This is a genomic window from Pseudomonas fildesensis (assembly GCF_001050345.1).
Classification (GTDB): Bacteria; Pseudomonadota; Gammaproteobacteria; order Pseudomonadales; family Pseudomonadaceae; genus Aquipseudomonas; species Aquipseudomonas fildesensis.
On sequence record NZ_LFMW01000039.1, the window covers coordinates 1 to 115,343 of the forward strand.

Here is a 115,343-nt window from a genome sequence, read left to right on the forward strand (position 1 = left end):
AGAACATCTCAACAATACATAAGGAGACCCTATGCGATTCAACATGCTGGCTCTGGCCGTGGGCCACGTTTACCAATCCGCTGACGTCTATGCGTCCTTCGGCGTTAATAGCGCTGTGATGTCTTCCAGCGATCCCGCTGAACACGCTCAGAACATGTTGGCCCTGGACGTGGCAACCCGTGACGGTGACACCTCGATTGACCTTGCTGATGATTCTGAAGAGCAAACCGAAGAGTCCACTGATGAGGGTGAGGAATCCGGCGAACAAGAGAGCGACGAAAGTGGCGATGAGTCGGAAGGGGATGAGGGCGCACAGGGGGAGGGTGACTTTGAGCCCCTCGGTGATCCTGATGCAGAGCTGACGGAAGCCTCTCAGCAGCTTGAAGAGTATTCCACGGGCTTCGATGAGATGCGCGCCCATGCCATCAAAGCAGGTCTCCCTGCTGACGTAGCGGCCCGTATCGAAGAAGAATATGAAGCTGACGGCAAACTCTCTGAAGACTCGTATGCGCAGTTGGCTAAAGCTGGCTATTCGGCTGGCTTCGTTAACTCGTTCATGAAGGGTCAGGAAGCTGTTGCAGAAGCCTACGTCTCCAAGATCGTGGCGTATGCAGGCGGTAAGGAACAGTTCGACCGCGTTGTGGCTCACCTCAAGGCCAACTCCCCGAAGTCGATGGACTCGCTGTATGACGCTATTGAGCGCCGGGACCTGAATACCGTTCAAACGGTAATCAACTTGGGCATGGCAAGTCAGGCCAAGAAGTTCGGTAAGCAGCCTGAGCGAACTTTGAATCGCCGCAATGCTGCACCTGCGGGTCGCGCCCCAGCTCAACAAGTTGAAGGCTTTTCGTCTCAAACAGAGATGGTTAAAGCTATGGGTGATTCGCGCTATGGGCGTGATGCTAAATACACCCAGGAAGTTCGCAATAAGGTACTTGCCGCCTCTTGGTAAGACCTCGGATTTAAAACCCCCACTATAACAGAAAGATACTTTCGGACATCCGTCTGAAGGCCTTTCTGCGCCCGGAGATAACTGAATAAGGAGAACTAATACATGGCAAATGCAAAAGGTCAACAGATTGGTAAGAACCAAGGCAAAGGCGTTACTGATGCGGACAAACTGGCTAACTTTCTAAAAGTTTTCGGTGGTGAAGTTCTGACTGCTTTCATGCGTCGAGCTGTGACCATGGACAAGCATATGGTTCGTACCATTCAAAACGGTAAGTCCGCTTCGTTCCCGGTAATGGGCCGTACTGCTGGTTACTACTTGGCAGCGGGTGAAAACCTGGATGACAAGCGCGGCGACATCAAACATGCCGAGAAAGTTATCACTATCGACGGCTTGTTGGCTTCGGACGTTCTGATCTTCGATATTGAGAACGCCATGAATCACTACGATGTTGGTGCTGAGTATTCGGCGCAACTGGGTGAGGCCCTGGCTATCGCTGCGGACGGCGCGGTACTGGCTGAGATGGCTAAGCTGTGCAACTTGCCAGCCGCTGCTAACGAGAACATTGAAGGCCTCGGCGCGGCGACTGTCCTGCCAATTGGTCTGAAAGCTCTGGAAGATGACTCCGAGACGCTGGGTAAAGCGATCCTGAAAGCTCTCACCGTTGCCCGTGCGAAACTGACCCGCAACTACGTTCCTGCTCAAGATCGTAAGGTCTACACCAAGCCTGAATACTACAGCGCTATCTTGGCCGCACTGCTGCCTAACGCTGCTAACTTCTCGGCGCTGACTGATCCTGAGACCGGCAACATCAAGAACGTTATGGGCTTCGAGATTATCGAAGTGCCGCACCTGACTGAAGGTGGTGCGGGTGATGACCGTGATGGCACCAACCGCAAACATGCATTCCCGGCGACTACTGGCGGTGACGTACAGGTTGCCCTGGATAACGTTGTAGCTCTCTTCAATCACCGTTCTGCTGTGGGCACCGTGAAGCTGAAGGACATGGCTCTGGAACGTGCCCGCCGTCCTGAATTCCAGGCTGACCAGATCATTGGTCGCTACGCAATGGGCCACGGCGGCCTGCGTCCTGAAGCTGCGGGCGCTCTGGTCTTCGGTGCAATCCCAAAGACTAAGTAACCCTCCCGACTTAAAGCCCCTCATCCCGTTTTCTTAAAGGGTTAGAGGGGCTTTTTGTTTCCTGCAATTAACTTCAGGAGGGCCATATGGCAAGCCTCGAATCATTCATTGAGTCCGACGATGAGCTGTCAGCAGTTAATGACATGCTTGCGGCTATTGGTGAGTCGCCTGTTAGTTCCCTTGAAGGGGACCCGAACGCCGATGTGGCTAACTGTCGTCGTTTACTCAACCAAGTAAATCGTGAAGTCCAATCTAAAGGCTGGGCTTTCAATATCGAAGAGGATGCTACGTTAACCCCTGATAGTTTCTCGGGGCTCATTAACTACCTAAGCGATTACCTCAAGATCACAACAGGCAACTATTCAAATCGCGGTGGGTTTCTATACGACCGCACAACAAAGACTGATGTTTTCAAAGACCCCATTACGGTTTCCCTGGTGCGCCTTCGGGAGTACCAAGAGATGCCTGAGTGTTTTCGCTCTTACATCGTCGCTAAGGCCTCCCGGCGCTTCAATATTCGGTTCTTTGGGGCCGGTGAGATTGAGGGTTCTCTACAGGAACAGGAGGCAACTGCCTGGGCTGAATGCCAGGAGTACGAACTTGATTATGGTAACTACAACATGCTCGATGGTGACGCATGGACTGGTGGCCGAATCTCCCGTTAATTCCAATAACAAGGAGGTCACTACATGGGATTTGTGCGTTACGCAAACATCGAAGACAGAGAGGCGGCGAGAAAGGCCGCTCACGCAAAAAAGAAAGAGTTTCTGAGTACGCCAGAAGGTAAAGCGTGGAAGAGGAACGAGCAGCTAAAAAGCCTTTACGGAATCACTGCGGAAGGGTTCGAGGCACTGAACGAAAAGCAGGGTGGCCTATGCAAAATATGTGAATCACCTGCGTCAACTAACCGCTTCGGCAGACTCTATATCGACCACTGTCACGTCTCTGGGAAAATACGCGGACTCCTGTGCAGTAAGTGCAATATGGCTATTGGTCTGTTGCGGGACTGCCCTACGCGAATAGCTTCCGCCCTCACATATCTACAGGAGGGCTAAATGGGACTTGTCAGCCAGTCGGTTAAGAACCTTAAAGGAGGTATATCGCAACAACCGGACATCCTACGTTTCAGCAACCAAGGCCAGCTTCAAATCAATGGGTGGTCCTCGGAAACCGAAGGTCTTCAGAAACGTCCCCCAACCACCTTTGTGAAACGCTTGGGTCCAGTGGGTATGTTTGGTGCAAAGCCTCTAATCCACCTCGTGAACCGTGATGCATCCGAACAGTATTTTATGGTGTTTACGGGGCAGGGCGTGGAAGTAGCGGACCTCAAAGGGAACCGCTACACCGTCCGGGGCTACAACGGTTATGCCAACTGTGAGCATCCACGGAATGACCTGCGCTTAATCACCGTCGCTGACTACACGTTCGTTACCAACCGCAACAAGCTGACGGCAATGAAAAGCACGCTGACCCATGCCGACTACGGTTCTATGACGAGGCGCTGTGTAATCAACGTCAGAGGCGGTCAATACGGCCGAACCCTGAAGGTACACATCAACGATGTCCAGATGGCAATCCTGAAGATGCCCGTAGGTGACTCTGTGGTGACTACGCCTCCCCAGGTGGAGCAGACGGATGCCGGTTACATCGCTACTCAGATGGCCGCACAGATCAACACTAACGGCGCTTCTCGCGGGATCACCGCACAGGCGGGCCAAGGTTGGATCATTGTGACAGCCGCTGGGAACGACATTAAGACCGTGAAGACCGAGGACGGCTACGCAAACCAACTGCTTAACTCGTTCATCTATCAGGTCCAGACGTTCGCCAAGTTGCCCGCTCAGTGCATTGACGGATACCTCGTGGAAATCACTGGGGAGGCATCACGTACCGGGGATAACTATTGGGTGCGGTATGACTCAGCGGGGCAGGTTTGGAAGGAGACCGTTAAGCCAGGGATCATTAGCGGGTTTGAACCAACGTCTATGCCTCATGCCCTGGTCCGAGCGGCTGACGGGCAGTTTGACTGGAAGGCTTTAACGTGGCCTGACAGAACCTGTGGGGACGACTTGACGAACCCCATGCCCTCGTTTGTCGAGGCGACCATTAACGACATCTTCTTCTTCAGGAATCGCTTAGGTTTCCTCTCGGGTGAAAACGTTGTGATGTCCAGGACCTCGAAGTATTTCAACTTCTTCCCGGCGTCTGTCAGCTCCCTCAGTGACGACGATCCTATTGACGTAGCTATCAGCCACAACCGGGTGAGCATCCTAAAGTACGCCGTACCGTTCTCCGAACAGTTGCTGTTGTGGTCCGATCAGGCCCAGTTCGTTCTGTCCTCTCAGGGGATCATGTCGACCAAGACGGCCCAGTTGGACCTAACCACAGAGTTCGATGTGAGCGATGGGGCACGGCCTTTTGGGATTGGGCGGGGTGTTTACTTCGCTGCACCGAGAGCGGCCTATACGAGCCTCAAGCGTTACTACGCGGTGCAGGATGTGAGCGATGTTAAGTCAGCAGAAGACATCTCTTCGCACGTTCCAAGCTATCTGCAAAACGTGGTCTATCACATCCACGGGTCAGGCACTGAGAACTTCGTTTCCGTTCTTTCGGATTCCGAAGAAAACAAGGTCTACATCTACAAGTTCCTCTACCTCAAGGAAGAGCTGGTACAGCAGTCGTGGTCACATTGGGAATTCGGTATTACCAACCGGGTCCTGGCGGCTGACTGTATTGGTTCGTATATGTACCTGCTGAATGAGCGCGCAGGTGTCGGGATGTGCCTGGAGCGCATCGAGTTCACAGCGGACACCGTGGACTACATGCAGGAGCCTTATAGGGCCTACATGGACATGAAGAAGCTGATGACACCTACGCGGTACGACGAGGACCTGAATGAGACCTATGCGAGCCTGAGTGACATCTATGGCGGTGTTCCTGATCCCCTTTCAGTGTTCTACACCCTGGACCCACAGGGCGTCTTAGAGCGTCACACCTCGGACAACTGGAATGTGGACGACCGCATTAAGTTAGTCGGGAATCGCATGGGCACGACTTTCATCGTTGGTCATGAGTACGGCTTTCAATACGAGTTCTCAAAGTTCCTCATCAAGCAAACAGCAGATGACGGTACGACCAATACCGAGGACATCGGGCGTCTTCAGCTTCGCCGCGCATGGGTCAATTACGACTCTTCGGGTGCCTTTGAAATCAACGTGAATAACGGGTCTTCCCAGTTTGTGTACGTGATGGCAGGCGGTCGCGTGGGTACTGAAGCGGTACTGGGCGGGCTCACGCTGGGCACTGGGCAGTACAAGTTCCCGGTGACAGGTAATGCCAAGGTTCAAAGCGTAACCCTTTCGTCCTATGCGCCGGTCCCCCTGAACATCATCGGGTGCGGCTGGGAGGGCAATTACATGCGCCGTTCAAGTGGCGTGTAAGGAGATAACAGACAAGGAGGAATCTATGCGATTGATTAAGGCTACTGAGGCCCACCTAAAGGCTGCTGCTGCGGACCTATGCGCCTCGGACCTTCAAGAGTTTCACTGTATGAAAGCCGGTAGAGACCCCCGCGATGTTCTACCGGAAGCGATTGATGAACACGCCCAGGCAATCGTTGTGGGCTCCCTGGTCCTGGCTGTTGGCGGACATACAAACTTAGGTATCTGGTTCGTGACTACCAACGTGGTTCACATGCTGACCCGAGCTGAACGCTTTCAGTTTTACCGTCTACTCAAACAAAACCTTGAGCGGGTCAAGCAGCGCTCACCGAGTCCTAAAACCAACTGGGTTTCCGTGGACAACCACGCACACATCCGCTTGCTGACAAAGCTGGGAGCCTCCTTCAACGAGGGCATCTTTATGTCACCTGCCGGATTTGCCTTTAAACAATTCTGGCTATAGGAGGGCGGCGCTATGTGCGAACCCGTAAGCATCGGTTTGGCGGTTGTCGCTGTGGCCGGTGCGGCAATGAGTGCATCTGAAGGGGCTAAGGCTAAGGGCCAGATGACAGACAACGAACGCAAGTCGCAAAACGAAATCGTGAAACAAGCCAACTTCGCGGAGAACGATCAGAAGCTCGCGACCGTAGACAAACACGATGAGGCCCGGCGTCAGCTCACAGAGGTGAACCTACAGGCCCTTCGGAACCAAGGGACCATCAATGCTGCTGTAGGTGAGTCTGGTCTTGCAGGCAACTCGATGGACCGCATCAAGAACTCTGTAGCCAACGATGCATCGGCGCAGAAGATGAACATCACTGAAAACTACGAGCGGGACTATCAGGCCATCTTTGCGAATCGCGTGGGCAGCTCTGAGAACTCTAAGGCCGCTGTACGTGGTGCAGGCGGTAACAACTACAAGGTGAACAACATCGCCAACGCCCTGAATATCGTATCGGCTGGTGGCAGTGCCTACACGGCATCTGGTGGCAAGTTCGGTAAGGGCGCCTCAACCACACCAACGGGAGGTAAGACAGCGTAATGGCTAATGAAATTGCACAAGCACTGGGCCAATCCGCCCAATCAACAGGAGGCCGTCAAGGCTTCCGCGCTGGGTCTGGTACAGGCTATCAGGCGGCGCGTATCGCAAAGCCCGTTATTGATAACTCCCTCGGGGAGTCCATGCGGAACTTCATCAAGGCAGGTGGTGACACATTCGCTGCATACGAGCAGAACCGTAAGGCCCAGGCAGATGAGCGCTCTAACGAGATTATCCGCAAGCTAACCCCTGAGCAGCGCCGACAAGCAATCGGGGAGGGGACTTTGCTCTATGCAGATGACCCGGATGCAATGCAGCAACTGCGCCTCAAGTCGGGCCGTAATGCTGCCTACGAGGTGGACAATGAGGTCCAGACAGAAATCCAAAAGGGATCTTTCCGAACCCGCAAGGAGCTGGACGAGTGGCGTCAGACCCGCATGGAACAGAAATCTAAGAACTATGCGGAGATGGCGGGCATTGATCCTAATGACTCCATGTACCAACAGGGTTTCAACTCAGACATCACTCAGCGAAACGCTGCCGTTTACGACCTGCACTCACAGTTCCTCTCAAAGAACCTTGAGACCCAGGCGGTCCTTGAGACCCAAGCTGACCTACAGCCGATGTTGGATGACCCTAATATCCTGGGGAACCCTGCAAGCGCTGACCACTTTGCGAGCTACTTCAACAACAACTTGAAGACCGGCGTGTTCCCAAGTGACGGCCATGCGGTTCAGGCGCTTCAACGAGTTGCCTCAGCGGCTGTGGAGAAAGACGGCGGTGTGACGCTGCTGGACAACCTTGGGGACAAGACGATTAACGTCTACGGGGGACAACGTAGAGTCGCGGACTTGTTGGGCCCTGAGATGATGGACAACCTGAAGATGAAGGCCGCTACGTCCACCTACACGCGAAACTCAAAGCGTAACGAAGAGTTCGAGCTGGGCCTTGCCAACGCTGTCCATCAAGCAGACCCCGCCGCTGGCTGGCAGGCCCTCAACAAGCTTGAACAGGGGAACGACTGGATTCAGACCGGCGAGCAGATGACGCCCCAGCGACAGAAGCTAATCGACGCAAAGAAACAGATGATTGCCAAAGTCGCCCAGGACTCACAAATGGGTCTCTTGAAGCTTCAACAAGCGGCCCAGGCAGACAACCGGCAGGCAGTCATTGATGACGCGTACACCCGCCGCATGAGCCAGGAGAACGTAGCTGTATCCCCTAAGTTTCTTCCAGTTAACGCCAACACTGGGGAATTCAAAGAGAGCGACATGGCGACCTATGCAGCCAACAAGCTGAATCAGATCAACGCTATGTCTATCCCTGAAGAGAGCAAGTCCGCAATGAAGGCCGCTTTGCTTCGAGCTGACTACGACAAGGGCCCGTTTCAAGAGAACTTCAAGACCCTCTTAACGGATGCCTCTCGGGAATGGCAGGGCGCCTTGCTCAACCCTGAGCCCACTGAGGACATGCCACGACTAAAGGAGCTTCAAGCGGCCTATCAGCAGGACCCCGCAACCATCGCCCAGCTCTTCCCGGATCAAGCGGGCCTCCTTGAGAAACTTCGGTATTCAGCGGAGTCGGGGATTGATCCACAGATACTGATAGACGCCGAGAAGTCCAAGAAGGGGCTCAGCAAGGACGAGTCCAAGTTTCGCGATGAACAGTGGTCTTCGGTCAAGAACGACAGCGGCTACAAGGAACTCAAGTTCATCCCTGGACAGTTCGAGAGCCAAGCCCGTCAGGTGTTCGACGCGGTGACTTTGAGGTCTGGTGACTCCAACGAGGCAGCAAGTGCGGTCTCGGAGTATCTGAAGAAAACTGCTGTGTCGTTCACTGAAGACAAGGGCACCTTTAGCTCTAACAGCTTTCACGGGATGGTCAGTAAGCGGGACCTGATGACGGACGTGAACGATGTCACCTCCTGGGAAACCGGTAAGTCGATCATCGACGAAACCATGCAGAACCTTCGTAAAGACGCCGACTGGGGAGCGGGTGGCCTAACCGTCACTGCTGCCCAAGGCATCATCATCATCCAGTCCCTCACCGGGCGCCAACTCCGAATCAGTAAGGACGCTCTTGGCAACCTTGCGCGGGATCGTGCTGCACAACAGAAGCAAGCGGCCTTCGACAAGAACGTGAAGTCTGCTCAGAAAGATCAAGAGCTACATGACCGGTACATCCTCGGAGGTGCCCGCAAACAATGACCTAAATAAAGGAGACCTCTATGAGTGACGACTATGAATCCGTGAAGACCAAGGGGACACCCTATGACGCCCTGATTCGACAAGAAGCTGACCGCAACGAAATCCCGTATGAGTTCATGCACAAGCTCATCTACAACGAGTCGAGCTTTAACACCGTCGCCAAGTCCCGCACGGGCCCATTGGGTCTTGGACAGTTCACAGAGTTGACCGGTAAGGCTTACGGCCTTATGACCCCTGAAGACCGTATGGACCCACAGAAGGCAGTCCCTGCGATTGCCCGTCACCTCAAGGACCTCAAAGGCGCCTATCAGGGTGACTTGCTGAAGGCAGCTTTGGCATACAACCAAGGCCAGGGCCGTTTGGGCTCCCCTCAGTTGGCCGCACTGGATCAAGGTGACTTCACCAAGATCAGTCCCGAGGGTCAGAACTACATGCGCAAGCTGCTGGACGTGTCCGGTGATTCGCCTTCCCGCCAATGGTTCGATGCCCAAGGAGTGACCAATCCCGGCATCAACCCAAAGGCCCAAGCCGTCAGCTTTGAGGATGCTACTCGGGGTGTGACGGCAGGCTCTAAGGTTCGTGTGGGTCAGGACCTCCCTCAGTTGGGCAATATGAATCTTGAAGGGGGCACAGCCCCTCAGACTCAACAAGACTTCATCACCCTTGAGAACCACATTGGGAAGCCCGCAAAGGGCACCTTCGAGGGTACAGGCGATGCCACAGCAGCCTCCCTGGCAACCTCACCACTGGCCTCTCTGTTTCGGTACGCCACTCAGGAGGACCATGACCCGCTGGACTGGGTGAACCCAAGTGATAACTCTCAGTGGACTGCTGACGATTACGACATGATCCGCAAGGAGGGTGTGGACCCTCAATACTTCAGCTTCGTGCAGGACTACGCCAAGGGCAAAAGGGCCAACCTTCCGAACGCCATTGCGATGGCAAAGGAGAACATGGCCTATGAGCAGCGCATTGGTAACGCTGGGACAGGCGCTCAGATTGTCGGTGGGTTTGCTGGGGCCGGTCTGGACCCTCTGACCTACACGCCTATTCCAGGGACAACTGGTATGCGTCTCATCTCTCGGGTTGCTCAAGGTGCGATGTACTCGGGCGCCGCTGCTGTGGCCTCTGAGGGTCTACGTGAAAACATCACGGGCATTGAGGGGCACTACGGGACAGCTCTCGTGGGTGGTGCATTGTTCGGTGCCGGGGCTACAGCTCTGTTTGATAAGGCGCTGAGGGCTGCACCGCATGAGGCTCCCCGCGTAGATGTTCCCGATGCTGACCTGAACGACTTCGCTGGTCCGAGCATTCGCTTGGAGGCCCGTGAGACAGCTCGCCAGTTGGGCCAGGACGACCCTTCACGTTTCCCATGGTTGGCCGGTGAGGAACCCAAGGAAGCCTTTGGGGTGAGCTATGTTGACCATCCTAACGAGCCTGGGGCTGTGCGCTTGCAGGACGGTTCAATCCTGTCTGCTGACAATCCGCTGAACCCTAAGACGCTTCAGGACGCCATGGAGGTTATGCCGGATAGCGTCCCTGAGAGAGCCGCCATGGGTGTACGGATGGGCGGTTTTACTGAGATTGGCTTGACCTTATTGCGCTCCGAGAGTGGCGAAGTGCGTGCCATTGGTGTGAATCTCTTCAGGTCACCTACGGGAATGCAGTCAGGTTCTAATGGTAAGTTCGGGGCGGTGGCTTCGGATGTCGTGGAGCGTCTTGGGGCGCAGGATCATGTAACTCTGAATAAGATGTCCGAGCAGCTCGTTGAGGCTGTAAAGGACCCCCAGCACGCCATGGCTTTTGGTGGTCGTCAACTTGCTATGGCGAATGTGGATCGCCGTGTTGGCGAGGCTATCGAAGATCAGACCGGCCAAAAGTGGTCACAGCTCAGTAAGAAGGAGCAGGAATACGGCGAGACGGTACGCGGTCACTACGACCACAAAGCTGACATTGCGGAGTTCCCACAGCAATTTGGCAATCCGAATGCTCGCTCTATTCTCCCTGAGACACGACATGCAGGCTCTTACATCCCCAACGTCTATGACGCTGCACTGAAGTCGCTGCATGCACTTCGGTTTGGCGGTGTGGAGGGTTTGCAGAAGGCGATTGCCAATAGCTGGTTGGTTTCGTACAAGAGCCGCCCACACGTCAAGGCCCGTGTCGATAAGCTAATGCAAGATCAGGCATCGAAAGCCGGTAAGACGCTGGATGATATCCAGTTGGAAGCGGCGGTCCAGAAGTACGCCAACGATAAAGCTTTCGGTGTCGCGCAAAGCGATGACCTCAATGCCTCGAATCTATTGGGTGACTCACAGGGGCTATCGTCAGCATCGGCCACTAACAACTTCCTTGAAGGGCGTCACCTCTTTGATTCCGACATGATCATACCGATGTCGGATGGCGGAACCTTTTCAGTGAATGACCTGCGTGTCTTCGACCTGATCCCGCTCACTGCCAGTTACAACCGCCGCATGAATGGTGACGTGGGCATCATGGCGGCTACCGGACGTTCAACCGAAGAGCTTCTTAAAGACATCGCAAAGGTCACTTCGGGAACTAAGGCCGAAAGGGCCGCACTGGGCGAATCCATAAAGATACTCACGCAGCAGGCCCGTATGAGTCCCGAAGGCGCCCTTGCGACTTCTGCAAGAACTCTGATGGACATGAGCTTTATTGCAAAGAATGCCTACATGGGCGTCCAGTCTGTAACAGAGGTGGCCGGTATGGTCACGAAGGGGCACACCCATATGCTACTGAAGGGCGTACCGCTGCTCCGTGAGATGACCCAGTGGGGCTCTAAGATCAGCGCTAAGGACCTCAAGGATATGCACTCAATGGTCTTTGGGCGTGAACTGGATAACTCAATCCGGCCAAGCCGTATGGACATCGTGCAGCGCATGCGGGATCAGGCCGACACCAACCCCTTGCTTGCTCAGGTCGTAGGTACGGCTAAGTACGCCACACAGGAACTCTCAGCTTGGAGTCCGTTCACCAAGTTCCTAACAGAGTCCTCTAACTACATCGCAGATGCTGGACGTTCAGGTGTTCTTTCGGATTTGGTGGATCACGTATTGGCAGGGCGAAAGTCAAGCCTCTTCACGCCGCAAAGGCTCCACGGGATGTCAATCAGCCCTAAGCAGTTCGCGGAAATCAAAGCCATGATCAATAAGCACATGGTGGTGGACGCGAAGGGGCGTTACAAGATCAAGGATCGGGCGGCGCTCCAGCGTGACCCAGCCTCGATGACCATGTGGCGTATGGGCGACAAGATTGCCAACGAAACAATCCTTAGACCCCATACGCTCTCGAACGCTGACACCGTGGCGCATGGGGCGGGTGTCGGCATGGCTATGCAGTTCAAGAAGTTCGTACTGCGCTCTGTGAATGGAAGGCTTATCCGGGGTTTCTATGAGGCCACCAAGAACGGTCGGGCCATTGATCAGACCATGCAAGCGGTTATCTCGACGGGCCTCGCTATGTCTACCTACGTGGCAATGAAGTACAGCCAAGCAGCAGGCATGCCCAAAGACCAGCGTGAGAAGTTCCTACAGCAATCCCTGGACCCCAAGATGTTGGCCTATGCGGCTTTGTCCCGTAGCTCACACATTGGGGCTCCCTTGGGTTTGGTGAACATCGTAGCGGCACCTTTGGGGTTCGATCAGGCGGCGGCTGTACGTTCTTCGATCCTCCCACGGGGTCCTAAAGAGCAACGCCCGCAAGGTGCCATGAAGTATTCGCCACTGAAGTCTGACCAAATCACTGGTCTGCTCGGTCGGGTTGCCGAACAGATTCCCGCAATGGGAACTGTGGGCAGCGCGTGGCAGGTTACGGACAGTGCCCTTGGCGCCCTTGGTACTGACTCCCGTCGAGCTGATCAGGAGTACATGACAGGTGTGTTCAACGGCCTTCGCGGCCTCGTGCCGAATGACCCTGTGTCTCAAAAGCTCTTGCTCATGATGATGGAAGGGCAGGGCGTAGAGATTCGTTAAGAAAGCGCCTCCCGCAAAAGCCCCCACTATAAGCAGATGTCACCACGAGTCTGCTTTCTCAAATTCATAACTCACAAGGAGGACTTAATGGCCGCTCCAAAGACAGTCCTTACGTACCCACTTAATGGTGCGCAAAGAGACTTCCCTATTCCGTTCGAGTATTTGGCTCGTAAGTTTGTCGTCGTGACCCTTATTGGGAAAACCCGGCAGGTGCTTACTCTGAACTCGGACTATCGCTTTACCGCTCGAACAACTATCACAACCACAAAGGCGTGGGGTCCTGGAGACCTCTTCACGAGCATAGAGCTTCGCCGGGTGACTTCGGCAACTGAACGCCTCGTGGACTTTGCGGATGGTTCGATTCTTCGGGCTTACGACTTGAACACTTCACAGGTTCAATCTCTGCATATCGCTGAGGAAGCCCGTGATTTGACTGCTGACACCATTGGCGTGAACAACGATGGAGACCTCGATGCACGGGGGCGGCGGATAGTAAACGTTGGTGATGGCGTTCTCGATGGTGATGCCGTGAGCATGGGCCAAACCCGCCGATGGGCTGAGTCCGCATTGAACCAAGCGAACCGGGCTGAGACTCAGGCGAACACCGCAATAACTCAGGCGGCCCAGGCAACGGAGCAGAATCGACAATCGCTGACCAATAACCAGCAGTCGTATACGAACCTGCAACGGACCATCGAGAACCGCCAACTGGCTGAGAATGCTCAGAAGAACTCTGAGGGCGCGCGCGACACTTCCAAGCAGTGGGCCGATGCGTCCGCCGCGTCTGCTGTTAAGTCCGAGACCAGTAACCAGCAAGCTCTGGTCAACAACCAGCAGTCGTATACGAACTCTGTGCGTGCGAAGACCGAAGCTGACCGGGCAAAGACCGAAGCTGACAAGCTGGGTAACGCAAACGAGTTCATGGGGACTCTCATTAACGTGACTGGAGGTGTTCCGAAGTTCAAGGACGCACTTCAGGTTGGCGGGTCTTATGGCGTAACGCTGCGTAAGGAGGACCTTCAAGACCCGGCCACGCCCTATGTGGTCCGTATGGTGCATAGTGCTGATGGTGCTGTTCGACTGATTGATGACCTCCGTGGTCGCGTCCGCGTGACGTACTCTACAGAGGGCCACTTGATCACTGGCAACAGCGTGGACGCAGGTGCTGATGTCCTTTCCCGCTCAGGTTCGTTCAGGTCGTATGCCGCATCTGAGAATGCCAATGCCCACTTGTGGTTTCACGGACCGGCTTCAACCCGTGCGGTGATCTATTCGGACCCACTGGGTCAGATTATGTTAGCGCCTGCGTACGCTATGCCGGGTTCTCCCGGTGCGACCATCCGCATCACAACGGGCGGCACCCTCGCAGGGGTTGAAGGTGTTGTGTTTGCCACAGGTAACTCCCTGCTTGGTGACGGCGATATCTACTCTACGGCGTACAAGGATCGCTCCCTGCGCTCTAATCTGCGGGCCTTCGATGCACCTCACCGCTTGCAACTCGTACAGCTTGCAACAGGGGCAGTTGGCAACGGGACCACCATCACCTTGACAGACGATGCGTGGAACTACGAGTCCTTCGGTGGGCTGTACCAAGGCACCGCTGGCGTCTATACGAGCGTTCAGGGGCTGCGAGAGCTGGCTAACATGCCGGTCAACACTCAGATGTACGTGACCCACTCGCCTAATAGCTATGTCCTGATGGCGTTCCGTGACACCAATACGGCTCAGCGCCGAGTGCTTCAGTTCGTATCGTTCGGGCCCAACTCCGGGTTTGCCAACTTCTACGGATTCAAGCGAGTTCCGTACACACCATAAGGAGGCTCAATGCTCGAACTTAATTTTAACGAGGGGGTGGTTCGCGCCACTCCTGTTGTTGCTGCGGCTGGTGCTGATGTAGCAAGCCGTTTTGCTGGTTTAACGATGTCCGACTGGTTCTATGCAGCGGCCATTATCTATTCGCTCACTCAATGCGCCGTCTTGGTCTACAAGACTGTGAAGGGGGTCCAAACAAAACAGGAGGTTTAATGTCGCAATCTATTCTCGAACAACTACTTGAGGCAATCGACACCGAGACCGGTAAGAATCTTTTGCGGGACCTAAAGAATCCCGAGCTACGAACCCCTCAGCTTTACAACGCCATCGGCAAGTATCTTGACCGTCACAAGTTCACCATCGCTAAGTTGCAACCTGATGCGTCCCTCTTGGGTGACTTGGCGGCTGCGCTTAACGAGGTCCCTGAGCTGACCGACGAAGAACTATACGGTCCAGCAACTCAGCACTAAGGAGCCATAACCATGACAACCCTTACCAAGGGTCTCTTGGGGCTTCTGTGTGCCTGTCTGATAGCCCTTGGGATTTACTTCAAAGGCTATCACGACTCTGACCAGAAACACCTTAAGGAGGCCGCTGAGACAGCTTTAGTCTACAGGCAGAAACAGGGGGAAGAACGTGAGCAATCTCAAAAGACTTTGGCTGACATCTCGAAGCAATGGCAGACGTATTTATCTGAACAGCCGAAAGTGGCTCAGAGGACTATTGATAGGTTGCGTAATGACAATATCAGCCTGCTCGTCAAACTTGGCGATGCCACTGTGCGTTCAGTCACAAGTTCAGGTAGACCCGTCCCTAATGGTTACGCCGAGCTACACACAGACACTTCTCGATTCCTTATCGAGCAAGCCCAACGATGTGACGCCCAAGTAGCGGGCCTGCAAGGAGTAGTTAAAGAACTGCAAAGGAGAAAGTAAATGGTCATTAATTTGAAGGAGTACCGCGACAAGAAAAGAGATCAAGCTAAGCAAGTGAAGTGGCCGGGTGATCCCGAGTGACCCGAACTGTTCGCACTGGCGAGCAGGACATAGCGTTACTGAAAAGGTCCTTTGTGGCCTTTTTGTTTGTCCTGTGGCGCGCTCTAAACCTCCCTAAGCCCACCAAGTGCCAGATAGACATGGCACGAACCCTCAGCGATGGAAAGCAGCGAAGGTTCATCCTGCAAGCCTTCCGAGGCATCGGCAAGTCCTTCATTACGTGCGCCTTTGTGGTCTGGAAGTTGTGGAACAACCCACAGCTGAAGTTCCTCATTGTGTCGGCCTCGAAGGAACGGGCAGACGCCAACTCCATCTTCATCAAGCGAATCATCGACCTGCTTCCGTTCCTTGCTGAACTGAAGACAGGACCCGGCCAACGGGATAGCTCCCTGAGCTTCGATGTGGGACCGGCCAAGCCCGACCACTCGCCCTCTGTAAAGTCTGTAGGCATCACCGGCCAACTGGCGGGGTCCCGCGCTGACATTCTTATCGCGGATGACGTTGAGGTCCCGAACAACTCCGCTACACAGTCCGCACGGGATCACCTGGGCGAACTCGTGAAGGAATTCGATGCGATCCTGAAGCCGGGTGAAGCATCCACCATCATCTACCTGGGCACGCCTCAGACTGAGATGACTCTTTATCGTGAGCTGGAAAACCGTGGCTATGTGACCACTATCTGGCCTGCGAGATATCCGAAAGACCAGAAGGACCGGGAGAGCTACGGCCATCGTTTGGCGCCAATGATCGCTAACGAGCTGGAAGCTGACGGGACCCTTTACTGGAAACCTACAGACCCTGTGCGCTTTGATGACACTGACTTGCGTGAGCGTGAGCTGTCATACGGGAAGGGTGGCTTTGCGCTTCAGTTCATGCTCAACCCGAACCTAAGCGATGCCGAAAAGTACCCGCTGAAACTGCGTGACTTCATCGTGGGCCGCTTCAGCCTCGATACAGCCCCTACGACCTTGCAGTGGTTGCCTAACGGTAACAACGAGGCCAAGGGCCTTCCTAATGTGGGCCTTAAAGGTGATCGGTTCCACCGCTACGAGACAGTAGGCCAAGCGTCCGCACCGTACTCCGCGAAGATCCTTGTGATCGACCCAAGCGGTCGCGGTAAGGATGAGACCGGCTATGCGGTCCTCTACATGCTCAACGGCTATATCTTCCTGATGGACTGGGGCGGATTCCGTGGTGGCTACGATGACAAGACCTTGCAGGCTCTGGCAGACATCGGTAAGCGCTTCAAGGTGAACGAGGTGATCATTGAAGGCAACTTCGGTGATGGTATGTACGTGAAGCTGTTCAGCCCTGTGATGACCCGTACGCACCGTTGCGCGGTCACTGAGGTGAAGTCTAAGGGCCAGAAAGAGCTACGCATCTGTGACGTGTTGGAGCCTGTACTGGGTAGCCACAAGCTGGTGGTCTCAGAGGATGTCATTACGCGGGACTATGAGACTGCCTTGAACATCGACGGCACGACTGACATCAAGTACAGCGGTTTCTATCAGCTTTCGAGAATCACGAAAGATAGGGGCTCACTGGCCCATGATGACCGACTTGATGCCCTGGCAATCGGCGTTCAATTCTTCACTGATTCCATGGAGAAGGATTCTGAGGTGGGAGCTTCGGAGATGCTTGAAGAGTACCTAATGCAGCACATGGAAGACCCGCTTGTGGGCTTCGAGGATCACCGACAAATGATGATTGGTGACGTGATGATGCAGTACGAGGAAGACGGAACGACCACCAATTACATGGGGTGGTGACTACTTAAAGGGGCCTTCGGGTCCCTTATTTTTCAGCTTTTGCCAGGGCTACAGGCCACGTCCTGCAAGGGCTCCAAAAGCACCCACTATAACCATAGGGAGGCTTAAAGTTACTCTCTCTTAGAGATACCTCTGAGACCTCTCTGAGACCTCCTGTTTGGGTGGTGGCTATCACCATCCTTACCACCTTCTCTATTAACAGCTCAAAGGAGGCTGAAGCATGATCACAGTAATGACTACTCGCTGGCAGACCTTTGTGGCTGTCGTTAAGGCCCTGGCGAAGCACCGGGCTACTTACAAATTCCTTGCGTTGCTCTTGGTGACTCTCGGACTTACTAAAGGAGGGCCATTAGTGGAAAGCCTCGGTAACGTGGTCTGCGTTATAGTGACTGGCGGGTGTGCTGAATGACCTCTTGATGGTCCCTTTGAGAATCTGACAGAAAAATCTGAATGACCACCTCAACTGTTCTACGCCACCAGTTCCCCCCGTGGCCCCTCTCGCGCCTGAGCCTTACCGCATGGGTGCGCCTGGGGTCCTTAACGTGCGTCCATGCGCCTCTGTAAGTTGGTCGTTTGGGCCCGCTGGGCTGTGTCAAGTTTGTACTAAGAGAGCCGCTAAGCCACTGATTCTATTGGGTTCGTAAAGAGTTCTTGCAGTTCTGCATGAACTGGCCCTTGAGGCCGTAGACGGCGGCGCCGACCTTGTAGGTCTTGCCATCGGCGGCGAGGGCGATACTGCTGGCGAGCAGGGAGAGGGCCGCCACGGCGGCCAAGGTTGTACCAAGTTTCATGAGGGGAACTCCGGTTATTGTTGTAGTGGGTCGTTCTCTAGCGTTTTTTCTTGCGCCACACGTCGATCAGTACTGCAAACACGATGATCAGGCCCTTGGCGACCTGCTGGTAATACGAGGAGACGCCGAGCAGGTTCAGCCCGTTGTTGATCACCCCGATCAACAGCGCACCAAACAGCGTGCCGACAATGCTGCCGGTGCCGCCCGACAGGCTGGTGCCGCCGATCACCACGGCGGCAATCGCATCCAACTCATAGGAAACCCCGGCCTGGGGCAGGGCCGAGGTGGTGCGTGCCGACAACACCACACCGGCCAACCCGGCGAGCAGGCCCGAGACCACGTACACCGAAAACATCACCTTGCGCACGCCGATCCCGGAGGTGCGCGCGCTCTTTTCATTACCGCCCACCGCGTACACATAGCGGCCGTAAGTGGTGTAGCGCAGCACCATCCAGAAGATCAGCGCAACCACCGCGAAGATGATGATCGGCACGCCAATCGGGCCGATCTTGCCGATGCCCAAGGCCAGGTAGGCGTCGGGCAGGTCGGTGATCGGGCTGCCGTCGTTGAGGATGAACGTCATGCCCCGCGCAATGCTGAGCATGCCGAGGGTGGCCACGAACGGCGGGATCGACAGGTTGGCGACCATAAAGCCGTTGACCACGCCGAGCATCGCCCCAGCGAACATCCCGGCACTCACCGCAGCCAGCAAGCCATAGCCCTGGGTTGCAACCATGGCGCTGCACAGCCCGGCAAAGGCCAGGATCGAGCCCACCGACAGGTCGATGCCCTTGGTCAGGATCACGTAGGTCATGCCCACGGCAAGGATGCCGTTGATGGAGGTCTGGCGCAGGATGTCCATCCAGTTGCGCCAGGTCATGAAGTATTCGCTGGAGAACGCCATCACCACGCACAGCAGAATAAACACCAGCGGCAGGCCGAAGCGGTCGAGGGACAAGCGCAGGCGATTGCGCGGCGCGGCAGTAATCGGTGCGGCGATGGTTTTGGCATTCATGAGGCAAGACTCAACAAGGCTTCCTGGGAAAGGGCGGTATCGGTGCTGATGGTTACCAGCCGGCCGCCCTTGAATACGGCGATGCGATCGCTCAGGTGCAGCAGTTCCGGCGCTTCCGACGACACCACGATGGCGGCACCTCCGGCACGTACGAACTGGTCGAGCAGGTGGTAGATCTCCTGCTTGGCGCCTTCGTCGATGCCGCGGGTGGGTTCATCGCACAAAAGGCACACCGGCTCGGTCGACAGGCACTTGGCGAGCACCACTTTCTGTTGGTTGCCGCCGCTCATGGATGCCACCGGCAGTTCCAGGGACGTGGTCTTGATTTGCAGGCGCTTGACCATGTCCTGGGCCAATTGGGTTTCCTTGCGCGCATTGATCAGCGACCAACTCGACAGGCGTTTGTAGGCCGATAGCGCAATGTTCGAAAGAATGCTGCCGGTGAGCACCAGGCCGCTGTCCTTGCGGTCTTCGGTGACCAGCGACACGCCGGCATTGATGGTCGCCTTGGGCAGGCCGATCGGCATCGGTTTGCCTTGCAGGGTGACACTGCCGGAATCCGCCACCGTCAGCCCGTAGATACAGTTGAGGAATTCACTGCGCCCCGAACCCATCAGGCCATAGATGCCGAGGATTTCGCCCTGGCGCAGTTGCAGGCTGATGTCGTGGAACTCGCCGTTGCGACTCAGGTTATCGACCTGCAGGCAGGTCTGGGCGGCGCATTCGCGACCGACCTTGTGGTCGATGCGCGTCAGCTCCTGGCCGACGATGCCGCGTACCAAATGGTCGCGATCGATATCGGCCATGCGCCCGCTTTCCACAAAGGCGCCGTCGCGGAAGATGCTGTAGTCATCGGCGATCTGCGCCAGTTCGCTCAAACGATGAGACACATAGACGATGCCGGCGCCACGCGCGGTGAGGCGGCGAATGGCCTTGAACAGGGTTTGCGCCTCGCGCTCGCCGATGGCCGAGGTGGGTTCGTCCATGATCATCACCTGGCAGTCATGGCTGAACGCCTTGGCGATTTCCACCAGTTGGATCTGCGCCACGCTCAGGCGGTGCATGAGGCAGGTGGCGTCGACGTCGAACTCCAGGCTTTCCAGCAGCTCGCGGGTACGGCGGTTCAAGGCCTTGTTGTCGACGATGCAGCCGGCATGCCTTGGTTCGCGGCCCAGCCAGATGTTTTCGGCGACGGTCATATAGGGAATGGGTTCCAGCTCCTGAGTGATCATCGCGATCCCCGAAGTCAGGGCTTCACTCGGGCGGTTGAACTGCACGGGTGAGCCGTTGAGCAGGATAGTGCCCGCATCACGCTGGGTGATGCCCATCAGGATGCTCAGGAAAGTCGACTTGCCTGCTCCGTTGCCACCGCACAGGGCGTGGACGCTGCCGGCCCGCAGAGAGAGGCGCCCGTCACGCAGGGCAGGGATCCCGGCGTAAGCCTTGGCGACGTGTTCAGCCTGGAGCAGTAATGGCGTGGCCATCGGCGTGTCCTCGTGCTGTGAATTCTTATTAGGTCACACAGTCATGCATGTTTCGCTGTGATCATATGTTTACCAAATGAAATTCTGATCAGTCAATCTCTTTCACTGAAAAGATGTGATTCTCATGTATAGCGTGAATATGGCGTTTTTAAAGGGGTTTGACTGGGAGGTCAGTTAAAACTCGCTTGACATAAGGGGCTTGATGTCCGAGAAATGACTGAGAGAAATTTCACTTAATGATCATATGATCAGCCATAAGTACGATCACGGCAGCGGAGCCAGACGCCATGAACACACTTTTTCCGGTAGCTATCGGATGCGATGAAGCGGGTTTTGAGCTCAAGGAGCTTTTAAAGCGCCATATCGAGGCGCTGGGGCATCCGGTGACGGACTTCGGCACCCATTCCACTGCGCCGGTGCTGTATCCGGACATCGCGTTGGCGGTGGCCAATGCGATCAACGCCGGGCAACAAAGGCTGGGCGTGCTGGTGTGCGGCACAGGGATCGGCATGGCAATTTCGGCGAACAAGGTACTGGGCATTCGTGCGGCACAGGCCCATGACACCTATTCGGCGGAGCGGGCGCGCAAGAGCAACGATGCGCAAATCCTGTCCATCGGTGCGCGGGTGATCGGCGCCGAGCTGGCTAAAAGCATCGTCACCTCATTCCTGGCATCCGAGTTCGAGGCGGCGCGTTCCGGGGCCAAGGTCGAGCGCATTAATGCGATTGAGCGTGATGGGCATCAGTAGTGGACGGGACGGGGCAAGAGTCGGGAGAATGCGCCTTTGACGCCGAAACGGAAGCCCGTCCCCATGAGTGACAGTACCCAGCGCATGGCCAGCGATATCGATCAGATGACCGAAGTGGCGATGCTCTATTACCTCGAGAACGTCACTCAGGAAGCCATCGCCAAACGCTTCGACCTGTCGCGGGCAAAAGTCAGCCGCCTGCTCAAACGTGCGCGGGATGAAGGGATTGTCGAGGTGCGTGTGTTGCAGCACCCGGCGATGAACAATGAGCTGGAGCAGGCGTTGGTGGAGCGTTTCAAGCTCGACCGCGCCTTGATCGCCGTCGACCACAGTGATCCCGACACCCAGCGCTCGGCCGTCGCCAGCCTGGTAGCCAACTACCTGAATAAAACCCTCAGCGACGGCATGATTGTCGCGGTGGGCATGGGTCGTAACGTTGGCGCGGTGGCCGATAACGTATTCCTGCCGGTGACGCGCAATTGCACATTTGTCTGTGCGATTGGCGGCTCGCTCAAGGCTGGCGAATACATGAACCCCGACCATATTTGCCGCCGCCTGGCCCTGCGCTTCGGCGGCGAGAGTGAAAGCCTGTATGCCCCGGCCCTGGTGGCCAACCCGGAACTGCGCGGCGTGCTGATCAATAACGACACGGTGCGTTCGACCCTGGATCGCGCGCGACGGGCGGACATCGCGTTGATCGGCATCGGCGACATGAGCGAAAACAGCAACATGGTGCGTATGGGCTGGTTCTCACCCCAGGAAATTGCCCAGGCGCGGTTGTCCGGCACAGTGGGCGACATGATGGGTTATGACTTTATCGATATTCACGGCCAGCCGACGGTCAACGCCATTCAGGGGCGGGTGATCGGGTTGACGGTGCAGGAGTTGTTCCGGATTCCGGACGTGGTGGCGATTGCCAGCGAGAACACCAAGGCGGCGGCTACGCTGGGCGCGTTGCGGTCCGGGGTGATCAATACGTTGGCGACGACGGTGACTAATGCGCATACGATTTTGGCGTTGGATGATGCGACGCGTAAGTCCTGACACGACGCAGGTCAAAATTGATCGTTCCCACGCTCCGCGTGGGAATGCTGCCCTTGACGCTCTGTGTCACCCTGGCGACAGGGTTTAGTCCGGGACGCAGAGTGTCCAAAGAGGCGCTCCCACGCGGAGCGTGGGAACGATCAGTGTGTTGGTTTGCACAGATTTTGTAATAGTTTTGCGTTGTAGGAAATTTGTATTTCGACTGTACGATTCAAGTCCTTTTGTTATTGCAGGATTTGCATGAACACCCTCTCGGAGCCTCCCAGTCGTCTTTCCCCAAGACATCTGCTGCCGCTGTTCCCGCTGAAGCACCCCGTATTCCGACTGCTAGTCTTGTCTCGGTCCCCTGATCGCACATTGCCGTGTCCGGCATTCTGAAACCTAGATAGAGATTTTAATAAATGGAATGGTTAGCGGATCCAACGGCCTGGCTAGGCCTGTTGACCTTGATTGTGCTGGAACTGGTGCTGGGCATCGACAACCTGGTGTTTATCGCGATCCTGGCGGACAAGTTGCCACCGGAGCAGCGTGACCGTGCGCGGTTGATCGGTTTGTCCCTGGCACTGCTGATGCGCCTGGGGCTGTTGGCGAGTATTTCCTGGTTGGTCACCCTTACCCAACCGTTGTTCGAGGTGTTCGACAAGAGCTTCTCCGGCCGTGACCTGATCATGCTGTTTGGTGGTGTGTTCCTGTTGTTCAAGGCCACCATGGAACTGCATGAGCGCCTCGAAGGCCATGTGGCCCAGCGTAGCGGCAACGTGGCGTATGCGATGTTTTGGCCAATCGTGGCGCAGATCGTAGTGCTTGACGCGGTGTTCTCCCTCGACGCGGTGATTACCGCCGTGGGCATGGTGGATGAGCTGGCGGTGATGATGATCGCGGTGATTGTGTCCATCGGCCTGATGATTGTCGCGAGCAAGCCGTTGACCCGTTTCGTCAACGCGCACCCGACGGTGATCATGCTGTGCCTGGGCTTCCTGATGATGATCGGTTTTGCCCTGACCGCCGAAGGCTTGGGCTTCCATATTCCGAAGGGTTACCTGTACGCCGCCATTGGTTTCTCGATCCTGATTGAGGTGTTCAACCAGATCGCCCGGTCCCGTCGCAAGAAATCCGCGCAAGGCGTGTTGCCGGTGCGTGAGCGTACCGCCCATGCGGTGATGCGCTTGCTCGGCGGCCGCAGCCTGGCGGTGGAAGAGGTAGGTGAAGAGGTGGCCGACCTGTTGGGCGAGACGGATGCGGCGCAAGGCCCGCTGTTTGACCGGCGTGAGCGCGTGATGATCAGCGGCGTGCTGCAATTGGCCGAACGGCCGATCCGCACCCTGATGACACCACGGGCCAAGGTTGACTACATAGACTTGGCGGACGATCCCGACAGTATCCGCCTGAAACTGATGCATTCGTCCTACTCGCGGCTGCCGTTGATCCGCAACGGTGCCGTTGATGAACCATTAGGCTTCGTGCACAAGAAGGAATTGCTCAAGGAGTACCTGGGCGGTAACGAGCCGAACCTGGAACACCTAGCGCGCCGGGCAATCAACCTGCTGGAGAGTTTCTCGATCCTCAACGCCCTGGAGCAGATGCGCCAGGAATCGACCCACATCGCCTTCGTAATCAACGAATTCGGTGACTTCGTGGGTGTGTTGAGCATGACCGACATCCTTGAATCCATCGCCGGCGAGTTGCCGGACGCCAGCGAAATCGAAGGGCCGGATATCGTCGAGGAGGGTGATGGCTTTCGCGCCAATGGTGCCTTGAACCTTAATCAGATTCGTCAGCGCACGGGTTTCAAGGCCGTCGCGACTGAGGACTATCAGACCTTGGCCGGTTTGGTGATGAGCCTGCTGGACCGCTTGCCGAGGGTGGGCGATAGCCTGGAGCATGAGGGTTGGCGCCTGACGGTGGCGGCGGTGGAGGAGCGTCGGGTGACGCAGGTGGCTTTGCGGCCTTGCGACGTGCATAGCGCCTGAAGGTCTTCTGTACAAACTGCGCTTGTTCTTCCTCGGGGCCAAAACCCTTGAATTTTTCCTTCAGGGTGCCGCCGAGGAAGATCAGCAGTGTTGGGGTGCCCGTGACCTCCGGGTGCCTCGGCGTCTGGGCGCAATCCAGTATCAGGCTCACCACGCCTTTGTACTTGCTGGCGATCTCATTGAACAACGGTCCCGCAGTCGAGCAGGCCGGGCAGTGATCCGAGACAAACAGGAGAAACACGGGCCGTGATGTACTCAGTACCCGTTGATATTCCTCGGCATTGGCAATGGTTGCAGTCGCATATCCCATGACAGTATTCCTCCTGGACGGCGCGGGTTTTTGCCAACGCTAAGCCCGGGAATTTCACACGTCTACTGTCAACCTTCACAGGTCCCCCTCGCGCTCCACGCGTTCGCGCGCCTGACTCGCGCATTTCCTGTACTCCTCATTGTTCCGGGACGCCTTGGTCCGGCAATAGCCGTGGTGATGTTGGCTGCTGTAGTCAGTACCCAAGGCATCCTTGATGCTTGGCCAGCTCTTCTTTGCATTCGCGAAGGTCGTCAACGATGACGCAGGAAACCAGCATAAACGCGGCGCCGGGACGTTTTTCGCCAGCAAGCCGCCTCCCAAAGGGGACCGTGTACAACCTGCATCAAGGTTAGCCAGGCCTGACAAATCGCGCCCTGCATTGGTGCGCAGTAACACCGTTGCGGCGCACTCGTATGGAACTGTCACCACAGCCTGAGGCCTTGGGTAGCAATCTGATTCCAGATGCTGGCGTAACGCTGCCTTGCACTTATTAATTTATCTATTTGATTTATAACGAATTCAATCCCTCCATATTTTTCTGTCAGCGCCTATGGCACACTTTCTGCTATCTATTCCGTTGTTACATACTAAGTTCCGGTATAGCGGAATACACAACTCCTGGAGTGCTTGTCATGCATCACCGACCTTCCGTGTTTAAAGCGTGTGTTTTTCTCTTCGCCGCATCGGCTTCCCTCGCAAGCGTCGTGCACGCGGCGGACAGCAAGCTCGATGATGTGCTCAAGCGTGGGCACCTGATCGTGGGTACAGGCAGTACCAATGCGCCGTGGCACTTCCAGGGAGCGGATGGCAAGTTGCAGGGTTTTGATATCGACATCGGCCGCATTGTGGCCAAGGGTTTGTTTAACGACCCAAGCAAGGTCGAGTACGTGGTGCAGTCATCCGACGCGCGCATTCCCAACCTGCTGACCAACAAGGTCGATATGAGTTGCCAGTTCATCACCGTCACCGCCAGCCGTGCGCAGCAGGTGGCGTTTACCCTGCCGTACTACCGCGAAGGCGTGGGCCTGCTGCTGCCGGCCAATAGCAAGTACAAGGAAATCGAAGACCTGCAGGCCGCCGGTGACGGCGTCACTGTGGCCGTGCTGCAAAACGTCTACGCCGAAGAACTGGTGCACCAGGCGTTGCCCAAGGCCAAGGTCGACCAGTACGACAGCGTCGACCTGATGTACCAGGCCGTAAACTCCGGTCGCGCCGATGCCGCTGCTACCGACCAGTCTTCGGTCAAGTACCTGATGGTGCAGAACCCTGGCCGCTACCGCAGCCCAACCTACGCCTGGAGCCCGCAAACCTACGCGTGTGCCGTCAAGCGTGGCGATCAGGACTGGCTGAATTTCGTCAACACCGCGCTGCATGAAGCCATGACCGGTGTGGAATTCCCCACCTACAAGGCCTCGTTCAAGCAGTGGTTCGGTGTCGACCTGCCAGAGCCCGCGATTGGTTTCCCTGTTGAATTCAAGTGATTCGTAAAAAACCGGGGTGCCCGTCAAGGCGCCCCAACTAGGTACTGTTGACCATGAACTATCAGTTGAACTTTGCCGCCGTGTGGCGCGATTTCGACACCTTGCTGGCGGGGCTCGGTCTGGGCCTGCAACTGGCACTGCTGTCGATCGCCATCGGTTGCGTGATCGGCCTGCTGATGGCATTTGCCATGCTGTCCAGGCACCGTGCGCTGCGAATTTTCGCCTCGGTGTATGTGACGGTGGTGCGCAATACGCCGATCCTGGTGTTGATCCTGTTGATCTACTTCGCGCTGCCCAGCCTGGGCATTCGCCTGGACAAAATCCCCTCGTTCATCATCACGCTGTCGTTGTACGCCGGTGCCTACCTGACCGAAGTGTTCCGCGCCGGGCTGTTGAATATCCCCAAGGGCTTGCGCGAAGCCGGCTTGGCCATCGGCCTGGGCGAGTGGCGGATTCGTGCGTATATCACCGTGCCGGTGATGTTGCGCAACGTGCTGCCAGCGCTGTCGAATAACTTTATCTCGCTGTTCAAGGACACCTCCCTGGCGGCCGCGATTGCGGTGCCCGAGCTGACCTATTACGCCCGCAAGATCAACGTCGAAAGCTACCGGGTGATTGAAACCTGGCTGGTCACGACCGCGCTCTACGTGGCTGCCTGTTACCTCATCGCCATGCTGCTCCGGTACCTGGAACAGCGTCTGGCGATCCGTCGTTAAGGAAGGTTTCCATGTACGAATCCCCCAGCTGGTTGCATGAGTTGTGGATCGCCCGGGAAACCCTCTGGGCGGGCTTCCAGGCCAGTGTGTCTGTGTCGGCGCTGGCGATTATCTTTGGCACCCTGATTGGCATCGTCGCCGGGTTGATCCTGACCTACGGCAAGTTCTGGATGCGCGCGCCGTTCCGCCTGTATGTCGACCTGATCCGTGGCACGCCGGTGTTTGTGTTGGTGTTGGCGTGTTTCTACATGCTCCCGGCGCTCGGTTGGCAGATCACCGCGTTCCAGGCCGGTGCCGTCGGGCTGACGTTGTTCTGCGGCTCCCACGTCTCGGAAATCGTGCGCGGCGCGCTGCAAGCCCTTCCCCGTGGTCAACTGGAAGCGGGCAGGGCGATTGGCCTGACGTTCTACCAGTCGCTCGGCTACGTGCTGTTGCCCCAGGCGCTGCGGCAGATCCTGCCGACGTGGGTCAATTCCTCCACGGAAATCGTCAAGGCTTCGACCCTGTTATCGGTGATCGGCGTGGCCGAATTGCTGCTGAGCACTCAGCAGGTGATCGCGCGCACCTTCATGACCCTCGAGTTCTATCTGTTCGCCGGGTTTCTGTTTTTTGTCATCAACTACGCCATCGAGTTATTCGGGCGCTACATTGAAAAGCGGGTGGCCTTGCCATGAACCAACCTCAAACAACCCAACCGCTGCTGAACATTCGCGGGCTGCGTAAACAATACGGCCAGGTCGAAGTGCTCAAGGGCGTCGACCTGTCCATGCAGCGCGGCAATGTCGTGACGTTGATCGGCTCCAGCGGCTCGGGCAAGACCACGCTGCTGCGGTGCGTCAACCTGCTCGAAGAGTTCCAGGGCGGGCAGATCACTTTGGACGGCGAGTCCATCGGCTACAGCGAAATCGCCGGCAAGCGTGTGCGTCATCCCGAGCGTGTGATCGCCCAGCACCGCGCGATGACCGGCATGGCGTTCCAGCAATTCAACCTGTTCCCGCATCTGACCGCGTTGCAGAACGTCACCCTCGGTCTGCTCAAGGTCAAGAAGATGGGCAGGGACGAAGCGGTGGCCCTCGCTGAAAAGTGGCTGGACCGCGTCGGCCTGCTGGAGCGGCGCAACCACTTCCCCGGCCAGTTGTCCGGCGGCCAGCAGCAGCGTGTGGCGATTGCCCGCGCGATTGCGATGAACCCTAGCCTGATGCTGTTCGACGAAGTCACCTCGGCCCTCGACCCGGAGCTGGTGGGTGAAGTGCTCAGCGTGATCAAGGGCCTGGCGGAAGAGGGCATGACCATGTTGCTGGTCACCCACGAAATGCGCTTTGCCTATGAAGTGTCCGACAAGATCGTGTTCATGAACCAGGGGCGCATTGAAGAGCAGGGCACGGCGAAGGACATCTTCGAACGGCCGCAGTCGCCGCGCCTGGCGGAGTTTCTGAAGAACATTCGTTTTTAATTTTCACTCAAGGAGAACATTTTATGAGCATTACTCGTTACGGCACCGGCAGCACCGCCGGCGGCGGCCAGCCACGTCCTTTCGCCCGCGCGGTGGAAGCGGACGGCTGGCTCTACGTCTCGGGCCAGGTGCCGGCGGTGGACGGTGAAATCATCAACGGCGGCATCGTCGAGCAAACCCGCCAGACCCTGCGCAACGTGGTGGCGATTCTTGAAGAGTCTGGCTACGAACTCAAGGATGTGGTGCGCGTCGGTGTATGGCTGGAAGACCCACGGGATTTCTGGAGCTTCAACAAAGTGTTCGGCGAATACTTCACCCCGGAACACGCCCCGGCGCGGGCCTGCGTGCAGGCCAACATGATGGTGGACTGCAAGGTCGAGATTGATTGCGTGGCCTACAAGAAAAAAGGCTAAATGATCGTTCCCACGCTCCGCGTGGGAACGCCGCCCTGGACGCTCCGCGTCCGCTTTTGTGACGCAGAGCGTCACGGTATGCATTCCCACGCAGAGCATGGGAACGATCATCTGCAACGGGACCAAACACCGCCATGACCGAAGACACCATCAAACGCCGCGCCAAAGGCCTGGACCGTGCATTCGATATCCTCGATTTCCTCAAGGAAATCGGCCAGCCCCTGCGCCCGAATGATATTGCCAGCGGCATCGGCAGCCCGAAATCCACCGTCTACGAACTGGTCGCTTCCCTGCTGGAACGGCGCATCCTGGAGACGGTGGGCAAGGACGGTCACGTCTACCTTGGCCGCCAGTTGTACTTCCTCGGCCAGGCGCACCTGCGCCATTTTGATCTGACCCGCGAAGCCGACCACGCCTTGCAGGAGATCGTTAGCCAGACCCACGAAACCGCGCAAATGTGCCTGCTCAACGGGCGCAAATACACAGTGGCGCTGATGCGCGAAGGCGAGCGGCATTTCCGCATCTCGTCTGACATCGGCGAAAACGCGCCGATCCCGTGGACCGCGTCCGGGCGCCTGTTGCTGGGGCACTTGAGCGACCAGCAAATTATCGACCTGATCGACCACGACGACTTCATCCTGCCGGACGGCCAGCGCCTTCAGCTGGAGACCTTCCTCGCGCAAATCCGTCAGGCCACCCTCGATGGCTTCTTTTCCTTCGACAGTGTGGCCGACACCTTTACCCATTGTTTTGCCGCCCCGGTCCGGGACGCGCAGGGCATCAGCATTGCGACCCTGTGCATCGTCGCCCCACGGGCCGATGCGCTCAAAAACTACAACGACTATCGCCGGGTGTTGATCGAAAGCGCCAACAACCTGGCTCGTCGCATCAACGAATAGGAGCTTTTGCATGTCTGCCATCAATGCCGTTGAAAAAGGCGCCGCCGCTGTTGGCGCCCACCTGGTCCGCGACGTCAGCCTGCCCGCTCTGGTGCTGCACCGCGATGCGCTGGAACACAACATTCGCTGGATGCAGGACTTTGTCAGCAAGAGTGGCGCAGAGCTCGCACCCCACGGCAAAACCAGCATGATGCCGGCGCTGTTCCAGCGTCAGATCAGCGCAGGCGCCTGGGGTATTACCCTGGCCAACGCCGTACAAACCCGCGCGGCCTATGCCGGTGGTGTGCGCCGTGTGCTGATGGCCAACCAACTGGTGGGCGCGCCGAACATGGCGCTGATTGCCGACCTGCTGGCCGACACAGGCTTCGACTTCCATTGCATGGTCGACCACCCGGACAACGTCGCCGACCTGGGGCTGTTCTTCGCCGCCCGTGGCCTGCGCCTGAACGTAATGATCGAATACGGCGTGGTTGGCGGCCGTTGCGGTTGCCGCAGCGAGCAGGAAGTGCGCGACCTCGCCAAAGCGATCAAGGCTCAGCCGGCTTTGGCGCTTACCGGCATTGAAGGCTACGAAGGTGTGATCCACGGCGAGCACGCCGTCAGCGGTATCCGCGACTTCGCCGCCAGCCTGGTGCGCCTGGCAGTGGACCTGCAGAACAACGGTTCCTTCGACCTGCCCAAGCCCATCGTCACGGCGTCGGGTTCGGCCTGGTACGACCTGATCGCCGAGTCCTTCGAAACACAAAATGCCGCCGGCCGTTTCCTCAGTGTGTTGCGCCCTGGCAGCTACGTGGCCCACGACCACGGTATCTACAAAGAGGCGCAATGCTGCGTGCTCGACCGTCGCAGCGACCTCAACGAAGGCCTGCGCCCGGCGCTGGAAGTCTGGGCCCATGTGCAATCGATGCCCGAGCCGGGTTTTGCGGTGATCGCCCTGGGCAAGCGTGACGTGGCCTACGACGCCGGTTTGCCAGTGCCGCTCAAGCGCTATAAGGCCGGTATTTTGCCGGCGGAAGGCGATGACGTGGGCGCTTGCAAGGTCACGGCGGTGATGGACCAGCACGCGTTCATGACCGTGGCGCCGGGTGTTGAGCTGCGCATTGGCGACATCATTTCCTTTGGTACATCGCACCCTTGCCTGACCTTCGACAAGTGGCAAGTCGGGTGCCTGGTGGATGAGCAGTTGCAGGTGATCGAGTCCCTGCATACCTGTTTCTAGACCGCGACGCTCCCATCGCCGGCAAGCCGGCTCCTACATTTGTTATGCGTTTCCCGTAGGAGCTGGCTTGCCGGCGATGGCGCCATCAGCCACACCAGAGACACCTGCCATGACCACCCAACCCCGCATCGCCCTCATCGGCGAATGCATGATCGAACTGCAGCATCGCGCCGACGGCAGCCTGCAACAAAGCTTCGGCGGCGACACCTTGAACGCGGCGGTGTACCTGCGCCGCGAGCTGGGGGACATCGGCACAGTGGACTACGTCACCGCCCTGGGCGATGACAGCTTCAGCGATGCCATGTGCCAACAGTGGAGCGATGAAGGCCTCGGCCTGGGTATGGTTCAACGCCTACCCGGCCGTTTGCCGGGCTTGTACTGCATCCAGACCGATGCCAGCGGCGAACGCAGATTCCTCTATTGGCGCAACGAAGCGGCCGTGCGCGATTGCTTCACCACGCCGGCGGCGGAACCGATTCTGGCGGCGTTGCCGGGCTATGACGTGGTGTATTTCAGCGGCATAACCCTTGCGGTGCTGGGTGAGGTCGGACGTGAGCGCTTGCTGCAAACCCTGATCGAAACCCGTCGGCGTGGTGGCGGGGTGGTGTTCGACAACAACTACCGGCCGCGGCTGTGGGCCAATGTGGACGCTGCCCGTGAGGCTTATCGCAAGGTGCTGGCCGAGGTGGATATCGCCTTGCTGACCGAAGATGACGAGCGTGCGTTGTTTGGTTATGCGGACAGCGAACAGGTGTTTGCGGCGTATCCGACGATTGCAGAAGTGGTGCTCAAGCGTGGCGCAGAGGCGTGTTTGATCCGCTGCGACGGCGAGCGTTTTGCCGTGCCGGCGTTGAACGTCGAGAAGGTGGTGGACACCACGGCGGCGGGGGATTCGTTCAGCGCTGCGTACCTGGCCAGTCGGCTTAAGGGTGAGTCGCCAGAGGCGGCCGCACTGGCCGGTCATCAGTTGGCAAGCCGGGTCATTCAGGTGCCAGGCGCGCTGATTCCCCGAGTGTAAGCCGATCTATTGTGGCGAGCGGGTTTGTTGTGGCAAACCCGCTCGCCACAACAAGCCCGCCAGGCACCTCATAATTGATCGTTCCCACTCCGCGTGGGAACGATCTCTTCAGTCGCGGTAAAACACCTGCACCAGGTGATACCCGAACTTGCTCTTGATCGGCCCATGCACCACCCGCAGTGGTTTCTTGAAAATCACTGCATCAATCACCCCGACCATCTGCCCCGGCCGAACCTCGCCCAGATCACCCCCGCGCTTGCCGGACGGGCAGGTGGAATACTTCTTGGCCAGCACATCGAACGCTTCGCCCTTGGCGATGCGCTGTTTGAGCTGTTCGGCTTCTTCGCTGGTTTTCACCAGGATATGACGGGCTTGGGCTTTCATTGATCTCTACCAGGTGTGCGGCGGCGCGCGATTATGCCTGAACTCATTCGACGACGCTGATCATGCTACGGATTTTGGTGGCCAGCAGGTCGATGGAAAACGGCTTGGCCACCATGTCCATGCCGTCTTCCAGGAACCCTTGGCGTTCGGCGGCTTTCTCGGCGTAACCGGTCATGAACAGCACCTTTAGGCCCGGCCGGTGCTGGCGCGCGATTTCCGCCAATTGCCGGCCGTTCATGCCCGGCAGGCCGACGTCGGTCACCAGCAAGTCCACGCGCAAATCCGACTCCAGCAACGGCAGCGCTCCGCGTGAATCCGCGGCCTGGTGCGCGGTGTAGCCCAACTCGTCGAGCACATTGACCACCAGCATGCGCACCGCCGGGTCGTCCTCGACCACCACCACGGCTTCACCGGCCAGTGCCACTGGGGCTTCGCTCAGCTGCGGCGTTTGGTTGCTTTCCAGGGCCGTGCCATGCAGGCGCGGCAGGTACAGGCGCACGCAGGTGCCTTGGCCCGGTTCGCTCTGGATGGTCACATGCCCGCCAGACTGCTGGGCAAACCCGTAGATCATCGACAGCCCCAGGCCGGTGCCCTGGCCGATGGGTTTGGTGGTGAAAAACGGATCGAACGCCTTGGCGAGGATCTTCGGCGCCATGCCGCTGCCGTTGTCGCTCACGCCGAGCATCACGTAGTCGCCGGCCTTGACCGGTTCGAGGGTGGTGATGTCGGTGCCGTCCAGGTAGCTGTTGGCGGTTTCGATCAACAGTTCGCCGCCGTCGGGCATCGCGTCGCGTGCGTTGATCACCAGGTTGAGCAGGGCGTTTTCCAGCTGGCTGGCGTCGGTGTTCACGGCCCAGATATCGTTGCCCAGTTGCACCTTGAGTGCGATGTGCGCGCCCTTGGTGCGCTGGAACAGATCCTCCAGGGAGGCCACCAACTGGTTGGGGTCGGTGGGGCGACGGTCCAGCGACTGGCGCCGCGAGAACGCCAGCAGGCGGTGGGTGAGGGCGGCAGCGCGGTGCGCGGAGGACACGGCGGCGTCGGTGAAACGGCCGATGTCCTCGCTGCGCCCGGCGGCGATATAGCGCTGCATCAGGTCGAGGCTGCCGATGATCCCGGTGAGCATATTGTTGAAGTCATGGGCGATACCGCCGGTGAGCTGCCCCACCGCTTCCATCTTCTGCGCATGACGCAGCGCATCTTCGGCGCGCTCGCGCTCGACCATCTCGCTTTGCAGGCGCTGGTTCGCCTCGGCCAGCGCCTGGGTGCGCTGCGCCACACGTTCTTCGAGGTTCTCGTTAAGGTGGCGCAGGGCCTGCTCGGTGTGTTTGCGTTCGGTGAGGTCCAGCGCTGCGCCCAGAAAGCGCGCGGGGCGACCGTGGTGATCCTTGTAGCAACGCCCGCGCGCAAACACCCAGCGCACTTCGCCGTCGGCTTGCAGCAAGCGGTATTCCTCGGCGTATTCGGTGCCGTGGGTGATGCAGTGCTTGATGCTGCGCGCTACCGTGCCACGGTCTTCGGGGTGCACGCCTTGCAGGTAATCACTGATGGGCAGCAGGCCTGCGTCGCCGGGGTCGACGCCATGCAGGTAGGCGAAGTGCGCGTCGGCGATAAAGCGGTCTTCACCGATGTCCCAGTCCCAGGTGCCCACCGCGTCGGTGGCGGCCAGGGCCAGTTGCAGGCGTTGTTCGGTGTTGTGCTGGGCCTTGAGGCTGGCTTCGGAGCGCTGTTGCAGTTCGAGGGTTTTGCTGCGGCGCTCGTTGGTCTCGATGGCCGTGACCAGGATGCCGGCGACATCGCCGCTTTCATCACGGATCGGGCTGTAGGTCAGGTCGAGCCAGATTTCAGTGTCGCGATGGTTGCGCTGCAGCACGAAGCGCTGCTCGCTGAACGTGCGCACTTGGCCGCTGAGGACGGCGTCGTAGATAGGCGCGGTGAAGCTTTCCAGCTCCGGCCAGGCTTCGTGCGCCGGTTGACCCAGTGCGTCGGGGTGCTTGTTACCCGCTAGCAGGGCAAAGCCGTCGTTATAGAGTTGAGTGAGTTGGCTGCCCCACAACAGCAGCATCGGCATCGGTGAATGGATGACGATGTCCACGGCTGTACGCAGGCTTTGCGGCCAATCGTTGGCCTCACCGAGCGGGCTTTGCGCCCAGTCCAGCCGCGCAATCAATGCGCCGACTTCGCTACCGGTGGATGTTCCCTTCATAAAAAGCCCTGCGCGTAACGCTTTGAAAAGTGACAAAAGCCGATTATCCCGTGAGTCGGGAACAGCTGACTACCCCTCGGAAAATAGCATGCCTTGGGGCGTTGTCTTCAAATGAGTGTTACAGGGCTGAAACCTTTCATCTTCACGCGAGTTCAGGGCGGTCGCGAAACTGCGCCAGGGCCTCCGGGTTTGCCAGTGCGTCGGTGTTTTTCACCGCTTCGCCGTGTACCACGTTGCGCACCGCCAGTTCGACGATCTTGCCGCTGATGGTGCGCGGGATATCCGTGACTGCGAGGATTTTCGCTGGCACATGGCGCGGTGTGGTGTTGGCACGGATCACCTGGCGGATCTGCTGTTGCAGTGCCTCATCCAATTGGACCCCGTCATTGAGCCGCACAAACAGCACCACGCGCACATCGTCCTGCCAGCGTTGGCCGATGGCGAGGCTTTCCTGCACCTGCGGGACTTTTTCCACCTGGCGATAAATCTCGGCGGTACCGATGCGCACGCCACCGGGGTTGAGCACCGCGTCGGAGCGCCCGTGAATCAACAGGCTGCCGTTGGGCCGCTGCTCGGCGTAATCGCCCTGGGCCCACACGCCGGGAAACAGGTTGAAATACGAGGCGCGCAGCTTTTTCTGGTCCGGGTCATTCCACAGGCCGATGGGCATCGCCGGGAAGTGCCGCGTGCACACCAGCTCGCCTTTTTCACCGACCAGGGGCTGGCCGTTGTCGTCCCACACCTCGATGGCCATCGCCAGGCTCTTGCACTGCATCTCGCCACGCCGCACCGGCAGCACCGGGTTGCCGATCACGAAGCAGGAGACGATATCGGTGCCACCGGACATCGACGACAGGCACAACTCTTCCTTGATCTCGCGGTACACGTAGTCATAGCTCTGCGGCGACAGCGGCGAGCCGGTGGAAATCAGCCCTTTGAGGCTGCTCAGGTTATGAGTCAGGCGCGGTTGCAGCCCGGCTTTTTCCAGGGTGGCGAGGAACTTGGGGCTGGTGCCGAACACGCTGATCTTTTCGGCATCGATCAGGTCGATCAAACGCGCAGGCCCTGGGTGAAACGGCGAGCCGTCATACAGCACAGCCGTGGCGCCGAGAGCCAGCACCGACACCAGCCAGTTCCACATCATCCAGCCGCAGGTGGTGTAGTAGAACAGGCAATCCTCGCGGGACAGGTCGGCGTGCAGGCCGTGTTCCTTGAGGTGCGTGAGGAGCACGCCGCCGGTGCCGTGGATGATGCACTTGGGCACGCCGGTGGTGCCGCTGGAGTAGAGGATATACAGCGGGTGATCGAACGGCACCGCGATGAATTCAGGCTCGCCGCCAGGCTGGTAAAAGTCATTCCACAGCGCAACCCTTGCCTGGGTCTGGTAATCCTCGGCGCTCGCCTGTGGGCGTGCGTAAGGCACGACAATCAGTTGCTCCAGGGACGGCAGGCGTTCGAGGATTTCATTGAGCTTGGCGCTCTGGTCGATGTCCTTGCCGGCGTAGCGATAACCGGCGCAGGTGATCAGCACCTTGGGTTCGATCTGGCCGAAACGGTCGATCACGCCCTGGGTGCCGAAGTCCGGCGATGAACACGACCAGATCGCGCCGAGGCTGGTGGTGGCGAGCATGCCCACCAGGGTTTGCCAAGTGTTGGGCATGCACGCGGCCACCCGGTCGCCCTGGGTTACGCCAATTGCCCGCAGGCTGCGCTGCAGGCCCGCGACATGCTGGGCGAGTTCGGCGTAGCTCAGTTGTTCGCGCTGGCCGTGTTCGCTGATGGCGACCACCGCCGGGTAATCGTCGCGACGGCGCAGCAGGTGTTCGGCAAAGTTCAGGGTGGCGCCGGGGAACCACTGGGCGCTGGGCATTTCGGCGTCTTCGATCAGCACCGCGCTGGGTGGGCTGCGAAATTGCACGTCGAAGAACTCGACAATTGCCCGCCAGAAGTCCGGGCGCTGGTCGATGCTCCATTGGTGCAGGGCCGGGTAGTCGCTGAGCTGCACGCTGTAGCGTTCATTGATAAAGCGTCGGAACTGGTCCATCCGCGTGTTGCGGATGCGTTCGGGGGAGGGTTGCCAGAGGATCTCGGACATGGTGTTGCCTCTACTCGTTCCCACGCTCTGCGTGGGAATGCCTCTCTGGACGCTCTGCGTCCGCTCTTGGGACGCGGAGGGCGGCAACCCCACGCAGAGCGTGGGAGCGATCATCACTGGGCCAGCCAGCCGCCGTCGATGTTCCACGCTGCACCGCGCACCTGGGCGCCGGCCTCGCTGCACAAAAACAATACCAGCTCGCCCAGTTGCGGCGGAGTCACGAACTCCAGCGACGGCTGTTTCTGCGCCAGTAAATCATACTGCGCCTGCTGCGGGTCGATGCCGGTGGCGGCACGATCATCAATCTGCTTCTGCACCAGCGGCGTCAACACCCAGCCCGGGCAGATCGCATTACAGGTGACGTTGCTGGTGGCGGTTTCCAGGCCCACTACTTTGGTCAGGCCGATCACCCCGTGCTTGGCCGCCACATAGGCCGCCTTGCCCACCGAACCGACAAGGCCGTGCACCGAGGCGATATTGACGATGCGTCCCCAGCCCTTGGCCTTCATGCCTGGCAGGCTCAAGCGCGTGCTGTGGAACACCGAGGACAGGTTGATGGCGATGATCGAGTCCCAACGCTCGGCCGGGAAGTCTTCCACCGCCGCCACATGCTGGATGCCGGCGTTGTTGATCAAAATGTCGACGCCGCCGAATTCGCGCTCGGCGTAGGCGATCATGTCGGCGATTTGTGCCGGGTCGCTGACGTCTGCCGGGTGATGCCCGACCTTGCCGCCAAACGCCTGCACCTGGGCGATCACCGCGCTGGCGTCGCCGAAGCCGTTGAGGATCAGGTTGGCGCCGGCCTTGGCCAGGCTCAGCGCTATCCCTAAGCCAATGCCGCTGGTGGAGCCGGTAACCAGGGCAGTCTTGCCGTTCAAAGTCGTCATGAAAACCTCACACAATGCCGGTGGCGTAGTAAGTACCGATCACCACGAACACCGCGAGGGTCTTGATAATCGTAATGCCGAAAATGTCCTTGTAGGCTTCGCGGTGGGTCAGCCCGGTGACCGCCAGCAGGGTGATCACCGCGCCGTTGTGGGGCAGGGTGTCCATGCCGCCGCTGGCCATGGCCGCGACCCGGTGCAGCACTTCAAGGGGAATATTGGCCGCATGGGCCGCCGAAATAAAGCTCTCGGACATCGCCGCCAGGGCGATGCTCATGCCACCGGATGCGGAACCGGTGATCCCGGCCAGCAGGGTCACGGTAATCGCTTCGTTGACCAGCGGGTTGGGGATGCCCTTGAGCCAGTCCGCCAGCACCAGGAAGCCGGGCAACGACGCTATGACCGCACCAAAACCGTATTCAGAGGCGGTGTTCATCGCCGCCAGCAACGCACCGCTGACCGCACTTTTACTGCCTTCGGCGAGTTTGCTGCGAATCGCCGACCAGCCAAATACCAGCACCATGATGATGCCCACCAGCAACGCCGCCTGCACCGCCCAGATCGCGGTGAGCTTGGCGATTTCGGTGGTCACCGGCGCGCTCATGCCCGGCAGGCTGAGGCTGTGGGTCTTGCCGTACCACTGTGGGATCCAGTGGGTGAACAGCAGGTTCATTACACCCACCAGGATCAGCGGCGACAGCGCGACCCACGGGTTGGGCAGGGTCAGGTTCTCGGCGGTTTCCGGCTCGTTGCGCAACTCGGTGCCGTAGCCTTCACCCGCGCGCTGGGCCTTGTTGCGCTGGCGGGCGAGGTAGAGCATGCCGGCGCAGAACACGAAGATCGTGCCGATCAGCCCCAGCCACGGCGCGGCCCAGGCGGTGGTGTTGAAGAAGGTGCTCGGGATGATGTTCTGGATCTGCGGCGTGCCAGGCAGGGCGTCCATGGTGAACGAGAACGCGCCGAGGGCGATGGTCGCCGGGATCAGGCGCTTGGGGATATTGCTCTGGCGGAACATTTCGGCGGCAAACGGGTACACCGCAAACACCACCACAAACAGCGACACGCCGCCGTAGGTGAGCAAGGCGCAGACCAGCACGATTACCAGCATCGCCTGGCGCGTGCCGAGCAAACGGATCGCGGCGGCGACGATGGAGCGCGAGAATCCCGACAGCTCGATCAGCTTGCCGAACACCGCACCGAGCAGGAACACCGGGAAATACAGTTTGATAAAGCCGACCATTTTCTCCATGAACACCCCGGTAAAGGCAGGGGCGACGGCGGACGGGTCGGTGAGAAGGACAGCGCCGAGGGCGGCGATGGGGGCAAACAGGATAACGCTATAGCCACGGTAGGCAGCCAGCATCAGCAGCGCGAGGGCTGCCAGGGCGATGATCACACTCATGGTGTGTCTCCAAATTGGATTGTTATTTTTGTGGTGTGAAGCTGTGGGGAAGGGCTATAGCGAGATGTGTGCCAAGATGTTAACTATTTGAAATATATAGATATTTAACTAACTTAAAATCACGGAGAGCTATTTTGTCTCTAATTTGAGACAAGTGGAGATCCAATGTGGGAGGGGGCTTGCTTCCGATAGCGGCGTGTTAGCCAGTATTTCCGGTACCGGCCCACCGCCATCGGGAGCAAGCCCCCTCCCACATTGGGTTGTCTCTGTATTTGGAGTCGTGTCTCTTTATTGGGACTGATCGAGGCCCAACGCTATCATTTTTTTATATAACGTCGATCTGCCGAGCCCTAACCGTTGCGCAGCCTCCACCACATTCCCTTCACACGCCTTGAGCGCCGCAGTAACCACCTGCCGATCAAACCGCTCCCGTGCCGCGGCAAACGTCTCTCCCTCGATCGTCTCGACCGCCCCACGCTCCACCGGACTGAACGTGCCAATCGCCGCGCGAATCTCCCCGGCATCCAACACCAGGTCATCACTCAACAGCGCCGCGCGTTCCAGCACATTGCGCAGCTCGCGAATATTTCCCGGCCACGCATGGCGCGCGAGCAGTGCCATGGCCTCAGGGTCCAGTTCATGCTGGCTGCGCAGTTCCTCAAGGATTGCCTCGCTCAGCGCTGGAATATCATCCAGTCGGTCACGCAGAGGCGGCACGTGGATCGGCAGCACGTTCAGTCGGTAATACAAGTCCGCGCGAAACTCGCCACGCTTGATCGCCGCCTCCAGGTCCATGGACGTGGCAGCAATCACCCGCACATCGCTGTGCAGCATTTCATTGGAGCCCACCGCTTCGTATTCCTTCTCCTGCAATACCCGCAGCAGTTTGCTTTGCAGCGGCAGGGGCATATCGCCGATTTCGTCGAGGAACAGCGTGCCGCCCTGGGCGATCTGTAATTTGCCGGGGCGGCCCTTGCGGTCGGCGCCGGTAAACGCGCCTGGGGCGGTACCGAAGAACTCGGCTTCCAGCAGGTCGTGGGGAATGGCCGCGCTGTTGATGCTGACAAACGCCTTGTTTGCACGCGGGGAGGCGCCGTGAATCGCTTGGGCGAGCAGTTCCTTGCCGGTGCCGGTTTCGCCCAGCAGCAATACCGGCGACTCGGCACTCGCACTGCGCCGCGCCCGGCGTTTGACTTCGAGGCTCGCGGCGCTGGTGCCGATGAAGTGCGCGAAGTTGTATTTGCTCTGCCGCGAACGCAGCAACGAGCGGGTGGAGGCCAGCTCTTGTTGCATGCTCAGGTAGCGTTCGATCAGTGGCGACAGGTTGCGCAGTTCATCAAACAGCGCAAACCCAATCGCGCCGATCACCACACCGGCATCGTCGTGAATCGGCAGGCGCATCACCACCAGTGGGCCTTTGGGCGTGTCCTGGATGTCGAGCAAAATCGGCAGGTCTGTGCGCACCACCTGGCGCAGCAGGCTGTTGGAGATGACCTTTTCACACGGTTGGCCGATGGCTTCGTCGGCGCTTTTCAGGCCAAAGCGCTTGGCGTAGCGCTCGTTCATCCACACGATGTTCGCGTCACGGTCGACAATCACCGTGCCTTCGCTGGATTGCTCGATGATCTCGAACAGCGACTGGATGGCCAGGCCGCGAACGCGTTGGTAGTCTTTGAGGCTTTCGCTGCTGTTCATGCTCGTGCTGCCAACAAAAGGGTTAATGATCGTTCCCACGCTCTGCGTGGGAATGCCTCCCGTGACGCGCCGCGTCACTTGGCGCAGGGCTCGAGGGCTTGCGCGCCTAGCGGGACGCGGAGCGTCCCTGGCTGTGTTACCACGCAGAGCGTGGGAACAATCTCACAAGGGAATGTGCGCGGCGGCCAGCAGCTCTTTGGTGTAGGCGTGCTGCGGCGCGTCGAAGACTTCGTGGCTCGGCCCGCGCTCCACCACCTTGCCGTCCTTGATCACGATCATGTCGTGGGCCATGGCGCGCACCACGGCCAGGTCATGGCTGATAAACAGGTAGGTCAGGCCGTATTTTTCTTGCAGTTCACGCAGCAACGCCACTACTTGCTTCTGCACCGTGCGGTCTAGGGCGGAGGTGGGTTCATCCAGCAGTATCAGTGCCGGCTTGAGCACCAGCGCGCGGGCGATGGCGATGCGTTGGCGCTGGCCGCCGGAGAATTCATGGGGGTAACGATGGCGGCTGGCGGGGTCGAGGCCGACGTCCTTGAGCACCTGGATCACTTGCGCGTCACGCTCGGCGAGGCTGCACGGCGCGTGCACTTCGAGGCCTTCGCTGATGATCTGCTGCACCGACATGCGCGGGCTGAGGCTGCCGTAAGGGTCCTGGAACACCACCTGCATCTGCTTGCGCCACGGGCGCATCTGCTGGTTGTTAAGCGGGTCGAGGGCTTCACCCTGGAAGCGGATGCTGCCGGTGGAATCGAGCAGGCGCAGGATCGCCTGGCCCAGGGTGGACTTGCCCGAGCCGGACTCGCCGACAATCCCCAGCGTCTTGCCACGCTGCACGCTGAGGCTGATGCCGTCCACGGCGCGCAGGTAGGTCTTGCGCCGAAACAGGCCGCCGCTCAGTGGGAATTGCACGGTCAGGTCGTCCACCTCCAGCACGGTTTCGCGCGGGTCGCTGCACAGCACGTCGCCGGAAGGTTCGGCGTCCAGCAACAGGCAGCTATAGGGGTGTTGTGGCGCGGTGAACAAGGTCTCGCAGTCGGCCTGCTCGACGATCTCCCCGGCGCGCATCACGCACACGCGCTGGGCAATGCTGCGCACCAGGTTGAGGTCGTGGCTGATCAGCAGCAGCGACATGCCCAGGCGTTGTTGCAACGACTTGAGCAGCAGCAGGATCTTGCGCTGCACGGTCACGTCCAGCGCCGTGGTGGGTTCGTCGGCGATCAGCAGTTCCGGCTCGCACGCCAGGGCCATAGCGATCATCACCCGTTGGCGTTGACCACCGGAGAGTTGGTGCGGATAGGCCTTGAGCCGTTCCTGGGGTTTCTGGATGCCCACCAGTTCGAGCAGTTCGAGGATGCGCGCCTGCGCCGCCTTGCCGCCCAGGCCCTTGTGCAGCAGCAGGGTTTCACCGATCTGCTTTTCGATGCTGTGCAAGGGGTTAAGGGACGTCATCGGCTCTTGGAAGATCATGGCGATGCGGTTGCCGCGCAGTTTCTGCAAGGTGGAAGCTGAAGCACCGATCAGTTCCTGGCCTCGGTACTTCACGGAGCCGGTGGTTTCGGTGCCGGCTTCGGGCAGCAGTTGCAGGATCGAATGGGCCGTCACCGACTTGCCCGAGCCGGATTCCCCCACCAGCGCCAGGCACTCGCCGGGGCGTACATCCAGGCACAGGTTACTGACTACCGTCTGGCCGCTGAAGGCGACGCAGAGGTCGCGGATTTCAATCAGGTTCATACGCAGTCACTCATGAACGTGGGTCGAAGGCATCACGTAATGCCTCGCCGATAAAGACCAGTAGCGACAGGATCAGCGCCAAGGTGAAAAACGCCGTCAGGCCCAGCCACGGCGCTTGCAGGTTCTGCTTGCCCTGGCCGATCAATTCACCCAGTGACGCGCTGCCCGCCGGCATGCCAAAGCCGAGGAAATCCAGGGCGCTCAAGGTGGAAATCGCCCCAGTCAAGATAAACGGCAGGTAGCTCAAGGTGGCGGTCATGGCGTTGGGCAAGATGTGCCGGCGAATGATCTTGCCGTCGCCCAAACCCAAAGCCCGCGCCGCCTTGACGTACTCCAGGTTGCGCCCGCGCAGGAACTCGGCGCGCACCACGTCCACCAGGGCCAGCCAGGAAAACAACGCCATGATCCCCAGCAGCCACCAGAAATTGGGTTCGACAAACCCCGACAGGATGATCAGCAGGTACAGCACCGGCAACCCGGACCACACTTCCAGAACGCGCTGGCCGATCAAGTCGACCCAGCCGCCGTAATAACCCTGCAAGGCCCCGGCGGCAATGCCGATGGCGGCGCTGATCGCCGTCAACGCCAACGCAAACAGGATCGACACCCGCGCGCCGAAGATCACCCGCGCCAGCACGTCGCGGGACTGGTCATCGGTGCCCAGCCAGTTCACCGCCGACGGCGGGCTCGGGGCAGGGCGGGTCAGTTCGTAGTTGGGCGTGTCATCGCTGAACGGGATCGGCGGGAACAGCATCCAGCCGCCGTCCTGCTTGATCAGCTTTTGCACGTAGTCACTGCGGTAGTCAGCCTGGAACGGCAGTTGGCCGCCGAACTGCTGCTCGGTGTAGCGCTTGAACACCGGGAAATACAGCTCGCTTTTGTAGCTCATCACCAACGGCTTGTCATTGGCGATCAGCTCGCCGCCCAGGGTCAGGATAAACAGGCCGATAAACAGCCACAGCGACCACCAGCCACGGCGGTTTTTCTTGAACCGCTCGAAACGCCGACGGGCCACGGGAGACAGATTAAGCATCAGGCGTTCCTCGCGGCGAAGTCGATACGCGGGTCCACCAGGGTGTAGCAGAGGTCGCCGATCAGTTTTATCAGCAGGCCGAACAGGGTGAAGATAAACAGCGAGCCGAACACCACCGGGTAGTCGCGCGACACCGCCGCTTCGTAGCTCATGCGGCCCAGGCCATCGAGGGAAAAGATCACTTCGATCAGCAGGGAGCCGGCAAAAAACACGCTGATAAACGCTTGTGGAATCCCCGAGATCACCAGCAGCATCGCGTTGCGGAACACATGGCCGTACAGCACCCGACGTTCGCTCAGGCCCTTGGCGCGGGCGGTGACCACATACTGGCGCGTGATTTCATTGAGGAACGAGTTTTTTGTGAGGATGGTCAGGGTGGCGAACCCACCGATCACCAGCGCCGACACCGGCAATACCAAGTGCCAGAAGTAGTCGGCGATCTTGCCCACGGTGCTCAGCTCTTCGAAATTTTCCGAGACCAGCCCGCGCACCGGGAACCAGTTCAGCGAGGTGCCACCGGCGAAGACCACGATCAGGAACATCGCAAACAGAAACGCTGGCATGGCATATCCGATCACGATGGCGGTGCTGCTCCACACATCAAAGCTGCTGCCATGGCGCACCGCCTTGCGAATCCCCAGCGGGATCGACACCAGGTAGGTGATCAGCGTGGCCCACAGGCCGAGGGAGATGGTGACGGGCATCTTTTCCAGGATCAGGTCGGTCACTGTCGCGCCACGGAAGAAGCTGTTGCCGAAATCCAGCTGGGCGTAGCTCTTGAGCATCAGCCACAAGCGTTCGGGTGCGGGCTTGTCGAAGCCGTACTGTTTTTCGATGTCCTTGATCAGTTTGGGGTCCAGGCCACGGCTGGCCCGTGAGCCGCTGCTGATGCTTTCGCCGGAGGAACCTCCGACACCGCCGCCGCCGATCCCTTGCAAGTGCGCTATGGCTTGCTCGACCGGCCCGCCGGGCGCGGCCTGCACGATCACGAAGTTCACCAGCAGGATGATCACCAAGGTCGGGATTATCAGCAGCAGGCGTCGCACGATATAGGCAAACATCAGCGGGCACCCCCGCGTTTTTTCAGCTCGGCGTTCATTTGTTCATTCGTCAGTGGCGTGGGGCTGATTTCCCACCAGGTTTCCAGGGCTTCATCGTTTTTCGCCTCGATGGCCGGGCGACCGAATCGGTTCCACCACGCGGCGGAGGTGCCGGGCGGGTAGTAATTGGGGATCCACAGGTAATTCCATTGCAGCACGCGGTCCAGGGCGTGGGCGTAGGTGAGCATTTGTGCCTGGGTGTCGGCCTTGACCAGGCCCTTGATCAGGGTATCGACAGCCGGGTCCTTCAGCACCATGTAGTTGTTGGCGCCCGAATCGAAAGCGGCAGCGGAACCGAAGTAGTTGTACAGCTCCATCCCGGGCGAAGTGGTCACCGGGAAACCCGTCACGATCATGTCGTAATCGCGGGTCATCAACCGGTTCACGTACTGGGAGGAATCAATGCGGCGGATATTCAGGGTAATGCCGATCTGCGCCAGGTTGCGTTTGTACGGCAACAACAGGCGCTCAAGGCCGTTCTGGGTATTAAGGAACGTGAACTCCAGCGGCTCGCCCTCGGCGTTGACCAGCTTGTCGCCAGCCGGTTTCCAGCCGGCCTCTTCCAGCAGGGCCAGGGCTTGCAGTTGCTTGTCGCGGATCATGCCGCTGCCATCGGTGACCGGGGCCTTGAAGACCTGGGTGAACACCTCGTCGGGGACTTGCCCGCGCAAGGGTTCTAGAATTTTTAGTTCTGCCTGGGTGGGCAACTCGCTGGCGGCCAGCGGGCTATTGGAAAAGTAGCTCTGCTGGCGGATGTACAGGTTGCGCATCATCTGCCGATTGGCCCATTCGAAATCCCACAGCATCGCCAGCGCCTGGCGCACACGGCGGTCCTTGAAGATCGGGTTTTGCACGTTAAACACATAACCCTGGGCCGGTTGCGGCATGTCCTTGGCCAAATGCGCACGTTGCAGGCGGCCATCGTCCAGGGCCGGGCCGTTGTAGCCGATGGAGTAACCGGTGGCGGAGAATTCGCGGTTGAAGTCGTAGGCACCGCCGCGCAGCACCTGGCGCGCCACTTCGGTGTCGCCGAAATACTCCAGGCTCAGGTGGTCGAAGTTGTACAGGCCACGGCTGACGGGCAAGTCCTTGCCCCACCAATTGGGGTCGCGGGTAAAGGTGATGGTGCTGCCGGAGTCGATCTTGCTGACCTTGTACGGGCCGCTGCCCAGCGGGGCTTCGTAGCCGCCGCCGTTGGCGAAGTCGCGGGTCTTCCACCAGTGCTCGGGGAATACGGGGAGGGTGGCGATATCCAGGGGCAGGGTGCGGTTTTCATTGCTGGAGAAATCGAAGCGCACCTGGCGCTCGCCTTCGACTTCGACGTGTTTCACGTCGGCGAACAGAGTGCGAAAGCGCAGGCTGCCCTGGGTCATCAGCAAATCAAAGCTGTAGCGCACGTCTTCGGCGGTGATGGGTTTGCCATCGGCAAAACGCGCCTTGGGGTTGAGGTAGAAGCGCAGCGACAGACCATCGTCGGCGCGTTCCATCTTTTCGGCGACCAGGCCGTAGACCGTGTAGGACTCGTCCAGCGAGCGCAGGGCTAGGGGCGCGTACAGCCAGCCGTCGACCTGGGACACGCCGATGCCTTTGTCGATATAGGGCAGCACATGATCGAAACGCCCGATTTCGATGGCTGAACGCCGCAAAGTGCCGCCCTTGGGGGCATTGGGGTTGGCGTAGTCGAAATGGCTGAAACCGGCGGGGTACTTGGCCGGTTCGCCGTACACCGTGAGGTAGGTTTGCGGGGCCGCGATCACGGCGCTGCTGGCCAGCAGAAGGGCCAGGGTGAAGCCAAGCAGGGAAGAAAAAGCCAATCGCATTATCAGCCTTGAGCGCCGGGGGACGAAGAATAATAGGGATTTGTACGCTAACGGCTTGAGCATCGCCAGTCGTCACATGCACAACGGCCCACCAAAAGGCGGGCCGTTGTTTATAGCATCAGCACAGACTGGATCAGTCCTGGCGGCTGGTGACTTCCAGCAGGTGATAACCGAACTGGGTTTTCACTGGACCTTGCACGGTGTTGACCGGGGCGCTGAAGACGACGGCGTCGAATTCTTTGACCATCTGGCCTGGACCGAACGAACCCAGGTCACCGCCTTGACGGCTGGAAGGGCAGCTGGAGTTGGCTTTGGCGACTTCAGCGAAATCGGCGCCGCCTTCGATCTGGGTTTTGAGTTCGTTGCACTTGTCTTCGCTTGCAACGAGGATGTGACGGGCGGTGGCTTTGGCCATGGGGAGTAACTCCTTGAATAAAAAGGTGAGCGTACCGGATTCAGGTGGTTATTTGTTGGCAAAGTTCCCTTGGGGTGGTGGTTGGTTGGTGGTTGGTTTGGTACATATCCGTTTCTGCGGTAACGGCTGCTTATGGTTCCGCTCTTACAGCGGGTCACTTTTGTAAAGACACAAAAGTAACCAAAAGGTCTTCGCCCCACCACTCGGCACCTCGCTTAGGCTCGGTGTGCCCGAACGCAGGCTTTGGAGCGTGGGCCGCCGCCATGGGCCATCCCTGGCCCAGGGCGGCTAACCCGGCGTCCTGCCGGGTTGCCCACGCTCCAAAGCCTGCGTTCGGCCAGCGTGGTTTTACGGGGCGTCTGAGATCAAGATCACAAGCAAGATCAACAGATGCTCGCTTCGCATCGCTGATCGTTCCCACGCGGAGCGTGGGAACGATCAGGCGCCCCGTTAAACACGCTGGCCGGAGTGAGGGCATGCCGAGCCTAAGCGAGGCACCGAGTGGTGGGGCAAGAGCCTTTTGCTTACTTTTGGCTGGGCCGGCATTCCGGCTCTTCCAAAAGTGAGTCGCTGTAAGAGCGAAACCCATATCAGCCATCACCCAAGTAACGGATATGTACACGGTCAAACCCCAACAACAGTGGGCACCAAAAACGCCGCCTCCAAAAGCTGCCGCGTATAAGCATGCTGCGGATCAGCAAAAATCGCCGAGGCATCCCCCTGTTCCACCACCTGCCCATGTTTCACCACCATCAACTGGTGACTCAGCGCCTTGACCACCGCCAAATCATGGCTGATAAACAGATAAGTAAGGTTGTACTTGGCCTGCAAACTACGCAACAACTCCACCACCTGCCGCTGCACCGTGCGATCCAGCGCCGAAGTCGGTTCATCCAGCAAAATCAGCCGCGGCTTGAGCACCAGAGCCCGGGCGATGGCGATACGCTGACGCTGGCCACCCGAGAACTCATGCGGATACCGATGCCGCGACTCCGGGTCCAGGCCAACCTCCTTGAGCGCCGCAATAATCGCCGCCTCCTGCTCCGCAGGCGTGCCCATCTTGTGGATGCGCAAACCTTCGCCAACGATCTCGCTGACACACATCCGCGGGCTTAAACTGCCGAACGGGTCCTGGAACACCACCTGCATTTCCCGGCGTAACGGGCGCACTTGTTGCTGGGTCAGCTTGTCCAGTTGCTGGCCTTCGAAGCGAATTCCGCCTTTGCTGGCGATCAAGCGCAAAATCGCCAGGCCCAGGGTCGACTTGCCCGAGCCGCTTTCGCCGACGATGCCCAGGGTCTGGCCCTGGGGCAGGCTGAAATTGATGCCGTCCACCGCCTTGACGTAATCCACGGTGTTGCGCAAAAAGCCTTTCTTGATCGCAAACCAGACCCTAAGGTCATCGACCACCAGCAACGGCGGCCCGATCGCGTTGTTGGCGGGCCCGCCGCTGGGCTCGGCGGCCAGCAGTTCCTGGGTGTAAGGGTGTTGCGGCGACTGGAACAGGGTCTCGCAGTCAGCTTGTTCAACGATGCAACCCTGCTGCATCACGCACACGCGATGGGCAATACGGCGCACCAGGTTCAGATCATGGCTGATCAGCAGCAACGCCATGCCCAGCCGCGCCTGCAGCTCCTTGAGCAGCTCCAGGATTTTCAATTGCACGGTGACGTCGAGGGCCGTGGTCGGCTCATCCGCGATCAACAGTTCCGGCTCGTTGGCCAGCGCCATGGCGATCATCACCCGCTGGCGCTGGCCGCCGGACAGTTCGTGAGGCAGCGCCTTGAGGCGCTTGTGCGGTTCGGGGATGCCCACCAGTTCGAGCAATTCCAGGGTGCGCCGGGTGGCGACCTTGCCGGTCAGGCCCTTGTGCAGGCCGAGCACTTCGTTGATCTGCTTCTCAATGTTGTGCAGCGGGTTCAACGAGGTCATCGGCTCCTGGAAGATCATCGCAATACGGTTGCCGCGAATATGCCGCAGGGTTTTTTCCTTGAGGGTCAGCAGGTCCTGGCCGGAATACTCGATGGTGCCGGACGGGTGCCGGGCCAACGGGTAGGGCAGCAGGCGCAGGATCGAGTGGGCAGTCACCGATTTTCCGGAGCCGCTTTCGCCGACCAAGGCGATGGTTTCGCCGCGCTTGATATCGAAGCTGACGTTGTTCACCACACGGTGGTGATGGTCGCCTGTGACGAACTCGACGGAGAGGTCGCGGATTTCGATCAGATTGTCCTGATTCATCTCATTTCCTCGGGTCGAAGGCATCGCGAGCGGACTCGCCGATAAACACCAGCAAACTCAACATCACCGCGAGCACGGCAAACGCGCTCATGCCCAGCCACGGCGCCTGCAGGTTGGATTTGCCCTGGGCCACCAGTTCACCAAGGGAAGGCGAGCCGGCCGGGAGGCCAAAGCCGAGAAAGTCCAGGGCGGTGAGGGTGCCGATGGCGCCGGTGAGGATGAAGGGCATGAAGGTCATGGTCGAGACCATGGCATTGGGCAGGATATGCCGGAACATGATCGCGCCGTTCTGCATGCCCAAGGCACGCGCCGCGCGCACGTATTCAAGGTTGCGCCCACGCAGGAACTCGGCGCGCACCACGTCAACCAGGCTCATCCACGAGAACAACAGCATGATCCCCAGTAGCCACCAGAAGTTTGGTTGCACAAAACTGGCGAGGATGATCAACAGGTACAGCACCGGCAAACCGGACCAGATTTCCAGGAAGCGTTGCCCGGCCAGGTCGACCCAGCCGCCGTAGAAACCCTGCAAGGCACCGGCAATCACGCCGATGATCGAGCTGAGCACGGTCAGGGTCAGGGCAAACAGCACCGACACACGGAACCCGTAGATCACCCGCGCCAGTACATCGCGGCCCTGGTCATCGGTGCCCAGCAGGTTGACCGAAGACGGCGGGCCGGGTGCAGGCACTTTGAGGTCGTAGTTGATGCTCTGGTAACTGAACGGGATCGGCGCCCATAGCGTCCACGCGTCCTTGGCCTTGAGCAGCTCCTGGATGTAGGGGCTTTTGTAATTGGCCTCCAGCGGGAATTCGCCGCCAAAGGTGGTCTCGGGGTAGCGATTGAGGGCCGGGAAATACCAGTCGCCGTCGTAGTGCACGGCCAGCGGCTTGTCGTTGGCAATCAACTCCGCGCCCAGGCTCAGGCCGAACAGGATCAGGAACAGCCACAGCGACCACCAGCCACGCTTGTTGGCCTTGAATCGCTCGAACCGGCGGCGATTGAGGGGGGACAAGTTCATCTCAGTGCTCCCGGCTGGCGAAGTCGATACGCGGATCGACCAGGGTATAGGTGAGGTCGCCGATCAGTTTCACCACCAGCCCCAGCAGGGTGAAGATAAACAGTGTGCCGAACACCACCGGGTAGTCGCGGTTGATCGCGGCTTCAAAGCTCATCAGGCCGAGGCCGTCGAGGGAAAAGATCACTTCCACCAGCAAGGACCCAGTGAAGAAAATCCCGATGAACGCCGACGGGAACCCGGCGATCACCAGCAGCATGGCGTTACGAAATACATGGCCGTAGAGCACGCGGTGGTTGGTCAGGCCCTTGGCCTTGGCGGTGACCACGTACTGTTTGTTGATCTCATCGAGAAAGCTGTTTTTGGTCAGCAGGGTCATGGTCGCGAAGTTACCGATCACCAGCGCGGTGATCGGTAAGGCCAGGTGCCAGAAGTAATCGAGGACCTTGCCGCCCCAGCTCAATTCGTCAAAGTTGTTGGACGTGAGGCCGCGTAACGGAAACCAGTCGAAGTAGCTGCCGCCGGCAAACACCACGATCAGCAGGATCGCAAACAGGAACGCCGGGATCGCGTAGCCGACGATAATCGCCGAGCTGGTCCACACGTCGAAATGACTGCCGTGGCGCGTGGCCTTGGCGATCCCCAGGGGAATCGACACCAGGTACATGATCAACGTGCTCCATAACCCGAGGGAAATGGACACCGGCATCTTTTCCTTGATCAGGTCGATGACCTTGGCGTCACGGAAGAAGCTGTCACCAAAATCCAGGCTGGCGTAGTTCTTGACCATGATCCACAAGCGTTCCGGCGCCGACTTGTCGAAGCCGTACATCTTTTCGATTTCCTTGATCAGCGCCGGGTCCAGGCCCTGGGCACCACGGTAGCTGGAGCCGGCCACCGCGACTTCGGCACCACCACCGGCAATGCGGCTGGTGGCGCCTTCAAAGCCTTCGAGCTTGGCGATCATCTGTTCCACCGGGCCACCGGGGGCGGCCTGGATGATGATGAAGTTGATCAGCAGTATCCCGAACAGCGTGGGGATGATCAGCAACAGGCGGCGAACAATATAGGCCAGCATTTAATCGCCTCCGCTCGCCGGATCGGCGCTTTGAGTGGTGTCCAGGGTAACCGCCGGTTTGACGTCGGGTTTGGCCCACCAAGTGGCGATGCCGACGTCGTAGCGTGGCGGGACCTTGGGGTGGCCAAGGTGGTCCCAGTACGCCACGCGGTAGGTCTTGATGTGCCAGTTCGGGATCACGTAGTAGCCAAACTGCAGCACGCGGTCGAGGGCCCTGGCATGGGCGACCAGGCTCGTACGCGAGTTGGCGTCGATCAGTTCTTCCACCAGTTGGTCGACGGCCGGGTCCTTGAGCCCCATGTAGTTGCGGCTGCCGGACTTGTCGGCGCTGGAGGACTTCCAGAATTCGCGCTGCTCGTTACCCGGCGAGGTGGATTGCGGAAAGCTGCCCACCAGCATGTCGAAATCCCGCGAACGAATACGGTTGACGAACTGGGAGACGTCGACCCGGCGAATCACCAGGTCGATGCCCAGGTCGGCCAGGTTGCGCTTGAACGGCAGCAGGATGCGTTCGAACTCGGTCTGCGCCAGCAGGAACTCGATGCTCACCGGTTTGCCGGTGGTGTCGACCATCTTGTCGTCGACGATGCGCCAGCCGGCTTCCTGCAATAGCTGGTAGGCCTCGCGCTGTTGGGTGCGGATCATGCCGCTGCCATCGGTTTTGGCTGGCTCGAAGGCCTGGGTGAAAACTTCGGCCGGGATCTTGTCGCGCAGGGGTTCGAGGATCGCCAGTTCGTCCGGGCCGGGCAGGCCGGTGGCGGCCATTTCCGAGTTTTCAAAGTAACTGCGGGTGCGGCTGTAGGCACCGTTGAACAGCTGCTTGTTACTCCATTCGAAATCGAACAACAGGCTGATGGCCTTGCGCACGCGCACGTCCTGGAACATCGGCTTGCGGGTGTTGAACACAAAGCCCTGCATCCCCGTGGGGTTGCCGTTGGGGATTTCTTCCTTGATCAACCGACCCTCTGTCACCGCCGGAACGTTGTACGCATTGGCCCAGTTCTTGGCACTGAACTCCAGCCAATAGTCGAACTGCCCGGCCTTCAACGCTTCCAGGGACACGGTGCTGTCGCGGTAGTAGTCAGTGATGCGGTTATCAAAGTTGTAGAAACCCTTGGTGACTGCCAGGTCCTTGGCCCAGTAGTCCTTGACCCGCTCATAGCGAATCATGCGTCCGGCCTTGACCTCGGCCACCTTGTACGGCCCGCTGCCCAGCGGTATTTCAAGGTTGCCCTTGGCAAAGTCGCGGGTTGCCCACCAATGCTTGGGCAATACCGGGAGTTGCCCGAGGATCAGCGGCAATTCGCGGTTATTGGTGCGCTTGAACTTGAACAGTACCCGCAGCGGGTCTTCGGCCACCACTTCGTCGATGTCGGCGTAGTAGGTGCGGTAGAGCGGTGAGCCTTCCTTCATCAGAGTCTCGAAGGAGAACACCACGTCTTCGGCGCGGATCGGGTGGCCATCGTGGAAACGTGCTTCGGGGCGCAGGTAGAAGCGCACCCAGCTGTTGTCCGGGGCCTTTTCGATCTTGCCGGCGACCAGGCCGTATTCGGTGATGGGTTCATCCAGGCTTTGCATCGCCAGGGTGTCGTAGATCAGGCTGATGTTGTCCGCTGGCACGCCTTTGCTGATGAAGGAGTTGAGGCTGTCGAACCCGCCCATGGCCGATTCACGGAACGTGCCGCCCTTGGGTGCGTCCGGGTTGACGTAGTCAAAATGCTTGAAGTTGGCGGGGTACTTGGGCGGCTCGTTGTAGAGGGTCAGCGCATGTTGTGGGGCGGCATTGACCGCGGAGCACAGCAACAGGCTGCTCAGCAATGCAGTACGCAAAGACATCATTGGGCTTTCTCCGAAGCTTTCAGCCACCACGCGCTCAGGCCCAGGCTGTAGGGCGGCGTGGTGACAAAGGCGAACCGGTTGCGGTACGCCAAGCGATGATAGTTGAGGTACCAGTTGGGAATGCTGTAGTGCTGCCACAGCAGCACCCGGTCAAGGGCGCGGCCAGCGGCCAGTTGTTCTTCGCGGGTTTTGGCCGCCAGCAGTTGTTCCAGCAGGTGGTCGACGATGGGGTTGGCGATGCCTGCATAGTTCTTGCTGCCCTTGATCGCCGCCTGGCTGGAGTGGAAGTACTGCCACTGTTCAAGGCCGGGGCTGAGGGTCTGGCCGAGGGTGATCAGGATCATGTCGAAGTCGAACTGATCGAGGCGCTGCTTGTATTGCGCGCGGTCGACGGTGCGCAGGCGCGCGTCGATGCCGATGCTGATCAGGTTCTCGACATAGGGCTGCAGGATGCGCTCCAGGTTCGGGTTGACCAGCAGGATTTCGAAGCGCAGCGGTTGCCCGTCCTTGTTGAGCAGGCGTTGGCCTGACAACTTCCAGCCGGCTTCACCGAGCAGGGCCAGTGCGCGCCGCATCGTCTCGCGGGGGATGCCGCGCCCGTCGGTCTGGGGCAGGCTGAACGGTTGGGTAAACAGGTTGGCCGGCAGTTGGTCGCGGTAAGGGGAGAGCATCAGCCATTCGTGGCCGACCGGGACACCGGTGGCGGCGAATTCGCTGTTGGGGTAATAGCTCAACGTGCGTTTATACGCGCTGCTGAACAGGCTGCGGTTGGTCCATTCAAAGTCGAACATCAGCCCCAGTGCTTCGCGCACCCTGGTCTGGCTGAAGGTCGCGCGCCGCGTGTTCATGAACAGGCCCTGGCTTTGGGTCGGGATCTGGTGGGCGATCTGCGCCTTGATCACGTCGCCTCGGTTGACTGCCGGAAAGTTGTAGCCGTTCGCCCAGTTCTTGGCTTGGTGTTCGATATAGATATCAAACTCGCCGGCCTTGAAGGCTTCGAAGGCGACGTCGCTGTCGCGGTAGAACTCCACCTCGACCTTGTTGTAGTTGTAAAATCCCTGGTTGACCGGCAGGTCCTTGCCCCAGTAATCCTTGACGCGTTCGAACACCAGTTGCCGGCCCGGGGTAACCTTGCTGATGCGGTACGGCCCGCTGCCCAGCGGCGGTTCGAACGTGGTCGCCTTGAAGTCGCGGTTTTTCCAGTAGTGCTGGGGCAGCACCGGCAGTTCGCCGAGGCGCAGGATCAGCAACGGGTTGCCGGCGCGTTTGAACACAAAGCGGATACGATGGCGGTTGAGGATGTCGACCCGCGCCACTTCCTGCAGGTTGGTGCGGTACTGCGGGTGGCCTTCGGTCAGCAGCGTGCGATAGGAAAATGCCACGTCATAGGCGGTGATCGCCTTGCCATCGTGAAAGCGGGCTTGCGGTCGCAGGTTGAACACCACCCAACTGCGGTCCTCGCTGTACTCCACCGACTGCGCGATCAGCCCATAGCTGGAGGTGGGTTCATCGCCGGACGGCGCGTACTGGCCGGTGCCGACCATCAAAGGCTCGTTCAGCTCGTTGACGCCGTATTGCAGGAAATTAGGGGTGGAGACCGGGCTTGAGCCCTTGAAAGTGTAGGGGTTCAGCGTGTCAAACGTGCCAAATGCCATGACCCGCAAGGTCCCGCCTTTCGGCGCTGCGGGGTTTACCCAATCGAAGTGGGTGAATTTGACCGGGTACTTGAGTGTGCCGAACTGCGTGTAACCGTGGCTCTCGGTAATCGTCGCGTTCGCAGCAAAGCTCAAGGCCAGACTTATTAGTAGCAGGAGGGGACGCTTCAAGTCAGAGATCCGATCCGGGCGGCTTGGGCTTTATGATCGGTACAGTAACAGCTTGTTCCGGTTGGAAAAAGCCGGTTGAGATGATGTAGAACCAATGTGGGAGGGGGCTTGCCCCCGATGGCTGTTTATCAGTTGATCGTTCCCACGCTCTGCGTGGGAACGCCTCTGGGGGCGCTCCGCGTCCGGCCATACGCGCACGGCGCAACTGCGGCGTACGTTGTGACGCGGAGCGTCACGGACTGCATTCCCACGCAAAGCGTGGGAACGATCAAAACCAATGTGGGAGTGGGCTCCCCAGTGCTCTTGAGGGCTTAACGCGGCCCGGAAACCACCAGCATTTGCCCAGGCTTGAGCGCTTGGCCAGTACGCGGGTTCCAGCGTTTGAGATGTTGCATCTCGACGTTGAAGCGCTTGGCGACGATGTACAGCGAATCGCCTTTCTTGACCTTGTATTGCACCGGCTTCTTGCCGGCCTGGGCCACGGCGCGGCGGGTGTCTTGCATCACCAGGGTCTGGCCGACCTTGAGGGACTGACCATTGAGCTTGTTCCAGCGCTGCAGGTCATGCACATCGACCTTGTTGGCCTTGGCGATCAGTGTCAGGTTGTCGCCATTGCGCACTTTGTAGCTGCGAGTGCGCCCGGCCACCGACTTGGTCTCAACTTCGTCGAACACCGGCTTTTTCGGACGCATCGCCAACAACTCTTCCGGCTTCATCGCCGACAGGCTGCTGGTCAGCAGCTGCGCCTTGGAGCTGGGCACCAGCAAATGCTGGGGGCCGTCCAGGGTGGTGCGTTGTTTCAGGGCCGGGTTGAGCTGGAACAGCTCGTCTTCGTCGATTTCAGCCAGCGCGGCGACCCGTGACAGGTCCATGCTTTGCTTGACTTCAACCACTTCGAAGTACGGCGTGTTGGCGATCGGGTTCAGGTTGACGCCGTAGGCCTCGGGGGCCAGCACCACCTGTGACAGCGCCAGGAACTTGGGCACGTAGTCCTTTGTTTCCTGGGGCAGGGGCAGGTTCCAGTAGTCGGTGGGCAAGCCGAGCTTCTCATTACGCTCGATGGCCCGGCTCACCGTGCCTTCACCGGCGTTATAGGCCGCCAGGGCCAGCAACCAGTCGCCGTTGAACATGTCATGCAGACGTGTCAGATAGTCCAGGGCGGCGGTGGTGGAAGCAGTGATGTCGCGGCGGCCATCGTAGGCGCGGGTTTGGCGCAGGTTGAAGTAGCGCCCGGTGGAGGGGATGAACTGCCACAAACCGACGGCATCGCTGCGCGAATAGGCCATTGGGTTGTAGGCACTTTCAATCACTGGCAGCAGCGCCAGCTCCAGGGGCATGTTGCGTTCTTCAAGGCGTTCAACGATGTAATGAATGTAGAGACTGCCGCGTTCACCGGCGTTCTCCAGAAAGGACGGGTTGCTGGCGAACCACAGTCGCTGTTGCTCAATACGCGGGTTGACGCCGACACCGTCCTGCAACTGAAAGCCGCGGCGCATGCGTTCCCAGACATCCTGGGGTACTTCGGGGGCAGGCTTCTCTGAGAGCCAAATAGGTTTTTGCTTGATCTTGGCAGCAAGATTGGGTTTGGGTTGCACGGTGGATTGTGCAGCGAATTGGGTCGATTGGCAGCCCGCGAGAGTTGCGGAGACAGCCACCGCCACGGCTTGAGCCAGGCGGGTCAATGCGTCTGAATGGTTGGATTTACGAATAGATGACGACATTGGCTGGAAGTAAGTTCCGGGCAAAAATGTCGGGCGATTCTAGAAAGTGCTTTGGTTCCGGTCAACCATTCAGAAATTACGTATCAGATTGCATCGCGTTAGAACTTATCTTTCCACGCCCTCAAGCTAGCAAACACCTCGGCCCCAGAGCGGTTGTCGCGGCCATTCCGTTCGTCCGCTTTTTGTTTAACAGATGTTTCAGAGGTGCGCAGGAAGGGGTTGGTACGCTTTTCCAGGGCCAGGTTAGAAGGCAGTGTGATCTCGCCGCGAGCCCGCTGTTGGCGAACGTTTTCCACCCGCTCGGCGATATCGGCATTGTCCGGTTCCACGGCCTGGGCAAATTTGAGGTTACTTTGTGTGTACTCATGGGTGCAGTACACCAATGTATCCGCCGGCAGGGCCGCGAGGCGCTCCAGGGAGGTGTGCATCTGCTCCGGCGTGCCTTCGAACAGGCGGCCGCAACCGGCAGCGAACAGGGTATCGCCACACAACAGTACGCCCTCGTGATAAAAGGCAATGTGGCCCAGGGTATGGCCGGGCACGGCATAGACGTCGAAGTCCCAGCCCAGCAGCGTGATGCGGTCGTTGTCGTCGAGGGCGATGTCCCGCGCCGGGATATTTTCGTTCGCCGGCCCGTAGACCTTGGCCCCTGTAACACTTTTCAGTTGCTCGACCCCGCCGACATGATCATGGTGATGATGCGTGACCAGGATATCGCTCAGGGTCCACTGCGGGTTTTGCTTGAGCCAGGCCAGTACGGGCGCGGCATCGCCAGGGTCGACCACGGCGCAGCGTTTGGCTTGAGGGTCTTGTAACAACCAGATGTAGTTGTCGGTGAAGGCGGGCAGGGCACTGATCTGTATCATTCTTCGATTCGCCAAGCTGAACACATTGGTGCATCTTAGAACGTCTAGGCGAGTTGGAGAATGCAATGACTGATAAAGCGTTCGCCCAGGCCGATCCTGAATGGCTGGCCCTGATCAGCGCAGCCCGTGAATGGCTGTCCGGGCCCATCGGGCAATTCCTGCTGGATGAAGAACGGCAAATGCTCGAAGACGAGCTGGGCCGGTTCTTTGGCGGTTACCTTGTGCATTACGGCCCCTCGGCCCAGACGCCGCCTCCCGCGCCGCAAGTGCAGCGCAATGTGCGCCTTGGCGCGCCGTTGCCGGGGGTGGAGATTGTGTGCGAGGAACAGGCCTGGCCGTTGAGCGAGCACGCCGCCGACGTGGTGGTGCTGCAGCATGGCCTGGATTTCTGCCTGTCACCCCACGGCTTGTTGCGCGAAGCCGCCAGCAGCGTGCGCCCAGGTGGCCATTTGCTGATTGTCGGCATCAACCCCTGGAGCAGCTGGGGCCTGCGCCATGTATTCGCCCATGACGCACTGCGCCAGGCACGCTGCATCTCGCCTTCACGAGTGGGAGACTGGCTGAACCTGCTGGGCTTCGCGCTGGAGAAACGCCGCTTCGGGTGCTATCGTCCGCCGCTTGCGTCGACCAAGTGGCAGGGCCGTCTAGCCGGGTGGGAACGTCGGGCGGGGGCCTGGCAACTGTCGGGTGGCGGTTTTTATTTATTGGTGGCACGCAAGATCGTGGTCGGGCTGCGGCCGGTGCGCCAGGTGCTACGTCAGCCCATGGGCAAGCTGGTGCCGATGCCGATGGCCAAGGTCAATCGCAAGCAAAGCGAACCGTAAAACTCTCTTTTTGATTTCAGGCCGGGTTATTCGGCCTCGGGATACTGTCGGTCGATTACCGGCAGCCCGTTTTGATGGATGCAACCGATGACCGATAGCGTAGAACTCTTCACCGATGGCGCCTGCAAGGGCAACCCGGGCCCTGGCGGCTGGGGCGCGTTGCTGGTGTGTAAGGGCGTGGAGAAGGAATTGTGGGGCGGCGAAGCCAACACCACCAACAACCGCATGGAATTGATGGGCGCCATTCGTGGCCTGGAAGAGCTCAAGCGGCGGTGTGACGTGCTGCTGGTGACCGATTCGCAATACGTGATGAAGGGCATCAACGAGTGGATGGTCAACTGGAAGAAGCGCGGTTGGAAGACGGCGGCCAAGGAACCGGTAAAAAATGCCGACCTGTGGCAACTGCTCGATGAGCAATGCAATCGCCATAACATCACCTGGAAATGGGTGCGCGGGCATATTGGCCATCCGGGCAACGAACGGGCCGACCAACTGGCCAACCGTGGTGTGGATGACGTGCGGGGCTACAAGCAGAGCTGACCTTTGAAGGTTGCCTGGGGCACGACGTGTTAACATCGCGCCCTTTGAAATACACCACACCGTTGAGAGCTGAACCCTGATGGCCATCCGATCTGTTGTACTCGATACCGAAACCACCGGCATGCCGGTGACCGACGGCCACCGGATCATTGAAATCGGCTGTGTCGAACTGATGGGCCGCCGCTTGACCGGCCGTCACTTTCACGTCTACCTGCAACCGGACCGCGACAGTGACGAAGGCGCCATCGGCGTCCACGGTATCACCGACGAGTTCCTCAAGGGCAAGCCGCGTTTCGCCGAAGTCGCCGACGAGTTTTTCGAGTTCATCAACGGCGCGCAGTTGATCATCCATAACGCTGCGTTTGACGTCGGCTTCATCAACAACGAATTTGCCCTGATGGGGCAGAAGGATCGTGCAGACATCAGTCAGCATTGCTCGATCCTCGACACATTGATGATGGCCCGCGGACGTCACCCTGGCCAACGCAACAGCCTCGATGCGTTGTGCAAACGGTATGGCGTCGACAACTCCGGCCGTGAACTCCACGGCGCTTTGCTCGACTCCGAGATTCTTGCCGACGTTTACCTGACCATGACCGGCGGCCAGACCAGCCTCTCCCTGGCCGGTAACGCCTCGGATGGCACTGGCTCGGCAGAAGGTTCGGGCAACCGCGCTTCGGAAATCCGTCGCCTGCCGGCTGATCGCAAACCGGCCCCGATCATTCGTGCCAGTGAGCAGGATCTGGCTGAGCATGCCGTGCGGTTGGAAGCGATTGCCAAGTCGGCCGGCGCGCCGGCGTTGTGGACCCAGCTCACCCAGCAATAACCATCAAGCTCGTAGGCGCTGGCTTGCCGGCGATGAGGCCGCTGAGCCCTGCGATAATCTTGCGGACGCCATCGCCGACAAGCCGGCGCCTACAGTTGATCACCCGCGTTTTCAACCTCTTCATTCGCGTCATCGCCGCCAAGCTTCTACCCTTGAGTGCATAACCCTCAGGACTAAAAGCACTCATGTACAAAGACCTGAAGTTCCCCATCCTGATCGTGCACCGCGACATCAAGGCCGACACCGTTGCCGGTGACCGGGTCCGAGGCATCGCCCGGGAGCTGGAGCAGGAGGGCTTCAGTATCTTTTCAGCCGTTGACTACGCCGAAGGCCGGCTGGTGGCGTCGACCCATCATGGCCTGGCGTGCATGCTGATTGCCGCCGAAGGCGCCGGCGAAAACACTCACCTGCTGCAAAACATAGTCGAACTTATCCGCCTCGCGCGGGTTAGGGCGCCGAACCTGCCGATCTTCGCCCTGGGTGAGCAGGTCACGCTGGAGAACGCGCCGGCCGATGCCATGAGCGAGCTCAATCAATTACGCGGCATTCTTTATCTGTTCGAAGACACCGTGCCGTTTCTGGCTCGCCAGGTAGCCCGCGCCGCCCGCACTTACCTCGACGGTTTGTTGCCGCCGTTCTTCAAGGCCCTGGTGCAGCACACCGCCGATTCCAATTATTCCTGGCACACCCCGGGCCATGGCGGTGGCGTGGCCTATCGCAAAAGCCCGGTGGGGCAGGCGTTTCATCAGTTTTTTGGGGAAAATACCCTGCGTTCGGATTTGTCCGTATCAGTCCCGGAGCTGGGTTCGCTGCTCGACCACACCGGGCCGCTGGCCGAAGCCGAAGCCCGCGCCGCGCGCAACTTTGGCGCTGATCACACGTTCTTCGTGATCAATGGTACGTCGACTGCCAACAAGATCGTCTGGCACTCGATGGTCGCGCGTGACGACCTGGTGCTGGTCGACCGCAACTGCCATAAGTCGGTGTTGCATTCGATCATCATGACCGGCGCGATCCCGCTCTACCTGTGCCCGGAGCGCAACGAGTTGGGCATTATCGGTCCGATTCCCCTGAGCGAGTTCAGCCCCGAGTCGATCTGCGCCAAGATCGACGCAAGCCCCCTGACCCGTGGGCGGCCACCCAAAGTTAAGTTGGCCGTGGTCACCAATTCCACCTACGACGGCCTGTGCTACAACGCTGAGCTGATCAAGCAACAATTGGGCAACAGTGTCGAGGTGTTGCACTTTGATGAGGCCTGGTACGCCTACGCGGCCTTCCATGAGTTCTTCGCCGGGCGTTACGGCATGGGCACCTCACGTACCCCGGACAGCCCGCTGGTGTTTACCACCCACTCAACACACAAACTGCTCGCGGCGTTCAGCCAGGCCTCAATGATCCACGTGCAGGACGGCGGCGCGCGGCAGCTGGACCGGGATCGTTTCAACGAAGCGTTCATGATGCACATCTCCACGTCGCCGCAATACAGCATCATCGCTTCGCTGGACGTGGCTTCGGCGATGATGGAAGGCCCTGCCGGGCGCTCCCTGCTGCAGGAAATGTTCGACGAAGCCCTGAGCTTTCGCCGCGCGCTGGCCAACCTGCGCCAGCATATTGCCGCCGAGGACTGGTGGTTTTCCATCTGGCAGCCACCCTCGGTGGCCGGCATCGACCGGGTCGCCACGGCGGATTGGCTGTTGCAACCCCAGGACGATTGGCATGGCTTTGGTGACGTCGCCGAAGACTACGTGCTGCTCGACCCGATCAAAGTGACGCTGGTGATGCCAGGCCTCAACGCCGGTGGCGCCTTGAGCGACTGCGGGATTCCCGCCGCAGTGGTCAGCAAATTCCTCTGGGAGCGTGGGCTGGTGGTGGAAAAGACCGGGCTGTATTCGTTCCTTGTGTTGTTTTCCATGGGCATCACCAAAGGCAAATGGAGTACCTTGCTCACCGAATTGCTGGAGTTCAAGCGCAGCTACGACGCCAACGCAAGCCTGGCCAGTTGCCTGCCATCGGTGTTCACCCAGGGCCCTGTGCGCTACCAGGGTCTGGGGTTGCGCGACCTGTGCGATCAATTGCATAGCTGTTACCGTAGCAACGCCACGGCAAAACACCTAAAACGGATGTACACCGTTTTGCCGGAAATCGCGATGAAACCGGCCGACGCCTATGACCAATTGGTGAGGGGCGAAGTGGAGGCGGTCTCGATTGACGCCTTGCCAGGGCGCATCGCAGCCGTGATGCTGGTGCCGTATCCGCCGGGCATCCCATTGATTATGCCGGGTGAGCGCTTTACCGAGTCGACGCGATCGATCATCGACTACCTGGCATTTGCCCGCACGTTCGATAGCAGTTTTCCCGGTTTTGTCGCGGATGTGCATGGGTTGCAACACGAAGACGACGGCAGTGGTCGTTGTTACACCGTCGATTGCATCAAGGGTTAAGTATGTTTATGCAAGCTGTAATGAACCCGAAGTATCCAGGGCTCAGTGTGCGAGTCGCCGACGAAGGCTTCGACGCCTACGTGTGGGGCAATGATTTCAGCTTTGAGGTCAGCGCCTATGGTGTGCCGGAGATGGGTAAGCGGGTCGATCAGTGGCCCGTGGAGCGCATCCTGCCGTACCGCAAGTGCTACGGCATCGATCCGGAAGAGTTCGCCAGTTTCCGCGATGCGCCAGACAGTGCGATTTTCATGGCGTATCTGGATGATCGTGCCGTAGGGCATATCGTGGTCAGCACCAATTGGAATGGCTTTGCCCACGTCGACGAGTTGGCGGTCATCTTGCCTGCGCGGCGTCACGGGGTGGCCAAGGCACTGTTGGATGTGGCGCAGTTCTGGAGCCGCAAGAAAAACCTGCCGGGCATGATGCTCGAAACCCAGAACAACAACCTTGGTGCCTGCCGCCTTTACGAGCGTTGCGGGTATGTGATGGGCGGGATTGATCAACTGCGTTATCGCGGTATCGACCCGCAAACCCGCGAAGTGGCGATATTCTGGTATCGGTTGTTCAAGGCCGAAGTCGACGCAGTTTGACGCTGACTCTGTAGGCGCGAGCTTGCTGGGGCGAGCAAGCTTGCTTGCGCTGGGGTGCGAAGCGCCCCCCAAAAGCCGGAGACTGCTGCGCAGTCAGCGGGACGGTGCGACGATTCGACAAGCGCCCTCGCCACAGCAAGTTCGCTCCTACAGGGGTTTTGAGTCGCCAGTCAGCAGGCTTTCCGCCTTCTGCGTGACAATCTCCAGCAACGCATTCAATGCCGGTGACGTCACGCCATCCTTGAGGGTCAGCGCATACAGGCTGACCACCATCGGCGGCGACACCGGGCACGCATCCAGCCCGGCCTCCCGTGCACCGAAGGCGGTGAACGGGTCGACAATCGCCAGGCCTTCTCCCGCTTCGACCATGCTGCGCATCATCTGGTAGGTCTGTACTCGCGTCTGCACCACGGGCAGCGGGCGCAGGGCTTGCAGTTTTGCGTCGAGCTGGCGGCTCAATGGGTCTTGGCCCTCCAGCCCGATCATCGACTGTCCGGCCAGGTCTTGCAGCGCGATGTACTTCTGCTTCGGTTTCAACCAGCCATGGGGCGCCAATAATTGCAGCTTGCCCTGGGCCAGTACACTGCTCTGGATCTGCGGGTGTTCAGGGTCATGCAGACTCAGGCCTACATCGGCCTCGTGCAGCAACAGGCTCCTGACGATCTCTCGTGTCGGCTGGCTCGACAGGTTGCACGGTGTGTCCTGGAAGCGCCGGCGCAGCACGGCGATACTTTGTGGCAACAGTTGGTTGGCCAGTGGCGGGGTGCAAAGCGCGCGCAGCGTTGGGGCGTGATGGTTTTTAAGGCGACTGGCCAGGCGTTGCAGAGGCTCCAGCGCCTCATACACATGGGCGATTTGCGCCTGCAGCTCAAGGGTTTCCCGCGTCGCCTGCAAGCGCCCGCGCACACTGGCAAACAGCATGAAGCCCAATTGCTGCTCGGCATCCTTGAGCGTGGCATCTACATCGCCCACGGGGAGTTGCAACCATTCGGCGGCGGTGCCGAGGTGTCCGGTCTGCAAGATGGCCTGAATCACTTCGAGATGACGTAAACGCATGGCCGGAGTCTAGGGTCAGCGGGGCGGGGTTTCAATGGTTGAAGCCGGTGGGCGGAAAAAAGATCGCAGGTGGCGTGTATGCGTATGGCGTTCGGCCAGGACCTCACTAGAATGGCTCGTCTGATCACTAACGACCAATGCCGGCCAACCGGTACTTACAACAAAAACAGGTCTGGTCTCAAATGCCTATGCCCTCGATATTCCTCGGGGTAACGGCCAAGCAACTCATGATCCTGGTGATCGTGGGGTGTGTCGCCGCTTATCTCTTCAGCAATCACGACGAAATCCCGCCGGAAAACCTCGCGCTCGAAACGTTCATCCGTTCCCAGGAACAGGTGGGCGAGCAGGTGGGCACGGTGCTGGGTATGACGCTGGTCAGGCAGGTGGTTGCATATCCCGGCTACGAAAAAACCGGTTACACGCGTTCGTTGTACACCGTGGAAGGTGAGCGGGGGAGATTGATGGTGACGCTCAAGCAGGTGGACGGTGAGCAGGGGATTGAGGTAACGGAGATTCGCAGTCCGTGATCGCCCAGCCCAGTCGATGCCATCAATGGCCAGGACTGAGCAGGTCTATCAGGCTGGGTGTTATGACGCGTAGACCGTTTCCGATTCGCGGGTGATGATGGTCCCGGACTGGATCAGTCTGAATTCTTTGCCATCCAGTTTTTCTACACGGTCGCCAATGGCCAGCTTGTAGGTGGTGGTGGGCGCCGAGCCAGCCACGCCGTCGAGGGGCGGGTTGGATTCCTTGAACTCATGCACCGAATACACGCGTCCTTCTGCGTCTCTGGCATGGAACTGTCCGACAAGTACTGCTGCCATCTGTTTAGAACCTCTGGAGATAAACACTCGATTTGCGGTTCTGTAGACCGTCATGGAGCGGGGTAGTTTACCTATGGAAAAAAAATACTATTCTTTGATGTTTTCAGACGCTTCTTACGCAAGTAACTGCGGGGAAAACGTCCGGAGGATAATCAAAACCTTCTGGTGAACCCGCCGCGAAGACTCTATAACTACACGCTCCTTTAGTCAGACGTCGGGAAACCACAATGAGCAAGGTCTACACGATTGCCGTACTGGTTGGCAGCTTGAGAAAAGAGTCGATCAACCGCAAGGTCGCCCTGGCATTGGCAGAACTGGCCCCTGCCAATCTCAAATTGAACATTGTCGAAATTGGCGATTTGCCGCTCTACAACGAGGACATCGACGGGGCATCACCGCCCGCAGCCTACAGTACTTTCCGTCAGCAGGTGAGTTCATCCGACGCGGTGCTGTTCGTAACCCCGGAATACAACCGTTCTGTGCCCGCGCCGTTGAAGAATGCGATCGATGTGGGGTCTCGTCCTTATGGGCAAAGTGCCTGGAGCGGCAAGCCGGGGGCGATCATCAGTGTGTCGCCGGGTGCCATTGGCGGGTTTGGCGCCAATCACCATCTGCGCCAGTCCCTGGTGTTCCTCGATGTGCCGTGCATGCAGCAGCCGGAGGCCTACCTGGGGGGCGCGGGCAGCGTGTTTGATGAGGCCGGCAAGCTGTCGGAAAAGACCAAGCCGTTCCTGCAGGCGTTTATCGACGCCTACGGCAAGTGGGTCGAAAAGCAGTCAGTCTGATGCTAATCCCCGTGTAGGCGGCTTGCCGGCGATTGGCCCTCAGCCTTGCGGTGATCATCACGCCGCCATCGCCGGCAAGCCGGCTCCTACAGTCAGGTCAGTCTGTCTGCCAGCGCCAGGGCCTGCTCCCTGGATGCCTGCCTGTTCAGTGTCCCGGACGCCGACCCGCGCATGTTCGAAGTGATCACCCAAGTGGTGGTCCGCTACGGCGCTGCCCGGCGATTCTGACGATCAGCGCAACCAGTTGGTCCGCGCCAGTTCGATCACTTCATCCCCGCGACCGCTCATCACCGCCTTGAGCATGTACAGGCTGAACCCCTTGGCCTGTTCAAGCTTGATGCTTGGCGGCATCACCAGCTCCTGGGTCGCGGTGACCACATCCACGAGCACCGGGCCATCATGGGCCAGCGCGCGGCGCAATGCCGGTTCGAGGTCTTCGGATTGTTCCACGCGAATCCCGAGGATGCCCATGGCGTTGGACATGGCGGCGAAATCCGGGTTTATCAGCTCGGTGCCGGTATCCAGGTAGCCGGCAGCCTTCATCTCCATCGCGACAAAACCCAGGGACGAGTTATCGAACACGATGACTTTCACCGGCAGTTTCAGCTGCGCCAACGAGATGAAATCCCCCATCAACATGGCGAAACCGCCGTCGCCCGACATCGAAATCACCTGCCGGCCGGGAAACGCTGCCTGAGCGCCGATGGCCTGGGGCATGGCGTTGGCCATCGAGCCGTGGTTGAACGAGCCGATCAGGCGGCGCTTGCCGTTCATTTTCAGGTAGCGCGCAGCCCACACGGTGGGCGAGCCGACATCGGCGGTGAAGATCGCATCCGCGTCGGCCAATTCGCTGAGCAGGCGTGCGACGTATTGCGGGTGGATCGGCCGGTCGGCTTTTGACGGTTGTGCCAGGTCATCCAGCCCCTGGCGTGCTTTCTCGTAGTGCTTCAGGGAGGTTTCGAGGAAGCTGCGATCAGTCTTGCGGGTCAGGCGCGGCAGCAGCGCGTCGATGGTCTCGCTGACATCAGCAGCGATGCCCAGGTCCAGTGTGGCACGACGGCCGAGCGCCTGCGGGTTGCGGTCGACCTGGATGATCTTCGCGTCGGTCGGGTAGAACTGGCGGTACGGGAAGTCGGTACCGAGCATGATCAGCGTGTCGCAGTCGAGCATGGCGTGGTAACCGGAGCTGAAGCCGATCAGGCCGGTCATGCCCACGTCGAACGGGTTGTCCCATTCCACATGCTCCTTGCCGCGCAGGGCGTGTACCACGGGGGCGCCGAGTGCATCGGCCAGCGCTACCACTTGGTCATGCGCACCGGCGCAACCGCTGCCGCACAACAGGGTGACTTTCTGGCTGCCGTCGAGAATCTCGGTGAGGCGTTGCAGGTCCTGTTCCGCCGGCAAGGTGCGCGGCGCGTGCAGGGCTGGCCACGGCTTGAGCTTGTCTTCCACTTCGAGCAGCGACACATCCCCCGGAATCACTACCACCGCCACGCCGCGATTGAGGATCGCCGAGCGCATGGCGCGGTGCAGTACCTGGGGCATCTGTTCGGGGTTGGTCACCAGCTCGATAAAGTGACTGCATTCCTTGAACAGCTCCTGGGGATGGGTTTCCTGGAAGTAGTTCAGGCCGATCTCGGAGGAGGGGATTTGGGCGGCGATGGCCAGCACTGGCACATGGTTGCGATGGCAGTCGAACAGGCCGTTGATCAAATGCAGGTTGCCCGGCCCGCAGCTGCCGGCGCACACCGTCAGCTCGCCGGTGGCGGCGGCTTCGGCACCGGCGGCAAACGCGGCGACTTCTTCGTGGCGCACGTGCATCCACTCGATGCTGTCCATGGTGCGCAGGGCGTCGGTGAGGCCGTTGAGGCTGTCGCCGGTCAGGCCCCAGATGCGCTTGATGCCCGCCTGTTCAAGCGTGGTCGCCAACTGCTGGGCCAGGTTGATTTTCGCCATGAAGAACTCCAATCGTCAGTGAGGTTAAAAATTGCTGATCAATAGGGGACAGTTCGATCACGGCGAATGCTCCGCCCTTAATGTGAAGATTGCGTCATGGTTGCGCGATATTGCCGGGTGCGCCAGGCGATAAACCATTGATCACGGACCAATGCCAGCCAGGGCGCGACCTTGGGGTTGGGCAGGCGACCACGGCTCAGGCGGCGCATCTGGTAACGCACCACGGACAGGATGGCGAGGGCGGCCAGGGGCTTGCGCTGCCAGTCGATGGTTTGGAGTTGCGGGTTGAGGTCCCGACCTGCGCGCCAGTGTTTGATCAATTGCGGCTCCAGGGTCAGCGCGGTGGCGATGCCGGCCATGGCGATGCCGCTGTCGAGTACCCGCTGCACGATCGGCAGGCGACGGATACCACCCGTGACCATCACCGGCATGGTGGCGATGGTCGCCAGTTCGCGGGCCATCTCTAGAAAATACGCTTCACGGGCCAGGGTGCGCCCGTCGCGTGCTTCGCCTTGCATGGCGGGCGCTTCGTAGCTGCCGCCGGACAATTCCAGCAGGTCGATGGGCAAAGGGTTGAGCATTTCCACCACCGCACGCGCATCGGCCTCGGCAAACCCTCCGCGCTGGAAGTCCGCCGAGTTGAGCTTTACCGCCACGCAAAAGGACGGGCTGACGCTGGCGCGAACCGCATGGACCACCTCCAGCAGCAGGCGCGCACTGTTTTCCAGCGCGCCACCCCAGCGGTCGGTGCGATGGTTGCTCAAGGGCGACAGAAACTGGCTGAGCAAGTAGCCATGTGCTCCATGGATTTGCACGCCGGTAAAGCCGGCCTTTTCGGCCAGACGCGCGCTGGTGGCGAAGCGCTGGATCACGTCTTGGATATCGTCTTCGGTCATGGCCCTGGGTGTGGCGAACATCTTCGAGAAGCTGCCAAGGTCCAGCGCAATGGCGGAGGGCGCAAGCGCTTGCTGACCGAGGTTGGCCATGGTCTGGCGGCCCGGATGGCTGAGCTGCATCCAGAAGTGCACACCCTTTGCTCCTGCGACCTCGGCCCATTCGCGGAAGCTCTCTAGGTGCTGCTCGTCTTCGAGGGCAACGCCGCCGGGGCCGGTCATGGCGTGGCGGTCGATCATCACGTTGCCGGTCAACAACAAGCCGGGTTCACCCTCGGCCCAGGTCTTGTACAACTGCTTCAGTTCGCGTGAAGGCGCTTGCCGGGCATCCGCCATATTCTCTTCCATCGCCGCCTTGGCGATACGATTGGCGAGGACCTGGCCGTTGGGCAGTTGCAAGGGTTCAAAGGGCGACATGGTTGACTCCTGAGCGGGGGAGGCCTCAGGCTAAGCTTAAAGTTAACTTTAATGTCAAGCAGGGCGTGACGATGAATATTGGCGAGCTGGCGAAACAGAGTGGATTGGCGGCGTCGCGTATTCGGTTCTATGAGTCCGAGGGGCTGATCAGTCAGGTGGGGCGCCAGGCAAACGGCTATCGGCGCTACGCACCCGAGGCGTTGCAGACGCTGCAATTGATCCAGAGCGCGCAACAGGCCGGGTTTACCTTGCAGGAGCTCAAGGCGCTGATGCCGGCTCCAGGCGAGCACAAGCGCGAGGAACTGATCGAGGCGCTGGAGCGAAAAATCGCTCAGATCGAAGTGATGCAGGCGCAGTTGGCGCACAGCAAGGCGCAGTTATTGGGCGTGATCGAAGCGGTGCGGGCACACCCGGAAGACGTGCCGTGCTCTATGGGACAAAAGCAGGTGCTGGCGTCGATCAAAATCAATCCATAAAAAAACTGTGGCGAGGGAGCTTGCTCCCGCTGGACTGCGTAGCAGTCCTATTTTTGGGGCCGCTTCGCGCCCCAACGGGACGGTGCGGCGATCCGACAAGCTCTTATCAAACTTAAAATAACTTACTGATTTTAAAGGGTTAAAATTTCACCCTAAAGTTTTGAGTCTTACATAAACAATTTCAGGCGACCGCATTCTTGTGGCGAGCGGGCTTGTCCCGCGTTGGGCTGCGCAGCAGCCCCAAAACCAGGCGCAGAGGAGTGCCCGATACACCGCATCGTCTTCATCAGGGGCGCTTCGCACCCCAACGCGGGACAAGCCCGCTCGCCACAGAGGTCCCAGTTTGCTGCGCGACAGCGCGGCGTCGAAGACGGGGGGGCTCCCTCGCCACAGTTACGGTGTTTACCCTTAACTGATCGGCATTAGGCGCTGGCCTGCCAGCGCCTACAGAGGTTTGTGGCAGACCGTCAGGCGTGCATCTGCCCAAACTTGCCCGAGTGAAAATCCGCAAATGCTTGGTGAATCTCTTGCTCGGTATTCATCACAAACGGGCCGTGGCCGACGATAGGCTCGTCAATAGGCTCGCCGCTGAGCAGCAACACGATGGCGTCGTCATTAGCCTCCAGCGTCAGTTGCTCGCCGTCGCGCTCGAACAGTGCCAATTGCCCCTGGCGCGCGATTTCCTCGCCGTTGACCAGCACCGTGCCACGCAGGATCACCAGCGCCGTGTTGCGTCCGGCGTGCAGGTCCAGGGTCAGCGCCTTACCGGCGTTGAGGCGCAGGTCCCACACGTCAATCGGTGTAAAGGTCCGTGCCGGGCCTTGGGTGCCGGCGAATTCACCGGCAATCAGGCGCAGTTTGCCGGCGTCGTTGGCCAGTGGCAGCACCGGGATGTCGCCGTCGACGAGGGTCTGGTAACCGGCGTCGGCCATTTTGTCCTTGGCCGGCAGGTTGACCCACAGTTGCACCATCTCCATCACCCCGCCGCTGCGGGCGAAGGCTTCGGAATGGAATTCCTCGTGGAGGATGCCTTTGGCGGCGGTCATCCATTGCACGTCGCCGGGGCCGATCTTGCCGCCGGCACCGGTGGAGTCGCGGTGTTCGACTTCGCCGTCATACACGATGGTCACAGTTTCAAAGCCGCGGTGCGGGTGTTGGCCGACGCCGCGACGTTGTTCGGTAGGGGTAAAATCGGCGGGGCCAGCGTGGTCCAGCAACAGGAATGGGCTGATGTGTTTGCCCATGGCGTCGTAGGAAAACAGCGTGCGCACCGGAAAACCGTCGCCGACCCAATGAGCGCGGGGGCTGGTGTAGATGCCGATGAGTTTTTTCATGGTAGTCCTCCAAAGTGCATACACCTTAAAACCGTTACCAATTTTGCGCTAGACCGCAAAACCAGCCTTGATCGTTCTACTGACAGGACACTGCGACACTGTAGCGCGACAAAATCCGCGTTAATGATAATGACTCGTAGTAATATTCGCCCTCTCCCGCTCAACCCTCCGAGGGCTGCAATGCCGTTTGCCCCTGTGCCTGTCGCACCGCGCGTGTTGGTGGTGGATGACCACCGCAAGATCCGCGAACCCCTGGCCATGTACCTGCGTCGACACACCTTTGAGGTGCGCACCGCCGAAGACGCGGCCGGCATGTGGCAATTGCTCAAGACCCAGGCCTTCGATGTGGTGGTGCTCGACGTGCTGCTGCCCGACGGCGATGGCTTCGAGTTGTGCAACCAATTGCACCGGCGCAGCAATAACCCGGTGATTTTGCTGACGGCCCGGGACACCGCTGCCGATCGCATTCGCGGCCTGGACCTGGGCGCTGACGATTACGTTACCAAGCCGTTCGAGCCCCGCGAACTGGTGGCGCGCATCAACAGCGTGCTGCGCCGCCAGGGCCGTAACACCGGACCTTCAACACTCAGCAACGGCGCACGCGCCTATCACTTTGCCGGCTGGCATTTCAGCGTCAGCAACGCAACGCTGTGCCGCGACGGCGCCCCCGCGATTCAGCTGAGCACCGCAGAAAGCCGACTGCTGCAAGTCTTCCTCAACCACCCCAACACCCTGCTACACCGCGAGCGGCTGATCGACTTGACCGCCGCCGCCGACAGCGACGTGAGTGACCGTGCCATCGACCGCCAGGTCAGCCGTCTGCGGCGCAAACTGGCCCAGGGCGATGCCGCACCGGACCTGCTGCGCACCATCTGGGGCGGCGGTTACCTGCTGGCGGCCGAGGTCAGCGAATGCACGCCCTGAGCCGACTGTGGCCCAGCGCGATGGCGCACCAGTTGGGACTGTTGTTGTTACTCGCACTGCTTGCCTCGAACGCCATTGCGATGTTGTTCCTGCAACGCACCGGCAACCTGATCCACCCGTTGTCGCGCAGTTTCAGCCTGGAGCGCTTGAGCACCGCGCATCACGCCGCCGTCGAGTTGACCGCCACTGAAACCGCGCATCTGTTAAGCGCCATGAGCACCGACGGCGCGCGCTTCTGGATTGCCTCGACGCCGGACGTCGCGCCGTTTGAACTGCGCCAGGAGGAACATCGGCTGGCCAGCGAGTTGCGCACACAACTGCAATTGAACAACGACGTCGCCATCGGCATGCAGTTGGAGCGCATCAGTGGTGCCGACGCGCGCACCCATGTGTTCAGCCCCGCCGGCTGGGCGCCGTTGCGACTGCGCAGCAGTGTCGCGCTGCCGAGCGGCGAGTACTTGAACGCCCTGCAACACCCCGCCGGCGCCTATGAATGGGGCCGCGTCCTGGCCTACAGCCTGCCGGTGACGACGCTGCCGGTGCTGCTGATCGTGATGTTTTTCATCGCGCGGGTGGTGCGCCCGGTGAAAACCCTGGCCCAGGCCACCGAACGGGTCAGCCGCGGCGAATGGATTGCGCCGCTGCCGGAACAAGGCCCGAGGGAAGCGCGCGAGTTGACCATGGCCTTCAACACCATGCAGGCCAGCCTGGCGCGGCATGTGGAAGGCCGCACGCGGATGCTTGCGGCGGTCAGCCACGACTTAAACACACCGATCACCGAGCTGCGCCTGCAGGTCGAATTGCTGGAGCCCGGCGCGGCCCGCGATGACATGCTTGAAAGCCTCGAGGAGTTGAGCGCCATGGTGCGCGAAACCCTGAATTTCGTGCGCGATGATGCGGTGCAGGAAAGCACCGCCACGCTGTCGCTCACGGCCCTGCTGGAGGATCTGGCCAAGCGTTACCAGCGCCTGCAGCAGCCCGTCACCTGGCACGCCGCATCGCCGCTGATGCTGACGTGTCGCCCGCTGGCGCTCAAGCGTGCCCTCACCAACCTGATCGACAACGCCCTGCACCATGCCGGCGACGCCAGCATCCGCCTGACGCGCCAGGATGACGGCCTGCTGTGCATCGAGATTCTCGACCACGGCCAGGGCTTGCCCGAAGAGTGGCTCACGAAAGTGTTCGAGCCCTTTGTACAACGCGGTGTCAGCGACGGCGGGCTGGGGCTGGGCCTGGCGATTGCACGGTCGTGCATCCAGGCCCACGGCGGCGAGCTGGTGCTGGAAAATCGCCCTCCGGCCGGCCTCTGCGCGGTGGTGCGACTGCCTGCAGCGCTTTAGAAGTTGAGCGTGGCGCCCATCCACAGCGTGCGGCCGTAATTCACTGTGCCGTAGGTTTCGTCGTCCAGGCGCTTGTCGGTGAGGTTGTTGAGGGAGGCATTGAGCGTCAGCGACTCGGTCAGGTCGTAGGAGCCGCCCAGGTCTGCGGTGGTATAGCCCGGCGCCGGTTCGTCAGTGGTGATGGTGTTGCCGGTTTCTTCACCGTAGTAGCTCAACGAAGCCCAGGCCTGGGCGCGGTCGTTGATGCTCCACTCAGTGCGCACATTGGCCTTTTGCTTGGGCGTGAGGGCCAGGGGCGCGCCGGCGTTGGCGCCACTTTTTTGCTCGGAATCGGTGTAGGTGTAGTTGGCCTTGAGCAGCACGCTGGGGTTGATGTCCCATTGGCCGTTGAGCTCCACGCCCTGGATGATCGCCTTGTCGACGTTGACCCGCTCCATGATGGTGTAGCCGTTCCAGCGCCGGTCGGTGGTGACGGTGGAGAGCTTGTCCTGAAAGTCGTTATAGAACAGCGTCACGCCGCCCGACAGGTTGTCGCGGTTGCTCCACAGCGCCGACAGTTCATAGTTGGTGCTGGTTTCGGGCTTGAGGTCGGGGTTGCCGAACATCACGAAACGGTTGCGCCGCAGGTAAGCGTAGTCGGCCACCACCGCGCGCAGTTCGGGCGCCTTGAAGCCTCGGGCGATACCGCCTTTGAACGTCCATTGATCGGTGGCGCGCCACACCCCGTAGACACGCGGGCTGACGTGCGCGCCGTACTCTTCGTGTTCATCCAGGCGCAGGCCGGTGGTGAGCGCGAAGCTGTCGGTGACCGACCATTCGTTCTCTGCGAACAGCGCTTTTTGTACCACCGAAAATGTGTAGTCGACGCGGTCACCGAGGCCCTGGTTCCAGTCGGTCAACTCGCTTTCATTCCATTGCAGGCCCACGGTGCTGACGTTGTGCGCGGTGGGCACCACCAGCTTGGCGTCGAACACGGTGTTCTTGACCTGCGGTTTGCGCCCGTAGATGTCGGTTTGCGCCGGGGTCGCCTTGCCTTCGCGGCTGGAGGTTTCCTGGGACAACGCGATGTCGGAAGTGGCCCAGCCCCAACGGCCCTGATGGGACAGCGACCAGTGATCACGGTTGTTTTCCTGCTCTCGGGTGGCCCAGTTGGCGCTCATGCCGTCGCCATTTTTCAGGCGGGTAGCGCCGGCTTCGAGCAGGATGTCGTGGTCAATCGTAGGCGTGAAGGCCAGGCGCGCGGTGAGGTCGCGATGGTCGGCTTGGCTGAAACCATTGGTCTGTTCGATGTCATCGTCGGCCTGACGATCCAGGTAGCGCCCCCACACCTGCAGGCCGAGGAAATCTTCCTTGAGCGGGCCGCTGAGGTAGAACTGGGTTTGCCGCGCGTTGCCCTGGTCGCTGTGCTGGCGCGCCGAATAATCGTAGCCAATCGAGCCACCCCAGGTCGGCGAGACCTTGCGCGTGATCACGTTGATCACACCGCCGATGGCGTCTGAGCCGTACAACGACGACATCGGCCCGCGCACCACTTCGATCCGCTCGATGGCGGCGGCCGGCGGCACAAAGCTCTGCTCGTAGCCACTGTTGCCGTTGACCCGCGATTCCCGCGCGCTCTGGCGTTTGCCGTCGACCATGATCAGGGTGTAATCGGCCGGCATGCCACGGATGGAAATATCGGTTTCATTCGCCCCGCCGTTGACCGTCACGCCCTCGACATCCCGCACCGCGTCACCGAGGTCGCGGTAGGATTTGCGGCGCAACGATTCGCCGTCAATCACCGTCACCGAAGCCGGCGCGTCTTCCACACTTTGTGCATAGCCTGCGGCCGTTACCACAACATCGTTGAGTTCCAGTGCCACGGGCTCATCCGCATGAGCGTGAAGACTGGCCGCAACCAGCAGGGCCAGGGGCGAGAAACGAAAAGCAGGCAGCATGGGCGTAGACCTTAGGATTAGACTCAAAAGAGAATCGTAATCATCCAGCCCTGAAAAACTTGGACAAAGTGTGACAACTCAGGCCGAACCCGCGGTGAGCCGGCCACCGCCCATGGCGTGCGGCCCGTGATTTTGAACGCCCTGGCGGCTAATGCCGATCAGTTAAGGGCGGGCGCTGTAACTGTGGCGAGCGAATTTGCTCGCGTTGGGCTGCGAAGCGGCCCAGTCAGGCAACGAATTTATTCAGGAAGATATGCCTCGCCGGGTTTGGGGCTGCTGCGCAGCCCAACGCAGGGCAAGCCTGCTCGCCACAACAAGCCAGTTTATCCAGCAACCAGCCCGCTCGCTTCAGGAGCAGGCTCACCCATAGAGTACCAGTGAGCCCTGCGACCCGATCAGCGCTTCGAAAGCTCCATAATCATCCGGCTAAGCAAGTAAATCCGCGGCGCCACACTCTCCACTTCCGCATATTCCTCCGACGTATGAATATTGCCCCCCACAATCCCAAACCCATCCAGCGTCGGCGTCCCAACCCCGGCCGACAAACTTGCATCCGCCGCCCCGCCGCTGCCTTCAATCGTCAACGTCTTGCCTAACTCGCCATAAATCCCCTGGGCAATCGCCACCAACTTGTCGGACTCCGGCGTCTGCGGCATCGGCGGCAAGCCACGCTGCAAAGTGGTCTTCACTTCCGTCTCCGCAATCAGTTTGTTGGCCGACACCCGCGCCAAGTCTTTCTCGATGCGATCAAACTCTTCCGGCAACGCCGCGCGTACATCCGCTTTGGCGATGGCCTGGTCGGGGATCACGTTGGTACGGTCGCCAGCCTTGATCACGGTGAAGTTGATGGTGGTTTTCTTCTCTTCATCACCCAGCTTGCCCAGTTGCAGGATCTGGTGAGCGGCCTCCATGGCGGCGTTGCGGCCCAGTTCCGGGGCGACACCGGCGTGGGCGGCTTTGCCTTTGACTTCGACCACGGCGGTGGCGCTGCCTTTGCGCCACACCACCAAACCGTCGGCTGGGCGGCCGGGTTCGAGGTTCAACGTTACGTCGTGGCCCTTGGCGGTTTTGCGGATCAGTTCGGAGGCGGCCTCGGAGCCGGTTTCTTCGCTGGCGTCGAGCAGGAAGGTGATTTGCGCATAGTCCTTGAAGCCCTGGTTTTTCAGGACTTTTAGCGCGTAGATGCCGGCGACGATGCCGCCCTTGTCATCCATCACACCGGGGCCATAGGCGCGGCCGTCCTTGATGTGGAACGGGCGTTCGGCGGCCGAGCCTTCCTTGAACACGGTGTCCATGTGGGCCATCAGCAGGATCCTGGCTTTGCCGGTGCCCTTGAGGGTGGCGATGATGTGGCTGCTATTGGCCGCGGCATCCGGCACCCGCTCGATGCTGAAACCCAGCTGTTTCAGTTCATCGACGGCGATGTCGCTCACCTGGGTCAGGCCCGGCCCGTAGCCCGAACCGGAGTCGATGTTCACCAGGCGCTCCAGCAGTTTCAAGGCGTCGGCCTTGTACTGTTCTGAGTCGGTCTGGATTTGTTTGTGGGGTTCGGCGCTGTAGGCCGGGAGTGCAAACGACAAGGCCAGCGTCGCGGCCAAAAGCGTACGGGGGAAGGTGAAGAGCATGAACCGATCCTTGTTTTTGTGCGCAGGTGAAGGCACACCCTACCCCACTAAACCGACCTCAACCAAGTGCCTTGAACCGAGCTGACCCGGTTGCGCCCGCTGCTCTTGGCTGCGTACAACGCCTGGTCGGCATCGTTGAGCCAACTGGTGGAGTCGGCATGCCCAGGCTGATACGGCGCCAGGCCGATGCTCAGGCTGGCGCGCAAGGTCGGGTCCTGCGCATAGGCCAGTGCGTTGAAACGATCACGCAGCGCGTCCATCACTTCGGTGGCGCGGTTAAGCGGCATGTCCGGCAGGATCACGCAGAATTCATCACCGCCATAACGCCCGGCCAGGTCGGTTGCGCGCAGGTTCTGGCGCAGCACTTTGCTGAGCTGGCGCAGGACGATGTCGCCGGTAACGTGGCCGTAGGTGTCGTTGATGACCTTGAAATGGTCGATGTCGATCAGCGCAATGGCCGCGCCCTGCTGATCACGGCGGCAGCGTTGGAACTCGATTTCCAGGTGGTCCTTCCACGCGCCGTGGTTGAGCAGGCCGGACAGGCTGTCGGTGCGGCTCAGCGCCAGCAGCTCGCGTTTATGCCGCGCCAGGGTCACGGCCTGGCGGTAGCAGATCCAGCCCAGCGCCAGCGGGTACAGCATCAGGATCGGCAGGCAGGCATACAACTGGGTCTGGCTGGTCACCGCGATAAACGCCGGGGTGAACACCAGCAGTGACGTGCCAATGCCCAACGCCTGGGCCACCCAACCCGCCAGCATGAAGCGCGGACCGCCGATGGCCACATTATTCATGGTCATCATCGACAGAGTGGTGACGCCGGGCAACGGGTTGAAATACATGGCACCGACCCAGAACCCGCCGCAAAAGGAATCGAACAGCAGGTTGCGGCGCTCGCAGCGCAGGGAACTGGTGGTGCGGCGCGACCACTGATACGCCAGGTGCGGCCAGACGAAGGCGTTAATTACCATAAACGCCCACACCCAAAGGGGTGGGCTCAAGGGGGACATGCCGAACGCCACGCACACAAAGCCGAGCGTCAGCCCCAGCGTGCGGGATTTGTACAACCGTTTAGCGAGCGGAAGTCCGTTTCCTCCGGCAGCTGGCATGGTGTGGTGATCCTGGATGAATGCCTGGAGTCTATCAGGGCGAAGGCAATACGCCACTACCACTCATAAGCTCATTACCGCCGTAAATCACCTATTCAAAACGATTAGTGGGAAAACCCTCGCGCCAGCATCAACGCCACCCCCAACAGCAACACCGCCGTGACCCGCTGCAACATCACGCGCCGCCGAGGGTTTTCCAACACGTGCTTGATACGCTGGCCGAAATAGCAATACAGGCAGCCACTGGCAAATTGCAGCAGCAGAAAGGTCAGGCCGAGGATGGCGATGTCCGTCGCGGAGCTGTGCTCCCCTGCCCCGGCAAACTGTGGGAATACGGCGCTGAACAGGATGAGGGTCTTGGGGTTGGAAAATCCGGTCAACAGCCCTTTGCCGAACAGGCTGCGCGCGCCCTCGACGGCGCCGGCGCGGTCAATTGACATGCCGCTGCTCGTCCACTGCTTATAAGCCAGGTAGAGGATGTACGCCACGCCGACATACTGGATGGCTTGGGTGATCGCAAGGTTGCCCTTGATCAGTTCCGAGAAGCCCACGGCAAAGATCAGGATCGAAATCAGGTACGCCACGCTGGCGCCGATCTGCGCCGGGATCGAACGGCGCAAGCCGTCCCTGAGGCCCAGGCTCAACAGCAGCAGGGTCATGGGGCCGGGACTGAAGGTCATGGTGGCGCAAAACAGCAGGAAGTAGAGAAACGAAGAGAGCGTCAATGCGCTGGTCATGGCTAGGACCCTGGGTTAGAAGGCCTACAGTTTAGGCAAGCAGCGTTGCACAAGGCAGGTAAAGTGAGGCTTAATCCGGCCAAACTTCACCGGTAAAACTACCGGCAAAGACAAGGACTGTTTATGTTTGTATCCGCCATCGCCTTTACTGAAGGCAGCCCCAAGGTGCAACAGATCGTCGAGGCGTTCAGCCAGGCCATCGAGACCGGTGAATGGGCGCCCGGCAGCAAGTTGCCGTCGGTACGCGAGCTGAGTGAAACCCTGGGCGTCAGCAAATTCACCCTCAACGAAGCATTGGACCGCCTGCGCGGGCGCAACTTGCTGACCTCAAGCCAGGGCCGTGGCTACTTCGTGGCGATGGACACTGCGCGCGCCGTCTCGTCGACCTGGGTCGATCTGCTGCCCCAGGATTTGCTCAGCGTGTTGCGCCGGCCCCTGGTCACAGTCAATGGCGACCTGCGCCCCGGCAGCGGGCATTTACCCGAAGAGTGGCTCAACAGCGAGGCCATCCGCCAGGCCATGCGCAGCGCAGTCCGCGCACCGTCGTTGCGTATCGCGGGGCTGGGCACCCCGGCCGGTTTACTGCCGTTGCGCCAGGCCCTGCAACAGAAGCTGCACACCGAAGGGTTGTCGGTGCCGGTGGAACAAATCATCACCACCCCCAACACCGTGCAAGGCCTGGACATGCTGATGCGCCTGCTCGCGCGCCCCGGGGACACGGTGCTGCTCGACGCGCCGTGCTACTTCAACTTCCACGCCAATCTGGCGCTGCACGGGGTCAAGGTCGTCACGCTTGAACGTCGCCCCGAAGGCTTTGACTTCACGGCCCTGGAACAGCTGCTGGCCGATCATCGCCCCAGTCTGTACCTGACCACCAGCGTGCTGCAGAACCCCACCGGCCATTCGTTCAGCCCCGGCCAGGCTTTTCGCCTGCTGCAACTGACCCAGCAGTACCACTGCCATATCATCGAGGACGACCTTTACGGCGACCTGCACCCCAACCCGCCGCCGCGACTGGCCGCCCTCGCCGGCCTGGACCACGTCACCTACCTGTCGGGATTCTCCAAGACCCTCAGCGCCAACACCCGCGTCAGTTACGTGGTGGCGGCACCACAACTGGCGGCCAACCTGACCAATATGAAGTTGATGAGCGGCGGCGTGACCTCGGAACTGTTCGAGCAGATCGTCTACCGCATGCTCAGCGAAGGCAGCTACGCCAGGCACCGCAAGCGCATGGTCCAGCGCTTGATCGAGGCCGGCGGGCGGGTCGAACAATGGCTCAAGCGCTGCGGTTGCGAACTGTCGATGCCGTATGAAGGCGGGATGTTTATCTGGGCGCGCCTGCCGGCCGGAGTCGACGGCGAGCAACTGGCGCAGGAAGCGTTGAAGCAAGGCATGGTGCTGGCGCCGGGTGCGCTGTTCGGCTACGACCCGGCCCATCGCGACTCGATGCGTTTTAACGTGGCCCACAGTGATGAGCCACGGGTGCAACAGGTATTCGACGCGCTGCTGGAAGTAGCAAAAGTATCGCCAACCAAAAATGCGTACTAATAATAGTCATGCAAACCTATAATTATTTAATTTAATAATTAGGTTAGAACAAATCGGCATTTTACAGGCCGCGTCGCTACCCCTAGTTTCGAGTCCAACCAGTGCCTCTCCCCGAGCAGGCCTGTTTATCAAACTCTACAAGGACAGCGCATGAGCATTGAATTCATCGGCTACATCGCCGGCCACCACGCCTCCGAAATACACCCGCGCAGCGGCCCTACCCTGCAACCGGACTACGTGGAAACCGTGGCACGCGCCCACGAAGAAGCCGGTTTCGACCGCGCCCTCGTGGCCTTTCATTCCAACAGCCCGGACAGCACGCTGATCGCCTCCCATGCCGCCAGCGTGACCAAGAAGCTGCAATTCCTGATCGCGCACCGCCCCGGTTTTGCCCAGCCAACCTTGGCCGCTCGGCAGTTCAACACCCTCGATGTGTTCAACGGCGGGCGCACGGCCGTGCACATCATCACCGGTGGCGACGACCGCGAACTGCGTGCCGACGGCAGCCATATCGGCAAGGACGAACGCTACGCGCGCACCGACGAATACCTGAGCGTGGTGCGCCAGGAATGGACCAGCGAACAGCCGTTCGACTTCGCGGGTACGTACTACCAGGTGGAAGGCGCGCACTCCACCGTGAAGTCGCCGCAACAGCCGCATATTCCGCTGTACTTCGGCGGCTCTTCAGCGGCCGCGATTGCGGTGGCGGGCAAGCATGCGGATGTGTACGCGCTGTGGGGTGAAACCTACGAGCAGGTGCGCGAGATAGTGACCCAGGTGCGCGCGGAAGCGGCCAGGCATGGGCGGACCATTCGCTTCAGTTTGTCGTTGCGGCCGATCCTCGCCGAGACCGAGGAACTGGCATGGGTGCGGGCCGAGAACATCTTGCAGCAGGCCACCGCGCTGGCAGAGAAGAATGGCTTTGTGCGAAGTGAACCGCCGAATGAAGGCTCACGCCGGTTGCTGGCGGCGGCGGCGCAGGGGTCGCGGTTGGACAAGCGCTTGTGGACCGGGATTGCCGGGTTGCTGGGAGCGCAAGGTAACTCCACCTCGTTGGTGGGCACGGCTGAGCAAGTGGCTGAGGCGTTGCTGGATTATTACGATTTGGGGATTACCACGTTTTTGATCCGTGGGTTTGATCCGCTCAATGATGCGATTGACTACGGCAAGCGCCTGATTCCCCTCACCCGGCAGCTGGTTGCCGAGCGCGAACAGGCCCAACAAGTCGCTTGAGCACACCACAAGAATAAATGTGGGAGGGGCAAGTCGAATCGTCGCACCGCCCCTCCCACATTAAGATTTTCATTGCTTTGAAGAGCCTGCTTCACCTCAGTTTTTGTAGTCAGTATCGGTACGCTCCAACTGCCGAACCAACGCATTCCAATGCCGCGCCACCCCTGGCCCATCCCCCGCCTTGAACACCTCGGCCTGCTGCTCAACCTTGGCCACCACTTCCGCCGGAGGGAAGATCAACTCAGCATTACCACCCGCCTGCGCCGCGATCTGGATATTGCACGCGCGCTCCAACTGCTGCAGTTGCACAAACGCGTGTTCAACGCTGACGCCTGCGGTCAACAACCCATGGTTACGCAGGATCATCACGCTCTTGTCACCCAGGTCTGCCACCAGTCGCTCACGCTCGTCCAGGTCCAGGGCCACGCCCTCGTAACCGTGGTACGCCACGCGCCCGGAAAAGCCGAGGGAATGCTGGGAGATCGGCAACAAGCCGTCCTTTTGCGCCGACACGGCAATGCCGTCACGGGTATGGGTATGCAACACGGCCTGCAGGTCGTGGCGGGCGGCGTGGATAGCGCTGTGGATCACGTAGCCGGCGTAGTTGATGCCAAGGCCGGTGGGGTCGTCGATGAGGGTGCCGTCTATGTCGACCTTGACCAGGTTGGAGGCGCTGATTTCATCGAACAACAGCCCGAAGGCGTTGATCAGAAAATGCTCCTCGGGGCCCGGCACACGGGCGGAGAAGTGGGTGTAGATGTGGTCAGTCCACTTGTACAAGGCGGCCAGTCGATAGGCCGCGGCGAGTTTGACGCGCACTTCCCATTCTTCCGGGGTGACGCGCTGGCGGACCGTGCTGGAAACGCTGGATATCGAGGTGACGCTGCTCATGGCAAAACTTCCTGGATGGCCTTAAGGACTTCCAGGCAAGCCTAGGGGATGGGAAAAAATAATAAAAATCACATTTTAATCTAAGCTAATTATTATTTTTTTTCATAACCACCGATCGTTCCCACGCTCTGCGTGGGAATGCATCCCGTGACGCTGCACGTCACCCGTGCGCAAGATGGCGGGACGCGGAGCGTCCCAGGCGGCATTCCCACGCGGAGCGTAGGAACGATCGTCGCGTAGCGTCGGGACGATCGTCAGGCGGCGTTGCGGATCTTGTGCAGGGAGGCCGCTACCAGTTTGCCGAAGGTATCCACCGGCCCTTGCAGGTTGCCGAGGAAGTGCGGGTAGATCAGCCACAAATCCATCACCGGCTTGAAATCCTTGAGCGGCATCACCGCCAGTTGCTCGCGGTGGGCACTGCGTTCCAGCAGCGGCCGTGGTACCAGGCCCAAACCCAGACCGTCAGCAACAAGCCCCAGTTGCAGCTCAGTGCCGAAGGTTTCCAGGTTCACCCGCAAGGCCAGGCCCTGGTCGGACAAGGTGCGCTGCAACCCGGCACGGAAACCGCAGCCATCCGGGTTGAGAACCCAGCCGTTCTGGTACACATCGGCCAGCTTGCACGGTTTCTTGGGCAACTGCGCCTTGGCGCACACCACCACCAACTCCATCTTGCCGATGGACTCGCCGACGATGTTGTCCGGGAAGATCTTGCCCGCCGGGAACAATGCCGCCGCCGCGTCCAGCTCGCCGCGTTCGATCTTGCCCACCAGCTGGCTGCCCCAGCCGGTGGCGACCTGGGCGCGCAGGTCGGGGTATTCGGTGCGCAGGTGCTTGAGGGCATCGAGCAGCACCACATCACCGATGGTTTGCGGCACGCCGAGGCGCAACAGGCCGGTGGGCGGCGCATCGGTGGCGACGAGTTCGCGCAGGGCATCCATCTCGCGCAGGATCAAGCGGCACTGCTCGTAGACGCGTGTACCGATCAGCGTAGGCTTGAGAGGCTTGGTGTTGCGGTCGAACAGCTCAACCCCCAGCGCCTGCTCGAAGTTCTGCACGCGGCGGGTGATGGCCGGCTGGGTCAGTTGCAACGACTCGGCGGCATGGCTGATGGACTGGCAACGAATCACTTCGACAAAGGCATCGATATCGTCAATTTTCATTTGGGCCGCACATAGAGAACAGTCATTAAGATGTGTGCGAAGCATAGTTGCAGTCGCTGTATCTGGATAGCCCACGCTGTGATCGATAACGTCTAACGCTATGCAGACCGGTTCTAAATTACCTTCAGCTATAAGCTAATCATTAAAAAATAGCATATTAACTATAAACATTATGCTTAGATAAACCCATCACCACCGACCCTCTGATGGAATTGTCATGACCCAGGCCCGACACCCCGAAAGACTCAGAGCCTTCATAGGCGCCCTGGCGGAATTGATCGACGGCAATCCACGCGAAGGCGACCTGCTACACCGGGGCGGCAAGCTGCTGGCGCAACTGGTCAGCCATGATGACTGGCTCCCCGACGAATACGCCCAACCCGACCCCGAACGCTATCAGCAATTTCTGCTGCATGCCGATTCGCGCCAGCGTTTCAGCATCGTCAGCTTTGTGTGGGGGCCGGGGCAACGCACGCCGATTCATGATCATCGGGTGTGGGGGCTGATCGGCATGCTGCGTGGCTCGGAGTTTTCCCAGGGGTTTGAACGCGCGCCCGATGGCAGCCTGGTTGCCGAAGGCAAACCCGTGCAGTTAGTGCCCGGTCACGTCGAAGCCGTGTCGCCCAAGGTCGGTGACATCCATCAGGTCAGCAATGCCCACAGCGACCAGGTGTCGATCAGCATTCATGTGTACGGCGCCAACATCGGTGCCGTGCGCCGCGCGGTGTATCAACCCGACGGCAGCGAGAAACTGTTTATCTCCGGTTATTCCAACGCCTTCCTCCCGAACATCTGGGATTTGTCCAAAGAAAAGAGCCCTGCCCTATGACCACCGTATCGACCCGCAGCTTTGCCCAGATTCGCCAGGCACTGTTGGACCATCAGGAAGTCGCCCTGGTGGACGTGCGCGAGGAAGCGCCGTTTGCCGAATCCCACCCGCTGTTCGCCGCGAATATCCCGCTGTCCAAGCTGGAACTGGAGGTGTACTCAAGGATTCCGCGCCGCGATACCCAGGTCACCGTGTACGACAACGGCGAAGGGCTGGCCAGCCGCGCCGCCGAACGCCTGGTCGCACTGGGCTACACCGAAGTCAGCCTGCTGGAAGGCGGCCTGGACGGTTGGCGCCGGGCCGGTGGCGAGCTGTTTATCGACGTCAACGTACCGAGCAAGGCGTTTGGCGAGCTGGTCGAGAGCGAGCGTCATACGCCTTCCCTGGCGGCTGAAGAAGTGCAGGCGCTGCTCGACAGCCAGGCCGATGTGGTGGTGCTCGACGCCCGCCGCTTCGACGAATACCAGACCATGAGCATCCCCACCGGCATCAGCGTGCCCGGTGCCGAGCTGGTGTTGCGCGCCCGCGAACTGGCGCCAGACCCGGCTACCCGCATTATCGTCAACTGCGCCGGGCGCACCCGCAGCATTATCGGCACCCAATCGTTGATCAATGCCGGCGTGGCCAACCCGGTGTCGGCCCTGCGCAACGGTACGATCGGCTGGACCTTGGCCGGGCAGAAACTCGCCCACGGCCAGTCTCGCCGCTTTGCGCCGACGTCCGAAGAACACCGCCAGATCGCCGCCCAGGATGCGCGCCGCGTTGCCGACCAGGCCCGCGTCGGCCGCGCCACCCTGGCCGACCTGCAACGCTGGCAGCAGGAACCAACCCGTACCACGTATTTGTTCGATGTGCGCACCCCGGAAGAATTCGACGCCGGTCACTTGCCGGGCGCGCGCTCCACGCCGGGCGGCCAACTGGTGCAGGAAACCGACCATGTCGCCAGCGTGCGCGGTGCGCGATTGGTGCTGGCGGATGACGATGGCGTGCGCGCCAATATGTCCGCGTCCTGGCTCGCGCAATTGGGCTGGGAAGTGCACGTGCTGGATGACCTGCAATCTGCACTTTTCACAGAAAAAGGTGCATGGGTCGACCCCGTACCGGCGCCGCAGCAGGCCGAACTGATCAGCCCGCACACCCTCGCCGACTGGCTGGGCCATGGCGACACTGTGGTGCTGGACTTCACCGCCAGCGCCAATTACGTGAAACGCCATATTCCCGGCGCCTGGTGGGCCTTGCGTGCGCAACTGCCGCAAGCCCTGGCCAAGGTGCCCAGTGCCCAGCGCTATGTGCTGACCTGCGGCAGCAGCCAACTGGCGCGCCTGGCTGTGGCGGAAGTCGAAGCGATCACCGGCAAGCAAGTGTTCCTTCTACAAGGCGGCACCGCCCACTGGATCGCCGAAAAACTGCCATTGGAAGAAGGCGAAACCCACCTGGCCTCACCGCGCATCGACCGCTACCGCCGGCCATACGAAGGCACCGACAGCCCCAGGGAAGCCATGCAAGCGTACCTGGACTGGGAATTCGGCCTGGTCGAACAACTGGCCCGCGACGGCACCCACGGTTTTTACGTGATCTGATCAAGCCAATGCTTTCCCCCTGTGGCGAGGGAGCTTGCTCCCGTTGGGCTGCAAAGCAGTCCCAAATCCAGACACTGAATATCGTCAGAAAAAACTCGGCTGCCTGGATTGCGAGGGCTTCGCCCTCCAGCGGGAGCAAGCTCCCTCGCCACATAAGCACCCCGCACCAAATGCAATTACAGAATAATAAATCAACATATAATCAATTATTTTAATAATTAACATATAACCAAAAAGAACTTCACAGCGAGTTCTTATAGGAATAACGTTAACTCCTCACCGACCCCTTCTCCAGGCGGAGGTAGCCGAACCCTTTCTCGATATGCCTGGAGCCTGCATCCCATGGTCTTTTCCACCCCGTTCAAACGCCTGCTCCTGGGCACTGCTCTCGCCTTCGGCCTGATGGGTACCGCCCACGCCGCCGACCTGCAACCGCTGCGGGTGGCCAATCAGAAATCGACGATCAAGGCGCTGCTGGAGGTCTGCGGCGAAACCAAAAACGTACCCTATGAAATCCAGTGGTCGGAATTCCCGTCTGCCTCGCCCTTGGGCGAAGCCTTGAATGCCGGCGCAGTGGATATCGGTGCCCTCGGCGATGCGCCGTATGTGTTCGCCCTCGGCGCCGGTGCATCGCTCAAGGTGGTCAGCATCATCCACGCCGAAGGGCGCAACACCACCGCGCTGCTGGTGCCCAAGGACTCACCGATCAAGACCGTGAACGACCTCAAGGGCAAAAAAATCGTCACCGGACGCGGCTCCATCGGCCATTACCTCGCAATCAAGGCCCTGGCCAGCGCCGGCCTGACGACCAAAGATGTGCAATTCATTTTCCTGCTGCCCAGCGAGTCCCGCCTGGTGCTGGATAACGGCACTGTCGATGCCTGGTCGACCTGGGACCCTTACACCACCGTGGTCACTTCACAAAGCCAGGCGCGGGTGCTGGCCAGCGGCAACCAACTGTTGAGCAACCACCTGTACCTCGCGGCAACCAGCCAGGCCATCGCCGACAAGCGTCCGCAACTGGACGACTTTGTCGCGCGTGTCGACCGTGCTTACGCGTGGGCCAACACCCACCCCAACGAGTACGCCGCTGCCCAAGCCAAGATCACCGGCCTGCCGCTGGCCGTGCACGTGGAAGTGGCCAAAGACACTCACCTGACCCCCGTATTGATTGACGACTCGGTGATCAGAGGCCTGCAAGCCACTGCCGACACCTATCAAAAAGAAGGCCTGCTGACCAAACACATCGACGTGTCCCAGGGCTTCGACAAGAGCTTTAACGCCAAGCGTGTCCCCCTCAACCAAGCATCACGCTAAGGAGCAGAATATGAGCAAGCCACATCAATTGAAGCCACGCCAGTTGAAACTCGGCGCCATGGTCCACGGTGTCGGCCACGGCTGGGGCGAATGGCGCCACCCGCAGGCACAACCCAACGCCAGTACGAACTTTGGCTTCTACAAGCAGCAGACTGAACTGGCCGAAGCCGCCAAGTTCGACTTCGTGTTCATCGCTGACAGCCTGCACATCCACGCCAAATCCAGCCCGCATTACCTCAACCGTTTCGAGCCGCTGACGATCCTTTCAGCCCTGGCCGCACTGACCACCAATATCGGCCTGGTCGCCACCGTGACCGTCAGCTACACCGAGCCCTACCAGGTAGCGCGCCAGTTCTCGTCCCTGGACCACATCAGCGGCGGCCGCGCCGGCTGGAATGTGGTCACCTCATGGCTCAGCGGCACCGCCGACAACTTCGGCAAGGCCGAGCACCCGCCCCACGCCGTGCGCTACCGCATCGCCAAGGAACACCTGAATGTGGTGAAGGGCCTGTGGGATTCCTGGGAAGACGATGCCTTTGCCTACAACAAGCAAAGCGGCGAATTTTTCACCCCCAACAAGCTGCATGCGCTGAATCACAAGGGCGAGTTTTTCTCGGTCAAAGGCCCGCTGAACATTGCGCGCTCGCGCCAGGGCCAACCGGCGATTTTCCAGGCCGGCACCTCGGAGGACGGGCGTAATTTTGCCGCTGAACATTCGGATGCGATCTTTGTGCATGTGGAGAGTATTGAAGAAGGCCTGGCCTACACCCAGGACCTGAAACGCCGCGCCAAAGGCTTTGGCCGTGATGCGGGCAGCCTGTCGATCCTGCCGGGCATCCGCCCGATTGTCGGCCGCGATGCAGCCGAAGTGGAAAGCCGCTATCAGCAGGCCGTGGAGCTGGTCACCGTGGAAGATGCGATTGTCGCCCTCGGCCGCCCGTTCAATGACCATGACTTCAGCAAATACCCGCTGGATGAACCGTTTCCCGAACTTGGCGATCTGGGCTCCAACAGCCAGAAAGGCGGCTCCGACCGAATCAAGCAACTGGCCAAGGACGAAGGCCTGACCCTGCGCGAAGTGGCCCTGCGTTTCTCGCGGCCCAAGCGTGATTTTGTCGGCACCCCGGAGCAAGTCGCCGATGCGATCCAGACCTGGTTCGAGACCGGCGCCAGCGATGGTTTCATCATCAATTCGGTGCTGCCGGACGGCCTGCAGTACTTCGCCGAGCTGGTGGTACCGGTGCTGCAACAGCGCGGTCTGTTCCGTACCGAGTACACCGGCCATACCTTGCGCGACAACCTGGGCCTGGACGTACCGGCCAACCGCTACAGCGTCGCCGCCGAGGTCGAAGAGCAGCAGGAGGCGCTGGCATGAGCGGGTCCTCACAACCCTCGCTGCGCTCCGTGGAAGTCGCCCACTTCGAAGCCCTGCTCGAACGCCTCAGCGCCGAGCTGGCAAGCACCGCTCACCTGTACGACGAAAGCGGCGCCTTCCCCCACGACAACTTCAACTTGCTGCATGAACACGGCCTGGTCGCCCTCACTGTGCCCAAAAACCTGGGCGGCGGCGGTGCCAACCTGCCCCTGGCACGCAAGGCGATCAGCGCGATCGCCAGGGGTGAGCCGTCCACCGCGCTGATCCTGGTGATGCAGTACCTGCAACACACGCGCTTGCAAGACAGCAAGACCTGGCCCCAACCCCTGCGCGAGCAAGTCGCCGAAGACGCAGTGCGCAACGGCGCGCTGATCAATGCCCTGCGGGTGGAGCCCGACCTCGGCACCCCGGCCCGTGGCGGCTTGCCCGCGACTATCGCCGTGCGTACCGCCGAAGGCTGGCGCATCAGCGGGCGCAAGATCTACTCCACCGGCAGTCACGGTCTGAGCTGGTTCAGCGTGTGGGCGCGCAGCGACGCCGCCGACCCGCTGGTGGGCGCCTGGCTGGTGCCCAAGGATAGCCCCGGCGTGAGCATCATCGACACCTGGGACCACCTGGGCATGCGCGCCACCTGCAGCCATGAAGTGGTGCTCGACAACGTGCTGGTGCCCCTGGACCACGCCGTCAGCGTCAGCCCCTGGAGCGCGCCGCAGCCGGAGCTGGAGGGTGATGGCTTCCTGTGGATGTCGGTGCTGCTGTCGTCGGTGTACGACGCCGTGGCCCACGCCGCACGGGACTGGCTGGTGAACTGGCTGGAGGAGCGCAAGCCATCCAACCTCGGTGCCGCGTTGTCGACCTTGCCGCGCTTCCAGGAAACCGTCGGCCATATCGACACCCTGCTGTTCGCCAATCGCAGCCTGCTCGACGCCGCAGCCGAAGGGCACACGCCGGCGGCCAACGCGGCGCAGTTGAAGTACCTGGTGACCGGCAATGCGATCCGCGCGGTCGAGCTGGCAATCGAAGCCTCGGGCAACCCCGGGCTGTCGCGCCATAGCCCGCTGCAACGCCACTACCGCGACGTGCTCTGCAGTCGCGTCCACACCCCACAGAACGACGCCGTGCTGCAAGGCGTCGGTCGAGCGGTCTTCGCCCAACGTGAAAAGGAACGCACATGAGCCAGGTGATTATCGCCAGCCAGTTGGACGAAGCGTTCAACGCCGTGATCCGTGAGCGCCTGGCCTCGATCCACCCTGAGGCCCAGGTGATCGGTGTGCCGGTCGGCGTGCCCAGCGACCTGCCGCCCCAAGCCAATATCCTGCTGCTGCGTCCGATCAACGTGCGCGGCTACACCGCCCCGGACACCCCGCCACCGGGCTGGCCCTATGGCGCGCAGTGGGTGCATTTGGTGTCGTCGGGCATCGACTTCTACCCGCAATGGCTGTTCAACGGCCCGCCGGTGACCACCTCGCGGGGCAGCGCAGCCGACAACCTGGCCGAGTTCGCCCTGGCGGCGATCTTTGCCGCGTCCAAGCATTTGCCGGATATCTGGGTGAAGGATTCGCAGTGGAATTTCACTGCCCTAAGACCGCTGAAGGGCACCACGCTGGGCATCCTCGGGTTTGGCGCGATTGGCGAAAGCCTGGCGCACAAGGCCCTGGCGCTGGGGATCAAGGTGGTGGCGTTGCGCCAAAGCACGGCGCCCTTTGATCTGGAAGGCGTCGAGGCTGCCCGGGATATCCACGATCTGTTCGCCCGCGCCGACCATCTGGTGCTGGCCGCGCCGCTGACCGAGGCTACGCGGCATATCGTCGACCGTAATGTACTGGGCAGCGCCAAGCCGGGGCTGCATCTGATCAACATCGCGCGCGGTGGTTTGCTGGATCAGGAGGCGCTGCTGGAAGCCTTGGACAACGGTCAAATCGGCCTCGCCTCGCTCGACGTGACAGAGCCGGAACCGCTGCCGGATGGGCATGCCTTGTACAGCCATCCGCGCGTACGGTTGTCGCCGCATACCTCGGCGATTTCGACCAACAGCAAGCAGGAGATTGCGGATACGTTTCTGGCAAACCTGGAGCGTTACCTGGGCAACCTGGAACTCCACAACCGCGCAAACTGATCGTTCCCAGGCGGCATTCCTTTGCTGCGCGTGGGAACGATCGATCGCAGAGCCTGGGAACGATCAATCTCACTTGATGCGGTAGTGGAAGGTATTGCGCACCGCCGGCACGGCGACGGCCTTGCCTTCGACGATCCTCGGCTGGTAGCGAAAGGTATTCGCCGCCGCCAGTGACGGGCGGATGAACAGTGGGTGGCAGCCATCCAGCACCTTGGGGTTTTCCACGCGACCCTGGGTGTTGACGGTGTACTCCACCGAGCAGTCGCCTTCGATGTTCTTGTCCAGGGCGCGCTCGGGGTAATCCGGCGCCTCCTTGCTCAGAGGCTGGTATTGGCGGCTGTCGAACGCAGGCGCTGGAGCGGGTGTGGCGACCCGCGCTTTTTCGGCGGCCAGACGCTGCTGGTCCAGGCGTTGCTGCTCCAGTTCACGGTTTTGCTGCTCGGTCGCCAACCGTTGTTGTTCGACCTTCTTCTCTTCGACTCGCTTGCGCGCCAAGGCGGATTTCTCCAGCTTTTGCGCCTGAATCTGCGGGTCGACGGAGGGTTTCACTGGCACAGGCAAGGTGACAGGCACAGGCGGCGCTGCGACGGCCACCGGCTCAGGCACGGGAGCAGGCGCAGGAGCAGGAGCAGGAGCAGGCGGCATCATCACCAATTGGGTATGCATCACCCGAGGCGCTTCAACCACCGGTTTCTCCGGTGCCCAGCCCAGTATCAGCGCAGCCAATACTCCAACATGCAACGCCACCGCCAGGCTGGCGGCGAAGCTGTTTCTCCAAAACCCGGACGTAGCCCCGGTCGCCATCGTCAATGTCGGACTGTGCATGATCATCGCCGTCATTGCGGGGCCTCGGTCACCAGCCCCAGGTTGCTGACCCCGCCCTTCTGCAACACCGCCATCGCCGCAACCACGCGGCCGTAGCCGGCGTTATCGTCGGCACGGATGTAAACCTGGGTGTCACTGCGCGCCGCCACCACCTGCATGACCTTGGCGCCCATTTCATCCAGGGTTACGGCGCTGTCGGTCTGGTGTTGGGTATCGAGCTCACCGCCGAGGTTCCAGTAATAACCGCCATCAGCCTTCACCGACAGCGTGAGAATCTGCTGGCGGGTATCGGTGGCCAGCGCCTCGGCGGCGACCTTGGGCAGTTCGATCTTCACGCCCTGGGTCAGCATCGGCGCGGTGACCATGAAGATCACCAGCAGCACCAGCATCACGTCGATATACGGCACCACGTTCATTTCGGCCTTGGGACCGTGCTTGCGTTGCGGCCTGGTTAACATTGGCTTGCTCCTGTTCAGGCGGCTGCGGCCAGGTTGATCGGCGTACCGCGCAGGGTGCGATGCAGGCGCACTTGCAGTTCATTGCCGAAGGCGTAATAGCGGGTGAGCAAGGTTTGGCTGCGTGCAGCAAAGCGGTTGTAGGCGATCACCGCCGGGATGGCCGCGAACAGGCCGATGGCCGTGGCGATCAACGCTTCGGCGATACCCGGCGCAACCGTCGACAGCGTGGCCTGCTGCACCTGGGACAGCCCAAGGAAGGAATTCATGATGCCCCACACGGTGCCGAACAAGCCGATATACGGGCTGACCGAACCCACTGTCGCGAGAAATTGCAGGCCCTTTTCCAGCTCGACTTCCTGCTCGCTGATCGCCACCTGCAAGGCCCGCTCAACCCCTTCCAGCACCGCCGGATCATGGTTGTGCAGATGCTGGAATTCCTGCACCCCGGCGATAAAGATCGGCGCAATACCGCCCTCGCCTGCCTGCTGTGCTTCGCGGTACAGCGCCTGCACATCCGGTGCCGTACGAAAGCGCTGCACGAAGGCGTTCATCTGCCGTTCCAGCCGTCGCAGCGCGCTGCCGCGCTGAATAATCAGGTACCAACTGAGCAAGGACGCCAGCAGCAAGGTAACCATTACGGCCTTGACCAACAGGCTGGCGTCACTGATCAAGCCCCAGATCGTCATATGTTCCATCGTCGCGTGCATGGTGAACTCCCTATCCGTTTTAAAGTGCAGTGATTAAAAAGTGATGACCGGGTGATGACGGCTCACGGCAATTTCAACGCGCGGGTGACATCGGCCCAGGGCACGAACTTGAAGTTCTGGGTTTGCTCGGGCATGCGCTTGCGGCCGTCCTGCACCACCAGCATGCCTGTGCTCCACGGCCCGCCGAGGTTGATGGCGGTGACTTCGAGGCCGTCGGTTTCCGAGGCGCCATCGATCCCCGCCGCGGCGTTCAAGCCCACGCGGAAGGCGCCATGGGTGGCAAACGGGGGTTCGGCATCCACCACCAGATAGCTGTCATTGCCTTGGCTTGAGATCACCAGATAATCACGACCACTGCTCTGGTACAGCGCTAGGCCCTCGACATCCGCCTGCAGTTGCGGGCCGACCTTGATCACACTGGTGAGCGTTGCCGGCTGGTCGGCACGGGCGTCCACCGCCCACACGCCCACGTCTTCCTCGCCGATAAACAGGCGCTGACGCTGGTCGTCGGCCACACAGCCTTCGGGTTGGCTGTCGACCTTGAACTGGCGCACCAGCTCACCCTGCACGCGGCCGTCCGGGGCGCTCAGGCGGTATTGCAGGAAGGTGCCGTCCTTGCCGTTGGCGATCGCATAGATCTCGCCGCTGGCCGGCTGAAACAGGCAGATGCCATAGATTTCCTTGAGCGGCGTGGGCACTTCACCGGCTTCTCGCAACTCGCCGCTCTGACGGTCGATGCTGAACAGGCTGAGGCTGTTGTGATCGCGATTGCTCGCCACGGCCAGGTCGACAGTCTGCTGGCCGAGCTTGAAATTAGGGCGCACATCCACGTTGTTGAGGCGACCCACCGCCAGTTCCTGCAACAGCTTGCCGTCAAGGTCGTAGGCCAACAGCCCCTGTTTTTTGTTGGTGCCGAGCACACGGCTTTTCGCCGGTTGTTGGGGGTGAATCCAGATGGCGGGATCGTCCGCCGCATCGCCTTGGCGCCCGACCGGGTCGCTTTGGCGCAGGGCGGCGACTTCCGGCAGCACCGGGTCCGCCGGCACAGGCTGGGCCTGCCAGTTAAGGTTGCCCTCATACAGCTTGCCGGTGTCGTCATCGCGCACCAGCACTTGGCGGCCGTTGATGCTCAGCTGTTCCGGCTCTTTCAAGCCCGGCAGGGACAGGCTCGATTGCTCCACCCAGCGCGGCCCGGTGCGCTGGAACAGATGCAATTGCGCGGTCTTAGGATCAAGCGCGACCACACCACCCGGCACCAGTGCCATGGCACCGGCTTCGCGCTTGGGATTGTCGAACACCGCCACGGGTGTGCGCTTCACATCGGCTTCCGGGTGCGCCGGGTAGGCCCACCAACCCACGTTTTCTTCATTCACCACCAGTTGATTGGCCGCGTCATCCACCTGACAGAACTGCGCGGAAGGCGGCAGTGGCAAGCCGCGTACACGCTGGGGTTCGGTCAACAACGTGGAACCATTGCCCACCAGCCATTGCTCGCCCTTGCCCTCATCGCCCACCAGGAACACAAACAGGTTGGCCGCCGAATCGCGGTACAGGCACAGGCCATTGACGGGGTACTCGCGGGTTGGCAGGTACAGCGGCGTGCCCCAGCGTTTTGCGGCGGGATCCAGGTTGATCAGCAGCGCCTGTTGCCGGTTGTTGTCGAGGCTGGCGACCAGCACCTGGGTACCGGCGGCGCGGGTATCGAGGCTGCTGAAATTGCCTTTGAAGCGGGCCAGTTCAGCGCCTTTGTTGTCGAGCAGCAGCAGGCCGTCGCGAGTGCTGGCGGCCAAGCGTTCGGGGCCGTTGGGCAGGAAGGCCACGGCTTCGGCATTCAGGCTCGGCGCCCAGGGCGTCAGGGCCAGGTCGGTGGCGAGCGCATGACCACTGGTGACCAGCGCGATCAGCAGGTACAGCTTGGAAATTCTCATGAACAGTCAAAATCCTTATTAAGCAACTCCGCACCCTTGTAGGCGGCGGCTTGCCGGCGATTGGCCCATGAGGACGCTATCGCCGGCAAACCGGCCTCTACAGGGGGCGGTGGTGTTTATTAGAAATGGGTAAAGGTCAGGCCCAGCTTGTAGGTCGGGCCGTATTCTTCGTATTGGCCGTTGTAGCTGCGGTTGCCGGTGTAGACGAAGTACGACTCATCGGTGAGGTTCTGGGCCTCGAAGCTGACTTTCAGGTTTTTGGTCAGCGCGTAGCGCGCGCTGAAATCGACGAAGGTCTGCGCATCGACGTGCAGGTCGTGCGCCTTGTCGTTGATCGACGCCAACTCATACAGGTAGGCCGACTTGTAGTTGGCCGACAGGCGCAGGCTCAGCTTGTCGTCTTCCCAGCCGAACATCAGGTTGCCGACGGTGTCCGACTGGTTCGGCAGGCTGATGTTGCGCTTGCGGTGGGTACCGCTGGCGGTGTCGAAGCCTTCGATATCCGCACTGGAGCGGCTGAAGGTGCTGTTGGCGCCGATCAGCAGGCCATTCCACGGCGCAGGCAGCCAGTCGAACTTCTGTGAATAGGCCAGTTCCAGGCCATAGAGTTTGGCGCTGTCACCGTTGGCGAAGGTGTGCGCCTCGGCGAAGTTGGTCCAGGCGCCGGTGCCGGCCACGTCGGTGTTGTAGACGAAGTTCTTGATGTCTTTGTAGAACACGAACGCCGACACAGTGCCGGCGCGGCCCATGAAGTGCTCGATGCCCAGGTCGAGGTTGCTCGATTCCAGGGGCTTGAGGTCCGGGTTGCCGAAGGTCGCTTCGTCATCGTCGATCACAAAGCCCGGCGCCAGTTGGCCAAAGGTCGGGCGCACCACGGATTTGGTCCAGGCCGCGCGCACCTGGGTGTTCTTGTTGATCTGGTAGCGCGCATGCAGGCCCGGCAGCCAGTGGTGATAACGGCGCTTGGTCTCGGTGGCGGTGAACTGGCCGTCGGTGGCGCCGGTGCCCTTGGCTTCGAACTCGGTGCCTTCGTAGCGCATGCCCGCAATGAAACGCCAGTCGTCGATATCGATGGTGTTCATCAGGTAGCCGGCGTTGATGTCTTCGCGAATGGTGAAGTCGTTGACCCGGGATTCGGTCTCGTCATAGAAGTCATCGCGGTTGAGGCCGCCGATCAGCTGCTTGATATTGCCCGCGCTGATGCCTGGGCCATAGCGGCCGAGGCGGTAGTCGACGCTGCCTTTCTGGAACTGTGTGAGGTTGAGTTGTTGATCGGTGAAGCCCAGGTCGTCGAAGTCCTTGTACACCCAGGCTTCCAGGTCGTTGTCTTTATTGCGGCGGCTGACCTTGCCGCCAAACTTGACCTGGGATGCGTAGCCGCTCAGGTCGTAGTCGCGGGCCAGGTCCAGGCGCAGGTTTTTCTCGGTGTCCTTGGTGTTCTGTTTTTCCCAGTCGACCTTGTCCAGGGTGAAGTTGGACGGGTCATAGAAACTTTCGTCGACGATGGGCCGTGGCTTGCCATTGTCGTAGAAACCGCTGTTGGCAAAGTCGCCGCCGTCGAAAGTGGCCCCGGCGATATGTGCCGGGCTGTCTTCGCTGGAGCGGCTGTAGCCGGCCTGGCCGCTGAGGGTCCAGAGGCCGAGCATGCGTTCGCCGCCGAACACGTAGGACTGGATTTCCTGGGTCTCTTCGCGCTGCTTGAGCTTGCGTTTGCCCTCGGCATCGCCCAACTCACCGGCAGCCTGCGGGTCGGCGAACTCGAGGCTGGCGGCGTTGCGGGTTTCGCTGTCTTTGTAGCGGCAGTAGAGGGTGCGCAGGTAGTAGCTGCTGAGGTCGTCGGGCTTGTAGTCGAAGTTCAAACCACCACCGGCGCGCTCGCGACTGATGTCGTAGTCGCGCTGCTCGAACTCGTTGAGCTTGGCGCCCTGGCTGAAGTCCCAGGCGCCGCCGGTTTCGACGTTGTCCGAGCCGAAATCACGCTTCTGCCAACTCAGCGCGGCGGCCACGCCGAAGTTGTCGATGCCGTCGCCGAGGCTGAAACGGTTGCTGGCGGCGCCGGAGAATTTCGGGCTGGTCTGGCTTGTGTTCTTGTCGTAGCTGGCTTCGGTGCTGCCGGTGTAGAACAGGCCTTTGTGGTCGAATGCCGACAGGCTCTTCACGTCGACGGTGCCGCCGAGGGAGTTGGCGTCCATGTCCGGGGTCAGGGTCTTGATCACTGACAGCGACTGCACCAGCTCCGAAGGCAGCACATCGAGGGCCACGGCGCGACGTTCGCTCTCGGGCGACGGCACCAGCGTGCCGTTGATGGTCACGCTATTGAGGTCCGGGCCCAGGCCGCGCACGCTGACAAACCGCCCTTCGCCCTGGTCACGCTCGACGCTGATCCCCGGCAAGCGCTGCGCCGCTTCGGCGACGTTTTGATCCGGCAACTGGGCCACGCCGTCGGCATGCACCACGCTCTTGATGCTGTCGGAGGAACGCTGCTCCTTGAGGGCCTTGTCGATGGCGGCAGCCTGACCGACCACTTGGACGTGCTCGGTAGTGGCCGCGTCGGCTGCATTGAGCCGCTCGCTGGCCATCGCCAGGGCCAAGGCGGTAAGCGTAAAGCTGACGAGCCCGGTGCGCTTGTACATGAAATCCTCCCCAAGAGTCCGTTGGCGCCAGGCAAGGGGCCCGGCAACTGGGAGGGCAAGCTAGGGGTGGGGGATGACGGTTCTGTGACAGGGTGCGGTGCAAAGGCCCGTAAACCAGGGGTTTCGGCTGAGTCCGGACTGTGAATGAGCTGAAATGACCTCAACAGATTTCATGTTGAAGGGGGTTTGCTCCCGATAGCGCTGGGTCAGCCATCTATTTTCCACTGATCCATCGCAATCGGGAGCAAGCCCCCTCCCACACTTTTTGATTTGCGGTGTCTATCCGGTGAGCTGATCCGACCCTCCCGCACCGTCATCCAACCGTCACATCCATCTGCTGTGCTGACGCCCATCGCTCACTCGCCCAAGGACTCGCGGTCATGTTTTCCGTGCTCAAACCCCACCGCTGGAAACTCGCGCTGCTGCTGATCGCGGCCAACCTCGGCCTGCTGTTGCACCTGGCCTGCGGCGAGTTGAAGAGCGTCAGCGAATGGGTGTGGCTGGATATCTTCGGTGAAGGCGGTTCTGCCCTGCTCGCCCTGGTCTGGCTGGGCCTGGTGCTGAAAAGTCGCCCCGCCGGGCGCGTCACCAACTACCTGGCACTGGGCCTGTCGTGCATCTTTTTCTCCTGGTGGATCGACAGCCTCGACGAGTTCATTCGCCTGCCCGACAGCATCACCTGGGACCACTGGCTGGAATCCGGGCCGATGCCGGTGGGCATGATCCTGCTGACCATCGGCATCTACCACTGGCACCACGAACAACTGGCGATCAGCGCGCAAATGGAGAAACGTGAACGGCTGTTTCGCGAGCACCGGCTGTTCGACAAACTCACGCCCCTGGCCGGCGCCGACTACCTCAAGCGCCAATTGGCCGACAGCCTTCAAGACAGCCTCGACCAGCAACAACCGCTGTCGCTGCTGGCCCTCGACCTGGACAACTTCGCAGCCATCAACCAGGCCTACGGCCACGCCGAGGGCGATGCGGTGCTGCAGGCGCTGAGCCATTTGCTGCTGCTCAACCTGCGCCGTCAGGACCTGTTGTGTCGCCTGGCCGGCGACCGGTTTGTGGTGCTGTTGCCCAACACTGGCGAGCGCCAGGCCCAGATCCTGGCGCTGGAGTTGCAACAGGCAGTCCACGGCCTGGCTCACAAAACCAGGCAACAAGGCGAACGCCTGCAATTGGCAGCGACCACAGCAGTGGTCATGGCGCTTGAAGAGCCGCCGCAGGACCTGCTCAAGCGCCTGAACCTGGCACTGGCCAGGGCCAAGCAACCCCTCGCGAAAAGCGCCTGAGATGGCCGTTAAAACCAACGGGTATGAAGTGGACAGCCGCTTCATCCCGGGGCACTACCAACCCGCTACGCTGATCGACCTGGCCTTGTCCCGCGATATCGACAGCCATCGCCTGCTGCGTGGCACCGGGCTGTTTCACGAAGATATCCTGGCTGGCAACGCCCGCCTGAGCCCGCAGCAGTTTCTCGCCTTGATCGGCAACAGTCGCAAGCTGTTGGACGCCGACGACAGCAGTTTTCTGTTTGGGCAGCGGCTATTGCCCGGCTATTACGGCGCCGCCAGCCACGCCCTGGGCCATGCGCAGAACCTGCACCAGGCCCTGGAAATCCTGGTCCAGCAACAGGTGCTGCTCAGCCCGTTGGTCACGCTGCAACTGGAACTGGACGAGCACCACGCCTACCTGTACTGGCGGGATAGCTGTGGCGCCGGCGAGCATTGGCGCTTCCTGCTGGAAGCCAGCATGACCTCGCTGGTTGCCATGAGCCAGTGGCTCAGCGGCCAGCGTCTGCCGTGGGTATGCAGTTTCAGCCATGCCGAGCCGCGCTATGTAGAGCAATACTGGGTGCACCTGGGCGAGCACACGCGCTTCGAGCGACCGCTGGACATGATGTGCCTGCCACGGGAACACCTCGCCACGACCTGGCCCGGCGCCTCGGCTACGGCGGGTCAGGTCGCGCGCCAGCAAGCCCGTGAACAGATCGAACAGCTGGGGTTCTGCACCAGCTTTCTCGACGTTCTCTACGACTACCTGCGCGAACAGGTGCGCCAGCCGCCAAGCCTGGAACAGGCGGCCCAGGCTTTCGGCATGAGCCCGGCGACCCTCAAGCGCAAATTGCACAAGCACGACACCGGTTTCCAGCAACAGGTGGACCGGGTGCGCAAGCAGGTGGCGTTGCACCTGTATCAGGTCAAGGGCTTCAGCAACGATGAGGTGGCGACGTACCTGAACTTCAACGATGCAGCGAACTTTCGCCGCTCGTTCAAGCGCTGGACCGGCAGTACGCCCAATCTGATCCGCCGGTTGCTGTCATAGCCTTAAGTTCATCAGCCGCACATAACCAGGCGCCAGGCCGAATACCTCGACACCTTGCAAATTCGATTGCCCGGTGGTCACGACAATCCGCTGGGCGGGCTGCCCAGGCTGCGCGCGATACTCCACCAACGTGGCGTCGCCCTCGCGCATCAGCGCTGCCGGCGGCACGACCAGCGCCTGATCATTGCGGTAGGTAGCGATGCTCAATCGCGCGCTCATCCCCAGGCGCACGCGTTGCAGTTGTTCAGGGGTCAACGCCTGGATGGACAAACTCACGGCAAACGTGGCGCTGCCGCCCGAGCCCTCTGGCGTGCTGCCCTGGCTGTTGACCGCCAGCACTGAACCACTCAAGCGCTCTCCTTCGAAGCCGTCACCGGTGACTTCAACGGCTTGGCCGGCACGCAATTGATTGACGTCCAGCTCGGACACGGAAGCCACCACCTTCAACTGCCCGCTATCGGCCAGGCCGAACAAAGGCTGACCGGTGGCCACCCGGCTGCCATCCTGCACGTTGGCCGTTATGCCAGCCTCGGCATCCCGCGCGATCCCCGACGGTACCACCACGCCGTGGAACGGCGCGCGTATATCACCGCCCTCCAACTGCTTGCGCAAGGCCTCGTACCTCACGGTGGCATTGGTCAATTCCATTTCGGCAATCTGTCGGTACGCGCCCGCGCCCTGCTCCAGCACCTGGCGCAATTCATCCTGGGCCGCGGTCAGTTCATTGCGTTGCATCTGCACTTGCTGCTTCAAGTCATCCAGCTCGTTGCGCGCGATGATGCCGCGCTCATACAGGCGGCTACTTTCTTCCAGCCGATGGCCCAGGTTACTCACCAGTGTCTGCGCGGCGCGTACGGCTCGCCGCGCACGCGCCACTGGCGCGCCAGTGTGCCAATCGTTGAACACCTGAACTTCCCGCTGCGCCTTGAGTTGCAGGGCCAGGGCCTCACGCACCTGGATCTCGATCAGGGTCGAGTCCAGGGTCAGTAACGTCTGCCCTGCGGCAACCTGCTGGCCCTCGTGGGCCAGGCGTTGCAACACATTGCCGTCGAAGGGCGCTGTCAAAATCACGGTGCGGTACGGTTCGATCTGCCCCACCAACGACACGTACCGCACCAGCGGTTCAGGTTGCACAGCATGCCAATGCTCATCGCCAGCCGGCTTCGCCGAAGGCCGTGCCAGGCATGCACCCAGGCCAGCCAGGCCGACCAGGAGCGACAATGCAACGAGCCAGCGACGGTATTTTTTAATGATCATTCAAAGCGATCTCCCAACTTTCCAGCGTCATGCCAAGGGTCAATTCCAGGCGTGTCTGGGCATTCAAATAGGCAATCAGCGCGTCGAGCCGAGCACTTTGTGCGTTGCGCAAATCCCCTTCAAAGCTGATGACCTGGAAGTTGCTGGAACGCCCTGCGCCGAGTTTTTCCTGCTCGATATCCAGCTTGCGCCGGGACAGCTCCTCCGCTCGCTGGGCTATCTGGTACTGCCGCCATAGGGTGCCCAGCTCTCGCACCACAGTGGTGACATCGCTTTCCAGCGCCTAGCCTGCATCCGCCTCATCGATGGCCTGGCGCTCCACGGCAACCCGCGCCTGCACCTCGGCCTGACGGGTACTGCGGTCTCCCAACGGAATTTCCAGCTGTACTCCGCCGTAGCGATCCCAGCGCCGGCCGGAGCCGACACCATTGTCATAACGATCGGTGACCTGAGTGGCGCCGGCCACCAGTGATACGTCCCAACGTGCCTGGTCCTTGGCGATCACCAGGTTCAACCCGGCCTGTTGGGCTTGAAGCAAGGTCGACAGGTATTCGGGTTGCTGCACCTGCGCCAGGCGCAACGCGTGCTGACGGTCGATGGTGAGCTGCGAGGCCTCCAGCACTTCGGTGGCGCGCACCGGCAGGGACAGGTCAAGGGCCAACAGCCGCAACAACGACAGGCGACTGTTGGCCAATTGGTTGTGCGCCTCTTCCACCCCCAGTTCCTGGGCTGCGATATCGGCCTCGGTCTGCACCGCGTCGAAGGCGGCCATGCGGCCCGCCTTGATCAGCGCCTGATTCACCGCCAGCAACGACCGGGCACGCTCAAGGGCTTGCTGCACAATCGTCAGTTGCTCCTGGGCGCGAAGCAGTTCGCGGTAAGTGCTGATGATCTCGACGATGGTGCGCGACACGCTGGCCTTGAGGTTCAACCGCTCGGCCTGTTCGGCAATCCGCGCCAGGCGCACCGGCGCGGTGGTGACGTCGCGCCCGGCACCGCGCAGCAATGGCTGGATTACAGCGAGGTCAAGGCCATCCCGACGCAGCCCCGGGGCGTGCAAGCCGCTGCTCATCTGCCGGGTCCAGCCAAGGCTCACACGCGTGCCGTATTCGCCCAGCAAACTCGCGGCGGGCGCGACATCGACATTGCGGGTGCGGTCCTCGCTGCCATGGGTATCGCGGTAGGTGCTTTTGAGCACCAGTTTGGGCCGGAAAGTATCCTCGGCCACGCGCAGATCAAACTTTTGCGCGATCCGTTGCAGGTAGGCACTGCGAATACTCGGGTTGTTGCGCAAGCCCAGGTAGATGGCATCGCCGAGGGACAGGCGGGTGATCTGCGCATTCAGCGATACGCTGTTGTGCCGGGCCATGCTCGGGGCAGACGCTTGCAATGTGGCATACCCCGCAGGGCTGAACACACACAGCGCCAACACCAGCAGGCCGCGTCGTTTACTCTTCACGCAGCGCCTCCACCGGTTGCAGTCGAGCTGCCGCCATCGCCGGGTACAAGCCGAAAAACAGTCCCACCAACAGTGTGCTACCCATGCCGAGCACCAGCGATGACACGGCGAAGGAAAAACGCCAGCCCGACAGCAGCGAGTAACCCCAGGCAAACACCCCGCCCAGCACCGCACCGAGTAGCGCGCCAATGGCGGTCAAGGCGAGGGCTTCGAGCAGGAACAGATAGCGAATGTCACGACGCCGTGCGCCCAGGGCCATGCGTACACCGATCTCACGTTTGCGCTGGGCGATGTTCATCACCATCACGTTCATCACGCCTACGCCACCTGCCACCAGCGACACGCCCGCCAGCGCCATAAGCAGGTAGCTGAAGGTGCGACTCTGCCGGGTCATACCCTCGATCATTTGTTGCGCGATCAGAATATTCACGTCCTGACCGCCATGCAGATGCGCGATCGCCTGGCGCACGGCAGACGCGAGCAACGGCATGTCCTGATCCGCTGCAGCGCGCATCACCACTTCCCCCATACCCGCGCGACCGTCGAGCCGGGCCATGCCGGGCAACGGCACAAACAACGACGCACTGGCGCGGATCGGCATCAGCAGGCCATCGGGCTGGTCCTGCAAAATACCCAGCACCTGATACAGGTAATTGTTGACGCGCACCTGATCACCGACCTGCAAAGGCACGCCGCCCGCCGACAGCTCTTGCGCCAACTGGTGCCCCACCACTGCAAAGGTGGCGAGCTGGTCGAAGTCCGAAAAGAAACGCCCCTCGCGCAACGTCAACCGCATGGCGTCCGCCAGTGCAGCGTGGCTGCCAACAAGCGACGCGTGCACCGCCTGCCCACGAAAGACCAGCGACACGCTGGCCTGTGCGATAGGCGCAATGCTGCGCAGCTGGGGCAACATCTCGTGCAGTCGAACCGTGTCCAGCGCCCGCGGTTGTTCGCTGAAACGCAACACCAGGGTATCAACCCCCATCCCTTTGAACAGGGCTTCGGCTTCGCTTGCGGCGTTGTTGCCGATATTGATCAGCGCAATCACCGACGCACTGCCCATGACAATCCCGAGCAACGCCAGCAACGAGCGCTTGCCCAGCGTGCGCAGGCCGACCAACGCCTCACACAGCAGGTCCGCCGGGCGCTGTACTTGCAGCGCGCTCATGACGCGAACGCCTGCACCCGTCCACCTTCAACGTGAATTTGCCGCTGCAGGTGCCGGGCGATCGTGATGTCGTGCGTCACCACCACCAGCGTGGTGTGGTATTCCCGATTGAGTGAGAGCAGCAGGTCCATGATGTCGCTGGCCGTACCAGTGTCGAGGCTGCCAGTGGGTTCATCGGCAAGGATCAACGCCGGCTCACCGATCAGGGCCCGGGCAATGGCCACGCGCTGGCGCTGGCCGCCCGACAAATCGGCAGGATGGTGTGCCGCGCGGTCGGCAAGCCCAACCTGCACCAGCCGGACCATCGCCCGCTCGCGGGCCTCGTTGCGTGCCACGCCGCGATAGGTCAAGGGCAAGGCGACGTTGTCCAGCGCGGTCAGGCGCGGCATCAGGTTGAAGTTCTGGAACACAAAACCGATATGTCGGTTGCGCAGCGCCGCCAACTGGTCGGGGCACGCCGTGCAGATGTCCTGACCGGCAAACCGGTGCTGCCCGCTGTCGGGAGCGGACAGCAGGCCGAGGATGGCGAGCAAGGTACTTTTGCCTGAGCCAGAGGCGCCGAGAATCGCGCAGCTTTCGCCGGCATGAACGGTCAGGCATACATCGTTGAGCACAGACAGGGTTTGCCCGGCATGTTGATAGCGCTTGGTGATGCCGCGCAGAGAAATCAAGGGCTCGGAATTACACACTGCCAATACCAGAGTAAGTTGTAGTGCACACACAAAGAGGCCCCCGCCCATTGTTTAAACAGGCGGAAACTTGCGTATTAATTAGATAGCAAGGTTTTGAGTGCAGCTTGGGTCTGAACCTGACTTATCGAACGTAAACTTTATGCGCAGATTGTTGACCATATTGCTGGAGTAACTAGACACCGCCATATTCACGTTATTCCAAGTCCCATCCTGCTTCAGGTTATCGGCGGAGTAGTCAGAATCAAAGTAAAAACCTTGACCGGTCGCGTGCATTTCAAAGTTGGCCTTGTTGCCCCCTTGCTGGCCACCGGACTTACTGATCCTCACATGCGGGACACTGACAACCTTTCTGCCATTGGAATAGGTTTTGAGGGTGCCCGAGATATAACCCGTAAACCCTTTACCGCCGGACGTGTCTACACCGCAGTGCCATTGCAGCGTACGGGTGCTCACCAGAGTGCCTCCAGTAACAATAGCGTTGGCCTGCATCGAGAAACCCGCCAGCGATGCGCAGATCAGGAAGGGAGCAACAACTTTCTTAAACATATACTTATCCGCTTATGTTTGCAGTAATGGGCTCCGCCCGCGCTACGTTTGATTAAGCAGCACGTCGGAGGCCACGCAACATATCCATCTCGAACAAGTCTTCATGTAAGTCTTTTCCAGGAGGTCCGGGAAAAAGTCCTATACAGCCTTTTTCACAGCGCCAATTGCTCTCGCAGAAACGTAATCAACGCCTGCACCGGTCGCGAACTCTGTCGGTGCTGGGGGTAAACCGCCGACAACGTCAGGGCTTCGGGGGCGAAGTCCTCCAGCACGGTGAGCAGGCGACCGTCCTTCAAGGCGTCGGCGACGATAAACGTCGGCAGGTAGGTGACGCCCAGGCCCGCGATGGCCGTATCACGCAGCAGCTCGCCGTTGTTCACGCGCATGCGCCCGCTGACATTCAGCGCCTGCAACTTGCCTTTGAAGCGCCACTGCACCTGGCGGCCATGACCGTAGGGCAGGCAGTCGTGGTCGGCCAGGTCTTCAGGTTTCAACGGTGTGCCGCGTTCGGCCAAGTACGCGGGGCTGGCGCAGTACACGCGTTGCACGCTAGCGATACGCCGCGCGATCAGGGTGGAGTCCTCCAGGGTCCCGATACGCAGTACCAGGTCGTAGCCTTCGCCGATCAGGTCCACGGGGCGGTCGCTCAGGTCGACCTCCACGGAGACATGCGGATGGCGTTGCAGAAACTGCGGCAACAGGCAGCCCAGGTGAGCCATGGCAAACGACAACGGCGCACTCAGGCGCAGGGTGCCGCGCGGTTCGCTGTTCTGGCCGGCGATGCCCTGCTCCACTTGCTCGACATCACTGAGCAGGCGCAAGGCGGATTCGTAGTAACTCTGCCCCAGGGGCGTGACATCCAGGCGGCGCGTGGAGCGGTTGAGCAGGCGAACGCCCAAGCGGTCTTCGAGCTGGATCAGGCGGCGGCTGACAAATTGCTTGGACAGGCCCAGTTGCTCGGCGGCGGCGGTAAAGCTGCCGGATTCCATGACCTGGCAAAACAGGCGCATGTCTTCGAAGGGGTTCATTGTCGCTTCTCGGTGGACATTTTGCTGTTTTATAGCCGGTCTGTAACACCACCACAACAGATGATCGTTCCCACGCGCAGCAAAGGAATGCATCCCGTGACGCTCTGCGTCACCCCTGCGTAGGACTTGAGTGCTGCACCCGCAGCGGGACGCGGAGCGTCCGAGGCGGCATTCCCACGCAGAACGTGGGAACGATCAGGCAGGAGCGTTACTTGGCGGTGAACGCCGAGTAGCTGTTCATCAGGTTGCGGTAGTTGGGGATGCGCGGCGACAGCAGGTTGGCCAGGCCTTCCATGTCGTTGCGCCAGTCCACTTGCAGCTCACAGGCCACGGAGAACCAGTTCACCAGTTGCGCACCGGCGGCCGTCATACGCGCCCAGGCGGCTTGTTGCACCGTTTCGTTGAAGGTGCCGGAGGCGTCGGTGACCACGAACACCTCGAAGCCTTCGTCGAGGGCGCACAGGGTCGGGAACGCTACGCACACATCCGTTACCACCCCGGCAATGATGATCTGCTTGCGGCCGGTCGCCTTGACTGCCTTGACAAAGTCTTCGTTGTCCCAGGCGTTGATCTGACCAGGGCGCGGGATGTACGGCGCGTCCGGGAACAGTGCTTTGAGCTCTGGAACCAGTGGACCGTTAGGACCGCTTTCAAAACTGGTGGTGAGGATGGTCGGCAGTTTGAAGAACTTCGCCACGTCGGCCAGGGCCAGCACGTTGTTCTTGAATTCGTTGGGGGAAAAATCCTGCACCAGCGAGATCAGGCCAGTCTGGTGATCCACCAACAGCACGACGGCGTCGTCTTTGTTCAAGCGCTTGTAAGTCATGGGGTAACTCCTGATTTGGGTGTGTTAAAAGGCAAAGCACGAGCAGCCAAACGCGCCCCAGAAACCCTGGAAGTCGCTGACCGGCGCGCTGGACAGCCGCGCCTTCTCATGGCTGTGGGAATGCACGCCACACGGGCCGCTGCATTGGTGAACCTGAGCCTGCAAAGGTGAAGTCGGGCGCCAGTGGCCCGGCACCTTGACCACCGGCGACCAGTCCGGCAGCACCGGCACGCGCGGCGGTGCGAAATCTTCGAAGTCGCCGGCGCCGTACACCACCTTGCCGCCGACCACGGTCAGTACCGATTCAATCCACTTGATGGCTTCTTCATCGACGCTGAAAAAGTCCGCCGACAACGCGGCGACGTCCGCCAGTTGGCCGACCTTGATCTGGCCCTTCTTGCCCTGCTCCGACGAGAACCAGGCGCTGCCGTGGGTGAACAGTTCCAGCGCGGTGAGGCGCGGCAGGCCTTCGGCGTGCAGTTCCAGACCGCCGACGGTGCGGCCGCTGACCATCCAGTACAGCGAAGTCCATGGGTTGTAGCTCGACACCCGCGTGGCATCGGTACCCGCGCCGACCGGCACGCCTTCGGCGAGCATGCGCTTGATCGGCGGCGTGGCTTCGGCGGCCTTGGCGCCATAGCGCTCAACGAAGTACTCGCCCTGGAACGCCATGCGGTCCTGGATCGCGATACCGCCGCCGAGGGCCCGCACGCGCTCGATGTTTTTCGGGGTGATGGTCTCGGCATGGTCGAAGAACCACGGCAAGCCATTGAACGGGATGTCGCGGTTGACCTTCTCGAACACGTCAAGCATGCGCGAGATGGATTCGTCATAGGTGGCGTGCAGGCGGAACGGCCAGCGCTGCTCCACGAGGTGACGGACCACCGGCTCCAGTTCCTGTTCCATGGTCAGCGGCAGGTCGGGACGCGGTTCGAGGAAGTCTTCGAAGTCGGCCGCCGAGAACACCAGCATTTCGCCGGCGCCGTTGTGGCGCAGGTAGTCGTCGCCCTGGTGCAGGGTGACGCTGCCGGTCCAGTGCTTGAAGTCGCTGAGTTCTTCCTTGGGCTTCTGGGTGAACAGGTTGTAGGCGATGCGCACCGTCAACTGTTCATCCTTGGCCAACTGCTCGATCACCGCGTAGTCATCGGGGTAGTTCTGGAAACCGCCGCCGGCATCGATGGCGCTGGTGAGGCCCAGGCGATTGAGTTCACGCATGAACTGGCGGGTCGAGTTGACCTGGTACTCCAGCGGCAGTTTCGGACCTTTGGCGAGGGTCGAATACAGGATCATCGCGTTGGGCCGCGCCACCAGCATGCCGGTGGGGTTGAGCAAGGCGCGGTCGTACAGGTGCAGCACGAACACCGGGGTGTCCGGCGCGGCCTGGTTGAGCTCTTCCAGGGTGGGCATGCGTTTTTCGGCGAACTGGAATTCGTTCCAGCCACCGACCACGCGCACCCATTGCGGTGTCGGGGTGCGGTCGGCCTGGTCCTTGAGCATGCGCAAGGCATCGGCCAGGGACGGCACGCCTTCCCAGCGCAGTTCGAGGTTGTAGTTCAGCCCACCACGGATCAGGTGCAGGTGCGAGTCGTTGAGGCCGGGGATCACGGTGCGGCCCTTGAGGTCGATGACCTGCGTAGCGCTGCCGCGCAGGGCCATGGCTTCACCGTCGGTGCCGACGGCAACGAAGCGGCCCTGGTGGATGGCGACGGCGGTAGCACGCGGGTTTTCGCGGTCCACGGTGTGGAACTGGCCATTGAACAGAATCAGATCGGCGTTCATAGGGTTTCCTTTACAGAGGCTTCAAGCCAGGGAGCAAACAGGCGGGTGGCCGCCGGCATCAGCAGGTACACCACCAGCACGACAATGGTCACGGTGACCAGGAAGGTGGCGACCACGTAGTTGGACAGGAACGGGTGCAGGCCCAGGATCGGCCCCCAGACGATGGGCACCAGCAAGGTCAGCGGCAGGATCACAAACAGGGTCACCACCGCCTGCTTCCAGCGCGGCGGCTTGGCGGCGTCGTCCGTCTGCGGCGCGAACCAGAATTCGTTGACGCCGCCGATTTCGGTCTTGTCGCCGTCGGCCAACATCGGCGCGGCTTCGGCGATCAGGTCTTTGCGTTCAGGGGAGTCGAGCCATTGCTCAAGCGCGTCGGTGGAGCGGTAGCGCAACACGCAGGTGAACAGCGCCAGGCCGCCCTGCTTGCCGCGTACCACGTCGACGCCAAGGTGGCCGGGACGTTCGCCGGCAATGCGCACGATGCGCCGCAGCCACGCTTCGTAGTCGGCGTCGAGGCCTTTTTTGATGAGGTGTTTGACGACCAGGGTGACGACTTCGTCGGGGCCGTTCTTGGGTGTCGGGTGCATGGTGTCTTCCCCCCGGGAAAGCTGAGCGATGGGAGGAAGTGTGGTGCTAACGGGGTCGGGAAAATTGAATGTACGTGCTGTCTATGACCCGTTCAAACCGAGAGGTACCGACTGATAGTGGCCTCGTCCACCCGGTCGCGGGTTTCCTCGATCACGAACCGGCCCTTCTCGATCACCAGGAAACGGTCGGCAATTTCAAGGGTGAACGACAGCACCTGCTCCGACACCACGATGGTCAGGTCGCGCAGGTTGCGAATTTCCTTCAGCGTGCGCGCAATGTCCTTGATGATCGACGGCTGGATGCCCTCGGTCGGCTCATCGAGCAACAACACCTTGGGGTTGGTCGCCAACGCGCGGGCAATCGCCAATTGCTGTTGCTGCCCGCCGGACAGGTTGCCGCCCTTGCGCGACTGCATGTCGTAGAGCACCGGGAACAGCGCATACAAATCCTCCGGCACCTTGCCCCGTGCCGACGCCGGCAGGCCGGTCTGGATATTTTCCAGCACGCTCATGCTCGGAAAAATCATGCGGCCCTGGGGCACATAGGCAATGCCCCGCTCGACCCGCTCGTGGGTTTCCAGCGCCGACACATCGTGCCCGTCCACGCTCACCTGGCCTTTCCACTGCGGCAGGATGCCCATCAGGCTCTTGAACAGAGTGGTCTTGCCCATGCCATTGCGGCCCATCACCGCGACGATCTCGCGCTTGGCGACGTTCAGGTCCAGGTCGTGGAGGATCTGGCTCTGCCCGTAGCCGCAGGACAACTGGTCGATCTTGAACATGCCGGACTCCTCAGTGGCCCAAATACACTTCGATGACTTTCGGATTGCTTTGCACCGACTCCATGCTGCCCTCGGCCAGCACCTTGCCCTGATGCAGCACCGTGACTTTATGCGCGATGCTTTTGACGAATTCCATGTCGTGCTCGATCACCAGCACCGAACGGCCCTGGCTGATGCGGTTAAGCAGCTCGGCAGTTTGCGCGCGCTCGTTGACGCTCATGCCCGCCACCGGCTCGTCGAGCATCAGCAGCTCGGGGTCTTGCATCAGCAGCATGCCGATCTCCAGCCACTGCTTTTGCCCGTGGGACAGCAGGTCGGCCTGTTGTTGCAGCAAGTCGCCGAGGAAAATCTCACGCGCCACCTCTTCCACCCGTGCAATCACCTGGGCGCTGCGCTTGAAAAACAGCGCGCCCCACACCTTGCGGCCCGCCGGGTAGGACATCTCGAGGTTCTCGAACACCGTGAGGTTTTCGTAGATCGACGGGTTCTGGAATTTACGCCCGACACCCGCGCGCACAATGTTGTACTCGCGCATCTTGGTCAGTTCCTGCCCGTCGAACTGGATGCTGCCGCTGGTGGCGCGGGTCTTGCCGCAGATCAGGTCGAGCACCGTGGTCTTGCCGGCGCCGTTGGGGCCGATCACCACGCGCACTTCGTTGCGGTCGATATACAGGTTGAGGTTGTCGACCGCCTTGAAGCCGTCGAACGACACGGTGAGGCCTTCGATGGCCAGCACCGGTTTTTTCATTTCAAAGCCGACGGCGGTCATGGTTGTGTCTCCAGGATCTTGGTTTCAGCTTTTGGTGTGACCGGCGCTATCTCGGCTTTCGGCGCGGGTTTGCGCCGCAACAATTTTGCCAGCGCCTGGCGCCCGTGGCTGTCCCACAAGCCCGCCAGGCCGTTGGGAAAATACATGACCACGGCGATAAACAGCCCGCCCATCAGGTACAGCCACAACTCGGGGAAGGACTCGGAAAAGTAGGTCTTGCCGTAGTTCACCAGCAGCGCGCCATACACCGCGCCGAGCAGCGACATGCGCCCGCCCACAGCCGCGAAGATCACCATTTCGATTGACGGCACGATGCCGACGAAGGACGGCGACATAAAGCCCACCTGCAAGGCAAACATCGCCCCGCCAATCGCCGAAAACGCCGCCGCCACGCAGAATACGAAGATCTTGAAGCTGGCCACGTCATACCCGGAAAAGCGCACGCGTTCTTCCTTGTCGCGCATGGCCATGAGCAACCGGCCGAGCTTGGACGCGAGGATAAACCGGCCGATAAAGATGCAGCCAAACAGCAACCCGGCGCTGATGAAGTACAGGATCATTTTCGCGCTGTCGGTGCGCAGGTCCCAGCCGAGCAGGGTCTTGAGGTCGGTGATGCCGTTGACGCCGCCGGTGAGGCCTTGCTGGCCGACGATCAGCACGGTGAGGATCAGCGCAATCGCCTGGGTGACGATGGAGAAATACACATCGCCCACGCGCCGCTTGAACAACGCGATGCCGATGATGAATGCCAACAGCACCGGCACCGCAATCACCGCAAATACGGTAAAAGTGAAACTGTGAAACGGCTGCCACAGCCAGGGCAACTCGGTGATCTGGTTCCAGTCCATAAAGTCCGGGATGCCGGGAGTGGACTGGATTTTTGTGCTCTGCGGGTCCGAGGCCTCCAGCTTGAGGAACATCGCCATGCAGTAGCCGCCGACGCCAAAAAACACGCCCTGCCCCAGGCTGAGAATGCCGCCATAACCCCAGCACAGCACCAGGCCCACGGCGACGAACGCGTAGGTCAGGTACTTGCCGACCATGTTCAGGCGAAACGCATCCAGGGTCAGCGGGAAGACCACAAGGATCAACACCGCCAGCAGCATGATGCCGATCAGGTTTTGCTGGCCGCCCAGCAGCTTGTCTAAAGCCTTCATCTGCTCGCCTCTACTTGCGCACTTTGATGGAGAACAACCCTTGCGGGCGCAGCATCAGGATCAGAATCACCGAGGACAAGGTGAGTACCTTGGCCATCGAGCCACTGAGGAAAAACTCCGACAGCGATTGCGTCTGGGCGATCAGGAACGCCGAGGCAATGGTGCCGAACAGGCTCTGTGCGCCGCCGAACACCACCACCAGGAAGGTGTCGACGATGTACTGCGAGCCCGCCGTCGGCCCGGTGGAGCCAATCGTAGTGAACGCCGCGCCCGCCACACCGGCTACGCCGCAGCCGAGGGCGAAGGTCATGCGGTCGACCTTGCGTGTATTGATGCCGACGGCGCGGCTCATCAGACGGTTCTGCACGGTGGCACGCACCTGCAAGCCCCAGCGCGAGCGGTAGAGCATCAGGAAGATCGTGGCGGTCAGCAGCAGGGTCAGGCCCATCATGAACAGGCCGTTGCGCGGGATCTCGATGGCGTCGGTGAAGTTCACCGAGCCCATCAGCCAGGCCGGGGGTTCGGCGCTGACTTCACGGGCGCCGAACACCGAGCGGAAGGTTTGCTGCATCACCAGGGACAAGCCCCAGGTCGCCAGCAACGTATCCAGCGGGCGCTTGTACAAGCGGCTGATCATCGCCCACTCCACCAGCCAGCCGACGGCACCGGCGACGAGGAACGACAGGGCGATGGCGAAGAAGAAGTAATAGGGTTGGAAGCTTGGCGCAAAGTGCGCGGTAAGGCTGGAACACACGTAGGTGGTGTAGGCGCCGATGGTCAGGAACTCACCGTGGGCCATGTTGATCACGCCCATCTGGCCGAAAATGATCGCCAGTCCCAATGCCATCAGCAACAGCACGCAGAACACGGACAAGCCGTTGAACCCCTGCATCGCCGCGATGGCTCCAAATTCCGATAGCCATTCCATGATGATGGTCTCCTGAGAGCCAGGTTGAAAACGAACCCGTAGGAGCCTGCTTGTGGTGGCGAGCAAGCTTGCTTGCGCTGGGGTGCGAAGCGCCCCAAAAAAGCCGGCTCCAGCTACGCTGTCGAACGGGAGCAAGCTCCCTCGTCACAACAAGCCGGCGCCTACACGGTTATTGGTAGCCTTTGGGGAACGGGTTCGGCTCGATCAGATCCGACTCGTAGATCACCTTGAACTGGCCGTTGGGCAGCACTTCACCGATGCGCGACTTGCTCCACAGGTGGTGGTTCTCGTGGACCTTCACATAGCCTTCCGGTGCGGTTTTCAGCTCGATGCCAGGGGACGCGGCAACGACTTTATCCACGTCGAAACTGCCGGCCTTCTCCACCGCTGCTTTCCACAACCATGGCCCGAGGTAGGCGGCCTGGGTTACGTCGCCGATCACGGCGTCCTTGCCGTACTTGGCTTTGAACGCTTCGACGAAGGCTTTGTTGTTCGGGTTGTCCAGGCTCTGGAAATACTTCATCGAGGCATAGAAACCGGCCATGTTTTCGCCGCCGATGCCGAGCAGTTCGTCTTCGGTGACCGACAGGGTCAGCAGGGTCTGCTTGGACGAGTTCACGCCCGCCGCGTTGAGTTGCTTGTAGAACGCCACGTTGGAGCCGCCCACGACCGCTGCGAAGACCACGTCAGGTTTTTTCAGCTTGACCTTGTTGATCAGCGAGCCGAACTGGGTGTTGCCCAGCGGGTAGTAGTCTTCGCCGACCACCGTGCCGTGCAATACGTTTTCAATGTGCTTGCGCGCGATCTTCATTGAGGTGCGCGGCCAGATGTAGTCTGAGCCGACCAGGTAGAAGGTCTTGGCGCCTTTGGTCTTGGCGATCCAGTCGAGGCTGGCGAGGATCTGCTGGGTGGCTTCCTGCCCGGTGTAGATCACGTTTTTCGACTGTTCCAGGCCTTCATAGAAGGTCGGGTAGTAGAGCAGGCCGTTTTCTTTCTCGAAGATAGGCAGCACGGCTTTGCGTGATGCGGAGGTCCAGCAGCCGAACACGGCGGCAACCTTGTCGTTGACCAGTAACTTCTTGGCTTTTTCGGCGAACGTCGGCCAGTCGGACGCGCCGTCTTCCTGCACCACCTTGATCTGCCGTCCCAGAATCCCGCCCGAGGCGTTGATTTGCTCGATCGCCAGGCGTTCGGCCTGGATCGAACCGGTCTCGGAAATCGCCATGGTGCCGGTGGCCGAGTGCAACTGGCCGACGGTGACTTCGGTAGCGGTCACGGCCAGGCCTTCGTTATCGGCCAGCACGCCCTGGCTGAACAGCGCGGCCGCCAATAACGACAAGGCCAACAGCGGTTTGGAGCGGATCAATCGTGGTTCCATGGGGCGACTCCTCTGCAATGAGGGGGTCAGCATGGCGGCAGCCGGCCAGCACGGGTATACGCAGCCTGACGTAACGGTGTACGTCATTTGACGTATGCCGCTGCGCACCCTTTTCGAGCAAGTTGTGGCGAGCGGGCTTGTTGTGGCGAGCGGGCTTGCCCCGCGTTGGGCTGCGGAGCAGCCCTAATAAGATCACCGCATTTTTCCAGGTAAATCTCATTGTCTGGTTTTGGGGCTGCTGCGCAGCCCAACGCGGGGCAAGCCCGCTCGCCACAACAGCCTCGCTCACCACAGGAAGCCGGCTCCTACACCGGTTTTGCAGCAGGGCATGAATATTGCTGGCGTTGCCCCATCCTTCCAGGAGTTTTCCACCGTGCAATCCCCTTCCGGCACCCAGCGCATCGTCAAGATCCGCCGCGACTACAACACCTGGGTTGCCGACGAGACCATGGAAGACTACGCCCTGCGCTACACCCCCAAGTCCTTTCGCAAATGGTCGGAGCTGCGCATTGCCAACACGGCCCTGGGCGCGGTGTCGTTCCTGGCGCTGGAGGCGATTGGCGGTGTGTTGGCCTTGAGTTACGGCTTCACCAACACCTTCTGGGCCATTCTCGCGATAAGCCTGGTGATCTTTCTCACCGGCCTGCCCATCAGCTACTACGCCGCCCGCTATGGCGTGGACATGGACCTGCTGACCCGTGGCGCCGGCTTCGGCTATATCGGTTCCACCATCACCTCGCTGATCTACGCCAGTTTCACCTTTCTGTTCTTCGCCCTGGAAGCGGCGATCATGGCGCTGGCCCTGGAGCTGTATTTCCATATCCCGCTGGCCTTCGCCTATGTGATCTGCTCGCTGCTGGTGATCCCGCTGGTGGCCTACGGTGTAACCCTGATCAGCCGCCTGCAACTGTGGACGCAACCGCTGTGGTTGTTTCTGCTGGTGCTGCCCTACGGTTTCGTCTGGTGGAAAAACCCCGACGCATTCAGCGACTGGACCAGCTTTGTCGGGAGCAGCGGCGATGGCGGCGAGTTCAACCTGTTGGCGTTCTGCGCCGCGTGCACCGTGGCGCTGTCGCTGGTGACGCAAATCGGCGAGCAGGTCGACTACCTGCGCTTTCTCCAGGAAAAAACCGCCGCCAACCGCAAACGCTGGTGGGCTGCTCTGCTCTGCGCAGGCCCCGGCTGGATCATCCCCGGCGCGTTGAAAATGTTCGCCGGGGCGTTCCTGGCGTTTCTCGCCCTGCAACATGAAATTCCCATGGAACGCGCCGCCGAGCCGACCCAGATGTACCTGGTCGCTTTCCGGTACGTGTTCAGTTCCCCGGAATGGGCACTCGGCGCCATGGTGCTGTTTGTGTTCATCTCGCAGATGAAGATCAACCTGACCAACGCCTACGCCGGCTCCCTGGCCTGGTCGAATTTTTTCGCCCGCGTGACCCACAGCCACCCGGGGCGCGTGGTGTGGCTGGTGTTCAACGTGGCCATCGCACTGATGCTGATGGAGCTGGGCGTGTTCGATGTGATCGACCAGGTGCTGGGGCTTTACGCGAACATCGCCATTGCCTGGATCGGCACGCTGGTCGCCGACCTGGTGATCAACAAGCCGCTGGGGCTGTCGCCCAAGCACATCGAGTTCAAGCGCGCGCACCTCTACGACATCAACCCGGTGGGCGTCGGCTCGATGCTGGTCGCATCGTTGCTGTCGATCCTCGCCCACTTCGGCCTGTTTGGCAGCCTGGCCCAGGCCGCACCGCCCTTCGTCGCGCTGGGCACGGCATTGGTGATGGCGCCGCTGTTGGCCTGGATGACGAAGGGCAAGTACTACATCGCGCGTACCAGCGACCCACAGTTGATTCACCCGATAGCGCCGGCGACCCACGCGGTTTGCGGGCTGTGCAGCAACCCGTTCGAAACCGCCGACATGGCGTTCTGTCCAGCCTACAGCACGCCGATCTGCTCGCTGTGTTGTTCGCTGGATGCGCGCTGCGGCGACCGCTGCAAACCCCACGCGCGGCTGGTCAGCCAGTTTGAGGCCGTGTTGCGCTCGCTGTTGCCCAATACGTTGATGCCGCGCCTGCATACGCGGTTGGCGCATTACCTGGGGCTGCTATTGGTCCTGGAACTGCTGCTCGCCGGCGCCCTGGCCTTGATCTACGTGCAGGCTGC

At 60.5% G+C, this 115,343-nt stretch carries 96 protein-coding genes and 3 pseudogenes (1 of these 99 running past the window's edge); 47 read left to right on the forward strand and 52 right to left on the reverse strand.

Going from position 1 to position 115,343, the window contains the following annotated elements:
• Positions 1-31: 31 nt before the first annotated feature.
• From ACR52_RS27305 to ACR52_RS31950, 15 genes are all read left to right on the forward strand, one after another.
• Positions 32-952: a capsid assembly protein gene (locus ACR52_RS27305; RefSeq protein WP_201779007.1), complete on the forward strand. Its 921-nt coding sequence runs from the start codon at positions 32-34 to the stop codon at positions 950-952.
• Between the two features lie 102 nt (positions 953-1,054).
• The gene (locus tag ACR52_RS27310; RefSeq protein WP_048731300.1) at positions 1,055-2,089 is read left to right on the forward strand and encodes a major capsid protein; all 1,035 of its coding nucleotides are present in this window, start codon (positions 1,055-1,057) and stop codon (positions 2,087-2,089) included.
• Between the two features lie 86 nt (positions 2,090-2,175).
• Entirely contained in the window at positions 2,176-2,754 is a 579-nt protein-coding gene (locus ACR52_RS27315; protein WP_048731302.1) for a tail tubular protein A, read from the forward strand.
• Between the two features lie 24 nt (positions 2,755-2,778).
• A complete protein-coding gene (locus ACR52_RS31940) occupies positions 2,779-3,144 on the forward strand; it encodes an endonuclease VII domain-containing protein (RefSeq protein ID WP_082143264.1) in 366 nt (121 codons plus the stop codon).
• A complete protein-coding gene (locus tag ACR52_RS27325) occupies positions 3,145-5,529 on the forward strand; it encodes a phage nozzle protein (RefSeq protein WP_048731303.1) in 2,385 nt (794 codons plus the stop codon).
• A 25-nt stretch (positions 5,530-5,554) separates the two neighbouring features.
• Positions 5,555-5,992, forward strand: a complete 438-nt coding sequence (locus ACR52_RS27330) for a phage protein Gp13 family protein (protein ID WP_048731306.1) — start codon at positions 5,555-5,557, stop codon at positions 5,990-5,992.
• 12 nt (positions 5,993-6,004) lie between these two features.
• Positions 6,005-6,571: a virion core protein, T7 gp14 family gene (locus ACR52_RS27335; RefSeq protein ID WP_048731307.1), complete on the forward strand. Its 567-nt coding sequence runs from the start codon at positions 6,005-6,007 to the stop codon at positions 6,569-6,571.
• Complete coding sequence (locus ACR52_RS27340) at positions 6,571-8,775, forward strand: hypothetical protein (RefSeq protein ID WP_048731309.1); 2,205 nt, start codon at positions 6,571-6,573, stop codon at positions 8,773-8,775. Before ACR52_RS27335 ends, ACR52_RS27340 begins: the two co-directional genes overlap by 1 nt.
• Before the next feature lie 20 nt (positions 8,776-8,795).
• Positions 8,796-12,767, forward strand: a complete 3,972-nt coding sequence (locus tag ACR52_RS27345; RefSeq protein ID WP_048731310.1) for a transglycosylase SLT domain-containing protein — start codon at positions 8,796-8,798, stop codon at positions 12,765-12,767.
• A gap of 87 nt (positions 12,768-12,854) precedes the next feature.
• A complete protein-coding gene (locus ACR52_RS28950; protein ID WP_053221265.1) occupies positions 12,855-14,582 on the forward strand; it encodes a phage tail fiber domain-containing protein in 1,728 nt (575 codons plus the stop codon).
• Between the two features lie 9 nt (positions 14,583-14,591).
• A complete protein-coding gene (locus ACR52_RS27355) occupies positions 14,592-14,792 on the forward strand; it encodes a phage holin family protein (protein ID WP_048731312.1) in 201 nt (66 codons plus the stop codon).
• A complete protein-coding gene (locus tag ACR52_RS27360) occupies positions 14,792-15,049 on the forward strand; it encodes a DNA packaging protein (protein WP_048731313.1) in 258 nt (85 codons plus the stop codon). Before ACR52_RS27355 ends, ACR52_RS27360 begins: the two co-directional genes overlap by 1 nt.
• Before the next feature lie 12 nt (positions 15,050-15,061).
• Positions 15,062-15,514, forward strand: coding sequence for a hypothetical protein (locus tag ACR52_RS32030; RefSeq protein ID WP_048731315.1), 453 nt, complete (start codon positions 15,062-15,064; stop codon positions 15,512-15,514).
• Positions 15,515-15,648: 134 nt separating this feature from the next.
• Entirely contained in the window at positions 15,649-17,343 is a 1,695-nt protein-coding gene (gene terL, locus ACR52_RS27370; protein WP_236692215.1) for a phage terminase large subunit, read from the forward strand.
• Positions 17,344-17,575: 232 nt separating this feature from the next.
• Positions 17,576-17,752 carry a gp19.5 family protein gene (locus ACR52_RS31950; RefSeq protein WP_408003359.1) on the forward strand — a complete coding sequence of 59 codons (177 nt, stop codon included), beginning with the start codon at positions 17,576-17,578 and terminating at the stop codon, positions 17,750-17,752.
• 229 nt (positions 17,753-17,981) lie between these two features.
• Here the strand turns inward: ACR52_RS31950 and ACR52_RS30715 are convergent.
• From ACR52_RS30715 to ACR52_RS27385, 3 genes and pseudogenes are all read right to left on the reverse strand, one after another.
• Positions 17,982-18,134 (reverse strand): annotated as a pseudogene (locus ACR52_RS30715) (substrate-binding domain-containing protein); the annotation flags it as partial.
• A 37-nt stretch (positions 18,135-18,171) separates the two neighbouring features.
• Entirely contained in the window at positions 18,172-19,149 is a 978-nt protein-coding gene (locus ACR52_RS27380; protein WP_048731320.1) for an ABC transporter permease, read from the reverse strand.
• Positions 19,146-20,633, reverse strand: a complete 1,488-nt coding sequence (locus ACR52_RS27385) for a sugar ABC transporter ATP-binding protein (RefSeq protein WP_048731321.1) — start codon at positions 20,631-20,633, stop codon at positions 19,146-19,148. Before ACR52_RS27385 ends, ACR52_RS27380 begins: the two co-directional genes overlap by 4 nt.
• A gap of 287 nt (positions 20,634-20,920) precedes the next feature.
• Here ACR52_RS27385 and rpiB point away from each other — a divergent pair, with 287 nt between their 5' ends.
• The 3 genes from rpiB to ACR52_RS27400 all read left to right on the forward strand — a co-directional run bounded on the left by rpiB (position 20,921) and on the right by ACR52_RS27400 (position 24,396).
• The gene (gene rpiB / locus ACR52_RS27390) at positions 20,921-21,382 is read left to right on the forward strand and encodes a ribose 5-phosphate isomerase B (protein WP_048731322.1); all 462 of its coding nucleotides are present in this window, start codon (positions 20,921-20,923) and stop codon (positions 21,380-21,382) included.
• A 63-nt stretch (positions 21,383-21,445) separates the two neighbouring features.
• Complete coding sequence (locus ACR52_RS27395; protein ID WP_048731323.1) at positions 21,446-22,426, forward strand: sugar-binding transcriptional regulator; 981 nt, start codon at positions 21,446-21,448, stop codon at positions 22,424-22,426.
• 401 nt (positions 22,427-22,827) lie between these two features.
• Complete coding sequence (locus tag ACR52_RS27400; protein ID WP_048731325.1) at positions 22,828-24,396, forward strand: TerC family protein; 1,569 nt, start codon at positions 22,828-22,830, stop codon at positions 24,394-24,396.
• Positions 24,397-24,415: 19 nt separating this feature from the next.
• Here the strand turns inward: ACR52_RS27400 and ACR52_RS29975 are convergent.
• Positions 24,416-24,706: pseudogene (locus ACR52_RS29975) on the reverse strand (thioredoxin family protein); the annotation flags it as partial.
• A 632-nt stretch (positions 24,707-25,338) separates the two neighbouring features.
• Here ACR52_RS29975 and ACR52_RS27405 point away from each other — a divergent pair.
• The 8 genes from ACR52_RS27405 to ACR52_RS27440 all read left to right on the forward strand — a co-directional run bounded on the left by ACR52_RS27405 (position 25,339) and on the right by ACR52_RS27440 (position 31,905).
• Positions 25,339-26,187, forward strand: coding sequence for a transporter substrate-binding domain-containing protein (locus ACR52_RS27405; protein ID WP_048731327.1), 849 nt, complete (start codon positions 25,339-25,341; stop codon positions 26,185-26,187).
• Between the two features lie 53 nt (positions 26,188-26,240).
• Positions 26,241-26,903: an amino acid ABC transporter permease gene (locus tag ACR52_RS27410; RefSeq protein WP_017737242.1), complete on the forward strand. Its 663-nt coding sequence runs from the start codon at positions 26,241-26,243 to the stop codon at positions 26,901-26,903.
• Between the two features lie 11 nt (positions 26,904-26,914).
• Positions 26,915-27,577 (forward strand): amino acid ABC transporter permease, encoded by a 663-nt coding sequence (locus ACR52_RS27415; protein ID WP_048731331.1) that lies wholly within the window; start codon positions 26,915-26,917, stop codon positions 27,575-27,577.
• Positions 27,574-28,356, forward strand: coding sequence for an amino acid ABC transporter ATP-binding protein (locus ACR52_RS27420; protein ID WP_048731332.1), 783 nt, complete (start codon positions 27,574-27,576; stop codon positions 28,354-28,356). Before ACR52_RS27415 ends, ACR52_RS27420 begins: the two co-directional genes overlap by 4 nt.
• Before the next feature lie 23 nt (positions 28,357-28,379).
• Positions 28,380-28,769, forward strand: a complete 390-nt coding sequence (locus ACR52_RS27425; protein WP_048731333.1) for a RidA family protein — start codon at positions 28,380-28,382, stop codon at positions 28,767-28,769.
• A gap of 134 nt (positions 28,770-28,903) precedes the next feature.
• Positions 28,904-29,668 carry an IclR family transcriptional regulator gene (locus tag ACR52_RS27430; protein ID WP_048731335.1) on the forward strand — a complete coding sequence of 255 codons (765 nt, stop codon included), beginning with the start codon at positions 28,904-28,906 and terminating at the stop codon, positions 29,666-29,668.
• 10 nt (positions 29,669-29,678) lie between these two features.
• Entirely contained in the window at positions 29,679-30,887 is a 1,209-nt protein-coding gene (locus tag ACR52_RS27435; RefSeq protein WP_048731336.1) for an amino acid deaminase, read from the forward strand.
• A 109-nt stretch (positions 30,888-30,996) separates the two neighbouring features.
• The gene (locus ACR52_RS27440; RefSeq protein WP_048731339.1) at positions 30,997-31,905 is read left to right on the forward strand and encodes a sugar kinase; all 909 of its coding nucleotides are present in this window, start codon (positions 30,997-30,999) and stop codon (positions 31,903-31,905) included.
• A gap of 108 nt (positions 31,906-32,013) precedes the next feature.
• Here the strand turns inward: ACR52_RS27440 and ACR52_RS27445 are convergent, their stop codons facing one another.
• The 18 genes from ACR52_RS27445 to gloB form a co-directional block, all read right to left on the reverse strand.
• Complete coding sequence (locus ACR52_RS27445) at positions 32,014-32,289, reverse strand: peptidylprolyl isomerase (protein ID WP_007898282.1); 276 nt, start codon at positions 32,287-32,289, stop codon at positions 32,014-32,016.
• A gap of 43 nt (positions 32,290-32,332) precedes the next feature.
• Positions 32,333-34,495: a hybrid sensor histidine kinase/response regulator gene (locus ACR52_RS27450; RefSeq protein WP_048731343.1), complete on the reverse strand. Its 2,163-nt coding sequence runs from the start codon at positions 34,493-34,495 to the stop codon at positions 32,333-32,335.
• A 142-nt stretch (positions 34,496-34,637) separates the two neighbouring features.
• Positions 34,638-36,590, reverse strand: a complete 1,953-nt coding sequence (locus ACR52_RS27455) for an acetoacetate--CoA ligase (protein WP_048731345.1) — start codon at positions 36,588-36,590, stop codon at positions 34,638-34,640.
• Between the two features lie 113 nt (positions 36,591-36,703).
• Entirely contained in the window at positions 36,704-37,477 is a 774-nt protein-coding gene (locus ACR52_RS27460; protein ID WP_048731347.1) for a 3-hydroxybutyrate dehydrogenase, read from the reverse strand.
• Between the two features lie 7 nt (positions 37,478-37,484).
• Positions 37,485-38,876, reverse strand: coding sequence for a GntP family permease (locus ACR52_RS27465; protein ID WP_048731349.1), 1,392 nt, complete (start codon positions 38,874-38,876; stop codon positions 37,485-37,487).
• Between the two features lie 288 nt (positions 38,877-39,164).
• Positions 39,165-40,571 carry a sigma-54 interaction domain-containing protein gene (locus tag ACR52_RS27470; RefSeq protein ID WP_048731351.1) on the reverse strand — a complete coding sequence of 469 codons (1,407 nt, stop codon included), beginning with the start codon at positions 40,569-40,571 and terminating at the stop codon, positions 39,165-39,167.
• A 162-nt stretch (positions 40,572-40,733) separates the two neighbouring features.
• Entirely contained in the window at positions 40,734-42,305 is a 1,572-nt protein-coding gene (locus ACR52_RS27475; protein WP_048731353.1) for an ABC transporter ATP-binding protein, read from the reverse strand.
• A gap of 10 nt (positions 42,306-42,315) precedes the next feature.
• Entirely contained in the window at positions 42,316-43,338 is a 1,023-nt protein-coding gene (locus ACR52_RS27480; RefSeq protein WP_048731354.1) for an ABC transporter permease, read from the reverse strand.
• Positions 43,338-44,399: a microcin C ABC transporter permease YejB gene (locus ACR52_RS27485; protein WP_048731356.1), complete on the reverse strand. Its 1,062-nt coding sequence runs from the start codon at positions 44,397-44,399 to the stop codon at positions 43,338-43,340. The genes ACR52_RS27480 and ACR52_RS27485 overlap by 1 nt, the downstream gene beginning before the upstream one ends.
• A complete protein-coding gene (locus ACR52_RS27490; RefSeq protein WP_048731358.1) occupies positions 44,399-46,258 on the reverse strand; it encodes an extracellular solute-binding protein in 1,860 nt (619 codons plus the stop codon). The genes ACR52_RS27485 and ACR52_RS27490 overlap by 1 nt, the downstream gene beginning before the upstream one ends.
• Positions 46,259-46,391: 133 nt before the next feature.
• Positions 46,392-46,673 (reverse strand): peptidylprolyl isomerase, encoded by a 282-nt coding sequence (locus ACR52_RS27495; protein WP_048731361.1) that lies wholly within the window; start codon positions 46,671-46,673, stop codon positions 46,392-46,394.
• 624 nt (positions 46,674-47,297) lie between these two features.
• On the reverse strand, positions 47,298-48,911 hold the full coding sequence (locus ACR52_RS27500) for an ABC transporter ATP-binding protein (protein WP_048731363.1): 1,614 nt from the start codon (positions 48,909-48,911) through the stop codon (positions 47,298-47,300).
• 1 nt (position 48,912) lies between these two features.
• Positions 48,913-49,932 (reverse strand): ABC transporter permease, encoded by a 1,020-nt coding sequence (locus ACR52_RS27505; RefSeq protein ID WP_048731364.1) that lies wholly within the window; start codon positions 49,930-49,932, stop codon positions 48,913-48,915.
• 1 nt (position 49,933) lies between these two features.
• Positions 49,934-51,007, reverse strand: coding sequence for a microcin C ABC transporter permease YejB (locus tag ACR52_RS27510; protein ID WP_048731366.1), 1,074 nt, complete (start codon positions 51,005-51,007; stop codon positions 49,934-49,936).
• The gene (locus tag ACR52_RS27515) at positions 51,008-52,846 is read right to left on the reverse strand and encodes an extracellular solute-binding protein (RefSeq protein WP_048731367.1); all 1,839 of its coding nucleotides are present in this window, start codon (positions 52,844-52,846) and stop codon (positions 51,008-51,010) included.
• On the reverse strand, positions 52,843-54,672 hold the full coding sequence (locus tag ACR52_RS27520) for an extracellular solute-binding protein (protein WP_048731368.1): 1,830 nt from the start codon (positions 54,670-54,672) through the stop codon (positions 52,843-52,845). Before ACR52_RS27520 ends, ACR52_RS27515 begins: the two co-directional genes overlap by 4 nt.
• Before the next feature lie 311 nt (positions 54,673-54,983).
• Entirely contained in the window at positions 54,984-56,393 is a 1,410-nt protein-coding gene (locus tag ACR52_RS27525) for a lytic transglycosylase domain-containing protein (RefSeq protein WP_048731369.1), read from the reverse strand.
• A 98-nt stretch (positions 56,394-56,491) separates the two neighbouring features.
• Positions 56,492-57,259 carry a hydroxyacylglutathione hydrolase gene (gene gloB, locus ACR52_RS27530; protein ID WP_048731371.1) on the reverse strand — a complete coding sequence of 256 codons (768 nt, stop codon included), beginning with the start codon at positions 57,257-57,259 and terminating at the stop codon, positions 56,492-56,494.
• Between the two features lie 65 nt (positions 57,260-57,324).
• Here gloB and ACR52_RS27535 point away from each other — a divergent pair, with 65 nt between their 5' ends.
• The 5 genes from ACR52_RS27535 to ACR52_RS27560 all read left to right on the forward strand — a co-directional run bounded on the left by ACR52_RS27535 (position 57,325) and on the right by ACR52_RS27560 (position 62,480).
• Positions 57,325-58,083: a class I SAM-dependent methyltransferase gene (locus ACR52_RS27535; protein WP_048731372.1), complete on the forward strand. Its 759-nt coding sequence runs from the start codon at positions 57,325-57,327 to the stop codon at positions 58,081-58,083.
• Positions 58,084-58,170: 87 nt separating this feature from the next.
• The gene (gene rnhA / locus ACR52_RS27540; RefSeq protein WP_010171667.1) at positions 58,171-58,623 is read left to right on the forward strand and encodes a ribonuclease HI; all 453 of its coding nucleotides are present in this window, start codon (positions 58,171-58,173) and stop codon (positions 58,621-58,623) included.
• Positions 58,624-58,708: 85 nt separating this feature from the next.
• Positions 58,709-59,449 (forward strand): DNA polymerase III subunit epsilon, encoded by a 741-nt coding sequence (dnaQ, locus tag ACR52_RS27545; protein ID WP_173439361.1) that lies wholly within the window; start codon positions 58,709-58,711, stop codon positions 59,447-59,449.
• A gap of 185 nt (positions 59,450-59,634) precedes the next feature.
• Positions 59,635-61,890, forward strand: a complete 2,256-nt coding sequence (locus tag ACR52_RS27555) for an Orn/Lys/Arg family decarboxylase (protein ID WP_048731380.1) — start codon at positions 59,635-59,637, stop codon at positions 61,888-61,890.
• Positions 61,891-61,898: 8 nt separating this feature from the next.
• A complete protein-coding gene (locus ACR52_RS27560) occupies positions 61,899-62,480 on the forward strand; it encodes a GNAT family N-acetyltransferase (protein ID WP_048731797.1) in 582 nt (193 codons plus the stop codon).
• Positions 62,481-62,627: 147 nt separating this feature from the next.
• Here the strand turns inward: ACR52_RS27560 and ACR52_RS27565 are convergent, their stop codons facing one another.
• On the reverse strand, positions 62,628-63,536 hold the full coding sequence (locus ACR52_RS27565) for a LysR substrate-binding domain-containing protein (RefSeq protein ID WP_048731383.1): 909 nt from the start codon (positions 63,534-63,536) through the stop codon (positions 62,628-62,630).
• Positions 63,537-63,718: 182 nt separating this feature from the next.
• Between ACR52_RS27565 and ACR52_RS27570 the strand changes: the two genes are divergently transcribed.
• On the forward strand, positions 63,719-64,063 hold the full coding sequence (locus ACR52_RS27570) for a hypothetical protein (RefSeq protein ID WP_048731799.1): 345 nt from the start codon (positions 63,719-63,721) through the stop codon (positions 64,061-64,063).
• A 60-nt stretch (positions 64,064-64,123) separates the two neighbouring features.
• Here the strand turns inward: ACR52_RS27570 and ACR52_RS27575 are convergent, their stop codons facing one another.
• Entirely contained in the window at positions 64,124-64,360 is a 237-nt protein-coding gene (locus tag ACR52_RS27575; protein ID WP_048731385.1) for a hypothetical protein, read from the reverse strand.
• Positions 64,361-64,587: 227 nt separating this feature from the next.
• Between ACR52_RS27575 and ACR52_RS27580 the strand changes: the two genes are divergently transcribed.
• On the forward strand, positions 64,588-65,145 hold the full coding sequence (locus ACR52_RS27580) for an NADPH-dependent FMN reductase (protein ID WP_048731387.1): 558 nt from the start codon (positions 64,588-64,590) through the stop codon (positions 65,143-65,145).
• A 231-nt stretch (positions 65,146-65,376) separates the two neighbouring features.
• On the opposite strand, the gene poxB is transcribed toward ACR52_RS27580, so the two are convergent.
• Both poxB and ACR52_RS27590 read right to left on the reverse strand, forming a co-directional pair.
• Positions 65,377-67,101, reverse strand: coding sequence for a ubiquinone-dependent pyruvate dehydrogenase (gene poxB, locus ACR52_RS27585; RefSeq protein ID WP_048731388.1), 1,725 nt, complete (start codon positions 67,099-67,101; stop codon positions 65,377-65,379).
• A 77-nt stretch (positions 67,102-67,178) separates the two neighbouring features.
• Positions 67,179-68,411 (reverse strand): NADH:flavin oxidoreductase/NADH oxidase family protein, encoded by a 1,233-nt coding sequence (locus ACR52_RS27590; RefSeq protein ID WP_048731389.1) that lies wholly within the window; start codon positions 68,409-68,411, stop codon positions 67,179-67,181.
• Positions 68,412-68,482: 71 nt separating this feature from the next.
• Here ACR52_RS27590 and ACR52_RS27595 point away from each other — a divergent pair, with 71 nt between their 5' ends.
• Positions 68,483-68,887 (forward strand): MerR family transcriptional regulator, encoded by a 405-nt coding sequence (locus ACR52_RS27595; protein WP_048731391.1) that lies wholly within the window; start codon positions 68,483-68,485, stop codon positions 68,885-68,887.
• A gap of 467 nt (positions 68,888-69,354) precedes the next feature.
• Here the strand turns inward: ACR52_RS27595 and ACR52_RS27600 are convergent, their stop codons facing one another.
• Entirely contained in the window at positions 69,355-70,221 is an 867-nt protein-coding gene (locus ACR52_RS27600) for a pirin family protein (protein ID WP_048731392.1), read from the reverse strand.
• Positions 70,222-70,401: 180 nt separating this feature from the next.
• Here ACR52_RS27600 and ACR52_RS27605 point away from each other — a divergent pair, with 180 nt between their 5' ends.
• Positions 70,402-71,145, forward strand: a complete 744-nt coding sequence (locus tag ACR52_RS27605) for a response regulator transcription factor (RefSeq protein ID WP_048731394.1) — start codon at positions 70,402-70,404, stop codon at positions 71,143-71,145.
• Between the two features lie 20 nt (positions 71,146-71,165).
• Positions 71,166-72,485 (forward strand): ATP-binding protein, encoded by a 1,320-nt coding sequence (locus ACR52_RS27610; protein ID WP_048731801.1) that lies wholly within the window; start codon positions 71,166-71,168, stop codon positions 72,483-72,485.
• On the opposite strand, the gene ACR52_RS27615 is transcribed toward ACR52_RS27610, so the two are convergent.
• The 4 genes from ACR52_RS27615 to ACR52_RS27630 form a co-directional block, all read right to left on the reverse strand.
• Positions 72,482-74,422, reverse strand: a complete 1,941-nt coding sequence (locus ACR52_RS27615; protein ID WP_048731396.1) for a TonB-dependent receptor domain-containing protein — start codon at positions 74,420-74,422, stop codon at positions 72,482-72,484. The two genes, ACR52_RS27610 and ACR52_RS27615, sit on opposite strands and share 4 nt — an antisense overlap.
• A gap of 395 nt (positions 74,423-74,817) precedes the next feature.
• Complete coding sequence (locus ACR52_RS27620) at positions 74,818-76,047, reverse strand: M20/M25/M40 family metallo-hydrolase (RefSeq protein ID WP_048731398.1); 1,230 nt, start codon at positions 76,045-76,047, stop codon at positions 74,818-74,820.
• Between the two features lie 47 nt (positions 76,048-76,094).
• Positions 76,095-77,153, reverse strand: coding sequence for a diguanylate cyclase (locus ACR52_RS27625; RefSeq protein WP_048731399.1), 1,059 nt, complete (start codon positions 77,151-77,153; stop codon positions 76,095-76,097).
• A 104-nt stretch (positions 77,154-77,257) separates the two neighbouring features.
• Entirely contained in the window at positions 77,258-77,890 is a 633-nt protein-coding gene (locus ACR52_RS27630) for a LysE family translocator (RefSeq protein WP_048731400.1), read from the reverse strand.
• A 123-nt stretch (positions 77,891-78,013) separates the two neighbouring features.
• Between ACR52_RS27630 and ACR52_RS27635 the strand changes: the two genes are divergently transcribed.
• Positions 78,014-79,441 carry an aminotransferase-like domain-containing protein gene (locus ACR52_RS27635; protein ID WP_048731402.1) on the forward strand — a complete coding sequence of 476 codons (1,428 nt, stop codon included), beginning with the start codon at positions 78,014-78,016 and terminating at the stop codon, positions 79,439-79,441.
• Positions 79,442-79,591: 150 nt separating this feature from the next.
• Positions 79,592-80,674 carry an LLM class flavin-dependent oxidoreductase gene (locus ACR52_RS27640; RefSeq protein WP_048731405.1) on the forward strand — a complete coding sequence of 361 codons (1,083 nt, stop codon included), beginning with the start codon at positions 79,592-79,594 and terminating at the stop codon, positions 80,672-80,674.
• 96 nt (positions 80,675-80,770) lie between these two features.
• Here ACR52_RS27640 and ACR52_RS27645 read toward each other — a convergent pair whose 3' ends face one another.
• Both ACR52_RS27645 and ACR52_RS27650 read right to left on the reverse strand, forming a co-directional pair.
• A complete protein-coding gene (locus ACR52_RS27645; RefSeq protein WP_048731407.1) occupies positions 80,771-81,565 on the reverse strand; it encodes a class II aldolase/adducin family protein in 795 nt (264 codons plus the stop codon).
• A gap of 254 nt (positions 81,566-81,819) precedes the next feature.
• Positions 81,820-82,725, reverse strand: a complete 906-nt coding sequence (locus ACR52_RS27650; protein WP_048731409.1) for a LysR family transcriptional regulator — start codon at positions 82,723-82,725, stop codon at positions 81,820-81,822.
• A 217-nt stretch (positions 82,726-82,942) separates the two neighbouring features.
• Here ACR52_RS27650 and ACR52_RS27655 point away from each other — a divergent pair, with 217 nt between their 5' ends.
• The 6 genes from ACR52_RS27655 (at position 82,943) to ACR52_RS27680 (ending at position 89,942) form a co-directional block, all read left to right on the forward strand.
• Entirely contained in the window at positions 82,943-83,554 is a 612-nt protein-coding gene (locus tag ACR52_RS27655; protein WP_048731411.1) for a cysteine dioxygenase family protein, read from the forward strand.
• Positions 83,551-85,134, forward strand: a complete 1,584-nt coding sequence (locus ACR52_RS27660; RefSeq protein WP_048731413.1) for a rhodanese-related sulfurtransferase — start codon at positions 83,551-83,553, stop codon at positions 85,132-85,134. Before ACR52_RS27655 ends, ACR52_RS27660 begins: the two co-directional genes overlap by 4 nt.
• 342 nt (positions 85,135-85,476) lie before the next feature.
• A complete protein-coding gene (locus ACR52_RS27665) occupies positions 85,477-86,451 on the forward strand; it encodes an ABC transporter substrate-binding protein (RefSeq protein WP_048731415.1) in 975 nt (324 codons plus the stop codon).
• A gap of 10 nt (positions 86,452-86,461) precedes the next feature.
• Positions 86,462-87,826 carry an LLM class flavin-dependent oxidoreductase gene (locus tag ACR52_RS27670; protein ID WP_048731417.1) on the forward strand — a complete coding sequence of 455 codons (1,365 nt, stop codon included), beginning with the start codon at positions 86,462-86,464 and terminating at the stop codon, positions 87,824-87,826.
• Complete coding sequence (locus ACR52_RS27675) at positions 87,823-89,001, forward strand: acyl-CoA dehydrogenase family protein (protein WP_048731419.1); 1,179 nt, start codon at positions 87,823-87,825, stop codon at positions 88,999-89,001. The genes ACR52_RS27670 and ACR52_RS27675 overlap by 4 nt, the downstream gene beginning before the upstream one ends.
• On the forward strand, positions 88,998-89,942 hold the full coding sequence (locus ACR52_RS27680) for a D-isomer specific 2-hydroxyacid dehydrogenase family protein (RefSeq protein ID WP_048731422.1): 945 nt from the start codon (positions 88,998-89,000) through the stop codon (positions 89,940-89,942). Before ACR52_RS27675 ends, ACR52_RS27680 begins: the two co-directional genes overlap by 4 nt.
• Positions 89,943-90,011: 69 nt before the next feature.
• Here the strand turns inward: ACR52_RS27680 and ACR52_RS27685 are convergent, their stop codons facing one another.
• From ACR52_RS27685 to ACR52_RS27705, 5 genes are all read right to left on the reverse strand, one after another.
• A complete protein-coding gene (locus ACR52_RS27685) occupies positions 90,012-90,782 on the reverse strand; it encodes an energy transducer TonB (RefSeq protein ID WP_048731425.1) in 771 nt (256 codons plus the stop codon).
• The gene (gene tolR, locus ACR52_RS27690) at positions 90,779-91,225 is read right to left on the reverse strand and encodes a protein TolR (protein ID WP_048731426.1); all 447 of its coding nucleotides are present in this window, start codon (positions 91,223-91,225) and stop codon (positions 90,779-90,781) included. The genes ACR52_RS27685 and tolR overlap by 4 nt, the downstream gene beginning before the upstream one ends.
• Before the next feature lie 14 nt (positions 91,226-91,239).
• Positions 91,240-91,932: a protein TolQ gene (gene tolQ, locus ACR52_RS27695; RefSeq protein WP_048731428.1), complete on the reverse strand. Its 693-nt coding sequence runs from the start codon at positions 91,930-91,932 to the stop codon at positions 91,240-91,242.
• Positions 91,933-91,994: 62 nt separating this feature from the next.
• Positions 91,995-93,860, reverse strand: a complete 1,866-nt coding sequence (locus ACR52_RS27700) for a phytase (RefSeq protein ID WP_048731430.1) — start codon at positions 93,858-93,860, stop codon at positions 91,995-91,997.
• 119 nt (positions 93,861-93,979) lie between these two features.
• The gene (locus ACR52_RS27705; RefSeq protein ID WP_048731432.1) at positions 93,980-96,493 is read right to left on the reverse strand and encodes a TonB-dependent receptor; all 2,514 of its coding nucleotides are present in this window, start codon (positions 96,491-96,493) and stop codon (positions 93,980-93,982) included.
• Between the two features lie 380 nt (positions 96,494-96,873).
• Here ACR52_RS27705 and ACR52_RS27710 point away from each other — a divergent pair, with 380 nt between their 5' ends.
• A complete protein-coding gene (locus ACR52_RS27710) occupies positions 96,874-97,788 on the forward strand; it encodes a GGDEF domain-containing protein (RefSeq protein ID WP_048731434.1) in 915 nt (304 codons plus the stop codon).
• 1 nt (position 97,789) lies between these two features.
• Entirely contained in the window at positions 97,790-98,821 is a 1,032-nt protein-coding gene (locus tag ACR52_RS27715; protein ID WP_048731436.1) for an AraC family transcriptional regulator, read from the forward strand.
• On the opposite strand, the gene ACR52_RS27720 is transcribed toward ACR52_RS27715, so the two are convergent.
• From ACR52_RS27720 to urtA, 14 genes and pseudogenes are all read right to left on the reverse strand, one after another.
• Positions 98,816-100,078 (reverse strand): efflux RND transporter periplasmic adaptor subunit, encoded by a 1,263-nt coding sequence (locus ACR52_RS27720; protein ID WP_048731438.1) that lies wholly within the window; start codon positions 100,076-100,078, stop codon positions 98,816-98,818. The two genes, ACR52_RS27715 and ACR52_RS27720, sit on opposite strands and share 6 nt — an antisense overlap.
• Positions 100,068-101,516, reverse strand: a pseudogene (locus tag ACR52_RS27725) (TolC family protein). The gene ACR52_RS27720 and the pseudogene ACR52_RS27725 overlap by 11 nt, the downstream one beginning before the upstream one ends.
• A 10-nt stretch (positions 101,517-101,526) precedes the next feature.
• Positions 101,527-102,705, reverse strand: a complete 1,179-nt coding sequence (locus ACR52_RS27730; protein WP_048731439.1) for an ABC transporter permease — start codon at positions 102,703-102,705, stop codon at positions 101,527-101,529.
• Positions 102,702-103,394, reverse strand: a complete 693-nt coding sequence (locus ACR52_RS27735) for an ABC transporter ATP-binding protein (RefSeq protein ID WP_236692211.1) — start codon at positions 103,392-103,394, stop codon at positions 102,702-102,704. Before ACR52_RS27735 ends, ACR52_RS27730 begins: the two co-directional genes overlap by 4 nt.
• Positions 103,395-103,475: 81 nt before the next feature.
• A complete protein-coding gene (locus ACR52_RS27740; RefSeq protein WP_048731442.1) occupies positions 103,476-103,943 on the reverse strand; it encodes a hypothetical protein in 468 nt (155 codons plus the stop codon).
• A gap of 152 nt (positions 103,944-104,095) precedes the next feature.
• Entirely contained in the window at positions 104,096-104,971 is an 876-nt protein-coding gene (locus tag ACR52_RS27745) for a LysR family transcriptional regulator (protein WP_048731444.1), read from the reverse strand.
• 208 nt (positions 104,972-105,179) lie between these two features.
• The gene (gene ycaC, locus ACR52_RS27750; protein WP_048731446.1) at positions 105,180-105,797 is read right to left on the reverse strand and encodes an isochorismate family cysteine hydrolase YcaC; all 618 of its coding nucleotides are present in this window, start codon (positions 105,795-105,797) and stop codon (positions 105,180-105,182) included.
• 24 nt (positions 105,798-105,821) lie between these two features.
• Entirely contained in the window at positions 105,822-107,576 is a 1,755-nt protein-coding gene (locus ACR52_RS27755) for an amidohydrolase (RefSeq protein WP_048731448.1), read from the reverse strand.
• Positions 107,573-108,163 (reverse strand): antibiotic biosynthesis monooxygenase, encoded by a 591-nt coding sequence (locus tag ACR52_RS27760; protein WP_048731450.1) that lies wholly within the window; start codon positions 108,161-108,163, stop codon positions 107,573-107,575. The genes ACR52_RS27755 and ACR52_RS27760 overlap by 4 nt, the downstream gene beginning before the upstream one ends.
• 92 nt (positions 108,164-108,255) lie before the next feature.
• Positions 108,256-108,945 (reverse strand): urea ABC transporter ATP-binding subunit UrtE, encoded by a 690-nt coding sequence (gene urtE / locus ACR52_RS27765; RefSeq protein ID WP_048731452.1) that lies wholly within the window; start codon positions 108,943-108,945, stop codon positions 108,256-108,258.
• Positions 108,946-108,955: 10 nt separating this feature from the next.
• Complete coding sequence (gene urtD, locus ACR52_RS27770) at positions 108,956-109,714, reverse strand: urea ABC transporter ATP-binding protein UrtD (protein ID WP_048731454.1); 759 nt, start codon at positions 109,712-109,714, stop codon at positions 108,956-108,958.
• On the reverse strand, positions 109,711-110,871 hold the full coding sequence (urtC, locus tag ACR52_RS27775; RefSeq protein WP_048731456.1) for an urea ABC transporter permease subunit UrtC: 1,161 nt from the start codon (positions 110,869-110,871) through the stop codon (positions 109,711-109,713). Before urtC ends, urtD begins: the two co-directional genes overlap by 4 nt.
• Before the next feature lie 10 nt (positions 110,872-110,881).
• Complete coding sequence (urtB, locus tag ACR52_RS27780) at positions 110,882-111,799, reverse strand: urea ABC transporter permease subunit UrtB (protein WP_048731457.1); 918 nt, start codon at positions 111,797-111,799, stop codon at positions 110,882-110,884.
• Positions 111,800-111,968: 169 nt separating this feature from the next.
• Positions 111,969-113,177: an urea ABC transporter substrate-binding protein gene (gene urtA / locus ACR52_RS27785; RefSeq protein WP_048731459.1), complete on the reverse strand. Its 1,209-nt coding sequence runs from the start codon at positions 113,175-113,177 to the stop codon at positions 111,969-111,971.
• A gap of 328 nt (positions 113,178-113,505) precedes the next feature.
• Here urtA and ACR52_RS27790 point away from each other — a divergent pair, with 328 nt between their 5' ends.
• A protein-coding gene (locus ACR52_RS27790) for an ATP-binding protein (protein WP_048731461.1) crosses the window boundary here: on the forward strand, positions 113,506-115,343 show its 5' portion. The gene runs 1,591 nt beyond the window's last position; 1,838 of the gene's 3,429 nt are visible here — the first part of the coding sequence; it begins with the start codon at positions 113,506-113,508; its stop codon lies beyond the right edge, outside the window.

Excerpts from the sequence above, each read along its gene's own strand:
- ACR52_RS27660 (WP_048731413.1), top strand. The coding sequence starts at position 83,551 with ATGACCACCGTATCGACCCGCAGCTTTGCCCAGATTCGCCAGGCACTG.
- ACR52_RS27495 (WP_048731361.1), bottom strand. The coding sequence starts at position 46,673 with ATGGCCAAAGCCACCGCCCGTCACATCCTCGTTGCAAGCGAAGACAAG.
- ACR52_RS27575 (WP_048731385.1), bottom strand. The coding sequence starts at position 64,360 with ATGGCAGCAGTACTTGTCGGACAGTTCCATGCCAGAGACGCAGAAGGA.
- ACR52_RS27485 (WP_048731356.1), bottom strand. The coding sequence starts at position 44,399 with ATGTTTGCCTATATCGTGCGACGCCTGCTGCTGATAATCCCGACCTTG.
- ACR52_RS27710 (WP_048731434.1), top strand. The coding sequence starts at position 96,874 with ATGTTTTCCGTGCTCAAACCCCACCGCTGGAAACTCGCGCTGCTGCTG.
- ACR52_RS27555 (WP_048731380.1), top strand. The coding sequence starts at position 59,635 with ATGTACAAAGACCTGAAGTTCCCCATCCTGATCGTGCACCGCGACATC.
- ACR52_RS27475 (WP_048731353.1), bottom strand. The coding sequence starts at position 42,305 with ATGAACCTGATTGAAATCCGCGACCTCTGCGTCGCCTTCAGCGGCCAG.
- ACR52_RS27755 (WP_048731448.1), bottom strand. The coding sequence starts at position 107,576 with ATGAACGCCGATCTGATTCTGTTCAATGGCCAGTTCCACACCGTGGAC.
- ACR52_RS27720 (WP_048731438.1), bottom strand. The coding sequence starts at position 100,078 with ATGATCATTAAAAAATACCGTCGCTGGCTCGTTGCATTGTCGCTCCTG.
- ACR52_RS27685 (WP_048731425.1), bottom strand. The coding sequence starts at position 90,782 with ATGACGGCGATGATCATGCACAGTCCGACATTGACGATGGCGACCGGG.
- ACR52_RS27340 (WP_048731309.1), top strand. The coding sequence starts at position 6,571 with ATGGCTAATGAAATTGCACAAGCACTGGGCCAATCCGCCCAATCAACA.
- ACR52_RS27600 (WP_048731392.1), bottom strand. The coding sequence starts at position 70,221 with ATGAAAAAACTCATCGGCATCTACACCAGCCCCCGCGCTCATTGGGTC.
- ACR52_RS27345 (WP_048731310.1), top strand. The coding sequence starts at position 8,796 with ATGAGTGACGACTATGAATCCGTGAAGACCAAGGGGACACCCTATGAC.
- ACR52_RS27570 (WP_048731799.1), top strand. The coding sequence starts at position 63,719 with ATGCCTATGCCCTCGATATTCCTCGGGGTAACGGCCAAGCAACTCATG.
- ACR52_RS27395 (WP_048731323.1), top strand. The coding sequence starts at position 21,446 with ATGAGTGACAGTACCCAGCGCATGGCCAGCGATATCGATCAGATGACC.
- ACR52_RS27665 (WP_048731415.1), top strand. The coding sequence starts at position 85,477 with ATGGTCTTTTCCACCCCGTTCAAACGCCTGCTCCTGGGCACTGCTCTC.
- ACR52_RS27625 (WP_048731399.1), bottom strand. The coding sequence starts at position 77,153 with ATGCCAGCTGCCGGAGGAAACGGACTTCCGCTCGCTAAACGGTTGTAC.
- ACR52_RS27405 (WP_048731327.1), top strand. The coding sequence starts at position 25,339 with ATGCATCACCGACCTTCCGTGTTTAAAGCGTGTGTTTTTCTCTTCGCC.
- ACR52_RS27415 (WP_048731331.1), top strand. The coding sequence starts at position 26,915 with ATGTACGAATCCCCCAGCTGGTTGCATGAGTTGTGGATCGCCCGGGAA.
- ACR52_RS27385 (WP_048731321.1), bottom strand. The coding sequence starts at position 20,633 with ATGGCCACGCCATTACTGCTCCAGGCTGAACACGTCGCCAAGGCTTAC.
- ACR52_RS27705 (WP_048731432.1), bottom strand. The coding sequence starts at position 96,493 with ATGTACAAGCGCACCGGGCTCGTCAGCTTTACGCTTACCGCCTTGGCC.
- ACR52_RS31950 (WP_408003359.1), top strand. The coding sequence starts at position 17,576 with ATGACTACTCGCTGGCAGACCTTTGTGGCTGTCGTTAAGGCCCTGGCG.
- ACR52_RS32030 (WP_048731315.1), top strand. The coding sequence starts at position 15,062 with ATGACAACCCTTACCAAGGGTCTCTTGGGGCTTCTGTGTGCCTGTCTG.
- ACR52_RS27460 (WP_048731347.1), bottom strand. The coding sequence starts at position 37,477 with ATGACGACTTTGAACGGCAAGACTGCCCTGGTTACCGGCTCCACCAGC.
- ACR52_RS27335 (WP_048731307.1), top strand. The coding sequence starts at position 6,005 with ATGTGCGAACCCGTAAGCATCGGTTTGGCGGTTGTCGCTGTGGCCGGT.
- rnhA (WP_010171667.1), top strand. The coding sequence starts at position 58,171 with ATGACCGATAGCGTAGAACTCTTCACCGATGGCGCCTGCAAGGGCAAC.
- ACR52_RS27675 (WP_048731419.1), top strand. The coding sequence starts at position 87,823 with ATGAGCGGGTCCTCACAACCCTCGCTGCGCTCCGTGGAAGTCGCCCAC.
- ACR52_RS27640 (WP_048731405.1), top strand. The coding sequence starts at position 79,592 with ATGAGCATTGAATTCATCGGCTACATCGCCGGCCACCACGCCTCCGAA.
- ACR52_RS28950 (WP_053221265.1), top strand. The coding sequence starts at position 12,855 with ATGGCCGCTCCAAAGACAGTCCTTACGTACCCACTTAATGGTGCGCAA.
- ACR52_RS27715 (WP_048731436.1), top strand. The coding sequence starts at position 97,790 with ATGGCCGTTAAAACCAACGGGTATGAAGTGGACAGCCGCTTCATCCCG.
- ACR52_RS27630 (WP_048731400.1), bottom strand. The coding sequence starts at position 77,890 with ATGACCAGCGCATTGACGCTCTCTTCGTTTCTCTACTTCCTGCTGTTT.
- ACR52_RS27325 (WP_048731303.1), top strand. The coding sequence starts at position 3,145 with ATGGGACTTGTCAGCCAGTCGGTTAAGAACCTTAAAGGAGGTATATCG.
- ACR52_RS27745 (WP_048731444.1), bottom strand. The coding sequence starts at position 104,971 with ATGAACCCCTTCGAAGACATGCGCCTGTTTTGCCAGGTCATGGAATCC.
- tolQ (WP_048731428.1), bottom strand. The coding sequence starts at position 91,932 with ATGCACGCGACGATGGAACATATGACGATCTGGGGCTTGATCAGTGAC.
- ACR52_RS27355 (WP_048731312.1), top strand. The coding sequence starts at position 14,592 with ATGCTCGAACTTAATTTTAACGAGGGGGTGGTTCGCGCCACTCCTGTT.
- ACR52_RS27310 (WP_048731300.1), top strand. The coding sequence starts at position 1,055 with ATGGCAAATGCAAAAGGTCAACAGATTGGTAAGAACCAAGGCAAAGGC.
- urtE (WP_048731452.1), bottom strand. The coding sequence starts at position 108,945 with ATGTTCAAGATCGACCAGTTGTCCTGCGGCTACGGGCAGAGCCAGATC.
- ACR52_RS27610 (WP_048731801.1), top strand. The coding sequence starts at position 71,166 with ATGGCGCACCAGTTGGGACTGTTGTTGTTACTCGCACTGCTTGCCTCG.
- ACR52_RS27560 (WP_048731797.1), top strand. The coding sequence starts at position 61,899 with ATGCAAGCTGTAATGAACCCGAAGTATCCAGGGCTCAGTGTGCGAGTC.
- urtC (WP_048731456.1), bottom strand. The coding sequence starts at position 110,871 with ATGAAGGCTTTAGACAAGCTGCTGGGCGGCCAGCAAAACCTGATCGGC.
- ACR52_RS27420 (WP_048731332.1), top strand. The coding sequence starts at position 27,574 with ATGAACCAACCTCAAACAACCCAACCGCTGCTGAACATTCGCGGGCTG.
- ACR52_RS27635 (WP_048731402.1), top strand. The coding sequence starts at position 78,014 with ATGTTTGTATCCGCCATCGCCTTTACTGAAGGCAGCCCCAAGGTGCAA.
- ACR52_RS27620 (WP_048731398.1), bottom strand. The coding sequence starts at position 76,047 with ATGCTCTTCACCTTCCCCCGTACGCTTTTGGCCGCGACGCTGGCCTTG.
- ACR52_RS27465 (WP_048731349.1), bottom strand. The coding sequence starts at position 38,876 with ATGAGTGTGATCATCGCCCTGGCAGCCCTCGCGCTGCTGATGCTGGCT.
- ACR52_RS27425 (WP_048731333.1), top strand. The coding sequence starts at position 28,380 with ATGAGCATTACTCGTTACGGCACCGGCAGCACCGCCGGCGGCGGCCAG.
- urtB (WP_048731457.1), bottom strand. The coding sequence starts at position 111,799 with ATGGAATGGCTATCGGAATTTGGAGCCATCGCGGCGATGCAGGGGTTC.
- ACR52_RS27580 (WP_048731387.1), top strand. The coding sequence starts at position 64,588 with ATGAGCAAGGTCTACACGATTGCCGTACTGGTTGGCAGCTTGAGAAAA.
- rpiB (WP_048731322.1), top strand. The coding sequence starts at position 20,921 with ATGAACACACTTTTTCCGGTAGCTATCGGATGCGATGAAGCGGGTTTT.
- ACR52_RS27740 (WP_048731442.1), bottom strand. The coding sequence starts at position 103,943 with ATGTTTAAGAAAGTTGTTGCTCCCTTCCTGATCTGCGCATCGCTGGCG.
- ACR52_RS27510 (WP_048731366.1), bottom strand. The coding sequence starts at position 51,007 with ATGCTGGCCTATATTGTTCGCCGCCTGTTGCTGATCATCCCCACGCTG.
- ACR52_RS27590 (WP_048731389.1), bottom strand. The coding sequence starts at position 68,411 with ATGTCGCCCTTTGAACCCTTGCAACTGCCCAACGGCCAGGTCCTCGCC.
- ACR52_RS27535 (WP_048731372.1), top strand. The coding sequence starts at position 57,325 with ATGACTGATAAAGCGTTCGCCCAGGCCGATCCTGAATGGCTGGCCCTG.
- ACR52_RS27565 (WP_048731383.1), bottom strand. The coding sequence starts at position 63,536 with ATGCGTTTACGTCATCTCGAAGTGATTCAGGCCATCTTGCAGACCGGA.
- ACR52_RS27440 (WP_048731339.1), top strand. The coding sequence starts at position 30,997 with ATGACCACCCAACCCCGCATCGCCCTCATCGGCGAATGCATGATCGAA.
- ACR52_RS27400 (WP_048731325.1), top strand. The coding sequence starts at position 22,828 with ATGGAATGGTTAGCGGATCCAACGGCCTGGCTAGGCCTGTTGACCTTG.
- ACR52_RS27670 (WP_048731417.1), top strand. The coding sequence starts at position 86,462 with ATGAGCAAGCCACATCAATTGAAGCCACGCCAGTTGAAACTCGGCGCC.
- ACR52_RS27500 (WP_048731363.1), bottom strand. The coding sequence starts at position 48,911 with ATGAATCAGGACAATCTGATCGAAATCCGCGACCTCTCCGTCGAGTTC.
- ACR52_RS27645 (WP_048731407.1), bottom strand. The coding sequence starts at position 81,565 with ATGAGCAGCGTCACCTCGATATCCAGCGTTTCCAGCACGGTCCGCCAG.
- ACR52_RS27470 (WP_048731351.1), bottom strand. The coding sequence starts at position 40,571 with ATGAACAGCAGCGAAAGCCTCAAAGACTACCAACGCGTTCGCGGCCTG.
- ACR52_RS27360 (WP_048731313.1), top strand. The coding sequence starts at position 14,792 with ATGTCGCAATCTATTCTCGAACAACTACTTGAGGCAATCGACACCGAG.
- gloB (WP_048731371.1), bottom strand. The coding sequence starts at position 57,259 with ATGATACAGATCAGTGCCCTGCCCGCCTTCACCGACAACTACATCTGG.
- ACR52_RS27435 (WP_048731336.1), top strand. The coding sequence starts at position 29,679 with ATGTCTGCCATCAATGCCGTTGAAAAAGGCGCCGCCGCTGTTGGCGCC.
- ACR52_RS27525 (WP_048731369.1), bottom strand. The coding sequence starts at position 56,393 with ATGTCGTCATCTATTCGTAAATCCAACCATTCAGACGCATTGACCCGC.
- ACR52_RS27505 (WP_048731364.1), bottom strand. The coding sequence starts at position 49,932 with ATGAACTTGTCCCCCCTCAATCGCCGCCGGTTCGAGCGATTCAAGGCC.
- ACR52_RS27515 (WP_048731367.1), bottom strand. The coding sequence starts at position 52,846 with ATGATGTCTTTGCGTACTGCATTGCTGAGCAGCCTGTTGCTGTGCTCC.
- ACR52_RS27450 (WP_048731343.1), bottom strand. The coding sequence starts at position 34,495 with ATGAAGGGAACATCCACCGGTAGCGAAGTCGGCGCATTGATTGCGCGG.
- ACR52_RS27410 (WP_017737242.1), top strand. The coding sequence starts at position 26,241 with ATGAACTATCAGTTGAACTTTGCCGCCGTGTGGCGCGATTTCGACACC.
- ACR52_RS27595 (WP_048731391.1), top strand. The coding sequence starts at position 68,483 with ATGAATATTGGCGAGCTGGCGAAACAGAGTGGATTGGCGGCGTCGCGT.
- ACR52_RS27615 (WP_048731396.1), bottom strand. The coding sequence starts at position 74,422 with ATGCTGCCTGCTTTTCGTTTCTCGCCCCTGGCCCTGCTGGTTGCGGCC.
- ACR52_RS27730 (WP_048731439.1), bottom strand. The coding sequence starts at position 102,705 with ATGAGCGCGCTGCAAGTACAGCGCCCGGCGGACCTGCTGTGTGAGGCG.
- ACR52_RS27650 (WP_048731409.1), bottom strand. The coding sequence starts at position 82,725 with ATGAAAATTGACGATATCGATGCCTTTGTCGAAGTGATTCGTTGCCAG.
- urtA (WP_048731459.1), bottom strand. The coding sequence starts at position 113,177 with ATGGAACCACGATTGATCCGCTCCAAACCGCTGTTGGCCTTGTCGTTA.
- ACR52_RS27430 (WP_048731335.1), top strand. The coding sequence starts at position 28,904 with ATGACCGAAGACACCATCAAACGCCGCGCCAAAGGCCTGGACCGTGCA.
- ACR52_RS27480 (WP_048731354.1), bottom strand. The coding sequence starts at position 43,338 with ATGCTTAATCTGTCTCCCGTGGCCCGTCGGCGTTTCGAGCGGTTCAAG.
- ACR52_RS27455 (WP_048731345.1), bottom strand. The coding sequence starts at position 36,590 with ATGTCCGAGATCCTCTGGCAACCCTCCCCCGAACGCATCCGCAACACG.
- ACR52_RS27380 (WP_048731320.1), bottom strand. The coding sequence starts at position 19,149 with ATGAATGCCAAAACCATCGCCGCACCGATTACTGCCGCGCCGCGCAAT.
- ACR52_RS27330 (WP_048731306.1), top strand. The coding sequence starts at position 5,555 with ATGCGATTGATTAAGGCTACTGAGGCCCACCTAAAGGCTGCTGCTGCG.
- ACR52_RS27445 (WP_007898282.1), bottom strand. The coding sequence starts at position 32,289 with ATGAAAGCCCAAGCCCGTCATATCCTGGTGAAAACCAGCGAAGAAGCC.
- ACR52_RS31940 (WP_082143264.1), top strand. The coding sequence starts at position 2,779 with ATGGGATTTGTGCGTTACGCAAACATCGAAGACAGAGAGGCGGCGAGA.
- tolR (WP_048731426.1), bottom strand. The coding sequence starts at position 91,225 with ATGTTAACCAGGCCGCAACGCAAGCACGGTCCCAAGGCCGAAATGAAC.
- ACR52_RS27680 (WP_048731422.1), top strand. The coding sequence starts at position 88,998 with ATGAGCCAGGTGATTATCGCCAGCCAGTTGGACGAAGCGTTCAACGCC.
- ACR52_RS27700 (WP_048731430.1), bottom strand. The coding sequence starts at position 93,860 with ATGAGAATTTCCAAGCTGTACCTGCTGATCGCGCTGGTCACCAGTGGT.
- ycaC (WP_048731446.1), bottom strand. The coding sequence starts at position 105,797 with ATGACTTACAAGCGCTTGAACAAAGACGACGCCGTCGTGCTGTTGGTG.
- poxB (WP_048731388.1), bottom strand. The coding sequence starts at position 67,101 with ATGGCGAAAATCAACCTGGCCCAGCAGTTGGCGACCACGCTTGAACAG.
- ACR52_RS27315 (WP_048731302.1), top strand. The coding sequence starts at position 2,176 with ATGGCAAGCCTCGAATCATTCATTGAGTCCGACGATGAGCTGTCAGCA.
- ACR52_RS27605 (WP_048731394.1), top strand. The coding sequence starts at position 70,402 with ATGCCGTTTGCCCCTGTGCCTGTCGCACCGCGCGTGTTGGTGGTGGAT.
- ACR52_RS27760 (WP_048731450.1), bottom strand. The coding sequence starts at position 108,163 with ATGCACCCGACACCCAAGAACGGCCCCGACGAAGTCGTCACCCTGGTC.
- ACR52_RS27490 (WP_048731358.1), bottom strand. The coding sequence starts at position 46,258 with ATGCGATTGGCTTTTTCTTCCCTGCTTGGCTTCACCCTGGCCCTTCTG.
- ACR52_RS27305 (WP_201779007.1), top strand. The coding sequence starts at position 32 with ATGCGATTCAACATGCTGGCTCTGGCCGTGGGCCACGTTTACCAATCC.
- urtD (WP_048731454.1), bottom strand. The coding sequence starts at position 109,714 with ATGACCGCCGTCGGCTTTGAAATGAAAAAACCGGTGCTGGCCATCGAA.
- ACR52_RS27655 (WP_048731411.1), top strand. The coding sequence starts at position 82,943 with ATGACCCAGGCCCGACACCCCGAAAGACTCAGAGCCTTCATAGGCGCC.